This window comes from Ectothiorhodosinus mongolicus (assembly GCF_022406875.1).
In the GTDB taxonomy this organism is placed as follows: Bacteria; Pseudomonadota; Gammaproteobacteria; order Ectothiorhodospirales; family Ectothiorhodospiraceae; genus Ectothiorhodospira; species Ectothiorhodospira mongolica.
On record NZ_CP023018.1, the window covers coordinates 1,375,914 to 1,486,925 of the forward strand.

The 111,012-nt window shown below is 57.0% G+C and carries 117 protein-coding genes, 1 tRNA gene, 2 rRNA genes, 1 other RNA gene and 2 pseudogenes (2 of these 123 running past the window's edge); 83 read left to right on the forward strand and 40 right to left on the reverse strand.

Going from position 1 to position 111,012, the window contains the following annotated elements; genetic code table 11:
• Window positions 1–1,764, forward strand: a 23S ribosomal RNA gene (locus CKX93_RS06600); it begins 1,122 nt to the left of the window's first position.
• A gap of 103 nt (window positions 1,765–1,867) precedes the next feature.
• Window positions 1,868–1,983 (forward strand): 5S ribosomal RNA (gene rrf, locus CKX93_RS06605).
• 106 nt (window positions 1,984–2,089) lie between these two features.
• Here rrf and CKX93_RS06610 read toward each other — a convergent pair.
• A complete protein-coding gene (locus tag CKX93_RS06610; protein WP_076755860.1) occupies window positions 2,090–3,799 on the reverse strand; it encodes a proline--tRNA ligase in 1,710 nt (569 codons plus the stop codon).
• Window positions 3,800–3,937: 138 nt separating this feature from the next.
• On the opposite strand from CKX93_RS06610, the gene CKX93_RS06615 reads away from it, so the two are divergent.
• Window positions 3,938–4,975 carry an efflux RND transporter periplasmic adaptor subunit gene (locus CKX93_RS06615; protein ID WP_084178697.1) on the forward strand — a complete coding sequence of 346 codons (1,038 nt, stop codon included), beginning with the start codon at window positions 3,938–3,940 and terminating at the stop codon, window positions 4,973–4,975.
• Entirely contained in the window at window positions 4,975–8,241 is a 3,267-nt protein-coding gene (locus tag CKX93_RS06620) for an efflux RND transporter permease subunit (protein WP_076755862.1), read from the forward strand. The genes CKX93_RS06615 and CKX93_RS06620 overlap by 1 nt, the downstream gene beginning before the upstream one ends.
• On the opposite strand, the gene CKX93_RS06625 is transcribed toward CKX93_RS06620, so the two are convergent.
• Together CKX93_RS06625 and CKX93_RS06630 are read right to left on the reverse strand one after the other, a co-directional pair.
• Window positions 8,242–9,087, reverse strand: a complete 846-nt coding sequence (locus tag CKX93_RS06625; protein ID WP_076755863.1) for an SDR family oxidoreductase — start codon at window positions 9,085–9,087, stop codon at window positions 8,242–8,244. It abuts the gene before it with no gap.
• Window positions 9,088–9,097: 10 nt separating this feature from the next.
• The gene (locus tag CKX93_RS06630; RefSeq protein ID WP_076755864.1) at window positions 9,098–9,838 is read right to left on the reverse strand and encodes a pteridine reductase; all 741 of its coding nucleotides are present in this window, start codon (window positions 9,836–9,838) and stop codon (window positions 9,098–9,100) included.
• A 61-nt stretch (window positions 9,839–9,899) separates the two neighbouring features.
• Here CKX93_RS06630 and CKX93_RS06635 point away from each other — a divergent pair, with 61 nt between their 5' ends.
• Window positions 9,900–11,063 carry a class I SAM-dependent methyltransferase gene (locus tag CKX93_RS06635; protein ID WP_143339935.1) on the forward strand — a complete coding sequence of 388 codons (1,164 nt, stop codon included), beginning with the start codon at window positions 9,900–9,902 and terminating at the stop codon, window positions 11,061–11,063.
• Here CKX93_RS06635 and CKX93_RS06640 read toward each other — a convergent pair.
• Window positions 11,047–12,288, reverse strand: a complete 1,242-nt coding sequence (locus CKX93_RS06640; protein ID WP_076755969.1) for a multifunctional CCA addition/repair protein — start codon at window positions 12,286–12,288, stop codon at window positions 11,047–11,049. The two genes, CKX93_RS06635 and CKX93_RS06640, sit on opposite strands and share 17 nt — an antisense overlap.
• Before the next feature lie 107 nt (window positions 12,289–12,395).
• On the opposite strand from CKX93_RS06640, the gene CKX93_RS06645 reads away from it, so the two are divergent.
• From CKX93_RS06645 to CKX93_RS06745, 21 genes are all read left to right on the forward strand, one after another.
• Window positions 12,396–13,001, forward strand: coding sequence for a DedA family protein (locus CKX93_RS06645; protein WP_084178679.1), 606 nt, complete (start codon window positions 12,396–12,398; stop codon window positions 12,999–13,001).
• Window positions 13,002–13,058: 57 nt separating this feature from the next.
• Window positions 13,059–13,799 carry a YebC/PmpR family DNA-binding transcriptional regulator gene (locus CKX93_RS06650; RefSeq protein ID WP_076755866.1) on the forward strand — a complete coding sequence of 247 codons (741 nt, stop codon included), beginning with the start codon at window positions 13,059–13,061 and terminating at the stop codon, window positions 13,797–13,799.
• Complete coding sequence (gene ruvC, locus CKX93_RS06655; RefSeq protein ID WP_234982829.1) at window positions 13,796–14,320, forward strand: crossover junction endodeoxyribonuclease RuvC; 525 nt, start codon at window positions 13,796–13,798, stop codon at window positions 14,318–14,320. Before CKX93_RS06650 ends, ruvC begins: the two co-directional genes overlap by 4 nt.
• A complete protein-coding gene (gene ruvA, locus CKX93_RS06660; protein WP_076755867.1) occupies window positions 14,317–14,919 on the forward strand; it encodes a Holliday junction branch migration protein RuvA in 603 nt (200 codons plus the stop codon). The genes ruvC and ruvA overlap by 4 nt, the downstream gene beginning before the upstream one ends.
• Window positions 14,920–14,931: 12 nt before the next feature.
• Window positions 14,932–15,993, forward strand: a complete 1,062-nt coding sequence (gene ruvB, locus CKX93_RS06665) for a Holliday junction branch migration DNA helicase RuvB (protein WP_076755868.1) — start codon at window positions 14,932–14,934, stop codon at window positions 15,991–15,993.
• Window positions 15,983–16,405 (forward strand): tol-pal system-associated acyl-CoA thioesterase, encoded by a 423-nt coding sequence (gene ybgC / locus CKX93_RS06670; RefSeq protein ID WP_200799821.1) that lies wholly within the window; start codon window positions 15,983–15,985, stop codon window positions 16,403–16,405. The genes ruvB and ybgC overlap by 11 nt, the downstream gene beginning before the upstream one ends.
• Entirely contained in the window at window positions 16,402–17,097 is a 696-nt protein-coding gene (gene tolQ / locus CKX93_RS06675) for a protein TolQ (protein WP_076755870.1), read from the forward strand. Before ybgC ends, tolQ begins: the two co-directional genes overlap by 4 nt.
• On the forward strand, window positions 17,097–17,558 hold the full coding sequence (tolR, locus tag CKX93_RS06680; RefSeq protein ID WP_076755871.1) for a protein TolR: 462 nt from the start codon (window positions 17,097–17,099) through the stop codon (window positions 17,556–17,558). The genes tolQ and tolR overlap by 1 nt, the downstream gene beginning before the upstream one ends.
• The gene (gene tolA / locus CKX93_RS06685; protein WP_076755872.1) at window positions 17,558–18,433 is read left to right on the forward strand and encodes a cell envelope integrity protein TolA; all 876 of its coding nucleotides are present in this window, start codon (window positions 17,558–17,560) and stop codon (window positions 18,431–18,433) included. The genes tolR and tolA overlap by 1 nt, the downstream gene beginning before the upstream one ends.
• A gap of 8 nt (window positions 18,434–18,441) precedes the next feature.
• Window positions 18,442–19,722: a Tol-Pal system beta propeller repeat protein TolB gene (tolB, locus tag CKX93_RS06690; protein ID WP_143339936.1), complete on the forward strand. Its 1,281-nt coding sequence runs from the start codon at window positions 18,442–18,444 to the stop codon at window positions 19,720–19,722.
• Between the two features lie 30 nt (window positions 19,723–19,752).
• A complete protein-coding gene (pal, locus tag CKX93_RS06695) occupies window positions 19,753–20,304 on the forward strand; it encodes a peptidoglycan-associated lipoprotein Pal (protein ID WP_076755874.1) in 552 nt (183 codons plus the stop codon).
• Entirely contained in the window at window positions 20,301–21,062 is a 762-nt protein-coding gene (gene ybgF / locus CKX93_RS06700; RefSeq protein WP_076755875.1) for a tol-pal system protein YbgF, read from the forward strand. Before pal ends, ybgF begins: the two co-directional genes overlap by 4 nt.
• Window positions 21,063–21,064: 2 nt before the next feature.
• The gene (gene queE, locus CKX93_RS06705; protein WP_076755876.1) at window positions 21,065–21,724 is read left to right on the forward strand and encodes a 7-carboxy-7-deazaguanine synthase QueE; all 660 of its coding nucleotides are present in this window, start codon (window positions 21,065–21,067) and stop codon (window positions 21,722–21,724) included.
• A gap of 4 nt (window positions 21,725–21,728) precedes the next feature.
• Entirely contained in the window at window positions 21,729–22,430 is a 702-nt protein-coding gene (queC, locus tag CKX93_RS06710; RefSeq protein ID WP_076755972.1) for a 7-cyano-7-deazaguanine synthase QueC, read from the forward strand.
• A gap of 82 nt (window positions 22,431–22,512) precedes the next feature.
• Window positions 22,513–23,778 carry a YeeE/YedE family protein gene (locus CKX93_RS06715; protein ID WP_076755877.1) on the forward strand — a complete coding sequence of 422 codons (1,266 nt, stop codon included), beginning with the start codon at window positions 22,513–22,515 and terminating at the stop codon, window positions 23,776–23,778.
• Between the two features lie 66 nt (window positions 23,779–23,844).
• Window positions 23,845–23,920, forward strand: a tRNA-Lys gene (locus CKX93_RS06720).
• 72 nt (window positions 23,921–23,992) lie between these two features.
• A complete protein-coding gene (locus CKX93_RS06725; RefSeq protein ID WP_076755878.1) occupies window positions 23,993–24,445 on the forward strand; it encodes a cupin domain-containing protein in 453 nt (150 codons plus the stop codon).
• A 124-nt stretch (window positions 24,446–24,569) separates the two neighbouring features.
• Window positions 24,570–24,878, forward strand: coding sequence for a type II toxin-antitoxin system RelE/ParE family toxin (locus CKX93_RS06730; protein WP_076755879.1), 309 nt, complete (start codon window positions 24,570–24,572; stop codon window positions 24,876–24,878).
• A complete protein-coding gene (locus CKX93_RS06735; RefSeq protein ID WP_338066004.1) occupies window positions 24,838–25,206 on the forward strand; it encodes an addiction module antidote protein in 369 nt (122 codons plus the stop codon). The genes CKX93_RS06730 and CKX93_RS06735 overlap by 41 nt, the downstream gene beginning before the upstream one ends.
• Before the next feature lie 57 nt (window positions 25,207–25,263).
• Complete coding sequence (locus CKX93_RS06740) at window positions 25,264–25,578, forward strand: HigA family addiction module antitoxin (RefSeq protein ID WP_076755881.1); 315 nt, start codon at window positions 25,264–25,266, stop codon at window positions 25,576–25,578.
• Between the two features lie 207 nt (window positions 25,579–25,785).
• Entirely contained in the window at window positions 25,786–26,808 is a 1,023-nt protein-coding gene (locus tag CKX93_RS06745; protein WP_143339937.1) for a linear amide C-N hydrolase, read from the forward strand.
• Between the two features lie 97 nt (window positions 26,809–26,905).
• On the opposite strand, the gene CKX93_RS06750 is transcribed toward CKX93_RS06745, so the two are convergent.
• The 5 genes from CKX93_RS06750 to CKX93_RS06770 all read right to left on the reverse strand — a co-directional run bounded on the left by CKX93_RS06750 (window position 26,906) and on the right by CKX93_RS06770 (window position 30,686).
• The gene (locus CKX93_RS06750) at window positions 26,906–27,250 is read right to left on the reverse strand and encodes an RpnC/YadD family protein (RefSeq protein WP_076755883.1); all 345 of its coding nucleotides are present in this window, start codon (window positions 27,248–27,250) and stop codon (window positions 26,906–26,908) included.
• Between the two features lie 52 nt (window positions 27,251–27,302).
• Complete coding sequence (locus CKX93_RS06755; RefSeq protein WP_076755884.1) at window positions 27,303–27,593, reverse strand: hypothetical protein; 291 nt, start codon at window positions 27,591–27,593, stop codon at window positions 27,303–27,305.
• 75 nt (window positions 27,594–27,668) lie between these two features.
• Complete coding sequence (locus tag CKX93_RS06760; RefSeq protein ID WP_076755885.1) at window positions 27,669–28,640, reverse strand: RpnC/YadD family protein; 972 nt, start codon at window positions 28,638–28,640, stop codon at window positions 27,669–27,671.
• A 39-nt stretch (window positions 28,641–28,679) separates the two neighbouring features.
• On the reverse strand, window positions 28,680–29,627 hold the full coding sequence (locus CKX93_RS06765; protein WP_240076650.1) for an RpnC/YadD family protein: 948 nt from the start codon (window positions 29,625–29,627) through the stop codon (window positions 28,680–28,682).
• 87 nt (window positions 29,628–29,714) lie between these two features.
• Window positions 29,715–30,686, reverse strand: coding sequence for an RpnC/YadD family protein (locus tag CKX93_RS06770; RefSeq protein WP_076755974.1), 972 nt, complete (start codon window positions 30,684–30,686; stop codon window positions 29,715–29,717).
• 155 nt (window positions 30,687–30,841) lie between these two features.
• Between CKX93_RS06770 and CKX93_RS06775 the strand changes: the two genes are divergently transcribed.
• From CKX93_RS06775 to CKX93_RS06795, 5 genes are all read left to right on the forward strand, one after another.
• The gene (locus CKX93_RS06775; protein WP_084178698.1) at window positions 30,842–31,951 is read left to right on the forward strand and encodes a porin; all 1,110 of its coding nucleotides are present in this window, start codon (window positions 30,842–30,844) and stop codon (window positions 31,949–31,951) included.
• A 203-nt stretch (window positions 31,952–32,154) separates the two neighbouring features.
• Window positions 32,155–33,192, forward strand: a complete 1,038-nt coding sequence (locus CKX93_RS06780) for a porin (RefSeq protein ID WP_076755976.1) — start codon at window positions 32,155–32,157, stop codon at window positions 33,190–33,192.
• A 112-nt stretch (window positions 33,193–33,304) separates the two neighbouring features.
• The gene (locus CKX93_RS06785; protein ID WP_076755977.1) at window positions 33,305–34,459 is read left to right on the forward strand and encodes an MFS transporter; all 1,155 of its coding nucleotides are present in this window, start codon (window positions 33,305–33,307) and stop codon (window positions 34,457–34,459) included.
• Window positions 34,460–34,555: 96 nt separating this feature from the next.
• Complete coding sequence (locus CKX93_RS06790; RefSeq protein WP_076755978.1) at window positions 34,556–35,593, forward strand: TAXI family TRAP transporter solute-binding subunit; 1,038 nt, start codon at window positions 34,556–34,558, stop codon at window positions 35,591–35,593.
• Between the two features lie 97 nt (window positions 35,594–35,690).
• Window positions 35,691–37,691 carry a TRAP transporter permease gene (locus CKX93_RS06795; RefSeq protein ID WP_084178699.1) on the forward strand — a complete coding sequence of 667 codons (2,001 nt, stop codon included), beginning with the start codon at window positions 35,691–35,693 and terminating at the stop codon, window positions 37,689–37,691.
• Window positions 37,692–37,694: 3 nt separating this feature from the next.
• On the opposite strand, the gene CKX93_RS06800 is transcribed toward CKX93_RS06795, so the two are convergent.
• On the reverse strand, window positions 37,695–38,303 hold the full coding sequence (locus CKX93_RS06800; protein ID WP_076755979.1) for a DUF2459 domain-containing protein: 609 nt from the start codon (window positions 38,301–38,303) through the stop codon (window positions 37,695–37,697).
• Window positions 38,304–38,384: 81 nt separating this feature from the next.
• Here CKX93_RS06800 and rfaH point away from each other — a divergent pair, with 81 nt between their 5' ends.
• Window positions 38,385–38,903 (forward strand): transcription/translation regulatory transformer protein RfaH, encoded by a 519-nt coding sequence (gene rfaH, locus CKX93_RS06805; protein ID WP_420828601.1) that lies wholly within the window; start codon window positions 38,385–38,387, stop codon window positions 38,901–38,903.
• 69 nt (window positions 38,904–38,972) lie between these two features.
• Here rfaH and CKX93_RS06810 read toward each other — a convergent pair whose 3' ends face one another.
• Genes CKX93_RS06810 through CKX93_RS06820 form a run of 3 tightly spaced genes read right to left on the reverse strand, consistent with a single transcriptional unit; the run spans window position 38,973 to window position 40,377 of the window.
• Window positions 38,973–39,395, reverse strand: a complete 423-nt coding sequence (locus CKX93_RS06810) for a hypothetical protein (RefSeq protein WP_076755980.1) — start codon at window positions 39,393–39,395, stop codon at window positions 38,973–38,975.
• The gene (gene fabA, locus CKX93_RS06815) at window positions 39,395–39,928 is read right to left on the reverse strand and encodes a 3-hydroxyacyl-[acyl-carrier-protein] dehydratase FabA (protein ID WP_076755981.1); all 534 of its coding nucleotides are present in this window, start codon (window positions 39,926–39,928) and stop codon (window positions 39,395–39,397) included. Before fabA ends, CKX93_RS06810 begins: the two co-directional genes overlap by 1 nt.
• Window positions 39,928–40,377, reverse strand: a complete 450-nt coding sequence (locus CKX93_RS06820; protein WP_076755982.1) for a rhodanese-like domain-containing protein — start codon at window positions 40,375–40,377, stop codon at window positions 39,928–39,930. Before CKX93_RS06820 ends, fabA begins: the two co-directional genes overlap by 1 nt.
• Before the next feature lie 156 nt (window positions 40,378–40,533).
• Here CKX93_RS06820 and CKX93_RS06825 point away from each other — a divergent pair, with 156 nt between their 5' ends.
• From CKX93_RS06825 to mnhG, 7 genes are read left to right on the forward strand one after another with little or no spacing between them, the layout of a single operon-like run.
• Complete coding sequence (locus CKX93_RS06825; RefSeq protein WP_076755983.1) at window positions 40,534–42,837, forward strand: putative monovalent cation/H+ antiporter subunit A; 2,304 nt, start codon at window positions 40,534–40,536, stop codon at window positions 42,835–42,837.
• Window positions 42,838–42,845: 8 nt separating this feature from the next.
• A complete protein-coding gene (locus CKX93_RS06830; RefSeq protein WP_076756226.1) occupies window positions 42,846–43,271 on the forward strand; it encodes a Na+/H+ antiporter subunit B in 426 nt (141 codons plus the stop codon).
• 3 nt (window positions 43,272–43,274) lie between these two features.
• Complete coding sequence (locus tag CKX93_RS06835) at window positions 43,275–43,622, forward strand: Na+/H+ antiporter subunit C (protein ID WP_076755984.1); 348 nt, start codon at window positions 43,275–43,277, stop codon at window positions 43,620–43,622.
• Window positions 43,619–45,118, forward strand: coding sequence for a Na+/H+ antiporter subunit D (locus tag CKX93_RS06840; RefSeq protein WP_076755985.1), 1,500 nt, complete (start codon window positions 43,619–43,621; stop codon window positions 45,116–45,118). The genes CKX93_RS06835 and CKX93_RS06840 overlap by 4 nt, the downstream gene beginning before the upstream one ends.
• Entirely contained in the window at window positions 45,115–45,591 is a 477-nt protein-coding gene (locus tag CKX93_RS06845; RefSeq protein ID WP_076755986.1) for a Na+/H+ antiporter subunit E, read from the forward strand. Before CKX93_RS06840 ends, CKX93_RS06845 begins: the two co-directional genes overlap by 4 nt.
• A 6-nt stretch (window positions 45,592–45,597) precedes the next feature.
• On the forward strand, window positions 45,598–45,873 hold the full coding sequence (locus CKX93_RS06850; RefSeq protein WP_076755987.1) for a monovalent cation/H+ antiporter complex subunit F: 276 nt from the start codon (window positions 45,598–45,600) through the stop codon (window positions 45,871–45,873).
• Window positions 45,866–46,264 carry a monovalent cation/H(+) antiporter subunit G gene (gene mnhG / locus CKX93_RS06855; RefSeq protein ID WP_076756227.1) on the forward strand — a complete coding sequence of 133 codons (399 nt, stop codon included), beginning with the start codon at window positions 45,866–45,868 and terminating at the stop codon, window positions 46,262–46,264. The genes CKX93_RS06850 and mnhG overlap by 8 nt, the downstream gene beginning before the upstream one ends.
• A 52-nt stretch (window positions 46,265–46,316) precedes the next feature.
• Here mnhG and CKX93_RS06860 read toward each other — a convergent pair whose 3' ends face one another.
• From CKX93_RS06860 to CKX93_RS06885, 6 genes are all read right to left on the reverse strand, one after another.
• Window positions 46,317–46,649: a hypothetical protein gene (locus CKX93_RS06860; RefSeq protein WP_076755988.1), complete on the reverse strand. Its 333-nt coding sequence runs from the start codon at window positions 46,647–46,649 to the stop codon at window positions 46,317–46,319.
• Window positions 46,636–47,115 (reverse strand): EVE domain-containing protein, encoded by a 480-nt coding sequence (locus tag CKX93_RS06865; protein WP_076755989.1) that lies wholly within the window; start codon window positions 47,113–47,115, stop codon window positions 46,636–46,638. Before CKX93_RS06865 ends, CKX93_RS06860 begins: the two co-directional genes overlap by 14 nt.
• A 27-nt stretch (window positions 47,116–47,142) precedes the next feature.
• Complete coding sequence (locus CKX93_RS06870) at window positions 47,143–47,739, reverse strand: 5-formyltetrahydrofolate cyclo-ligase (RefSeq protein WP_076755990.1); 597 nt, start codon at window positions 47,737–47,739, stop codon at window positions 47,143–47,145.
• A gap of 25 nt (window positions 47,740–47,764) precedes the next feature.
• Window positions 47,765–47,947, reverse strand: a non-coding RNA gene (gene ssrS / locus CKX93_RS06875) — 6S RNA.
• A gap of 19 nt (window positions 47,948–47,966) precedes the next feature.
• On the reverse strand, window positions 47,967–48,254 hold the full coding sequence (locus tag CKX93_RS06880) for a cell division protein ZapA (RefSeq protein WP_076755991.1): 288 nt from the start codon (window positions 48,252–48,254) through the stop codon (window positions 47,967–47,969).
• On the reverse strand, window positions 48,251–48,484 hold the full coding sequence (locus tag CKX93_RS06885; RefSeq protein WP_076755992.1) for a TIGR02449 family protein: 234 nt from the start codon (window positions 48,482–48,484) through the stop codon (window positions 48,251–48,253). The genes CKX93_RS06880 and CKX93_RS06885 overlap by 4 nt, the downstream gene beginning before the upstream one ends.
• A gap of 77 nt (window positions 48,485–48,561) precedes the next feature.
• Here CKX93_RS06885 and CKX93_RS06890 point away from each other — a divergent pair, with 77 nt between their 5' ends.
• From CKX93_RS06890 to CKX93_RS06940, 11 genes are all read left to right on the forward strand, one after another.
• Window positions 48,562–48,864: a hypothetical protein gene (locus tag CKX93_RS06890; protein ID WP_076755993.1), complete on the forward strand. Its 303-nt coding sequence runs from the start codon at window positions 48,562–48,564 to the stop codon at window positions 48,862–48,864.
• A gap of 5 nt (window positions 48,865–48,869) precedes the next feature.
• The gene (gene pepP / locus CKX93_RS06895; RefSeq protein ID WP_076755994.1) at window positions 48,870–50,201 is read left to right on the forward strand and encodes a Xaa-Pro aminopeptidase; all 1,332 of its coding nucleotides are present in this window, start codon (window positions 48,870–48,872) and stop codon (window positions 50,199–50,201) included.
• On the forward strand, window positions 50,198–51,403 hold the full coding sequence (gene ubiH, locus CKX93_RS06900) for a 2-octaprenyl-6-methoxyphenyl hydroxylase (RefSeq protein WP_076755995.1): 1,206 nt from the start codon (window positions 50,198–50,200) through the stop codon (window positions 51,401–51,403). Before pepP ends, ubiH begins: the two co-directional genes overlap by 4 nt.
• On the forward strand, window positions 51,400–52,587 hold the full coding sequence (locus tag CKX93_RS06905) for a UbiH/UbiF/VisC/COQ6 family ubiquinone biosynthesis hydroxylase (RefSeq protein ID WP_076755996.1): 1,188 nt from the start codon (window positions 51,400–51,402) through the stop codon (window positions 52,585–52,587). The genes ubiH and CKX93_RS06905 overlap by 4 nt, the downstream gene beginning before the upstream one ends.
• 10 nt (window positions 52,588–52,597) lie before the next feature.
• Window positions 52,598–53,200, forward strand: a complete 603-nt coding sequence (locus CKX93_RS06910) for an SAM-dependent methyltransferase (protein WP_076755997.1) — start codon at window positions 52,598–52,600, stop codon at window positions 53,198–53,200.
• A gap of 46 nt (window positions 53,201–53,246) precedes the next feature.
• Window positions 53,247–54,341: a glycine cleavage system aminomethyltransferase GcvT gene (gene gcvT, locus CKX93_RS06915; RefSeq protein ID WP_076755998.1), complete on the forward strand. Its 1,095-nt coding sequence runs from the start codon at window positions 53,247–53,249 to the stop codon at window positions 54,339–54,341.
• A gap of 36 nt (window positions 54,342–54,377) precedes the next feature.
• A complete protein-coding gene (gene gcvH, locus CKX93_RS06920) occupies window positions 54,378–54,770 on the forward strand; it encodes a glycine cleavage system protein GcvH (RefSeq protein WP_076755999.1) in 393 nt (130 codons plus the stop codon).
• Between the two features lie 4 nt (window positions 54,771–54,774).
• The gene (gene gcvPA / locus CKX93_RS06925) at window positions 54,775–56,127 is read left to right on the forward strand and encodes an aminomethyl-transferring glycine dehydrogenase subunit GcvPA (RefSeq protein ID WP_076756000.1); all 1,353 of its coding nucleotides are present in this window, start codon (window positions 54,775–54,777) and stop codon (window positions 56,125–56,127) included.
• A 24-nt stretch (window positions 56,128–56,151) separates the two neighbouring features.
• Window positions 56,152–56,652: a thiol peroxidase gene (gene tpx / locus CKX93_RS06930; RefSeq protein ID WP_076756001.1), complete on the forward strand. Its 501-nt coding sequence runs from the start codon at window positions 56,152–56,154 to the stop codon at window positions 56,650–56,652.
• An 11-nt stretch (window positions 56,653–56,663) separates the two neighbouring features.
• Entirely contained in the window at window positions 56,664–58,127 is a 1,464-nt protein-coding gene (gene gcvPB, locus CKX93_RS06935) for an aminomethyl-transferring glycine dehydrogenase subunit GcvPB (RefSeq protein WP_076756002.1), read from the forward strand.
• 68 nt (window positions 58,128–58,195) lie between these two features.
• Window positions 58,196–58,687 (forward strand): GlcG/HbpS family heme-binding protein, encoded by a 492-nt coding sequence (locus tag CKX93_RS06940; RefSeq protein WP_076756003.1) that lies wholly within the window; start codon window positions 58,196–58,198, stop codon window positions 58,685–58,687.
• Here CKX93_RS06940 and CKX93_RS06945 read toward each other — a convergent pair.
• Window positions 58,684–59,580: a hypothetical protein gene (locus CKX93_RS06945; RefSeq protein WP_076756228.1), complete on the reverse strand. Its 897-nt coding sequence runs from the start codon at window positions 59,578–59,580 to the stop codon at window positions 58,684–58,686. The genes CKX93_RS06940 and CKX93_RS06945 overlap by 4 nt on opposite strands.
• Window positions 59,581–59,700: 120 nt before the next feature.
• Window positions 59,701–60,675 carry a zinc ABC transporter substrate-binding protein ZnuA gene (gene znuA, locus CKX93_RS06950; RefSeq protein ID WP_076756229.1) on the reverse strand — a complete coding sequence of 325 codons (975 nt, stop codon included), beginning with the start codon at window positions 60,673–60,675 and terminating at the stop codon, window positions 59,701–59,703.
• A gap of 81 nt (window positions 60,676–60,756) precedes the next feature.
• Here znuA and znuC point away from each other — a divergent pair, with 81 nt between their 5' ends.
• Entirely contained in the window at window positions 60,757–61,527 is a 771-nt protein-coding gene (gene znuC / locus CKX93_RS06955; protein WP_076756004.1) for a zinc ABC transporter ATP-binding protein ZnuC, read from the forward strand.
• Complete coding sequence (znuB, locus tag CKX93_RS06960; RefSeq protein WP_076756005.1) at window positions 61,520–62,305, forward strand: zinc ABC transporter permease subunit ZnuB; 786 nt, start codon at window positions 61,520–61,522, stop codon at window positions 62,303–62,305. Before znuC ends, znuB begins: the two co-directional genes overlap by 8 nt.
• A 26-nt stretch (window positions 62,306–62,331) precedes the next feature.
• On the opposite strand, the gene CKX93_RS06965 is transcribed toward znuB, so the two are convergent.
• From CKX93_RS06965 to lgt, 3 genes are read right to left on the reverse strand one after another with little or no spacing between them, the layout of a single operon-like run.
• Window positions 62,332–62,847, reverse strand: a complete 516-nt coding sequence (locus tag CKX93_RS06965) for a dihydrofolate reductase (RefSeq protein ID WP_076756006.1) — start codon at window positions 62,845–62,847, stop codon at window positions 62,332–62,334.
• Window positions 62,844–63,677 (reverse strand): thymidylate synthase, encoded by an 834-nt coding sequence (locus CKX93_RS06970; RefSeq protein WP_076756007.1) that lies wholly within the window; start codon window positions 63,675–63,677, stop codon window positions 62,844–62,846. The genes CKX93_RS06965 and CKX93_RS06970 overlap by 4 nt, the downstream gene beginning before the upstream one ends.
• A 15-nt stretch (window positions 63,678–63,692) precedes the next feature.
• The gene (lgt, locus tag CKX93_RS06975; RefSeq protein WP_076756230.1) at window positions 63,693–64,475 is read right to left on the reverse strand and encodes a prolipoprotein diacylglyceryl transferase; all 783 of its coding nucleotides are present in this window, start codon (window positions 64,473–64,475) and stop codon (window positions 63,693–63,695) included.
• 39 nt (window positions 64,476–64,514) lie between these two features.
• Here lgt and CKX93_RS06980 point away from each other — a divergent pair, with 39 nt between their 5' ends.
• Window positions 64,515–65,267: a lysophospholipid acyltransferase family protein gene (locus CKX93_RS06980; RefSeq protein ID WP_076756008.1), complete on the forward strand. Its 753-nt coding sequence runs from the start codon at window positions 64,515–64,517 to the stop codon at window positions 65,265–65,267.
• On the opposite strand, the gene CKX93_RS06985 is transcribed toward CKX93_RS06980, so the two are convergent.
• Together CKX93_RS06985 and CKX93_RS06990 are read right to left on the reverse strand one after the other, a co-directional pair.
• Window positions 65,251–66,084, reverse strand: a complete 834-nt coding sequence (locus CKX93_RS06985; protein WP_076756009.1) for a symmetrical bis(5'-nucleosyl)-tetraphosphatase — start codon at window positions 66,082–66,084, stop codon at window positions 65,251–65,253. The two genes, CKX93_RS06980 and CKX93_RS06985, sit on opposite strands and share 17 nt — an antisense overlap.
• Window positions 66,084–66,698 (reverse strand): class I SAM-dependent methyltransferase, encoded by a 615-nt coding sequence (locus CKX93_RS06990; protein ID WP_076756010.1) that lies wholly within the window; start codon window positions 66,696–66,698, stop codon window positions 66,084–66,086. Before CKX93_RS06990 ends, CKX93_RS06985 begins: the two co-directional genes overlap by 1 nt.
• 73 nt (window positions 66,699–66,771) lie before the next feature.
• Between CKX93_RS06990 and CKX93_RS06995 the strand changes: the two genes are divergently transcribed.
• Window positions 66,772–67,458: a hypothetical protein gene (locus tag CKX93_RS06995; RefSeq protein WP_076756011.1), complete on the forward strand. Its 687-nt coding sequence runs from the start codon at window positions 66,772–66,774 to the stop codon at window positions 67,456–67,458.
• On the opposite strand, the gene CKX93_RS07000 is transcribed toward CKX93_RS06995, so the two are convergent.
• From CKX93_RS07000 to phaE, 3 genes are read right to left on the reverse strand one after another with little or no spacing between them, the layout of a single operon-like run.
• Window positions 67,445–68,110 (reverse strand): glutathione S-transferase family protein, encoded by a 666-nt coding sequence (locus CKX93_RS07000; RefSeq protein WP_076756012.1) that lies wholly within the window; start codon window positions 68,108–68,110, stop codon window positions 67,445–67,447. The two genes, CKX93_RS06995 and CKX93_RS07000, sit on opposite strands and share 14 nt — an antisense overlap.
• A gap of 4 nt (window positions 68,111–68,114) precedes the next feature.
• The gene (locus CKX93_RS07005; RefSeq protein ID WP_076756013.1) at window positions 68,115–69,185 is read right to left on the reverse strand and encodes a class III poly(R)-hydroxyalkanoic acid synthase subunit PhaC; all 1,071 of its coding nucleotides are present in this window, start codon (window positions 69,183–69,185) and stop codon (window positions 68,115–68,117) included.
• A 15-nt stretch (window positions 69,186–69,200) separates the two neighbouring features.
• Entirely contained in the window at window positions 69,201–70,292 is a 1,092-nt protein-coding gene (phaE, locus tag CKX93_RS07010) for a class III poly(R)-hydroxyalkanoic acid synthase subunit PhaE (RefSeq protein ID WP_076756014.1), read from the reverse strand.
• A gap of 206 nt (window positions 70,293–70,498) precedes the next feature.
• On the opposite strand from phaE, the gene CKX93_RS07015 reads away from it, so the two are divergent.
• The 10 genes and pseudogenes from CKX93_RS07015 (at window position 70,499) to panD (ending at window position 79,145) form a co-directional block, all read left to right on the forward strand.
• Window positions 70,499–71,683 carry an acetyl-CoA C-acetyltransferase gene (locus tag CKX93_RS07015; RefSeq protein ID WP_076756015.1) on the forward strand — a complete coding sequence of 395 codons (1,185 nt, stop codon included), beginning with the start codon at window positions 70,499–70,501 and terminating at the stop codon, window positions 71,681–71,683.
• A gap of 36 nt (window positions 71,684–71,719) precedes the next feature.
• A complete protein-coding gene (phaR, locus tag CKX93_RS07020) occupies window positions 71,720–72,211 on the forward strand; it encodes a polyhydroxyalkanoate synthesis repressor PhaR (RefSeq protein WP_076756016.1) in 492 nt (163 codons plus the stop codon).
• A 43-nt stretch (window positions 72,212–72,254) separates the two neighbouring features.
• Complete coding sequence (gene phbB, locus CKX93_RS07025; protein WP_076756017.1) at window positions 72,255–73,001, forward strand: acetoacetyl-CoA reductase; 747 nt, start codon at window positions 72,255–72,257, stop codon at window positions 72,999–73,001.
• Window positions 73,002–73,283: 282 nt separating this feature from the next.
• Window positions 73,284–74,498: pseudogene (locus CKX93_RS07030) on the forward strand (peptidoglycan DD-metalloendopeptidase family protein); the annotation flags it as partial.
• Between the two features lie 69 nt (window positions 74,499–74,567).
• On the forward strand, window positions 74,568–75,851 hold the full coding sequence (gene pcnB / locus CKX93_RS07035; RefSeq protein ID WP_076756018.1) for a polynucleotide adenylyltransferase PcnB: 1,284 nt from the start codon (window positions 74,568–74,570) through the stop codon (window positions 75,849–75,851).
• Window positions 75,848–76,360 carry a 2-amino-4-hydroxy-6-hydroxymethyldihydropteridine diphosphokinase gene (gene folK, locus CKX93_RS07040; protein ID WP_076756019.1) on the forward strand — a complete coding sequence of 171 codons (513 nt, stop codon included), beginning with the start codon at window positions 75,848–75,850 and terminating at the stop codon, window positions 76,358–76,360. Before pcnB ends, folK begins: the two co-directional genes overlap by 4 nt.
• Window positions 76,347–77,003, forward strand: a complete 657-nt coding sequence (locus CKX93_RS07045; RefSeq protein WP_076756232.1) for a deoxynucleoside kinase — start codon at window positions 76,347–76,349, stop codon at window positions 77,001–77,003. Before folK ends, CKX93_RS07045 begins: the two co-directional genes overlap by 14 nt.
• A gap of 19 nt (window positions 77,004–77,022) precedes the next feature.
• Window positions 77,023–77,835: a 3-methyl-2-oxobutanoate hydroxymethyltransferase gene (gene panB, locus CKX93_RS07050; protein ID WP_076756020.1), complete on the forward strand. Its 813-nt coding sequence runs from the start codon at window positions 77,023–77,025 to the stop codon at window positions 77,833–77,835.
• A gap of 2 nt (window positions 77,836–77,837) precedes the next feature.
• Window positions 77,838–78,686 carry a pantoate--beta-alanine ligase gene (panC, locus tag CKX93_RS07055; protein ID WP_076756021.1) on the forward strand — a complete coding sequence of 283 codons (849 nt, stop codon included), beginning with the start codon at window positions 77,838–77,840 and terminating at the stop codon, window positions 78,684–78,686.
• Between the two features lie 78 nt (window positions 78,687–78,764).
• Window positions 78,765–79,145, forward strand: a complete 381-nt coding sequence (panD, locus tag CKX93_RS07060) for an aspartate 1-decarboxylase (RefSeq protein ID WP_076756022.1) — start codon at window positions 78,765–78,767, stop codon at window positions 79,143–79,145.
• Here the strand turns inward: panD and ppc are convergent.
• From ppc to soxA, 4 genes are all read right to left on the reverse strand, one after another.
• A complete protein-coding gene (ppc, locus tag CKX93_RS07065; RefSeq protein WP_076756023.1) occupies window positions 79,142–81,982 on the reverse strand; it encodes a phosphoenolpyruvate carboxylase in 2,841 nt (946 codons plus the stop codon). The genes panD and ppc overlap by 4 nt on opposite strands.
• Window positions 81,979–83,430 carry a glycogen synthase GlgA gene (gene glgA, locus CKX93_RS07070; protein WP_076756024.1) on the reverse strand — a complete coding sequence of 484 codons (1,452 nt, stop codon included), beginning with the start codon at window positions 83,428–83,430 and terminating at the stop codon, window positions 81,979–81,981. Before glgA ends, ppc begins: the two co-directional genes overlap by 4 nt.
• A 115-nt stretch (window positions 83,431–83,545) precedes the next feature.
• The gene (gene soxX / locus CKX93_RS07075; protein ID WP_076756233.1) at window positions 83,546–84,238 is read right to left on the reverse strand and encodes a sulfur oxidation c-type cytochrome SoxX; all 693 of its coding nucleotides are present in this window, start codon (window positions 84,236–84,238) and stop codon (window positions 83,546–83,548) included.
• A 30-nt stretch (window positions 84,239–84,268) separates the two neighbouring features.
• Window positions 84,269–85,114, reverse strand: coding sequence for a sulfur oxidation c-type cytochrome SoxA (soxA, locus tag CKX93_RS07080; RefSeq protein WP_076756234.1), 846 nt, complete (start codon window positions 85,112–85,114; stop codon window positions 84,269–84,271).
• A gap of 242 nt (window positions 85,115–85,356) precedes the next feature.
• Here soxA and pgi point away from each other — a divergent pair, with 242 nt between their 5' ends.
• Window positions 85,357–87,009 carry a glucose-6-phosphate isomerase gene (pgi, locus tag CKX93_RS07085; protein WP_076756235.1) on the forward strand — a complete coding sequence of 551 codons (1,653 nt, stop codon included), beginning with the start codon at window positions 85,357–85,359 and terminating at the stop codon, window positions 87,007–87,009.
• On the opposite strand, the gene CKX93_RS07090 is transcribed toward pgi, so the two are convergent.
• On the reverse strand, window positions 87,004–88,497 hold the full coding sequence (locus CKX93_RS07090) for an SLC13 family permease (protein WP_076756025.1): 1,494 nt from the start codon (window positions 88,495–88,497) through the stop codon (window positions 87,004–87,006). The genes pgi and CKX93_RS07090 overlap by 6 nt on opposite strands.
• Window positions 88,498–88,561: 64 nt before the next feature.
• On the opposite strand from CKX93_RS07090, the gene fbp reads away from it, so the two are divergent.
• Window positions 88,562–89,584 carry a class 1 fructose-bisphosphatase gene (fbp, locus tag CKX93_RS07095; RefSeq protein WP_076756026.1) on the forward strand — a complete coding sequence of 341 codons (1,023 nt, stop codon included), beginning with the start codon at window positions 88,562–88,564 and terminating at the stop codon, window positions 89,582–89,584.
• On the opposite strand, the gene queG is transcribed toward fbp, so the two are convergent.
• Entirely contained in the window at window positions 89,569–90,699 is a 1,131-nt protein-coding gene (gene queG, locus CKX93_RS07100) for a tRNA epoxyqueuosine(34) reductase QueG (protein ID WP_076756027.1), read from the reverse strand. The genes fbp and queG overlap by 16 nt on opposite strands.
• Before the next feature lie 67 nt (window positions 90,700–90,766).
• Between queG and CKX93_RS07105 the strand changes: the two genes are divergently transcribed.
• The 13 genes from CKX93_RS07105 (at window position 90,767) to CKX93_RS07165 (ending at window position 106,230) form a co-directional block, all read left to right on the forward strand.
• Window positions 90,767–92,254 (forward strand): bifunctional ADP-dependent NAD(P)H-hydrate dehydratase/NAD(P)H-hydrate epimerase, encoded by a 1,488-nt coding sequence (locus CKX93_RS07105; RefSeq protein ID WP_076756028.1) that lies wholly within the window; start codon window positions 90,767–90,769, stop codon window positions 92,252–92,254.
• Complete coding sequence (gene tsaE, locus CKX93_RS07110) at window positions 92,245–92,727, forward strand: tRNA (adenosine(37)-N6)-threonylcarbamoyltransferase complex ATPase subunit type 1 TsaE (RefSeq protein ID WP_076756029.1); 483 nt, start codon at window positions 92,245–92,247, stop codon at window positions 92,725–92,727. The genes CKX93_RS07105 and tsaE overlap by 10 nt, the downstream gene beginning before the upstream one ends.
• Before the next feature lie 80 nt (window positions 92,728–92,807).
• On the forward strand, window positions 92,808–94,193 hold the full coding sequence (locus CKX93_RS07115; RefSeq protein ID WP_076756030.1) for an N-acetylmuramoyl-L-alanine amidase: 1,386 nt from the start codon (window positions 92,808–92,810) through the stop codon (window positions 94,191–94,193).
• 41 nt (window positions 94,194–94,234) lie between these two features.
• The gene (gene mutL / locus CKX93_RS07120; RefSeq protein ID WP_076756236.1) at window positions 94,235–96,070 is read left to right on the forward strand and encodes a DNA mismatch repair endonuclease MutL; all 1,836 of its coding nucleotides are present in this window, start codon (window positions 94,235–94,237) and stop codon (window positions 96,068–96,070) included.
• The gene (miaA, locus tag CKX93_RS07125) at window positions 96,067–97,014 is read left to right on the forward strand and encodes a tRNA (adenosine(37)-N6)-dimethylallyltransferase MiaA (RefSeq protein ID WP_076756031.1); all 948 of its coding nucleotides are present in this window, start codon (window positions 96,067–96,069) and stop codon (window positions 97,012–97,014) included. The genes mutL and miaA overlap by 4 nt, the downstream gene beginning before the upstream one ends.
• Before the next feature lie 53 nt (window positions 97,015–97,067).
• A complete protein-coding gene (hfq, locus tag CKX93_RS07130; RefSeq protein ID WP_076756032.1) occupies window positions 97,068–97,313 on the forward strand; it encodes an RNA chaperone Hfq in 246 nt (81 codons plus the stop codon).
• A gap of 18 nt (window positions 97,314–97,331) precedes the next feature.
• Window positions 97,332–98,639: a ribosome rescue GTPase HflX gene (gene hflX, locus CKX93_RS07135; RefSeq protein WP_076756033.1), complete on the forward strand. Its 1,308-nt coding sequence runs from the start codon at window positions 97,332–97,334 to the stop codon at window positions 98,637–98,639.
• Between the two features lie 60 nt (window positions 98,640–98,699).
• On the forward strand, window positions 98,700–99,872 hold the full coding sequence (gene hflK / locus CKX93_RS07140) for an FtsH protease activity modulator HflK (RefSeq protein WP_076756034.1): 1,173 nt from the start codon (window positions 98,700–98,702) through the stop codon (window positions 99,870–99,872).
• Entirely contained in the window at window positions 99,872–100,741 is an 870-nt protein-coding gene (gene hflC / locus CKX93_RS07145) for a protease modulator HflC (RefSeq protein WP_076756035.1), read from the forward strand. The genes hflK and hflC overlap by 1 nt, the downstream gene beginning before the upstream one ends.
• Before the next feature lie 17 nt (window positions 100,742–100,758).
• The gene (locus CKX93_RS07150) at window positions 100,759–100,947 is read left to right on the forward strand and encodes a DUF2065 domain-containing protein (protein WP_076756036.1); all 189 of its coding nucleotides are present in this window, start codon (window positions 100,759–100,761) and stop codon (window positions 100,945–100,947) included.
• 72 nt (window positions 100,948–101,019) lie between these two features.
• The gene (locus tag CKX93_RS07155) at window positions 101,020–102,210 is read left to right on the forward strand and encodes an ATP phosphoribosyltransferase regulatory subunit (RefSeq protein ID WP_076756037.1); all 1,191 of its coding nucleotides are present in this window, start codon (window positions 101,020–101,022) and stop codon (window positions 102,208–102,210) included.
• Window positions 102,207–103,499 carry an adenylosuccinate synthase gene (locus CKX93_RS07160; RefSeq protein ID WP_076756038.1) on the forward strand — a complete coding sequence of 431 codons (1,293 nt, stop codon included), beginning with the start codon at window positions 102,207–102,209 and terminating at the stop codon, window positions 103,497–103,499. The genes CKX93_RS07155 and CKX93_RS07160 overlap by 4 nt, the downstream gene beginning before the upstream one ends.
• A gap of 31 nt (window positions 103,500–103,530) precedes the next feature.
• Window positions 103,531–106,230 (forward strand): cation-transporting P-type ATPase, encoded by a 2,700-nt coding sequence (locus tag CKX93_RS07165; protein ID WP_076756039.1) that lies wholly within the window; start codon window positions 103,531–103,533, stop codon window positions 106,228–106,230.
• A gap of 22 nt (window positions 106,231–106,252) precedes the next feature.
• Here the strand turns inward: CKX93_RS07165 and CKX93_RS07170 are convergent.
• Window positions 106,253–106,450 (reverse strand): annotated as a pseudogene (locus tag CKX93_RS07170) (hypothetical protein).
• Between the two features lie 236 nt (window positions 106,451–106,686).
• Between CKX93_RS07170 and CKX93_RS07175 the strand changes: the two are divergent.
• The gene (locus CKX93_RS07175) at window positions 106,687–107,697 is read left to right on the forward strand and encodes a helix-turn-helix transcriptional regulator (protein ID WP_076756040.1); all 1,011 of its coding nucleotides are present in this window, start codon (window positions 106,687–106,689) and stop codon (window positions 107,695–107,697) included.
• Between the two features lie 242 nt (window positions 107,698–107,939).
• Complete coding sequence (locus tag CKX93_RS07180; protein ID WP_076756041.1) at window positions 107,940–108,398, forward strand: type IV toxin-antitoxin system AbiEi family antitoxin domain-containing protein; 459 nt, start codon at window positions 107,940–107,942, stop codon at window positions 108,396–108,398.
• Between the two features lie 10 nt (window positions 108,399–108,408).
• Here CKX93_RS07180 and CKX93_RS07185 read toward each other — a convergent pair whose 3' ends face one another.
• From CKX93_RS07185 to CKX93_RS07195, 3 genes are all read right to left on the reverse strand, one after another.
• Window positions 108,409–109,089, reverse strand: coding sequence for a hypothetical protein (locus tag CKX93_RS07185; protein ID WP_143339959.1), 681 nt, complete (start codon window positions 109,087–109,089; stop codon window positions 108,409–108,411).
• Between the two features lie 202 nt (window positions 109,090–109,291).
• On the reverse strand, window positions 109,292–109,732 hold the full coding sequence (locus CKX93_RS07190; protein ID WP_076756043.1) for a small multi-drug export protein: 441 nt from the start codon (window positions 109,730–109,732) through the stop codon (window positions 109,292–109,294).
• A gap of 28 nt (window positions 109,733–109,760) precedes the next feature.
• On the reverse strand, window positions 109,761–110,096 hold the full coding sequence (locus CKX93_RS07195; protein ID WP_143339960.1) for a hypothetical protein: 336 nt from the start codon (window positions 110,094–110,096) through the stop codon (window positions 109,761–109,763).
• 69 nt (window positions 110,097–110,165) lie between these two features.
• On the opposite strand from CKX93_RS07195, the gene CKX93_RS07200 reads away from it, so the two are divergent.
• Window positions 110,166–110,573 (forward strand): class I SAM-dependent methyltransferase, encoded by a 408-nt coding sequence (locus CKX93_RS07200; protein ID WP_084178702.1) that lies wholly within the window; start codon window positions 110,166–110,168, stop codon window positions 110,571–110,573.
• 18 nt (window positions 110,574–110,591) lie between these two features.
• Here the strand turns inward: CKX93_RS07200 and CKX93_RS09580 are convergent, their stop codons facing one another.
• On the reverse strand, window positions 110,592–110,813 hold the full coding sequence (locus tag CKX93_RS09580; RefSeq protein ID WP_420828602.1) for a superinfection immunity protein: 222 nt from the start codon (window positions 110,811–110,813) through the stop codon (window positions 110,592–110,594).
• A 195-nt stretch (window positions 110,814–111,008) separates the two neighbouring features.
• Between CKX93_RS09580 and CKX93_RS07205 the strand changes: the two genes are divergently transcribed.
• Window positions 111,009–111,012, forward strand: partial view of an ATP-binding protein gene (locus CKX93_RS07205; protein WP_076756045.1) — the 5' portion only. It continues 1,001 nt past the right edge of the window; only the first 4 of its 1,005 coding nucleotides appear in the window; its start codon is at window positions 111,009–111,011; its stop codon lies beyond the right edge, outside the window.

Below are 111,012 nucleotides of genomic sequence, written 5' to 3' on the forward strand. Positions count from 1 at the left end.
GGCTTAAGCCATGTACCGAAGCTGCGGACTTGTCCTTGTGACAAGTGGTAGAGGAGCGTTCTGTACGCCTGCGAAGGTGTGTCGTAAGGCATGCTGGAGGTATCAGAAGTGCGAATGCTGACATGAGTAACGATAAGATGGGTGAAAAACCCATCCGCCGAAAGCCCAAGGTTTCCTGCGCAACGTTAATCGGCGCAGGGTTAGTCGGCCCCTAAGGCGAGGCAGAAATGCGTAGTCGATGGGAAACAGGTTAATATTCCTGTACCGCTATATACTGCGATGGGGGGACGAAGGAGGCTAGGTCAGCCGGCAGTTGGTGTCCGGTTTAAGCGTGTAGGGAGTGCTTCTTGGTAAATCCGGAAGCACAATCCTGAGGCGTGATGACGAGCTCCCATGTGGAGCGAAGTGACTAATGCCATGCTTCCAGGAAAATCCTCTAAGCTTCAGGTATATAGTGACCGTACCCGAAACCGACACAGGTGGGCAGGGTGAGAATCCCAAGGCGCTTGAGAGAACCCGGGTGAAGGAACTAGGCAAAATGGTACCGTAACTTCGGGAGAAGGTACGCCGCTGACGGTGATGAGACTTGCTCTCTAAGCTGTTGGCGGTCGCAGAGACCAGGCCGCTGCGACTGTTTATTAAAAACACAGCACTCTGCAAACACGAAAGTGGACGTATAGGGTGTGACGCCTGCCCGGTGCCGGAAGGTTAATTGATGGGGTTAGTCTTCGGACGAAGCTCTTGATCGAAGCCCCGGTAAACGGCGGCCGTAACTATAACGGTCCTAAGGTAGCGAAATTCCTTGTCGGGTAAGTTCCGACCTGCACGAATGGCGTAACGATGGCGGCACTGTCTCCACCCGGGACTCAGTGAAATTGAAATCGCTGTGAAGATGCAGTGTACCCGCGGCTAGACGGAAAGACCCCGTGAACCTTTACTACAGCTTCACACTGAACTTTGAACCTGCTTGTGTAGGATAGGTGGGAGGCTTTGAAGCGGCGACGCCAGTCGTCGTGGAGCCAACCTTGAAATACCACCCTGGCATGTTTGGAGTTCTAACCTCGTCCTGTTATCCAGGACAGGGACCGTGTGTGGTGGGTAGTTTGACTGGGGCGGTCTCCTCCCAAAGAGTAACGGAGGAGCGCGAAGGTACCCTCAGCGCGGTCGGACATCGCGCATTGAGTGCAAAGGCACAAGGGTGCTTGACTGCGAGACTGACACGTCGAGCAGGTGCGAAAGCAGGTCTTAGTGATCCGGTGGTTCTGTATGGAAGGGCCATCGCTCAACGGATAAAAGGTACTCCGGGGATAACAGGCTGATACCGCCCAAGAGTCCATATCGACGGCGGTGTTTGGCACCTCGATGTCGGCTCATCACATCCTGGGGCTGAAGCAGGTCCCAAGGGTATGGCTGTTCGCCATTTAAAGTGGTACGCGAGCTGGGTTTAGAACGTCGTGAGACAGTTCGGTCCCTATCTGCCGTGGGCGTCGGAGATTTGAGAGGGTCTGCTCCTAGTACGAGAGGACCGGAGTGGACGTACCTCTGGTGTTCCGGTTGTCACGCCAGTGGCATTGCCGGGTAGCTAAGTACGGACGGGATAACCGCTGAAAGCATCTAAGCGGGAAGCCTTCCTCAAGATGAGATCTCCCTGGGAACTTGAGTCCCCTAAAGGGCCGTTGAAGACTACAACGTTGATAGGTCAGGTGTGGAAGCGCAGTAATGTGTGAAGCTAACTGATACTAATTGCCCGTGAGGCTTGACCATATAACACCCAAGTGCTTTGAGCTTGTGGTGAATGCAAGACATGACACTAGAATGCTTTCTCGAATGTGTGCTTATCGCTTAGGCGGTAAGCACCACCCTCTTGCCTGGCGGCAATAGCGAGCCGGAACCACCCGATCCCTTCTCGAACTCGGAAGTGAAACGACTCAGCGCCGATGATAGTGTGGGGCTTCCCCATGTGAAAGTAGGTCACTGCCAGGCATTTATACCCAAAACCCCGCCTCACCGGCGGGGTTTTTTTTGCTTCGCAAAAAAAGGGGACAGTCCCCATTTAAAACGGGGACTGTCCCCTTTTTTTGGTCCCCTTTTATATCGAGCGCAGGAAGCTGACCAGCTCGGTCAAAGGCACCTGGGTGCTGTTGCTGTCACGCCGGCCCTTGTATTCGGCCTCGCCAGCGTCCAAGCCGCGCTCGCCCAAAACAACGCGGTGGGGAATGCCAATGAGTTCCATGTCGGCGAACATCACGCCTGGGCGCGCCCCGCGGTCGTCATACAAGACCTCAAAACCGGCAGCACAAAGCTCATCGTAAAGCGCATCGGCAGCCTCGCGCAGGCGCTGAGATTTCTGCGCATTGATGGGGCAGAGCGCCACCTGAAACGGCGCGATAGCATTAGGCCAAATGATGCCTTTGTCGTCATGGTTTTGTTCAATGGCCGCTGCCACCACACGTGAGACACCAATGCCGTAACAACCCATGGTGACAACCTGTTCCCGCCCTTGTTCATCGAGCACGGTGGCACCTAGGGCTCGGCTGTATTTGTCGCCCAATTGGAAGATATGGCCGACTTCAATACCGCGGCGGATCTGCAATACCCCCTGACCATCAGGACTGGGATCGCCAGCCACCACATTGCGTAGATCAGCCACCTCGGGTTCAGGTAAATCGCGTCCCCAGTTAATGCCAAACAGATGCTGGCCATCTTGGTTGGCGCCCGCAGCAAAATCGCTCATGGCGACGACACTGCGGTCAGCAATAAAACGAATCGGTAGGTTCACCGGCCCCAATGAGCCAGGGCCAGCACCAATAGCCGCGCGTATCTCTACCTCGCTGGCCATGCGTAGTGGGCTAGCGACTTGGGGCAGCTTCTCAGCTTTAACCGCATTAAGGTCGTGATCACCGCGCACCAATAGTGCCACCAGAGGCGTTTCATGTTCTTCCGAAGCGGCCACCACAAGCGTCTTGATGGTCTTCTCTATGGGAAGCTGATAACCCGCCACCAGCTCGGCGATGGTATGCGCATCAGGCGTGTCCACAAGGCGCATGGTTTCTGAAGGCTCGGCGCGTGGCGTCAATGGCGCCAAGGCTTCGGCAAGCTCGACATTCGCGGCATAGTCGCTGGAATCAGAGACGGCAATCGCGTCCTCGCCGGCGTCGGCCAAGACATGGAATTCGTGGGAGTGATGCCCGCCAATCGAGCCCGTATCCGCTTGCACGGGCCGATAGGCTAGCCCACAGCGCGAAAAAATCGCGCAGTAAGCCGCATGCATCGCCTCATAAGTCTCATGCAAACTCGCGTCATCTAGGTGAAAGGAGTAAGCATCTTTCATCAAAAACTCGCGCGCCCGCATCAGCCCAAAGCGTGGCCGAATCTCATCGCGGAACTTCGTCTGAATCTGATAATAATTCACCGGCAGCTGGCGATAGCTGTTGATCTCGCGCCGCACCAAGTCGGTAATCACCTCTTCATGCGTGGGGCCGAAACAAAAAGCACGGTCGTGCCGATCATGAAGCCGCAGCAGCTCAGGCCCATACAAATCCCAGCGCCCTGATTCCTGCCAAAGCTCGGCCGGTTGTACGGCAGGCATCAGTACTTCTAAGGCCCCCGCGCGATTCATCTCCTCGCGGACAATGGCTTCTACTTTACGCAGCACTCTCAATCCCAGTGGCAGCCAGGTGTACAGCCCCGATGCCAAGCGGCGGATATAACCCGCCCGTAGCATGAGCTGATGGCTGATAATTTCAGCATCGGCCGGGGTTTCTTTGAGTGTGGCTAGAGGAAAACGAGAGACGCGCATACCAAGACTTTTTTGAGTGGATTAAGGATGCCGCACAATTTAGCATGAGCGGAGATTTGACAGCCATCCATTAGAAGCTTCTAATATGCGATGGCAACCCGCCAATCGCGAATCGCAAACCGGAGTACCCGCATGATGATGCGCCACCTGCAGGCATGGATTTTGGGCTTGGCATTGCTGCCCGCCGCAATCACCCAAGCAGACAGCACCCTGCCCACAGCCCCAGCGACCTGGCAAACGCTGCCATTAGAGCGCGTGCTCGATGCTCGCGTCGAAGCTGTGCAGCGGGCCACCGTCTCGGCGCAAACCAGCGGTCGGGTCGAACAAGTGCTGTTCGATGTCGATGACTTTGTTGAAGCCGGTGATCTGATTTTGCGGCTGCGCGATACTGAACAGCGCGCTGGCCTGGATCAAGCTGAGGCGGGACTGCGCGAGGCGCAAGCGCGGTTCGATGAAGCACGCGCTGATCATGCACGCATTCGTGACATTTTCGAACGTCAGCTGGTGGCGCGCGCCGAAATGGATAGAGCCAATGCCGCCCTGCAGGCAGCAGAGGCTCGCCTCGAAGCCGCCCGCGCCAACCGCGATGCCGCCCTTGAAGCCCTAGACTATACGCGGGTTACGGCCCCCTATGCCGGCATCGTCACCGAACGTCATGTCGAACTGGGTGAAACCGTCAGTCCCGGTCAGGCGCTGATGTCGGGGATCTCCCTGAATCAGCTGCGCGTGGTCACGCAAGTGCCCCAACGCGATATTCATGCGGTGCGCGAGTTTCGCCAGGCACGCGTGCAAACCGATGTTGGGCAGTGGCTTGAAGCCGAGTCTCTGACGCTGTTTCCTTATGCCGATCCCAATGCCGCCACCTTCCGCGTGCGTGCCCAACTGCCCGAGGCGGAAATATCGCTGTTCCCGGGCATGCTGGTGAAAATCGCCTTCACCGTCGGTCAAACTCAGCGCCTGTTGATCCCTGAGTCGGCCGTGCTTACCCGCAGCGAACTGGCAGCGGTTTACGTACAGGACGAGCAAGGCCGCCTAAGCCTGCGCCAGATTCGTCCCGGCTACTCGCAGGGCGAGGGCCAGATTGAAGTCCTGGCCGGATTGGCGGCCAACGAGCGCGTGGTGCTGGATCCGCTAGCAGCCGCCAGCGCCATTCGCCAGCAGCAGGAGAGCCGTTGATGGGTATTTCCGGGCGCATCGCCAAAAGCTTTCTGACCACGCAAATCACGCCCCTGCTGGCCTTGGTGGCTTTGCTCATGGGGCTGTTTGCGGTGTTGGTGACGCCGCGCGAAGAAGAGCCGCAAATCAATGTCACCTTCGCCAATGTCTTTATTCCCTTCCCGGGCGCCAGCGTCGAGCAGGTCGAACAACTGGTGAGCATCCCTGCCCAGCAGGTGTTATCCGAAATTGAGGGTTTGGAGCATGTGTACTCTTCCTCATTCCCCGGGATGTCGGTGTTAACCGTGCAGTATCTGGTCGGCGAACCGCGCACCGAAGCCATCGTCCGCCTCTACAACCAAGTCTTTTCCAATCAGGACTGGCTGCCGCCCAACCTTGGCGTAGGACAACCCATCATCAAGCCCAAGGGCATCGATGATGTGCCCATCATGGCCTTCACCCTATGGAGTGACGACCCCAGCATCGGCGGCCACGAGCTGCAGCGCGTTGCCCATAGTCTGGAAACCGAGCTCAAGCGTGTCCCCGGCACTCGAGATATCTACACCATCGGCGGGCCGGATAATGTCGTCTCCGTGCGTCTGGATCCTCAGCGGGTCAATGGCCATGGACTCAGCCTGGATGACCTGCGCCTAGCTTTAGCAGCCAGCAATGTCTCGCGCGATGCCGGGGCTTTGGTGCGGGACAATCAAGAAATTCCAGTGCAGGCGGGGGCATTTTTCAGCACAGATACGCAAGTCGCCAATCTAGTGGTGGGCATGCACCGCGGTAATCCTGTTTATCTCAGTGATGTCGCCGACGTGCAATTGGGCCCGGCCACCCCCCATAACTTCGTGCGCTTTGGCTTTGGCGCTGGCTCAGAGAGAACCCCGGTAGCGGGCATCAGTGAGCCGGCCGTCACCATCGCCATTGCCAAACAGCCCGGCACCAATGCGGTGGACATCGCCGATGCCCTGCTCAGCCGCATGGATCAGCTGCGCGGCACTCTGATCCCGGATAATGTGCAGGTTAACGTCACCCGTAATTACGGCGAGACCGCGGATGACAAAGCCCGCACTCTGATCCAAAAACTGATTTTAGCGACCGCCTCGGTGGTGATCTTGGTATGGCTGGCTTTGGGCTGGCGTGAGGCCATCATTGTCGGCAGCGCGGTGGTGATTACCTTGGCGGCCACCCTGTTCGCCTCTTGGGCTTGGGGCTTTACGCTCAACCGGGTCTCGTTGTTCGCGCTGATTTTCTCCATCGGTATCTTGGTCGACGATGCCATCGTCGTCGTGGAAAACATCCACCGCCACATGCAGATGGGGCGCAAGAAGCTGCTCGAGGCGATTCCGCTGGCGGTGGATGAAGTCGGCGGCCCGACCATTCTGGCGACCTTTACGGTGATCGCGGCGCTGCTGCCCATGGCCTTTGTCTCTGGCCTCATGGGCCCCTACATGAGCCCCATCCCGATTAATGCCAGTATGGGCATGCTCATCTCGCTGGCCGTGGCTTTTGTGGTGACGCCGTGGATGACCTACAAATTCCTGCGCAAACATGCTGAATCCAAAACCCCAGCCGAGGGTGGCCTGCCCCCAGAAATCCCGGGCGAAGATACCGAACACGCCGACCCCTGGCTGAACAACCTGGCGGAGAAAACCCTGCGCCCTTTCCTCAGCGGAGATGCCGCGCCGCGCCGCCGCCGCAGTCTGTATGGCGCAGTGGTGGTGCTGATTCTCTTGTCGGTATCGCTGACCTACTTCCAGGCAGTGGTACTGAAGATGCTGCCCTTTGATGATAAGTCCGAGTTTCAGGTGGTGCTGGAGATGCCTGAGGGTACCAGTCTTGAACACACGGTCGCCGTGCTTCAGGAAATGGCCGACACCCTCATCGACATCCCCGAAGTGCATGATTATCAGCTTTATGCCGGCACCGCCGCGCCCATTAACTTTAACGGTCTGGTACGTCAGTACTACCTGCGCGATCAAGCCCATATGGGCGATATCCAGGTGAATCTGGTGCACCAAAAACAGCGCAAGCGCAAAAGCCATGACATCGCTCTGGCCGCGCGCCCGGCGCTGCAGAGCATCGCTGAGCGTCATGCTGCCGTGGTCAAGGTGGTCGAAGTGCCGCCCGGTCCACCGGTGCGCGCGCCGATCGTCGCCGAGATTTATGGCCCTGATTATGCCGGCCAGATTGCCTTGGCCGAGCAGCTGCGCCAGCGCTTTGCCGCCACCGATGGGGTGGTGGATATCGATGACTCGGTGGAGTTTCCCGGGGATCGCCTAATCCTTGAGGTGGATCGCGAGCGCGCCGCGCAACTGGGTGTGTCTCAGGATGCCATCACCCGCGCAGTGCAGACCGTATTAGCCGGTGAGGATGTCAGCTATTTATTGGGCGCCAATGTGAAATACGCCGTGCCCATTCGTCTGGAGTTTGCTGCCGCCGATAAGGCCGATATCGAATCGGCGCTGTCGCTGCGCGTGCGTTCACAAAGCGGCGGCTTAATTCCGCTAGGCGAGATGCTCACGGTGGTGGAGAGTACGCGCGAACGATCTATCCACCATAAAAACCTAATGCCGGTGGTGTATGTCACCGCGGACATGGCCGGGCGCTTAGATAGTCCGCTGTATGGCATGTTCGATTTGGTATTCCAGCTGCGCCGTGACACCCTAGGTTTGGATCAACCTCTGAGTCAGTACTTCATCGACCAGCCAGGCGACACATTGACCCAGTACAGCATCAAATGGGATGGCGAGTGGCAAGTGACCTACGAGACCTTCCGCGACATGGGTCTGGCCTATTCTGTGGGCCTGATTTTGATTTATCTGTTGGTCGTGGCGCAGTTTCGTTCATACATGGTGCCTTTGATCATCATGGCGCCCATCCCGCTGACCATCATCGGTGTCATGCCCGGCCATGCCTTGATGGATGCGCTATTCATGGATGCCAAGTTCACCGCCACCTCGATGATCGGCATGATCGCGCTGGCGGGCATCATCGTGCGTAACTCGATTCTCTTGGTGGATTTTATTAATCAGGAAATAGAGCGCGGCGTGGAGCTGGCCGACGCTGTGGTGCGCGCCGGTGCAGTGCGCGCCAAGCCGATTGTACTCACCGGTCTGGCGGCGATGATTGGCGCTGGGTTTATCCTCGATGACCCGATTTTCAGTGGTCTGGCGATTTCGCTGATCTTCGGTATCTTGGTGTCGACCTTGCTGACCCTAGTGGTAATCCCGGTGCTCTACTTCAGCTACATGAAGGGCCGCAAATTAGCAGCAAGTCCATAGTCAGCGGTTTTCATTGCGCGAGGTGGCGCGCAAGAGGCTATCCAAAGCTCGGGTGGGCAAGATGCGCCGCAAAAAACCAAACACATGGGTGGGTACGGTCACCGCATAACGCGCCTTGGGCTTGGGACTTTCTAAGGCGCGGATTAAGACTTTGGTGACCGCTTCGGCCGGCAGGGTAAACGGCGCAGCCGGCCCCGGCTTGGTGAGGCGCCGTTCAGAGGCAGCATATTGAGGGGCGAAAAAACTGTTTTCGGTATCGATATGGGCTTTAAGTGCCGCATAGGCATTTGCGCGAAAGCGGGTTTCAATCGGTCCCGGCTGAATCAACACCACATGAATGCCGCTGCCATGCAGCTCCAATCTCAGGGTGTCGCTTAAGCCTTCCAAAGCAAACTTCGAGCAGTTATAAGCGCCGCGAAACGGCAAAGCCACAAACCCCAACACCGAACTGTTTTGGATGATGCGGCCATGCCCCTGGCGGCGCATCACTGGAATAATGCGATTGGTCAGATCCAACCAACCCAGGACATTGGTTTCTAATTGGCGTCTCAAGACGTCGCGGCGCAAATCTTCGACCGCACCGGCCTGACCATAAGCGCCGTTATTAAACAAGGCATCGAGACTGCCGCCGGTGGCCGCTAAAACCTCGGCAACAGCGCGCTCAATGCTCTGGCTGTCCTCCAGATCTAGCTGCAGAGATTCTTTCAGACCCTCAGCTTTAAGTCGCTCTACATCCTCCGGCTTGCGGGCAGTCGCAAAGACTCGGTAACCGCGCGCCTTTAAAGCGTGGGCGGCATGATGGCCAATGCCGGTAGAACAACCGGTGATTAAAATACTGCGGGTCATAAGCCAGGCCTCATTGATGCAGCGTGCGGCCGCCATCCACGCTGATGATCTGCCCGGTGATGTAAGGGGCATCACAGATCAAGAAGCGCACAGTCTTGGCGATGTCATTGGGATGACCCTCGCGTTTCAGTGCGGTGCGCGATAACACATCAGCCTGAGCCTCGCCATCATCATCCGCCTCTGGCCAGAGAATGGCCCCGGGCGAGACGCCGTTGACGCGAATCTCGGGCCCCAGCTCTTTGGCCAGCGAACGCGTCAACATGTGCAGGCCGGCTTTGGCGGCGCAATACACAGGGTGGGCTTTGAGTGGGCGCAAGGAGTGAATATCAACAATATTGATGATCACGCCCTGCTGCGCGCGCAAAGCCGGGGCCAGCGCCTGTGATAAAAACAGCGGCACTTTCAGGTTTGTACCCAATAAGTCTTCCCAGTGCTGCTCGGTAATCTCGCCCACCGCCGTGGGATAAAAACTCGAGGCATTATTGATCAGCACATCGATGCGGCCAAAAGCCGCCAGCGCCGCTTGCGCTAATTCGGGCAGAGCGCCGGCCGCCAATAACTCGCCTTGCACCAGTTTGACCGAGTCGGGCCGCTTGGCCTGCAGTTCATCCTGCAAAGCCTTGGCATCATCCGCCGAGCGGCGGTAATGAATCACCAGATTCATGCCCTCGGCATGCAACAGTCTGGCCGTGGCAGCACCAATACGGCGGCCACCACCGGTGATAAAAGCAACTGGGGAGTTTTCGGGCATGAGTCTTTCCTGAGGGGCATTTTTGAATTCGTGGGTTATTCTAACGGCAATGGATCCCCGAATGCGCCTGCCCCAGCCCGATGCCGATGCGCTGCACTTAAGCGAGCGATTGCTTGAGCTCATGCGCCGCCAAGCCGAGGATGGCTGGCTGGCCTTCTCGCGTTACATGGCTATGGCCTTGTATGCGCCCGGTTTGGGCTATTACAGCGCTGGCAGTCATAAGATCGGCAGCGCCGGTGACTTTATCACCGCCCCCGAGCTCTCGCCCCTGTTTGCTGACTGTCTGGCCAAACAGTGCCAGCAAGCGCTCAGCGCCTTGGCTGGAGGCAGCGTTCTTGAATTGGGTGCGGGCACGGGCCGCTTGGCCTTCGATCTACTCACGGCCCTGGAAAAGCAGGAAAGCTTGCCTGACGAATATCTGATTCTCGAGCCGAGCGCCGAGTTGCGCCAGCGCCAACAACAATGCCTAGAGGCCTTGCCCCCAGACTTAAGCCAGCGCGTGCGTTGGCTGGATGCCCTGCCCAGCGATGGCCAATTCCGTGGCGTGGTCATTGCCAATGAAGTCATGGATGCGATGCCGGTGGAGTTATTCGTCTGGCAAGCCGGTGAAGTATTTCAGCGTGGTGTGCGTACGCATGAGCCGCTTCGCTGGGAGGATAGGCCCGCCCCGCCGGCGCTGGCGGGCGCAGTACAAAAGCTCTTTGAATCCACGGGTAGCCAGTGGCCCGATGGCTATGCCTCGGAAGTGAATCTAGCCCTACCGGCTTGGGTCGCCGCTTTAAGCGCGTCGCTAGAGGCTGGATTGATGATCTTGGTGGACTATGGCTATCCGCGCCAAGAGTATTACCGTGCCGAGCGTTCTATGGGGACGCTGATTGCGCATTACCGCCACCGCGTCTTAGACGATCCGCTGCTGTGGCCAGGTCTGATGGACATCACCGCCAATGTGGATTTCACCGCGCTGGCTGAAGCCGCCGATGCCGCGGGTTTGGATGTCTTGGGCTATACCACGCAAAGCTGGTTTCTGCAGGCTTTGGGGTTAGAAGAGGCATTCCATGCCCGCAACACGGGCAAGCCCCGTGATCAGCTTAATCTCGTGGCCCAGGTGCGACAGCTGACCCTGCCGGCGGAAATGGGAGAGCGTTTCCAAGTCATGCTCTTAGGTAAGCAACTGGCCATAGAACCGCTGGGCACGCGTTTAAAAGACCTCAGACACCGTCTTTAACCACCCAACCCGCTTTGACGCTTTTCACCGCCTCTACTCGCTGGCGGTGCAGCTCTTCACCCAACTGCGGGCCGGCAAAGCCCTGTGCTTGAATGGCGGGGATATCTACATCGAGACATGCGGCGTAACAAGCGCGCAGATAATCCGCCTGCGGGTAGTCACGCTCCTCAAACCCCAGCCGCCCGCGGCTATCGGCCAAACACACCAGCAGCACATCCTCCAGCCGTTCACGCCGGCGAAACACATCCAAACGCTCCAACAGCTTCACCACTGTGGAAGGCTTGAGTTCGAGAGCTTGATGCACCGTGCCATGCCAACGCGTCACCACAGACGCGAATTCTTTAAAGCGCTTGGGTGCGGCCAAACGATCGCACAGAACCTGCACCAAGGGCACGCCGCGCTCTTCGTGGCCATGATGGCTGGGCAAAATCTCTTTTGGGGTCGTACCCTTGCCGAGGTCATGCGTTAAAGCCGCAAAGCGCAGCAAAGGGTCAGTGCTGAGTTGGGTGGCTTGGTCGAGCACCATCAGGGTATGCACGCCGGTATCGATTTCGGGGTGGTATTGCGGCGGTTGCGGTACGCCGAATAACACCTCGATCTCCGGAAATAACACGCCATGGGCGCCGCAATCGCGCAACACCTCGAAAAAGCAGCGCGGCTGTGTCGAGGCCAAAGCCTTGCGCAGCTCCTGCCAAACGCGCTCAGGAACCAGTGCATTAACCTCACCCGCCAGTACCATCTTTTGCATCAGTTGTCGGGTTTCCGGGGCCAATTTAAAGCCTAAGGGCATGAGTTTGGCCGCCAAACGCGCCACCCGCAAAATCCGCACCGGATCCTCGGCAAAAGCCGGCGAGATATGCCGCAGCCAACGATTGGCCAGATCATCCCGGCCACCATGGGGATCAACCAGCACACCGTCATCGCCGCGCGCCATCGCATTAATCGTCAGATCGCGGCGCAGCAAGTCCTCCTCCAGCGTCACATCCGGTGAGGCATGAATTTCAAAGCCGCGGTAGCCGGGGCCGGTATTGCGCTCAGTGCGCGCTAGAGCGTATTCCTCATGCGTCTGGGGATGCAAAAACACCGGAAAATCTCGCCCCACGGGCTGATAGCCCAGATCCAGCATCTGCTGAACTGTGGCGCCGACTACCACATGGTCATATTCCTGCACCTCCAGGCCCAGCAATTCGTCGCGCAGTGCTCCGCCCACCACATAGGTTTGCATCAGCATCGCTCCTTGCTGCCGCCCAGCTTTGGGTGATTTACCATGAGGCTTTTCCTCCTAACGGCTTATAGTATGACAAGGGCAGGAAGCGAACCCAAGGAGTTGGTTTGGATTGGATAGATCTGGCCGAACAGGCCATCGAGGCTTACGGCTACTGGGCGCTGGGCGCCTTGATGGTGGTGCTGGCCCCCGAGACGCTGATGCCCTTTGCGGGTTTTTTGGCGGGCGAGGGCTGGCTGAGTCTGACTTGGGTGATTCTCATCGGCAGTTTGGGCGGCACTCTGGGCTCGACGCTGATTTATGCACTGGCCCAACAAGTGGGCGAGGAGCGCACCCGGCTGTGGTTAGCGCGCCATGGCAAGTGGCTGCTGCTGCGCGAGCAAGATCTTAGCGGTGTGCTGCATATTTTCGCCCTGCACGGGCTGTGGTTGGTGGCGGTGGCGCGCTGCGTGCCGTCGCTGCGCAGCTTGGTCTCTATCCCTGCCGGCCTCCTGCCGATGGGGCTGGGTCCTTTTGTGCTTCTGACCTTTTTGGGCACGCTGATTTGGAACATCCTGCTGGCGGGTCTGGGTTACTTATTGGGTGGCCGCTGGCAGAGCTTAGAGCCCCTGCTCGGCAGTTATGCAGCCATCGTCTTGGGCTTGTTGGGGCTGGCTGTGTTGGTCTTTGTGATCCAGCGGCTGCTCAATCAATGGCTGGACGATCGCGCCTGAACTCGGCATGATGGCGCTCATTTAACACCGATTTCGTGACATCAAAAGAGATAGACCATGGCCGGACACAGTAAATGGGCCAATATTCAGCACCGTAAAAACGCCCAAGACGCCAAACGCGGCAAGCTGTTTACCAAGCTGATCAAGGAGATCACCGTGGCCGCGCGCATGGGCGGCTCCGATGCCAACACCAATCCGCGTCTGCGCCTGGCGATTGATAAAGCGCTGGATGCCAACATGACCAAGGACACCATCGAGCGTGCGACCAAGCGCGGCGCGGGTGAACTCGAAGGCATCAACTATGAAGAAATCCGCTACGAAGGCTATGGCCCGGGCGGTGTCGCGATTATGGTGGATTGCATGACCGATAACCGCAATCGCACGGTGTCCGAAGTGCGTCACGCCTTCACCAAATGCGGCGGCAATCTCGGCACCGATGGCTCGGTGTCTTACTTGTTTGAAAAAACCGGGGTTCTTAGCTACCCCGCCGATCAGGATGAAGAGGCGATCATGGAGGCGGCTATTGAAGGCGGCGCCGATGATGTTTTGGTGCACGAGGATGGCTCGATGGAAGTGCTGACTTCGCCCGATGCCTATGACGGCGTGCGTCAGGCGCTGCTGGCGGCCAATCTCAAGCCCGAGCACAGCGAGGTCACCATGCGCGCTGGTACTGCCAGCAGTGTCGATGTCGACACCGCGCAACAGGTCTTAAAGCTGTTGGATATGCTCGATGATCTTGATGATGTGCAAAATGTCTACACCAACGCCGACTTCCCCGATGAGGTGATGCAAGGGTGAGCGCTGCGCCGCTGCGGATTATCGGTATTGATCCCGGCTCGCAGATCACCGGCTTTGGCATTCTCGACACCGATGGGCGCAGCAGCGTGCATGTGCACAGCGGTTGTATTCGTCTGCCCACGGGCGACTTTCCGCAGCGCTTGGGCGTGATTTTTCGTGAACTCGATGCCATCATCGCCACCCATCAACCGGCAGTGATGGCCATTGAACAGGCGTTTTTGGCGCGCAACGCCGCGGTGGCTTTAAAACTTGGCCAAGCCCGTGGCGCCGCTATTTGCGCCGCGGTGAATCGCGGTTTGGATGTTAGCGAATATGCCCCGCGGCTGATCAAACAAGCGGTAGTCGGCTCGGGTAGCGCCGTCAAAGAACAGGTTCAGCATATGGTCATGATCATGCTGGCGCTTACTCGCCGCCCGGCCGCTGATGAAGCCGATGCCCTCGCCGCCGCCCTGTGTCATGCGCACATTGGTTCGAGTTTGGGCCGCCTGCCGCAAGGCTTTCAACGGAGACGCAGACGATGATTGGACGTTTAAGTGGCACCCTCATCGAATCCCAACCGCCGCATTTGTTACTGGATGTTGCGGGTGTGGGCTACGAGATCGAGGCGCCTTTATCGACTTTTTATAGCCTTGCGTCGGTCGGCAGCGCAGTCGTGCTGCACACCCATTTGCATGTGCGTGAGGACGCCCACGTCTTATACGGCTTTGCGACCCTGGCCGAGCGCAGCTTGTTTCGCACCCTGATTAAGGTCAGCGGCGTCGGTGCGAAAATGGCCTTGGCAATTTTGTCGGGCATGAGCGTCGAGGCGTTTCATCAGTGCGTCTTGGCCAACGATGCCACCACCCTGACCAAGCTTCCCGGCATTGGCCGCAAAACCGCTGAGCGCCTGTTGATTGAGATGCGCGATAAAGTCGATGCCAGTATTGCTGGTAGCGCGGTGGGCCTGCCTGGAGGTGCTGCGCCGCCGCCACAAAGCCCCGTGAACGACGCTGTCGCCGCGCTGATTTCTCTAGGCTATAAACCTCAAGAAGCCAGTCGCTTGATCAGCCGCGTCGAAGGTGAGGCCGATAGCAGCCAAGAATTGATTCGTTTGGCTCTCAAGGCCACGCTCAAGACCTGATAGAATAGCGCCATGACCCAGGGCATTCTCACGGCAGAGCAAGAAGGCGACGACGCAAGCCTGGAGCGCTCGATTCGCCCGCAGCGTTTGGCCGATTATGAAGGTCAGCCGGTGGCGCGCGAACAAATGGAGATTTTTATCCACGCCGCCCGTGAGCGCGGTGAGGCGCTGGATCATGTGCTGATTTTTGGGCCGCCGGGCTTGGGGAAGACTACCTTATCGCACATCATCGCCCATGAGATGGGAGTGAATCTGCGGCAAACCTCAGGGCCGGTTTTAGAACGCCCTGGGGATCTGGCGGCGATTCTCACCAATCTAGAAGCCCATGACGTTTTGTTCGTCGATGAGATTCATCGGCTCTCGCCGGTGGTTGAGGAAGTGCTGTATCCGGCGATGGAGGATTTCCAACTGGATATCGTCATTGGCGAGGGTCCAGCGGCGCGCTCGATTAAGCTGGATTTACCGCCTTTCACCTTGGTGGGCGCCACCACCCGCGCTGGCCTTTTGACCTCGCCACTGCGCGATCGCTTCGGCATTGTGCAGCGCCTAGAGTTCTACAACACCCCGGATCTGACCCGCATTGTATTGCGCTCTGCCGGCATCCTCGGCGCCCAGCTCGAAGAGGATGGCGCTACCGAAATCGCCCGTCGCGCCCGCGGTACGCCACGTATTGCCAACCGTCTGCTGCGTCGCGTACGCGACTATGCACAAATCCGCGCCGATGGTCATATTGACGCGGCGGTGGCCGAAAAAGCCTTGGATATGCTCAACGTCGATGCCCATGGCTTTGATTCTCAGGACCGGCGCCTGCTGTTGGCGATTATCGAGAAGTTCGATGGGGGCCCGGTGGGTATCGATAGCTTATCTGCGGCCATCGGTGAGGAACGCGGCACTATCGAAGACGTGGTTGAACCCTATCTCATCCAGCAAGGCTTTATGATGCGCACCAACCGCGGCCGCATGGCTACCAGTCATGCCTATCGCCATTTTGGTCTGCGCGTCCCGGACGCGCTATCCGCGCGGGCAGCACAGCCCGAACTGTTCAATGAGGACGAGGAGCGCCATGAGCTTTGACTGGCCGATCCGCGTCTATTATGAGGACACGGATGCCGGTGGGGTGGTCTACCACGCCCGTTATCTGCACTTTATGGAACGCGCCCGCACCGAGTGGCTACGTCATGCTGGCTTTGACCAACGCGCTTTGGCCCATGAAGCGGGTGTGATTTTCGCGGTACGCGATCTGCAGATCGATTTTCATCGCCCGGCGCGGCTGGATGATGTCTTGCGGGTGCACACCGAAGTCGCTGAACAGCGCCGCGTCAGTTTCAGTTTCGACCAAAAAATTTTTACCGACGCCGCCGCTGACGCGGAACTGCTGTGTCATGCGCGCGTCAAAGTAGCCTGTTTAAATGCGCAAAGTTTTGCGCCGCAGGCGATCCCTGAGTCTATTAGCAGCGCTCTGGCTGCAGGAGCTCCCCCGTTGTGAGTGTCGATCTCTCTCTTTACCGCCTGATCCTTGAGGCCAGCTTGATTGTGCAGCTGGTGATGGTGATCCTGGTGCTGGCCTCAGTGTTTTCCTGGATGATCATCGTCCTCAAGTGGCGAGTGCTTAAAGCCGCGCGTCAGGCGGCCGATGAGTTTGAGGACCGCTTTTGGTCCGGCGCCGATCTCAGTCACCTTTATGATGGCCTGCGGCGGCGTACTGACATCGCTGGCATGGAACATGTGTTTTCCGCTGGCTTTAAAGAGTTTTTGCGCGGTCGCGCCACTCCCTCCGGCGATACCGAAACCGTCAGTCAGAACACCCAACGCGCCATGCGCGTCTCCATCTCCCGCGAAGGGGACACGCTTGAGACCTATCTCAATTTTCTCGCCACCGTTGGTTCTACCAGCCCCTACATCGGCTTATTCGGGACCGTCTGGGGCATCATGCATGCCTTTATTGGCCTCTCCGGTGTGCAACAAGCGACTTTGGCCATGGTCGCCCCGGGTATTGCTGAAGCCTTGATTGCCACCGCGCTGGGGCTGTTTGCGGCCATTCCCGCGGTGATTGCCTACAACAGTTTTTCGGGTCAGATCGATCGCTTGTTGGCTCGCTATGACAACTTCTCCGACGAGTTAGCGGCCCTGCTGCAGCGCCAGCTCAGCGGCGCAACCGCGGAGGAGGTGCGCAGCTAATGGCCGCCGTCGCCGCCAATCGCCTGCGCCGCAGGCGTTCGATGTCGCAAATCAACGTCGTGCCTTTTATCGACGTGATGTTGCTGCTGCTGATTATCTTCATGGTGACCGCACCGCTGTTACAGCAAGGGGTGGAGGTCGATTTGCCCACCGCTGATGCTCAGCCTTTGGAAGAGAGCATGAATCAGCCTGAGCCGATTGTGGTCACTGTGACCCGAGACGGGCGCCTGTTGTTAAATCAAGGTCCACAGAGCGGGGTGCCTTTAGAGGCGCCCGAGCTGCGTGTGGCGATTGCTGAGCTTTTGGTCGATAAGCCCGGTGCGGATATTTTTGTGCGCGGCGATCGTTTTGTGGATTACGGCCGGGTTATGGACGCCATGGTCAGTGTGCAGGCAGCCGGCGGTGGTCGTGTGGGCCTACTCACTGAGCCCGGCGACTCGAACAGTCAGGATAGGCCCTAATGTGGCAGCTGCTGCGCGCGCATCGGCGATTGTTTGCAGCCGTGCTGAGTGTGCACGTCGTAGGTTTTTTGGCATTGGGTGTGAATCTGCAGTTCGTGCCTAAGCTCACCCAAGCGGGTGATCCAGGCGCGCAGCAACGCGAAGAGGCGCCGCCAGCGCCCATCGTCGAGGCCACAGCGGTGGACGCACAGCAGTTTGACGCTATCCAAGAGCAGCGTCGCCGTGCTGAAGAAGCCGAACGCCGGCGTCAGCAAGAAGCCGCGCGGCGTGCCGAGCAAGAGCGCCGTGCCGCCGAAGAGCGCCGCCGCCAAGAAGAGGTAAGGCGTCAGGCCGAAGCCGAGCGCCAGCGTCAGGAATCCGCGCGCCGGGAAGCCGAAGCCAGACGCCAGGCCGAAGAAGTAGCCAGGGCCGAAGAGGCGAGGCGTCAAGAAGAAGCCAGACGCGCAGAAGAAGCGCGGCGGGCCGAACAAGAACGCCAAGCGCGTATTGCTGAAGAACAAGCTGCTGAGCAAGAGCGCCGACAGGCGGCGCTAGAAGCCGAAGCGCAGCGCCTGTCAGAGATTGAGGCGCAGCAACAGGCCGCGGCGCGGCAGCGGCAGTTGGAACGTCAGCGCGGTGACTATGTCGCAGCGATTCGTCAGGCGGTGGAGCGACAGTGGCGCCCGCCGTCCGATTATCGCCAGGGACAAAGCGCCGTGGTATTTGTACGCCAGACCCCTGGCGGCTTTATTCAGGATGTGCGCGTCGAGCAATGTGATGGCGGCGCGTTGTTTTGTGATTCGGTGGAACGGGCGGTGCGCTTGGCTGAACCCTTGCCGCAGCCTGCTGACCCCGCCTTGTTTGTCCGCGAGATCCGATTTAGATTTGAGCCATGAGGCCCTTGATGTTTGCCAAGCTGCGATTGTTTTTGTTGCTGTTTCTGCTGCTACCCCTGAGCGCGCAAGCAGCGCTTGAGGTGCGCATCACCCAAGGCGTCGAGGGCGCTGTGCCCTTGGCCATCGTGCCCTTTGGCGGTGAGGGTGGCGGCGAGTTAGCGGCGGTGATCCGTGCCAATTTAGAGCGCAGCGGGCGCTTTGACGGTCTGGATACATCGGCCATGCCCCAGCAACCGCAAGCCGCCGATCAAGTCGATTTCGCGCGCTGGCAGGAGACCGATCGCGAATATCTGGTGGTCGGTGGGATCCGTCCCAGTGGGTCGGGGCAGGTAGCCGTGCGTTTCCAATTATTGGATGTCGCCTCAGGACGCCAGCTGGTGGGCTACAGTATTCCCGCAACACCCGCCACCTTGCGCCGCGCGGCGCACATGGTAAGTGATTTGATTTATGAGCGCCTGACCGGTCAGCGTGGGGCGTTTGATACCCAGGTGGCCTACATCAGCGTCACGCGTGAGGGCCAGCAGCTGCGTTACGCTCTTCAGGTGGCTGATGCTGACGGGCACAACCCGCAGGTGATTTTCCGCTCTAGCGAGCCGGTCATGTCACCCGCTTGGTCACCGGATGCGCGCCGCTTGGCTTATGTCTCCTTTGAAAACGGTCAGTCAGAGATCTTTATCCAAAACCTAGCCACCGGTGAACGCCAGCGCATTGCCGCACATGAGGGCATCAACAGCGCGCCAGCCTTCTCACCCGATGGTCGCCAGCTGGCATTAACCCTATCGCGCGATGGTCAGCCAGATATTTATGTGATGAATCTCGCCGATCAAAGCCTGACGCGTTTAACCAACAGCCGTTCAATCGATACCGAGCCGGTATGGATGCCCGATGGTCGCTCGATTGTATTCACTTCCGACCGTGCCGGGCGTCCGCAGCTCTATGAGGTGCCAGCGCGCGGTGGTAACGCTCAGCGCCTCACTTTTGAAGGAACCTACAATGCTCGCGCGGCCGTCGCCGCGGATGGTCGGCGCTTGGTCATGATGCATGGCAGTGGCCGCGGTTATCAGATCGGCCTTTTGGATCGCGATACCCGGCAAGTGCGGGTCTTGAGCCGCGGTCGCAATGACGAATCACCCAGTTTCGCACCCAATGGCAGTATGATCATCTACGCCACCACCGAGGGCGGTCGTGGCATTTTGGCAGCGGTCAGTGATGACGGCCGCGTTCATCAGCAACTGGTGCTGGCGGAGGGAGAGGTTCGTGAACCCGCCTGGTCACCATTTTTGGATTAATCCACCACACTTTTTTTGAGGGTTTTGATCATGCAACGGCCCAATGCGGTAACTACCGCCCTAAAGCTTTTTGTGATTTTGCTGCTGGCTCTGACGTTGGCGGCTTGTGCCAGTAAAGACCGCCCGCGTCCTGGGGATGTCGCCGCCGATGGTGAAGCTGTCGGAGTCGATACCGAAGTGCGGCCTTTGGGCCGTGATGGCCGGCCGATTGCCGGACCGATGGGTGCGCCCGGTAGTGCCATCTCGCAGCGCTTGGTGTATTTCGATTTCGACCGCGATGCTATTGCCAGTGAGTTTCTGCCGGTGGTGAATGCTCACGCCGAGTACCTCGCCAACAATCCTCAAGCGCGGATTCGCCTTGAGGGCCATACCGATGAGCGTGGTTCCCGCGAATACAACTTGGGTCTGGGTGAGCGTCGTGCTATGGCGGTGCAGCGCCAGATGCTGTTGCAGGGTGCCCGTGCCAGTCAGATTCGCGTGATCAGCTATGGCGAGGAACTGCCCGCGCAAATGGGCAGTGATGAGCAGGCGTGGGCGCAGAATCGCCGCGTTGAAATCGTCTATGAGCGAGGCTCGCAATGACGGCGGCAACTCCAAAGCTTCGCCTGATCGTTTTGGGTGCGCTGTGTCTGGCCTTGGTTTGGCCAGGCACAGCCCTCACCCAAAGTCGGGATGTGCAGCAGCGCTTGGAGCGAGTAGAGCGCATCATTGATGGTGAAGCTTTCCAAAATATGGCGCAGCTGATTCAAACCCTAGACCAAGAAAATCGTGCTCTGCGCGGCGAGCTGGAGACCCTGCGTAATGAGCTGGATCTGGTGCGCAATCGCCAGCGTGAGCTCTACATGGATCTGGATCGACGTCTAGAGAGCCTGGCCCAAGACGGCGTCGCTCAGCCGGCACCGGCCGCCCAAGCCGCTGAGCCTGAGTTTGGTGAAGTCGTGGTGGATGCTTTGGTGGATGAACGCGCTGCTTATCAGCGGGCTTTTGATACCCTGCGCGAGGGACGTCACAGCGCAGCGATCGAGGGCTTTCGCGGGTTTCTCGAGACCTATCCCGACAGCCACTTAGCGGCCAACGCCCAGTACTGGTTGGGTGAGGCTTATTACGTCACCCGCGATTTCGCTCAGGCGTTAGAGACTTTTGAGCGGGTGCCGCGTGCCTATCCCAATAGCGACAAGATACCGGATGCACTCCTGAAAATTGGCTTTGCGCATTACGAGTTGGGTCAGTGGGAACAGGCCCGCACCGCGCTCAATCAAGTCGTGCAGCGCTTTCCGGATGGCACGGTGGCGCGTTTGGCCAATCAGCGCTTAGCGCGCATGCGGGATGAGGGGCGTTAGTTTTGGGTGAAGTCGCCGCAGCGCAAGAACTGCGTATTACCGAGATTTTCCTCTCCATCCAAGGTGAGTCCGCCAGTGTCGGCTGGCCTACCGTATTCGTGCGGCTGACCGGCTGTCCTCTGCGCTGTGTGTATTGTGATACCACCTATAGCTTTACCGGTGGAGAGCTGATGACGCTAGAGGCAATTCTTGATCAGGTCGAAGCCCATGGTGTTTCGCATGTTTGTGTGACCGGAGGCGAGCCGCTGGCCCAACCCGAGTGCTTGGATTTACTCACCGCGCTGTGTGATCAGGGCTATCAGGTTTCCTTAGAGACCAGCGGCGCATTGGATATCAGCCGGGTCGATCCGCGGGTGATGACGGTTATGGACTTAAAAACCCCCAGCTCTGGCGAGGCGCATCGCAACCTCTTAAGTAATCTGGCCCACCTTAAGCCCACCGATCAAATCAAGTTCGTCTTGGCCGGTCGTGAGGACTATGATTGGGCGGTGGATCAGCTCAGGCAGCATGATCTAGCCAGTAAAGCCCAGGTGCTGTTCTCACCGGTGTTTAAAGACCAAAGCCCGGCTGATCTGGCCGAATGGATTCTTCACGACAAGCTGCCGGTGCGCATGCAGTTGCAGCTGCATAAGCTGCTTTGGGGCGAGGCCCGTGGCCGCTGAAGCGTTGGTTGCTGGAGCCAAACCCGCCGTGGTGTTGTTGTCCGGCGGTATGGACTCGGCCACGGTATTGGCTCTTGCCAAAGCGGAGGGGTTTGCGTGCCATTGTCTGAGTTTTCGTTATGGCCAGCGTCACAGTGTCGAGCTGATGGCCGCGCAGCAACTGGCCAGCGAGCTCGGCGCCGCTGAGCATCGCATCGTTGATTTGGACTTGTCGCTGTTTGGCGGCTCAGCCCTGACTGACGCCAGTATCGCTGTGCCCGAGACCCCGGGGGAGGGGATTCCGGTGACCTATGTGCCGGCGCGCAACACCATTTTTCTCAGTATCGCTTTGGCTTGGGCCGAGGTGCTGGGCGCTCGAGATATTTTTATCGGCGTCAACGCCGTGGACTATTCCGGCTACCCCGACTGTCGGCCAGAGTTTATTCGCGCCTTCGAGGCCATGGCGCAGCTGGCTACGCGCCAAGGCGTGGAAGGTGCAGGGCCGTGTTTTCGCACACCCTTAATCGACTTATCCAAGGCGCAAATTATTCGCCAGGGTGTCGCTTTGGGTGTCGATTTTTCTAAGACAGTTAGCTGTTATCAGGCTGATCATGAGGGTCGTGCTTGTGGTGTATGTGACGCCTGTCGGCTGCGCGCCAAAGGCTTTGCCGATGTTGAAATGGCCGATAACACGCGTTATCGCAGCCAGCCCCCTGCCACGTCTTAATTCCTTCTGCTAATATTGATAGATCGCAATGTTCTACCGGCCGCTGTCGGCCGGGCGTTTTAATTGCCTAGGAGCGATAACAATGGGTTTCGAGAGCTTCTCCTCAGCTGCCACCACCGTTTTGGCCCTGATATTTGTATTGGCCTTTATTCTTGGGGCGGTAGCCAATAAGACCAACTTCTGCACCATGGGGGCGGTTTCGGACTGGGTGAATATGGGCGATTTATCGCGTATGCGCGCCTGGATTCTCGCAATGACCGTGGCTATGTTGGGGGTGGTGCTGCTCGAAGCCAGCGGTGTTTTGAGCGCCGACGGAGCTTTCCCGCCCTATCGCTCGCCCCAATTCAACTGGATTGAACACCTCTTAGGCGGTGTCTTATTTGGTATCGGCATGAGCCTAGCCAGTGGTTGCGGTAACAAGACCTTGGTGCGCATCGGCGGCGGCAATATCAAGTCCGTGATGGTGTTCTTGGTGATCGGCATCATCGCCTACTTCATGATCAACCCCTTCCCAGGGACCTCCACTACTCTGTATTCGGCGTTGTTCTTCCCCTGGACCAGCCCGCTGGCGGTGAATATGGGCGCTGGCCAAGATCTGGGCTCCATTGTCGCGGGCGCTGAGGGCGCTGTGAACGCGCGCTTGGTGATCGGCCTGATCCTCGGTGCGGCGCTTTTGTACTTCATTTTCAAGAGCAAAGATTTTCGCACCAGTCTCGATAATGTCATGGGTGGTTTGGTGGTTGGTCTCGTGGTGATCGGCGCTTGGTATGTCACCAGCACGGCCATGATCGATGACGGCATGGATCAGTACCCGCTGCAGAGCTATGTGCAGGAATGGGACTTCTTGGCCGATGGCCCTGAGGGTCGCCCGGCTGAAGCCATGCCCTGGGCCTCTCAGTCATTTACTTTTATTAACCCCATGGCTCAGACCCTGCGCTATGGTGGGTCGGGCTTTGACAATGCCGTGCTCTACATCGGCGTGATGGCCTTGGTGGGCGTGGTGCTGGGCTCTTTGTTCTGGGCTTTGGTCAGTAAGGGCTTTCGCATCGAGTGGTTCGCCTCGGGCAAAGACTTTGTGAACCACTTCATTGGTGCAGTGCTGATGGCGTTTGGCGGCGTGCTGGCGATGGGCTGCACCATCGGCCAAGGCGTGACCGGGGTTTCGACTCTGGCGCTGGGTGGCATGCTCACCTTCGTCAGCATCGTCTTTGGCTCAGCCCTGACCATGAAAATCCAATACTACAAGCTGGTCTACGAAGAAGAAGCCAGCTTTGGCAAGGCTTTGGTCACCAGTTTGGTGGATATGAAGATGCTGCCCGCCGGCATGCGCAAGCTCGAAGCAGTTTGATTTTTCGGCCTTAGGCTGTATCATCTGGCCCCTCGAAGCACGGGGCCATGCCCCCAGCCGCATTACGGGTCGTTAGCTCAGCTGGTAGAGCAGTGGACTTTTAATCCATTGGTCGTAGGTTCGAATCCTACACGACCCACCATTTCCAAAAATGGGGACAGACCCCTTTTTTAAAAAATGGGGACAGTCCCCATTATTTTGCGGAGATGCTTTGATGAAACGACTCACCACTTTGATTAGCTCAGCCCTGCTGTCTGGGGTTTTGGCGTTCTCCTCTGTCTCGGCAGGCGGGCATGCCGCCCAAGCCTACGAGCAGATCCTCGCCACGCCGCTGGATATTCAGATGCCCAACCGCACAGTGCTGGGTCAGGAATATCGCTTTCCCACCGGTGAGCCCGATATTCGCGGCTTTTTGATCGAGATCCCGGTTGGCAAAGAAACCTCTTTGCACACCCATGCCATACCGCTGTTGGCTTATGTCGTCTCCGGAACCCTAGAAGTGGACTACGGCAGCAAAGGTAAGCGCACCTTCGGCCCCGGATCTACCTACATCGAGGCCATCGACTGGTGCCACGTCGGCCGCGCCCTTGGCGATGAGCCCGCCATCATCCTCGGCTTCTACCTCGGCAGCGACGACCCGCCGCACCCCCTCGCCACCGACTGCTAAGAATGGGGTCAGACCCCAATTGGGGTCGGGTCTGCTAAAAACCGGGACAGACCCCTTTCAAGTCGCAAAATCAATCCGTTAGCCCAACTTGACTAGATGTATCCGAACGGATACGCTATGACGTATGTATACATTCCTTCTTACGCCAGAGTTTGATAAATGGCTGAAGAAGCTTCGAGATCCAATAGGAAAAGCTCGAATAATCGCCCGTATCCGTTCTGCTGAGGCAGGAAACTTCGGCGATTGCGAACCTGTTGGGAAGGGTGTCTCAGAGATGAGGGTCCATTATGGACCTGGATACAGGGTGTATCACGTAAGAAACGGCGAGACAATATATCTTCTTCTGTGTGGAGGCAGTAAATCAACTCAGAAGAAGGACATCAAGAACGCCCATGACCTTGCTGAGAGATATAGAGAACATGCTAATGACTAAATTAACCAAATTTGATGCCGCAGAATACCTGGATAGCGAGGAGGTAATCGCAGAATACCTCAATGCTGCGCTAGAAGACAAAGATCCAAATATATTTCTGGCAGCAATTGGTGATATCGCAAAGGCACGAGGAATGACGGAACTAGCCAAGGAAGCTGGACTCGGTCGGGAGAGCCTATACAAGGCATTAACTCCCGGAGCAAAGCCGCGCTATGATACCGTTTTGAGAGTAATACGAGCACTAGGCGTAGAGTTGCATACCGTGCCAGTACATCAGAACCCAATTCCAACCAGGCGCTCCAGTGGACGCGCTAGCGCACGCCGCTGAGCGCGTCATTATGCGTAATGAGTATATTAAAGCTGAATGGTTCCTAGGAGGTGACTTGTGCGCGATATTGAGCCTGTAACGCCCGGTGAGTTGCTAAAAGAAGAGTTTCTTGAGCCTATGGAGCTCTCTCAGTATCGCCTTGCCAAAGAAATTGGAGTGCCGGCTCAGCGTATTGGGCAAATCATTGCTGGGAAGCGCTCTATAACGGCCGATACCGATCTGCGACTCTGTCGTTTTTTTGGGCTATCCAATGGCTACTGGCTTCGAGCGCAAGCTGCTTATGATACTGAGGTGGCGGAAGATGCTTTGGCCGAGCAGCTGAGCCGCATTCGACCCTGGAATTCGGTCTCACCCGCAGATCACAGGGCATAGCAGTGTCATCCGGCTATACTTGTTTTCCCTGGCTGGGATGTCGAGCATGATTCCGCCGCATAACAATCTCAAGCAGGCTAACGGCTCCTAGGAGCCGTATCTGTTTTGAAGCGTTATGCGCATTAAATTAAGAATGGGGTCAGACCCCAATTGGGGTCGTACCCCATCTCTGAAACCGAGGTCTCTATGAGAAATAAAGCATCCTTTATGGCAGTCGTGGCTGCGGTCTTTTTGCTGGTTTCAGCATCAGTATTCGCATGCACCCGCGCCGTCTACCAAGGGCTTGATGACCTCGTTCTCACTGCTCGCTCTATGGATTGGCGGGATGAGATACCGGCCAATCTTTGGTTGTTTCCGCGGGGTATGGAGCGCAGCGGCGAAGCCGGCCCCAATTCTGTTACCTGGACTTCTCAATACGGCAGCATCGTCACCAGCGCCTTTGATATCGCCAGTACCGATGGCATGAACGAAAAAGGCCTTGTCGCCAATTTGCTGTGGCTCGCTGAGTCCACCTATCCGGAATTCGGGCCCGATCAACAGGGGCTGTCGGTGGCTGCTTGGGTGCAATACGTATTGGATAACTTCGCCACTGTCGAAGAGGCTGTCGAAGCACTGAGGCAAGAGTCTTTCGTGGTCGTCTCGGCAGATATTCCCGGTACTGATCGGTTCGCATCACTGCACTTATCCATCTCGGATGCCACCGGGGATAACGCCATTTTCGAGTACATTGATGGCGAGCTGCAGATTCACCACAGTCGGGCTTATACGGTGATGACGAACTCACCGCCATTCGCCAGCCAGTTGGCCTTAAACGAATACTGGAAGCAAATTGGTGGCTTGACGATGTTGCCCGGTACTAATCGCGCCGCTGATCGGTTCGTGCGTGCATCGTTCTATATGGACGCCATCCCAAGAACCGGTGATGAGTCGATTGCTGTAGCAAGCGTATTTAGCGTCATCAGAAACGCATCAGTTCCGTTCGGCATTTCATCGCCCACCGAGCCCAATATCGCCTCGACCCGCTGGCGAACCGTCTCTGATCACAAGAATCTCGTGTACTACTTCGAGACCGCGCTCAGCCCCAACACATTTTGGGTGAACCTCAAGGATGTTGATTTCAGCGAGGCCGAATCAGTGCAAAAGCTCTCGCTAGACCATAACCAAATCTACAGCGGCAACGCCGTAGACCGATTCGAGCCGGCCCGGCCATTCGAGTTCGCCGGCCTGTAAATGGGGTACGACCCCGATTGGGGTCTGACCCCATCTATAAAAATGTAAAAATGGGGACAGACCCCTTTTTTTATAAAAACGGGGACAGACCCCTTTTTTAGCTGAAGAGTGCCGCAGCGGAATCAGCAGTTAAGATACCTTCGGCCCATTGACGCAGCTGATCTTCGTTGGCATCGGCAGCAAGCGGCGCGTAACGCTTGACAGCCTCAGAGCCGAACTTCAGCTCCACCAGGCGCATCAGCATATCGACCTCTCCCTGGCGATGGCCCGTTTGTAGGCCCTTCTCAAGACCCTGCTCATGGCCCTTCTCAAGACCCTGCTGAAGGCCGCGCTTGTGTTGAATTCGCTCTGCAGTTGTTACGTAGGGCATGTGTTTGCTCTCCCTGATTTTCTCGATTTGCTGATAGATGCGCTCTTCATCCGGTTCGGGCAGTCGCATCATCCAATCAATGAGCCGGTACAGTTGATTGATGTCTTCTCGATTATAGCCAAGCTCATAAAGCTGTTTCAGTAGCTGAAATTTCCATAGCTTTCGCCGCCCGAGAGTCCTTTCGGTTTTCTCCCGGATCTGCGCCATGATACTTATCGACATACTGGCGTCCCTGCTCGGCATCGCCATCCAGTGCCTGCAGCTCCTTATCCAGAAACTCCACAGGCTGCGCCCAATCCACCTGCGCATGCACTGAAGGGAACAGCAGCGCCATAAACGGCTCGAAATACACCTCCAGCGCCTCCTTCCACGGACTGTCATGATCCGCAGAAGGGACATCCTTGTCCTCGTCCATAAAACCTCCCTGTCCAAAAAACGCAAAAAATGGGGACAGACCCCTTTTTTCAAGAAATGGGGACAGACCCCTTTTTTAGCCGAAGAGTGTCTTGGCTGAATCAGCAGTTAAGATACCTTCGGCCCATTGGCGCAGCTGTTCTTCGTCAGCTGATGCAATGACGCCATTGTATTCCTCAGCTGTGGCCTCGCCGAACTTTAGAGTGACCTGTCGCATCAGCATATCGACCTCTCCCTGGCGATGGCCTTTTTGCAGGCCCTGTTTAAGGCCCTCTTGAAGGCCCAGCTCGCGCTCCACACGTTCTGCAGTCGTGACATATGGCATGAGTTTTTGCTCCCTAATGGTTTTGATTTCCTGGTAGATGCGCTCTTCATCCGGTTCGGGCAGTCGCATCATCCAATCAATAAGCCGGTAAAGTTGATTGATGTCTTCTCGATTATAGCCAAGCTCATAAAGCCGTTTCAGTAGCTTAAATTTCCAAAACTTCCGACGCTCGAGAGTCCTTTCGGTTTTCTCCCGAATCTGCGCCATGACAATGGGCGCGAACACGTTCCGGCTAGCCTCTAGCTCATCCCATTTATCGAGCCAGTCCAATAACTTACGCACAGGAAACCGAAAAGAGACCGAGCAGCCCCAGAGTTCATTCTCATATTTCGAGGGTCTGAATGATGGCCGATCGTCCGCCAATACAGCCAGGCTCACCACCGGTATCGAAAACTTATCCTCTAGGCGTGCGTAGTAACGGTGCATGCGTCTAGCAAATGAGCTATCGGGCGACCCTTGCACCTCGACGTGTACCACTACCCAAGCGTCGAATCCAGATAAAGCCCGCACCTTTACGAGCTTATCAACGTACTGCCGTCCCTGCTCGGCATCGCCATCCAGCGCCTGCAGCTCCTTATCCAGAAACTCCACAGGCTGCGCCCAATCCACCTGCGCATGCACTGAAGGGAACAGCAGCGCCAAAAACGGCTCGAAATAAACCTCCAGCGCCTCTTTCCACGGACTGTCGTGATCCGCAGAAGGGACATCCTTGTCCTCGTCCATAAAACCTCCCTGTCCAAAAAATGGGGACAGACCCCTTTTTTAGCCGAAGAGTGTCTTGGCTGAATCAGCAGTTAAGATACCTTCGGCCCATTGGCGCAGCTGTTCTTCGTCAGCTGATGCAATGATGTCTTTGTATTGCTGAGCGACCTCCACGCCAAACTTTAATGTGACCTGCCGCATCAACATATCGACTTCACCCTGGCGATGGCCTGTCTGTAAGCCGCGTTTGTGTTGAATTCGCTCTGCAGTTGTTACGTAGGGCATGTGTTTGCTCTCCCTGATTTTCTCGATTTGCTGATAGATGCGCTCTTCATCCGGTTCGGGCAGTCGCATCATCCAATCAATAAGCCGGTAAAGTTGATTGATGTCTTCTCGATTATAGCCAAGCTCATAAAGCTGTTTCAGTAGCTGAAATTTCCATAGCTTTCGCCGCCCGAGAGTCCGCTCGGTTTTCTCTCGGATCTGCGCCATGACAACAGGCGCGAATACATTGCGGCTGGACTCGAGCTCGTCCCAATTGTCGAGCCAATCCAACAACTTACGCACAGGAAACCGAAAAGAAACCGAGCAGCCCCAGAAATCATCCACATACTCGGAGGGCCGAAACCCAGGCTTGGCATCAGCCAAAACGGCCAAACTCAACACGGGCATCGAGAATTTATCTCGAAGTCGCGCGTAATAACGGTACATGCGCTCAGCAAAGGAGCCATCAGGGCTTCCTTGCACTTCAACATGCACGACCACCCAGGTCTCGATGCCCGATAGAGCCCGCACCTTTACGAGCTTATCGACATACTGCCGTCCTTGCTCGGCATCGCCATCCAGCGCCTGCAGCTCCTTATCCAGAAACTCCACCGGCTGAGCCCAATCCACCTGCGCATGCACTGAAGGGAACAGCAGCGCCAAAAAAGGCTCGAAATAAACCTCCAGCGCCTCTTTCCACGGACTGTCGTGATCCGCAGAAGGGACATCCTTGTCCTCGTCCATAAAACCTCCCTGTCAAAACCAAAAACTGGGGTACGACCCCAAGTTGGGGTCTGACCCCATCTATAAAAACGGGGACAGACCCCTTTTCTATTCGAAGAGTGCCGCAGCGGAGTCGGCGGTTAAGATGCCTTCGGCCCATTGGCGCAGCTGTTCTTCGTCAGCTGATGCAATGATGTCTTTGTATTGCTGAGCGACCTCCACGCCAAACTTTAATGCGACCTGCCGCATCAGCACATCTACCTCTCCTTGGCGATGGCCTTTTTGCAGGCCCTTCTCAAGACCCTGCTCAAGGCCACGCTTGTGTTGAATTCGCTCTGCAGTGGTGACGTAGGGCATGTGTTTGCTCTCCCTGATTTTCTCAATTTTGCGATAGATGCGCTCTTCATCCGGTTCAGGCAGGCGCATCATCCAATCAATAAGCCGGTAAAGTTGATTGATGTCTTCTCGATTATAGCCAAGCTCATAAAGCCGTTTCAGTAGCTGAAATTTCCATAGCTTTCGCCGTCCGAGAGTCCGCTCGGTTTTCTCCCGGATCTGCGCCATGACAATGGGCGCAAACACGTTCCGGCTGTCCTCTAACTCGTCCCAACGCTCCAACCAATCAAGGAGCTTACATACAGGGAATCGGAAAGAAACCGAGCAGCCCCAGAAATCATCCACATACTCGGAGGGCCGAAACCCAGGCTTGGCATCAGCCAAAACGGCCAAACTTAATACTGGCATCGAGAATTTATCTCGAAGTCGCGCGTAATAACGGTACATTCGCTCCGCAAAGGAGCCATCAGGGCTTCCTTGTACTTCGACATGTACCACCACCCAGGTCTCAACTCCTGAGAGAGCGCGCACCTTCACCAGCTTATCGACATACTGGCGCCCTTGCTCGGCATTGCCATCCAGCGCCTGCAGCTCCTTATCCAGAAACTCCACCGGCTGCGCCCAATCCACCTGTGCATGTACCGAAGGGAACAGCAGCGCCATAAACGGCTCGAAATACACCTCTAGCGCCTCTTTCCACGGACTGTCGTGATCCGCAGAAGGGACATCCTTGTCCTCGTCCATAAAACCTCCCTGTCCAAAAAACGCAAAAAATGGGGACAGACCCCTTTTTTCCAGAAACGGGGACAGACCCCTTTTTTCACAATTGCCCCCCAAGCGGGGTCACACCCTATGTGGCTCAGCCCACATGGTTAAGCCCGTAGACTTAAGGCTAGTCCATGACTAGCCAAAGAAAACCCAAAACCCGACAGGTAGGCCTATTTCAACGATCAGCGGGCCCAAACCAGTGGGGTCGTGCCCCAGTCCTCAGCCAAATGGGGTCGTACCCCAGTCCTCAGCCAAATGGGGTCGTACCCCATCGGAGAGAGAAAAATAAATCTGTCCCCATTTCATTAAAAGCGCGGGCTGCGCTATATTTCGCCATTATGGCCAACCGTCGCATCAACAAGTCGCTGCTCGCTGCCTCCATGGCGGCGCTCGCCTGCGTGCCTGCGACGGCCCTAGCCAGCGGCGCCATGACCGCTAACACAGCCACGACTGCCGAAACCCGCCTGCAGGCCTGGCACGAATCCAGCAGCAACTGGCTCATGGGCGGCGCCCTCATCGGCGCCCCTGAAACCACCCCCCTGTTCGGCGCGCCCGACCCGCTGGCTCGGCGCAACGAAAACCGCGTCCGCTACCTCAGCCCCTCATTTGAAGGCCTGCGCGTCATGAGCTCGTACACCACCGATTTCGCCCACACGCGCTCACCCCACAGCGAAGAGCCCGAAATCAACGCCTACTCACTGGCGGCCGCCTACGAATTCGGGCCGCTGTTTCTCACCGCCGGCTATGAGCGCCTGAGCTCGGTCACCCTGCGCACCGGTGAAGACGACGCCGATGCCGGCAGCAGCCGCATCAACCCCAGCGCCTGGAAGCTCGGCGGCGCCTACCAGATGGATGACCTGATCCTGGCCGCCGCCTACGAGCGCCTAGAAGTACCCTCGAGTATCAGCAGCAGCCGCAACACCTGGCATCTGGGCGCGCGCTATGGTTTGGGTCAGGCCTACCTGATGGGCTCATTCAGTCAGTCGGGCGACAACGACCTGCGCGACATGAGCTTTGATTCCTGGGCCCTTGGCGGCGGTTGGGACTTCTCCAAGCGCACCGGACTTTATGCCTTCTATGCACAGATGGACGGCGACGATCGTTCGCTCTCTGGCCTGTTCGGTCAGGGCGGCAGTCAGGGCAGGGGCATGAACAGCGGCTTAGCCGACAGCGACAACCCTGCTAGCGGCCGCAGCCAAAAAGCCACGGGCTTCCAGGTAGGTATCTGGCATCACTTTTGAGCCAAGCGGCAAAAGCCGTGCTTTTTTGCTACAGACAACATGACATAACTGTCATGTCATGACATAACTGACAAAATATCTGACTGTCGCAAATCCGCAACCTAATAAAATCAATCACTTACGAAGTTGGCACGCTTTCTGCATAGAGTAAGGCGTCGCACCTGCGACAAAAACTTATAAACTCTCTGCAGAGGATTGAATCAATGAAGAAAACTGTACTGGCATTTGCCGTTGCAGCCGCCATGGGCGTTCCCGCCGTAGCCGCTGCTGATACCACCCTGTATGGCCGTTTCAACGTGTCTTTGGACCATGTTGACGATGGCGCCAACAAAGAAACTCTGATGACCAATAACTCAACACGTTGGGGTATTCGCGGATCTGAAGATCTTGGCGGTGGCCTTAAGGGTGTGTTCCAGATTGAGTCTGCTGTTGGGTTTGCGGGTAATTCTTCCACTGATGTTGGTGGGCGTAACACATACGTAGGTTTAGGTGGTGATTTCGGTGAAGTTCGTTTAGGTCGCCACGATACCGCTTACAAGTTATCCACGCTTCGTATGAATTTCTTCGCTGACACCAACGGCGATATGTACAACGTGTTTGGTACTGTTGGTGGAGGCGCAACAACGGGGGAGACTGGCTTCTATGACCGTCAAGACAACACCATTTTTTACCAGAGCCCCAATATCAATGGCTTTAGTGCGATGGCGACCTACTCAATGGATTCGTCAGTAGCCTCAAACGAAATCAGCAGTGACGGTAAAAAAGTTCTTTCCTTAGCGGGTACCTACGCTCAAGGTCCTATGGTCCTGATGGCTGCATATCAGAAAAAAGATGAGGCTTTCGGTGCAGGCGAAGACGGGGTCGCATGGAAAATCGGTGGCACGTATGTTATCGATGACGTCACTTTGACTGCCGGTTATGAAAACATCGATAACGACACCAATAGTCGTGGCGCCTTCCATCTGGGTGCTCGTTATAGCTTGGGTCAAACGTACTTGATGGCTTCTTACACCCAAGCCAACGATCTAGTTAGCGACGATGGTGCCAAAATGTACGCTTTGGGAGCAGGCTATAACCTTAGTCGTCGCACGGGCGTTTATGCGGTTTATGCTCAACTGAAGAATGACAGTGTCGATGGTTTATACAATATGAACAAAACCGGTTCAGGCAATGGATTCAATATCGCCAGTGGAGAAGACACTGCGAAAAGCTTCCAAGTCGGTGTGTGGCACAACTTCTAAGTCAAGCCTTGCGCTTGGTTAGAAGCGGATAACGCCACTCTTTGAGTGGTGGTTCCAAAAGGCACGGCAGGGTTTTCCTGCCGTGCTTTTTTTTGGGCTACAATTGCCTCCCATGCCTGTTCGACAACTCCTGATCATCCAGTACTGCACGGTGCTGGTTATGGCGGCGCTTTACACTCCGCAGCCTTTGCAGCCGGTGCTCGCTGCGCACTTTGGTGTGGGGGAGAGTCAGGCCTCGCTGCTGATTGCGGTGACCATGCTGCCTTTGGCGATTGCGCCGATCTTTTATGGCTTTTTATTACAGCGCTGGTCGGCGCGGCGGCTGCTGCAGGTGTCGCTATGGATTTTAGCCTTGGCGCAGGTCTCGGTGTACTTCGTGCAGCACTTTGAGGTGCTTCTTGGGATTCGCTTTATTCAGGGCCTGGCGATTCCGGCCATGCTCACAGGGCTGATGACCTATGTGGGCGCCAGTGCCGCTGAAGGACAAATCGCCCGGGTGATGGCCATTTATATCGCCTCAACGGTGATGGGCGGGTTTTTGGGTCGAGCGCTGTCGGGGATTTTTGCCGCGAATTGGGGTTGGCGCTGGTCGTTTTTAATCTTTGGTTTGGCATCCATCATAGGGGCCTTGTTGCTCACTCGCCTGCGCGCTGATCCGCCGGTGAAGTTTCAAAAGCTGGGCCTTGAGCCGATTCGCGCGGTGCTTTCGCATGGGCGCTTCTTGCGGCTGTATATCGTCGTGTTCTTGTCGTTTGGGGCGTTTGCTTCGGTGCTGAACTTCCTGCCGTATCGTTTGGTGGAGCTCGATCTGGGGCTGTCTGAGGCGGGTATTGGCCTGATGTATTCGGGCTATCTCATGGGTGTGTTGGTTTCCTTGGTATCGCTGCGCGTGGCCTCGGGGATTGGCGGGACAGTGAATGCCATGCTCTTGGGCTTGGTGATATTGGCGCTGGCGATGCTGTTTTTCGCGCAGCAGCCGTTGTGGCTGTTGTTCACCGCGACGTTTGTGTTGTGCGCGGGGATGTTTCTGTTTCATTCGCTGGCGCCGGGCTTGATGAATGAAACGGATATCGGTCATCGCGGCGTGGTGAATGGGCTTTATGTCTCGTTTTATTACTCGGGCGGAACGGTGGGGTCGTTCTTGCCGGGATTCGTGTATCAGGGTTTTGGTTGGTATGCGTATCTGTGGTTATTGGTGGCGTTGATTAGTATTGCGGGGGCGATGTTGTGGACAATCCGCCGGCCAAGGCCCGCCGCGGCGGGATAAGGATTTGATGATGCAGGTTTGCCCTGAGAAAAACTTGTGCTAGATTCGAGCGTTCTCACTCAAACCAATTAGAAATCTCTGTGGAGGAGACCAAGCATGTCCTTATTCAAAGGCCGCTTCTTTAGTGCCGCTGTTGCTGTGGGGGCCACGATGGCTCTGACCATGGCCAGCATCACCCCAGCCGAAGCTCAGCGTCAGACGCTGCGTTTTGCTACCTCAAACGTCGGATCCTATGGCTATGCCGTGGGTAACGTCCTCTCTGAAACCCTGCAGCGTGAACTGGGCCGCGGTTATGCCGTGGTGGTTCAGCCTTACCCGTCTACCTCCGGCGCCATGCGCTCGGTGATGGATGGTGATGGCGAGTTCGCGTACACCGCTGATGTGGGTATGCGAAGCCTGTACGACGGCGACCGTCCTTATGATAACTACAACCCGCGTCGTGGTCGTTTGGTGCACACCTTGTATGTTTACCCCATGGAAACCTTCATGTTGGTGGCCGATGGTCGCAAGGGTGAGTTCAACTCTTATAAAGACTTTGACGGTAAGCCTGGCTACTACACCCCGGCGGGTTTCATGAACTGGCTGAACATGCGTCGTGTATTCGCGGCTTTGGGTTATGAGTTCAACCACGTGGAAATCGATAACACCACCGTGGCGGATGCTTATGAAGCCGGTACCATTGATGGCTCAGCGGGTTACACCACTGCCGGCGTGTCGCTGCCGACCTACTGGCGTGAGGCGGAACTGCGTGCCAACTTGGCTGCCGTGAACCCTTCCGATGAGGAAATGGAGCGTCTGCGTTCTGCCGGTCTGAACCCCGTGCGTGTTGATCCTTCCAAGGCGTTTAGCCAGGATCTGGGTACCGACACCATCTGGGCAGTGCCGATCTACTTTGCTTATAACGTGCGCGCTGATATGGACGCGGGCTTAGTCGAGCAGGTGCTGGATATCCTCTATGCCAACGTCGATAAGCTAGTGGAAGGCGATGCGGGCTTTGGTCCTTTGGCGGCTGACTTTGTCGGCACCCAGGCCGCGGGCGTGGCTGCCAACCCCGATATCCCGGCGCATCCTGGCTTGGCCGCTTTCCTGCGTAAGCATGGTCAGTGGAACGATGCTTGGACCGTTGCGCAGTAAGTTGGCGCGCATAGGTTCTTGGCATTAATGCAAGAAGGGGCGGGAACGGCTAGACACTGTTCCCGCCCTTTTTATTGAGTAGGCCGGACGCGGATTGATGATGCAACGTGTGATGTCTTTGTTTTCTTTGCGCAACGTGACGTTTGTGACGGGCGCTATCCTGTTCTTCGCGCTGATGGAGTATTTCTTCAGTGGCGCGGGCGGACAGCGTTATCTGGCCGTGCGGCTATTGCCGTTGGCGGTGATTGTGCAGATTTTGTATCTGTATCAGGGCCGCTATCTTTATCCACGCCTACCGGTGGCGGTCAATCATGCCGCCGTGGTGCTGTATATCGGCATCTGTTTGTGGGCAATGTATTACCTGACGGTGAACTTTGAAGACATCGCCATTTGGCGTCAGGCGGCCTACAACACCCAAGACTTCATCACCGGGCTTTTGATCCTTTTGGTGGTGATGGAGCTTTCGCGAATTATTCATCCGGTGCTGTTCTATGTGAACGTGGTGCTGGTGTTTTATGCCTTGTATGGCAACTACAGTCCGATTGATTTCTTCTGGCATCCGGCGGTCAGTCTTGAGCGCTTGGTGACCTCGAGCTCGGTGGAGTTCTCCACCGGGATTTATGGGCGTTATACCCAGCTTTCTCTCACCTTGATTGCGGCGTTCTTGTTGCTCGCGGCTGCGGCCTCGGGGTTTGGCGCGCAGCGGGCTTTGGTGGAGGTGATGCGCCGCATTGCCGGGCGCTCGCGCCACACCATCCCGCAGACCGCCGTGCTGGCCTCGGTGTCGGTAGGTATGGTCAGCGGTTCCGGCTCGGCCAATACCGCCGTGACCGGCAGCTTCACCATCCCCTTGATGAAACGCTATGGCGTGCCCGGGACGTTTGCGGGTGCGGTGGAGACCGCCGCCTCGATGGGCGGGCTGATCATGCCGCCGCTGATGGCCGTGGCCGGCTTTTTGATGGCCGAGTTCCTGGGAGTTCCGTACTGGGATGTGGTGGTGCGCGGCTTTGGGGTGGCCTTTGTGTACTTCGTGTCGCTGATTTTGGCGGTGTATTTGTTGAGTGTGCGCTTGCTCCCGAATACGCCGGTGCAGGTCGAGCAGGTGCCTTTGTATAACTGGCTGCGTACGGCGATTTTCTTCTCCGGCATCATCTTCTTAATTCTCTTGATGAGTGTGTTTGGCTATGGCGCGATGCGCGCGGCTTTGTACACCTCGGGCGTGATTTTGGTGACACTGCTGTTTGCTTGGTTGTATTTCAAATACGTGTTGAAAGACGAGGCGCTCAAAGAAGAGACCCTGTGGGGGAATCTGCGTCTGGCGATTGAGACGCATGCGGAGATGGCCGCCTATCTCACGGTGTTGATGGCGACGCTGGGCATCATGGTGGGTCTGTTCACGGTGACCGGCTTTATTACGCGTATGGGATCGCTGCTCATTCAACTGGGTGAGTTTCATATTATCGCCACCATTCTCATGGCCTGGGTGTTTGGTTGGCTGGTGGGGACGGGTCTGCCGCCGACGGCGACTTATATCATCGTTGCGGTGATTATCGTGCCGCCGCTGCGCCAGCTCGGGATCGATCCTTGGGTGGCGCACTTCTTTGCCTTCTTATTGGCCATTTGGGGTGAGTTGTCGCCGCCGACCTCGTTGACCGCGGCGGTGGCGGCGAAGATCGCTAATGCCTCGTTCATGAAGACCATGTGGGAGGCCCTAAAGATTTGCTTGCCCATCACGGTGATGTCTTTCGCGATTTTTGTGCGCTCGGATATGGTGGTCAATCCTGGGTGGGGGCAGATCACCGATGTGCTGTTGGTGGCCGCGGGTACGGCGGGGATTACCTATGCCGTGTTTGGTCAGTTCTTTGAGCACAAGGGCGCTAATGGCGGGATTCGGGCGGTGATCGCAGCTTTGTCGTTTATCGTCATTTTCCATCCCGACGATATGGTGGCGGCGGCGGCGGCCGTGGTGGTGGTGCCCATGCTTTTGGTGGGCGTGAAGCGCCATGGGCGTTTGGCGGCGGTGTCTGAGGAAGAATCCGAGCGCATCCGTGAGCGCCTTGAGGCGGAAGATCGCGCTGCCAATGAGGGCCGGGCTTAGGCTTTATTCGGGCGCCAGCTCGATTAGCTGCCAACGCGAGAGCACGGGTTGGCCGCGGACCTCAAGCCCTAACTCGCGCAGCCAGTCGGCCACCACCCGATTGGAGTTGTGGCGCAGGGTGTAGCGCCTGGGGTGCTGCACAAACCATAGATCGAGCTCGGGGCGGTAGGCCAAGGTGTCCTGATTGGCCTGATACAGCGTGTTGAGGCGATCCGTGAGCGCTTGAACGCGCTGCGCATCCACCGTGAGCGGAATCATGTCTTCGATGCCGACGATGAGCACGCGGCGGATTTCGCTGGGCTCGGCGGCTACGGTCAGTTGTTGCCGGCCTAAGGCCGCGCGACTCGGGATGATCAGCGCTTTGAGCGCATGGCCTGGGCCGGTGAGCCCCTCGGCATAAAACGCCCAGTCGCCATAGGAAAAGCGCAGGCTTTGCTGATCCGATGTGGGTAACACCAAGCTGGAGTGGCGGCCATGATCGATGAGCAATACCTGCACAGCGGTTTGCTCGGGTGGGGGTTTTTGCACGATCACCGCACCACAGCCGGTCAACAGCAGGCTTGCCGTCAGTAGGGCGGCGATGGCGAGAATGGGCCTTGGCTTTGGTGTCATGGGTTTTGTCGGTTCTGGGATGGCTCGGGTTAACAGACGGTCGAGTTTCCAGTATAAATGGTCTGTTGCCAATCTTTGGGGGTGCGGGTTTTGCAATCTTGGTTCGCGGTTCGATGTAAACCCAAAGAGGATCAGCGTGCCGAAGAGAACTTGGCGCGTCAGGGCTTTGACGTGTTTCATCCGCTGGCTCGCGTCAAGCGTCGGCGTCAGGGTAAATGGGGGATGTTTGTGGAATCCCTGTTTCCTGGCTACGTGTTTGTTCAGTTGGATAGCGTGAACGATAACTGGGCGCCGATTCGCTCGACCCGCGGGGTTTTGGGTTTGGTGCGCTTTGGGGGTATCCCGGCGCCGGTGCCGCACGAAGTGATTGATGAGATCCGCTCGCAACAAGATGCCGAGTTTGGGTGGCTGGATTTAACGCAGCTCAAACCGATGCGCGAGGGACAGCGCTTGCGCATCATTGATGGCCCGTTTATGGGCCAGGAAGCGCGCTTCCAAAAGCTGAATGGCCAGGATCGCGTGCTGGTGCTGCTGAACATCATGCAGCAGTCGGTGCAGGCGGTGCTGCATCGCGACCAGGTGCTGGAAGCAGAAGCCTAACAAAGCCAAAAATGGGGACGGACCCCTTTTTTACAAATAAAAAAGGGGTCCGTCCCCATTTTTGCATTTTTAGTATTGGGATTCGAGGAGATCGCACCAGATCGCTTCATGATGCTCGATGAATCGCAAGAGGTCGCTGCGAAATTGCAGGAAATCGCGCTCGAAGGCGGGGAAGTCGGCGCCGCCGTTTAAGGTTTGCGCCAGGCGCTCGAACTGCTGCAGGCTGTCGCGCAGATTTAAGCTGGCGGCCATGGCGCTTTTGACGCGCTCGCGCTCCGAAGGAATCCACTGACGGGAGCGGGTCACCGAAGCGAGGTTCTCACCGAGCTCCAATAGACGCTTTCGCAACCGCCCCAGAGCACCGATTTTCTCGCTTTTGATCTCGCCCCAAACGCTTTGTTCGATCAGCCCCACCCACTGCTGTTGCAAACGGGCGGTGACCTTAAGGTCAAAGGCAAAGCTTTCTTTGATGCGCTGGGCATCCACGGGGATTAGAAGCCCTCGGTGGAGGTGAACAGGCCCACGCGCAGATCTTTGGCGGTGTAGATCAGGCGATCATCAACACGCACTTCGCCATCGGCAATGCCGAGCACCAGCTTGCGGGTGATGACGCGTTTCATATCGATTTGGTAGCTGACCTTTTTGGCGGTCGGTAGCACCTGACCGGTGAACTTTACCTCGCCCACGCCCAAGGCCCGGCCTCGCCCGGGATTGCCGATCCAGGCCAGATAAAAGCCGACCAGCTGCCACATGGCATCCAGGCCCAAACACCCCGGCATCACCGGATCACCAGGAAAGTGACAGTCAAAAAACCACAAATCGGGGTGGATATCGAGCTCGGCTTTCATCTCGCCTTTATCATGCGCACCGCCGCTATCGCTGATGTGCATAATGCGGTCCATCATCAGCATATTCGGCACAGGCAGCTGTGCATTGCCGGGGCCAAACATCTGGCCATGACCGCACTCCAAAAGCTCCTCGCGGTTATACGCCGATTGGCGCTTGGCGTTGAATATCTCAAGCATTAGCACTGCTCCCAAGGTAAACCGCGAAATCGCCAGCCGCCCTTGGTCGAGCGGTGGTGTTTATCATCCAAATCGCCCTCAAAGCCCTCATCGATGTGGTAGACCTTGGGAATGCCTTCGCGCAGCAGAGCGCGGCCAGCTTCTAAAGAACGTTTGCCGCTGCGGCAAATGAGCACCACCGGCGCGGCCCCCGATTCGCCCGAGTCAGAGGCGCCGCCCAACAGCAGCTTGCGCACTTCCTGCACAAAGCGCGGGTTTAGGGTCCAATCGGGCTCTTCCATCCAAGGGATATGCACCGCGCCCTTGGGATGACCGACAAACAGAAATTCCATACTCGAGCGCACATCGACCAATAACGCTTTGGGATTGCTCTCGAGCAAGTCATAGGCTTCTTGCGGGCTGAGATTATCAGGATCGGCGCCGGCCGGGTTCTTCGTGTTATCAGTCATGCGTGCGGGCTTCTGCGGTCAAAAGACTAAGAGTAGGCGAGTCGGCGCACGATGCCAAGCCAGATGTTGCTGTGCAAAAGCATTTGCAAAAGACCGCTTGCCTTGTTTAGGATCCGGGACTGTTATTCCATTTCATGCTAAGAGACCGCTGAACACATGCTGCTAGCCGTGTTGTCCGCATTCCTGCTCGCGATCGTTGCGCCCACGGTGCACCGCGTCACAGGTGCCTACAGCGGTTGGGTGCTGGCGATCCTGCCGGCTGCCCTATTTATTTATTTCGCGAGTTTTCTACCGGTGGTCGGCGCCGGCGAGGCGCTGCGTTTTTCGACGCCCTGGGTGCCGGGGCTAGGTATTGAGCTGTCGTTTTGGCTCGATGGTCTGTCGTTACTGTTCGCTCTACTGATCACCGGCATTGGCTTTTTTATCGTCGCGTATGCCGGTCGTTATCTCGAGGGTCATCGGGATCTGGGGCGTTTCTATGTCCTGATCCTGTCGTTCATGGGCTCGATGCTGGGTCTGGTGCTGGCCGATAACCTCATCGCACTGTTTGTCTTTTGGGAACTGACCAGCATTACCTCGTATTTGTTGATCGGCTTTAACCATGAAGATGCCAAGGCCCGTAAAAGCGCCTTGCAGGGCTTGTTTGTCACCGTTGGCGGCGGCCTTGCGCTGCTCACCGGCCTGATCATGATGGCCCTGGTTTCGGGCAGCTATGAACTCAGTGAGATCTTGGCCTCCGGTGATGTAGTGCGCGATCACGGCTGGTATGTGGCGATTGTTCTTTTGGTGCTGGCGGGCTGTTTCACCAAATCGGCGCAAGTGCCGTTTCATTTCTGGTTGCCTAACGCCATGGCCGCGCCCACGCCGGTCTCGGCTTACCTGCATTCAGCGACCATGGTTAAAGCTGGCGTCTATCTCATGGCGCGGCTTAACCCCTCGCTGGGCGCTACGGATTTGTGGCTGATTTTGTTGGGTGTTTTTGGTGCGCTGACCATGTTCACCGGGGTGTTTTTGTCGGTGCGCTCCACCGGCGTGAAAAAGGTGCTCGCGTATTCCACGGTGATGGCCTTGGGCACGCTGACCATGCTCATTGGCATCGGCACCGAGAAAGCGATTTTGGCAGCCATGACCTTCTTGCTGGCGCATTCTCTATACAAAGGCGCCCTGTTCCTGATCGCCGGGATTCTGGATCACGAAGCCGGGGCTAAGGATTTTCTTGAGACTGGTGGGCTGCGCCGCTCCCTGCCGATTACCGCAACGCTGGCGGCATTGGCGGCGCTGTCTTTGGGCGGCATGATCCCGATGTTTGGCTTTGTCGCCAAAGAGCTGTTGTTTGAGGCGGTATTGGATGCGCCCATGCTGTCGGGCTTTTTCACGGTTCTCGCAGCGCTGTCGGCGATTATGGTGGTGGCGGTGGCGGCCATTGTCGGGATTCGTCCCTACTGGGGTAAGCCGGTGAAAACGCCTAAGGCCGTGCAACATGAAGCACCACCGGCCATGCTGGCGGGTCCGGCCGTGCTGGCTTCGCTGGGACTGCTGTTTGGACTCGGCTTGGCATGGGTGGACAAGGGCCTGATTAATGCCGCTGCGCAGTCGGTGTACGGTACGCCGGTGAGTGCTTATCTGGCGCTGTGGCATGGCATTAACCTGCCGCTGATGCTCAGTGGCGTGAGCTTGGCGCTGGGCTTGTTCTTGTATTTGAACTGGGAGCGCTTCCGCCGCCTGACCGGCTTTATGGAGACGCTTTCTAAGTTTGGTCCCGAGCGCGGCTATGAAAAGACCATGGATGGCTTGGTGTGGAGCGCTGACTGGCAGACCCGCATCCTGCAAAACGGTTATCTGCGCTATTACTTGCTGACGATTTTGTTATCCACCGTGGCCCTGCTGAGTTATTCCTTGCTGCGCTACGGCGGCTTCCCGCTGCATTTTGATGTGTCGGATGTGAGGCTGCACGAATGGGTGATTGTGGCGGTGCTATTGTTGGCGGCTTTGGTCTCGGTGACCACCCGCTCGCGCCTCGGTGCTGTGGCCTCGCTGGGCGCGGTGGGGTTTGCCGTGGCCTTAATTTACGTGCTGTTTAGCGCCGCGGACGTAGGCATTACTCAGGTCTTGGTCGAAACGCTCACGGTCATCATGCTGGTCTTGGTGTTGTTCCGCCTACCCGGTTTTTTGGCGCTTTCACCCAACGTCATTCGCCTGCGCGATGCCTTTGTGGCGCTGTTAGTGGGGGCGACGATGGCGCTGCTGTCGCTGTTGGCTAGCTCGCAGCGTTACTACCCAAGCATCGCTGAGTATTTCATCGCCGAAAGCCAGCCCTCGGGCTTTGGGCGCAATGTGGTGAACGTGATTTTGGTGGACTTCCGGGCGCTGGATACCTTGGGTGAGATCGTCGTTCTGGCGCTCGCGGCCTTGGGTGTGTTCGCGATGATTAAATTCCGCGCTGAGGATCGCAAAGAATGAAGCATCAGCTGAACATTCCATCGTTGATCCTGCGCTCCACCGCGCATTTCCTGCTGCCGTTGCTGCTGATGTTCTCGGTGTTTTTACTGCTTCGCGGCCATGATGAGCCCGGTGGTGGTTTTATTGCTGGTCTGGTGGCGGCAGCGGCGATCGCTTTGTACATGTTCGCTGTGGACATTGCGGATGCGCAGCGTGTCTTGCGCGTGGATCCGCGCGATTTGGTGGGCTGGGGGCTGCTTTTGGGGGTTCTATCAGGAGTCCCGGCGATTTTCCGCGGCCAGGCATTTTTCACCGCGCAGTGGTTTGAATTCACCGTGCCGGTGCTGGGCTATCTCAAGATCGGCACGGTGTTGATGTTCGACATCGGCGTGTATTTGGTGGTGGTCGGCGGCGTGTTGATGATCCTGCTGTCTTTGGCCGAGGCGGAGGACTAGCACATGGAAACCCTCATGGCTTTGGTCGTTGGTGGCCTGTTCGCTTCAGCGATTTACATGATGCTGCGCCGTTCTATCGTCAAGCTGGTGATTGGTTTGGTGCTTTTGTCCAATGGCGCCAACCTGTTGATTTTCACCCAGGCGGGCATGCTGCGCGGCTCGCCGCCGTTGATTCCGCTGGGACAGATGCAGCCCGAGGGCGTGGTGGCTGATCCGCTGGCGCAAGCGCTGATTTTGACGGCGATTGTGATTGGCTTTGGGGTTTTGGCATTTGCGGTGGTGTTGATCCACCGCGCCTATGAAGTGGTGCAGGCCGACGACATGGATCAGATGAAGGACACCGATACATGAGGTTGGAAGTCGCTCTGCCGGTAGTCCTGCCGCTGCTCTTTGGCGCCTTGTCGGTCGCTCTTTGGCGTTGGCGCACGGCGCAGCGCATCACCGCCGTGGTGGGCACGGGGGTTTTGCTGCTGGCGGCCATTTGGCTGCTGATGTCGGTTTGGAACAATGGCGTGTTGGCCATTCATATGGGCGATTGGCGCGCGCCCTTTGGCATTGTGCTGGTCGCGGATTTGCTGTCAGCGATTATGGTGGTATTGGCGGCGATCACCGGTTTGGCCACGGCGGTCTACTCGCTGACCTCGATCAGCCAGCGGCATGAACATTACGGCTATTACCCGCTGCTGCATTTGTTGTTGGTGGGGGTGAATGGGGCGTTCTTAACCGGCGATATTTTCAATATGTACGTGTGGTTTGAGGTCATGCTGGTGGCCTCGTTTGCGCTGTTGATTCTTGGGGGCGAGCGCGCGCAGATGGAAGGCGCGATCAAGTATGTGACCCTGAATCTATTGTCCTCGGCGCTGTTTTTGACTGGTATTGCCTTGATCTACGGTCTCACCGGCACGCTGAATATGGCGGATATCGCCGATAAGCTCTCCACCGTCGAAGAGACCGGCTTGGTGACGGTGATCGGCATGCTGTTCATGATCTCGTTTGCCATTAAGGCCGGTGCGTTTCCTTTTTTCTTCTGGTTGCCGGCGTCTTATCACACGCCGCAGGTGGCGGTCTCGGCGCTGTTTGCGGCGCTACTCACTAAGGTGGGTGTTTACGCACTGTTTCGCGCCTTCACCCTCATATTCAATCAAGATGTGGGGTACACCCATGAGATCTTGTTGTGGGTGGCCGGGGCGACCATGCTCACCGGGGTTTTGGGGGCGGCGGCGCAGTTTGAGTTCCGACGTATCTTGTCGTTCCACATCATCAGTCAGATCGGCTACATGCTCATGGGTCTGGCGCTATATACGCCGCTGGCCATCATCGGCGGCGTGTTCTACATCATGCACCACATCATCGTGAAGGCGAATCTGTTCTTGGTGGCCGGTCTGGTCTATAAGCTCAAGGGCAGTTATGAGCTCAAAGAGCTGGGCAGCGTCTATCGCGAACGGCCGATGCTGGGCTTTTTGTTCCTGGTGCCGGCTTTGTCGCTGGCGGGGATTCCGCCGTTGTCCGGGTTTTTCGCCAAGTTCATCTTGATTCGCGCCGGTGTTGAGGCCGAGTCTTGGGGTATTGTGTTTGTTGCTTTGTTGGTGGGCCTGTTGACCCTGTATTCGATGATTAAGATCTGGGCCGAGGCGTTCTGGAAAGCCCAGCCTGAAGAGTTTGCCGCTAAAGCCCCAGCAAACCCCAGTGGTGTGAAGTCCATGTATTTCACCATTGCCGCCATGGCATCGCTGACGGTGTTCATCGGTTTGTGGGGCCAGCCGATTTATCTCATGGCTGAGGCTGCGGCCTTGCAGTTATTGGATCCGCGGATTTATATCGATGCGGTGCTGGGGGAGGGCTCATGAGCACGCCACTGGCTTGGAATATCCTGCTGGGCCTGATTTGGATGGGCTTTACCGGTAGCTTCACCGGCACCAATTTGCTGATTGGTATGGTCTTGGGCTATGTGGTGTTGGCCTTTGCTCTGCGCAGTGTGCCGGCCTTTGCCAATTACACACGCAAAGTGCCCAAGGCTATTGGCTTTGTGGGCTTCTTCATATGGGAGCTGATTTTGTCGAATGTGAAGGTGGCCTATGATGTCTTGACGCCAACGCATTACATGCACCCGGGGGTAATCGCTTTCCCGCTGGAGGCCAAGACCGATGCTGAGATCACCATCGTTGCCAATTTGATTTCTCTAACGCCCGGGACGCTGAGCCTGGATGTCTCTTCCGATCGCTCGGTGCTTTACATCCATTGTATGTATCTGGAGGATGAGGAAGAAGTGATGCGCAGTTTGCGCTATATGGAGTTTCGTGCGCTCGAGGTGCTGAGGTGATCGCTCATGCTTGAGATTTCCATCACGATAGCCTATTTCATTATCAGCCTGGCTTTGCTGTTGAGCTTTGTGCGCTTGGTGATTGGGCCCAGCCTGCCGGATCGGGTGGTGGCGCTGGAGATGATTGCCACGATCACCATCGGCTATATCGCCGTTTATACCCTCTCTTCAGGCAAAACGGCCTTTCTCGACGTGGCCATGGTGTTGGCGCTGACCGCATTTTTGGCGGCTGTGGGCTTTGCGCGCCTGGTGACCAAGGGAGGCGGCGCGCATGTTGACTGAGATTCTGGTCAGCTTGTTCTTACTGATTGGCTGTGGCTTTATGCTCATCGCCGCTTTGGGCCTTGTGCGTATGCCGGATTTGCCGATGCGGCTGCATGCCACCACCAAAGCCGGTGCTCTGGGTGCCGGTTTGATGGTGATTGCGGTGGGCCTTTATTTCTTCGGCGATGTGGGTGTAGCAGCGCGTTCTGCGGCCATCATTATCTTTATCGTTTTGACCGCGCCGATTGCCGCGCATTTAATTGGGCGCGCGGGCTATTTTGTCGGCGTGCCTATGTGGTCTGAGACCGTCAAAGACGAGCTCAAGGGGCAGTACGACACCCATGAGCAGGTGTTGTTGTCGCCCGCAAAAGGCGACAAAGACGCGGAAGAGCAAAGCGACCGCAGCTAGCCTAAGGCCTAAGTGGGGTGCAAGTAAGGGCCCGGTAGGGATTAATTAGGACTTACTGGCCTTTGGCGCGCAGGGCTTCTTGGTTAAAGGCCTCATCGATCATGGTGATCGTGCGTTCTACCATACGAAATCCTTCGACCGGCGCATCATCCGCCATATAGGTCAGACGCAGCGGTCCAAGGGCGGTGATGGTCCCAGCGCGCTCAATCACCGCTTCGATATTGCCTTGGGCCAGGCGCTCATCCAAAGCCTTCACAATCGCCCCGGGAATGGCGTTGGGGTGCGAGCCATCCGCCGCGGCGCTCAGCGTTGCCGCCACATCACCGTGCAGAAAACCGTAGTCCGTGTGGGTATCCAAAAACGTCAAAAGCTCAGCAAGCGTCATGGTCCGTCTCCATTTTGGCCATTTGTTGGATGATCTCCCACTCATCGGCGGTCACCGGCATGATCGAGAGGCGATTGCCGCGGCGCACTAGGGCCATATCGGCCAGTTGCGGCATAGATTTAAGGGTTTCGAGGGGGACGACCTGCGGGAATGTCTCTTTGTAGGCGACATCAACGCGATACCAGCGCGGATTATCGGGCGAGCTCTTGGGGTCGTAATACTTGTGTTCGGGGTCCCAAGCGCAGTCATCGGGATAGCCGGCGCGCACGATCTCCATAATCCCCACGACGCCAGGGACCTTGGTGTTGGAGTGATAAAAAAACGCCAGATCGCCGACTTGCATTTGATCGCGCATCATATTGCGTGCCTGATAATTGCGCACGCCATCCCAAGGCTCGACGCCCACGCGCTTTAGATCATCGATGCCGAAGACGTCGGGCTCGGATTTCATCAACCAGTAATTCATGGAGCAGCACGATACCTGTGTTTGGCTTTAGCCGGCAAGTCGAGGCCGAATCATGGCGCTTTCGGTGACGATTGCATCGAGGGGCACATCCCAGCTTTCACTGGGAAGTGCGTCGCAGCGCTGACAATCAAAAGCCAGGCCCAGCAGGTGGGGCCGCGCAAAACCGCCGCGACAGCGATAGGCGAAGCTGCGGTCGTAAAAGCCGCCGCCCATGCCTAAGCGGTTGCCGTCCTCATCAAAGCCCACCAAAGGCATCAATACCAAATCCAAGCGCCGCCGCGGGAAGCCCTGCGAGCGTCCGGGCACGGGTTCGGGAATCCCATAGCGATTCAAGCTCAGCGGAGTATGCCGCTCCCAGCGGGCAAAGCGAAGCAACTGCCCCGGAGCCAACACTGGCAGGTAGAGGTGTTTACCGCGGCTGCGGGCGGCATGGACCAAGCCGCCGGTGGGCACCTCGCCATCTTGCGGCAGGTACACGGCGATGTGGCGGGCGCGGTTAAATAGGGCCAACTGGCACACTTGCGCGGCAATCATGCCGCCCAGGTTCTCTCGCTCGGCATCAGAGAGGGCGCGTCTTTTGGTTCTTAGCTGGCTGCGCAGTTGCGCTTTGCGTTGGTCACCCACGGCCCGCCCCAATGAAAAAAGGAGGACACACTCCGCCAGTGCCGTTGTGGCCTGTGACCTTGAACCAACGGTTCAAGTGGGTGCCTGGTGACCTATTAAAGGCTCTCCGCTACGCGGCGGATCTGCACAACATAGGACTCCCGAGCTCCCGGGGTTAGTGAATAGGCTCAAGGGTTTCCCCGGCCACTCACGCACACCGCAGAGGTGTCCAAAGCAAAACTCGATTCTTAGCCCACTTCCTTAAGGGCAGCGTCCAAGCGCTCACGCAATTGCGCCAAACGGCCGTCCAGACCATCCTGCTGATTCTTCATGATCAGCAGCTCATGAGTAATATTCAGTGCCGCCATCACCGCGATCCGATCGCCGCCCACCACGCGGCCCGAGTCACGGATCTCGCGCATGCGCTTATCCAACAGGCTGGCTGAGGCCAACAGCGCTTGGCGCTCGTCGGCGGGGCAGGCGACATGATAGTCCTTGCCGAGGATTTGCACCTGAACCGGCGTGTCGCTGCTCACGCGTTTTGTTCCATGGCCTTGAGGCGGTTGATCATGGCCTCGACCTTGATGCGCGCCTGTTCGCTGCGCTCGCTCAAGCTGGATCGCTCGGTCAGCAGCTGCTCGTTTTGTTGACGCAGCATGGTGATCTCCGCTTGCAGTGCGGCGGAACGTTTGGCCAGTTGATCGACCCGAGATTCTAGGGAGACCAGGGTGGCATCGAGATTGGGAATAAAGGACTCTTGGCTCATGGCGCTCAATATAGGCTTGGCCCCGCGGGGCGTCAACGGCTAAACTCGCTGAGATTCCTAAACAATCCGTCCAAGGTATGACCACCGACCGCACATCCCCATTTGACCCTGCCCCTGAGGGCGCTACTGTGATCGAGGGCAAAACCACCTCGGGCAAGCCCTGTCGTATTGTCGACAGCACGGCTAGTGTCGATCAAAAAGAGCTTAAGGCCCTGTTGGACGAGCTGATTGCGCAGCGGCGCTTTGGTCTTTTCAGCGTCAGTATGGCGGGTAGTGACACTATCTCGCTGGGTGAGCCGCAATTCGCGCACATACAGTTGCAAGACGAGGTCTATCGCTTAATTCTGACGCCCAACGAAGCCCGCATCGAGGCTTTCTAGCGGCGATGATACCGCTTCCCGGAAAAACCGAACTGCGCGAATATGCGCGCCGCCGCCGCCAGTTGATGCGCGCCATGGGCAGTCATGCGGTGGCGGTGATTCCGGCTGCAACCCCGCGCCCGCGCAATGGCGATGTCGAATATCCCTACCGCCAAGACAGCGATTTTTATTACCTCACTGGCTTTCCCGAGCCGGAAGCCGTGGCGGTGCTGATCCCGGGACGGCCACAGGGCGAATACGTGCTCTTTTGTCGTGAGCGTGACCCCGTCAAAGAGGTCTGGGATGGTCGGCGCATCGGCCAGTCAGCGGTGGTCGAACATTGGGGCGCCGATGATGCGTTCCCCATCGCCGATTTGGATGAGATCCTGCCCGGGCTTTTAGAAAACCGCGACTGTGTGTACACCAGTTTGGGCCGTGATCCGGAGTTCGACAAACAGCTGATGGGCTGGGTCAAACACGTGCGGCAGCAGCGCCGCGCCGGCAAGCACCCACCACATGAGTTCGTCGCCCTAGAGTTTTTATTACACGATCAACGGCTGTTCAAATCCAAGGCCGAGCTGAAGATCATGAAAAACGCGGCGAACATCAGCGTCGAGGCGCATCAGCGGGCCATGCGGGCCTGCCGGCCGGGGATGATGGAGTATCAACTGGCTGCCGAGATCGCTTATAGCTTCGCCCGCGCCGGCGGCGAGCCCGCCTATCCGAGTATTGTCGGTGGCGGCGCCAATGGCTGTGTCTTGCACTACACGCATAATGATCAGCCCTTGGTCGATGGCGATTTGGTTTTGATTGACGCTGGCTGTGAATACCAGGGCTACGCCGCGGATATCACCCGCAGCTTCCCGGTTAATGGCCGCTTTTCCTCGCCGCAGCGCGAAGTCTATGAGGTGGTTTTAGAAGCGCAACTGGCGGCGATTGCTGCCGCCATGCCAGGCAACCATTGGAATGACCCGCATGAAGCGGCGGTCAAGGCACTAACCCGCGGCTTGGTGGCGCTGGGGATTCTCAAAGGCAAGGTGTCCAAACTGATCAAAGATGAGGCCTATAAACCATATTACATGCACCGCACCGGCCATTGGCTGGGCATGGATGTGCATGATGTCGGCGATTACCGCGTTGGTGATGCTTGGCGTTTGCTGGAGCCGGGCATGGTGCTGACCATCGAGCCCGGGCTTTATTTATCGTCCAAAGACAAGTCCATCCCCAAAGCATTGCGCAACATCGGCATCCGCATCGAAGATGACGTGGCAATTATTCGCGGTGGTCAGGACATCCTGACTGAGGCCTGTCCCAAAGCCCCCGAGGCCATCGAAGCCCTGATGAGTGAGTCCGCATGAGTCCGGCCGTCGCAAGAAAGGATTTGGTGATTGTCGGTGGCGGCATGGTGGGTGCGAGCCTGGCGCTGGCCGCGGCCAACCAAGACTATGCCGTGACTCTGCTCGAGGCGCATCCGCCGGGCGAGCCGGGCCAGCCCAGTTATGATGACCGCTCCACGGCTTTGTCGTATGGCAGCCGCCGCCTGCTCGAGCGTTTGGGCTTATGGGAGGCTTTGGCGCCGCATGTCGAGCCGATTTTGCATATCCATGTCTCGCAGCGCGGCTATCTGGGGGCCGCCCGGCTTAACCACCAAGAAGAGCAGGTGCCGGCCTTGGGTTATGTCATCGCCAATCGCGACTTGGGCGGGGTTTTGGCGGCCGCATTAACAGCATCAAGCGTGGATGTGCGTACCCCCGCGACCCTAGAGGACTACACTGACCGCGGTGATCATCTGGCCTTGCGGATCAGAAAAGGCAAGCGCCTAAGCAGCCTGGAGACGCGCTTATTGATTGCCGCTGATGGCACGCATTCGGCGGTGCGCGAGATGGCTGGCATTGAGGTCGATACCTTGGACTTTGGTCAAACCGCGGTGATCGCCAATGTCACCCCCGGCAAAAAACACGAGGGCTGGGCCTATGAGCGCTTTACTGATGAGGGGCCGGTGGCGCTACTTCCATTAACGGCCGGCCCTGATGGACAGCAACGCTGCTCGTTGGTTTGGGTGCGATCTGATGAGCAGGCGCAGGCGACGTTGGCACTAGACGATGCGGAATTTTTGGCGGCCTTGCAGCAGCGCTTTGGCTATCGGCTCGGACGGTTTCTTCAGGTCGGCAGTCGCGCCGCCTATCCTTTAAAGCGGGTGCGTGCTCAGCGCGATACCGATGCGCGCTTGATCATCGTGGGCAATGCCGCCCACACCCTGCATCCGGTGGCAGGACAAGGCTTTAATTTAGCGCTGCGCGATGTCGCTGCCTTGAGTGAGGCTTTGGCTACGGCGCGGCGCCAGGGTGAGGATCCCGGCAGTGAGATGGTTTTGCAAAGCTACCGAGAAGCGCGCGAAACCGACCTGCGATGGACCACGGGCGTGACTGATGCCTTGGCGCAGTATTTTGCGCTGGATTGGTCGCCGCTGGCGCATGCGCGGGGTCTGGGTTTGATGGTCGTGGATCGCTGTCGTTGGCTGCGCCAACAGTTGGCGCGACGCGGCATGGGGGTGGCATGAGCCAAAAGCAAGACGTCGTGATCATCGGCGCCGGGATGGTGGGTGCCTGTTTGGCGCTGGCCTTGGCGGCCCAAGGGCGCTCGGTGGCGGTGGTGGATCGCGAGCCAGCCCCTGAGTTCGTGCCCGGCTCGGATTATGGTCTGCGGGTCTCGGCGATTAATCGCGCCTCGCAACAACAGTTCGAGCAGCTGCGCGTATGGCAGGCGATGCTGGAGATGCGCGCCCACCCCTATCGCGCCATGCAGGTCTGGGATGCCGGTAGCTCGGGAGCGATTGAGTTTGATGCCGCTTCCATCGGTGAGCCGGACTTGGGACACATTATCGAAAATCAGGTCGTGCAACGCGCGCTCTGGGAGGCCATGCAGGCCGATGCGCAGGTCACTGTGCTGTGCCCGGATGAGCTGCGCTATCTGGATGTCGGCGCGCAAGCCGTGCACGTGGGTTTGGTCTCAGGGGCGCGCCTCAGTGCCCGCTTGGTGGTGGGTGCCGATGGTGCGCAGTCGCGGCTGCGTGAGCTGGCGTCCATCGGCGTCGAAAGTCGCTATTATGGCCAAAAAGCCACGGTGGCCACGGTTAAAACTCAGTTGCCGCATGAAGATACGGCTTGGCAGCGGTTTTTATCGACCGGGCCTGTTGCCTTTTTGCCCTTGGGTGACGGCTCTTGTTCGATCGTCTGGTCGGCTGATGATGCGCGCGCTGAGGAGATTCGCGATATGAGCGATGAGGAGTTTAAGGCGGCCTTGGCCGAGGCCTTGGATTATCGCTTGGGTGCGGTGGAACAGACCTCGATGCGCGGGATTTTCCCGCTGCGCGGCTCGCAAGCTGATGCCTATGTGAAACCGCGGATTGCCTTGGTGGGTGATGCTGCGCATACCATCCATCCGTTAGCCGGTCAGGGAGCCAACTTGGGGTTTCAGGATGCCGCGGCGCTGGCGGCGATACTCGCTGAAGAACCACGTCGCGACCCCGGGGATTTACGCCTATTGCGCCGCTATGAGCGCGCGCGCCGCGGTGAGAACGTTTTGATGATGCGGGCCATGGAGGGTTTTCGCACGGTATTCGGTAGCGAGCAGCCGGGGCTTGCGAGCTTGCGCGGTCTGGGTCTTAATACCGCATCTAACTTCGCACCCCTCAAGCATTTTTTCACGCGCCAGGCACTGGGTCTGGGCTCAACTCTGAAGTGACTCGACACTGATGAAAGATTTCTGGGACATCCGCTATGCCGGGCCGGACTATGTGTATGGCACGGCGCCCAATGCGTATTTAAGAGCGCATCATGCCTTGTATCGTCCAGGCCAAAAGGTTCTGTCGGTGGCCGATGGTGAGGGCCGTAACGGCGTGTGGTTGGCGTCTCGGGGTTTAGATGTCACCTCCGTAGATTATTCCGAACATGCCTTGGCCAAGGCGCAGTCGCTGGCCCAGTTGCAAGGCGTTACGATCGAGACGGTGCTCGCCGATGTCTGTCAGTGGCAGTGGCCGCAGGCGGCCTATGATCACGTCGTGGCGATCTACCTGCATGTGCCACCCGAGCAGCGCCCGCGTCTGCATCGCGGCCTGATTGATGCCTTAAAACCCGGGGGAACGCTGCTGCTTGAAGCCTTCGGTCCTGAACAGTTGGATTACGACAGTGGCGGTCCGGACGATCTGGATATGCTCTACAGCGGCGTCATGTTGCGCGAAGATTTTGCCGATGCAGAAATCATGGAGCTGGCGGAATTGGTGGTCGAATTAGACGAAGGCCCGGGCCATCAGGGTTTGGGTGCAGTCACTCGCGCGCTGATTCGCCGTCCAGAATAAAAGGGATTTTGCGCCGGCCGAAAACTGTGTTTATAAAGGACCCCAGATGAGCGATCTGAAGCAAACGACCCTGCATGACTCGCACTGTGCCGCTGGCGCGCGCATGGTGGAGTTTGGTGGCTGGTCTATGCCTGTGCACTACGGCTCACAAATGGATGAACACCATCAGGTGCGCCGCCATGCTGGGGTATTTGATGTCTCGCACATGACCGTGGTCGATGTCTCAGGAGCCGGTGCGACTGATTATTTGCGTCGCTTGCTGGCCAATGATGTGGCGCGTTTGCATGATACCGGCCGGGCCTTATACAGCTGCATGCTGGAGCCGGGCGGGGGTGTGATCGATGATCTGATTGTGTATCGCCTAGGGGCCGATTATCGCTTGGTGGTCAATGCCGCCACGCGGGATAAAGACTTGGCTTGGATGCAGCAGGTGGCCGAAGACGCCGAGGCGCTGGTCAGCATCGTTGAGCGCGCGGATTTGGGCATGCTGGCTGTACAAGGGCCCATGGCCAGAGACCTGTGTTTGCCGCTATTACCCGAGGCGCATCGCGATGTTTGTGCTGCGCTTAAGCCGTTTCATGCGGCTGAATGCGGGGATTGGTTTGTGGCCCGCACTGGCTATACCGGCGAGGATGGTTTTGAGGTGATTCTGCCGGCCAAAGACTGTCCCGCGTTTTGGCAGGCGCTATTGGCCGCGGGGGTTGCTCCGGCAGGACTTGGCGCCCGCGATACGCTAAGGCTTGAGGCCGGGATGAATTTATACGGCAGCGATATGGACGAAGAGACCACGCCGCTGGAATCGGGTTTGGGCTGGACGGTTGCCTGGGAGCCGGAAGACCGAGATTTTATTGGCCGCGCGGCGCTGGAGGCTCAAAAAAAGGCCGGTGTGTCTCGACGCATGGTGGGGCTGGTATTAGAAGGTCGCGGCGTACTGCGCAGTCATATGAGTGTGGATGCCGGGGCGGCCGGAACCGGCGAGACGACCAGCGGCAGTTTCTCACCGACATTGGGTGTATCGATTGCCCTAGCGCGGGTGCCTGCGGGCTGTGGTGATGAAGTCAGTGTCGATATTCGCGGCAAGGCCGTACCCGCGCGGGTGGTGAAGCCGCCGTTTGTGCGTCAAGGCAAGTCGTTCATTTGAAACAATAAACATGAGTGAAGTGAAGGGAGCAAAGTCATGAGTGAAGTGCCCGGTGAACTGAAATATTGTCAGTCCCACGAGTGGGTCAGAAAAGAGGCGGACGGCAGTCTGACCGTGGGTATTTCTGACCACGCCCAGGCCTTGTTGGGGGATTTGGTGTTTGTGGAAACCCCGGAAGTGGGCGCCAGCTTTGCCGCCGGTGATGCCTGCGCGGTGGTCGAATCGGTTAAAGCAGCCTCCGATGTCTATGCGCCGGTGGCCGGCGAAGTGCTGGCGGTCAATGAAGACTTGGCCGATAGCCCTGAAGCCGTGAATAACGAACCCTATGGTGCGGGCTGGATTTTCCGCCTGCAGCCGGCCGATGCCGCGGCCGTCGATGCGCTGCTGGATGCTGCAACCTACACCGCTCATATCGAATCGGAGGGCTAAGCCCATGGCTTTTGTGCCGCACACCGCCTCGGATGTCAGCCAGATGTTGGCCACCATCGGCGCCGGTAGCATTGATGCTTTGTTCGACGAGATCCCTGCGAATTTGCGGGTGGGGGGCTTGCCGGGCATTCCGCCGGCGCTCAGCGAAATGCAGATCAGCCGTTTGATGGAGCGGCGTGCGGGTCAAGATGCCATAGAGTTGAATTTCATCGGGGCGGGCGCTTATGAGCACCACATCCCCGCAGCCGTCTGGCAAATTGCCACGCGGGGTGAGTTTTATAGCGCGTATACGCCGTATCAGGCCGAGGCCAGCCAAGGTACGCTGCAGCTGATTTATGAATACCAGACCATGATTTCGGGTCTGACCGGCTTGCCGATTTCCAATGCGTCGTTATATGACGGAGCATCGGCTCTAGCCGAGGCTGTGTTGATGGCGGTGCGCGCCAACCGTCGGTCCAAGAGCCGGCGGATTTTGTTGCCGCGCAGTGTTAACCCGCGCTATCGCTCGGTGACCCGCGCCATTGTAGCCAGTCAAGGTATTGAACTGATTGAGCTGGATTTTGATGCCGCCACCGGTCGCATGGATCCAGCCGCTCTGAAAGCTTATGAGGGCCAGGACATTACGGCGGTGGTGGTGCCTCAGCCGAATTTCTTTGGTGTGCTGGAGGAGGCGGATGCGCTGACCGACTGGGCTCATGCTCAGGGCGCGCAGGTGATTGCGGTGGTGAATCCTGTCTCACTGGCGCTGCTTAAGCCGCCGGGTGAATGGGGTGAGGCCGGTGCCGATATGGTGGTGGGTGATGGCCAGCCGCTGGGCGCGCCGTTGTCTTCTGGTGGCCCTTATTTTGGATTTATGTGTTGCCGCAAGGAACACGCACGTCAAATGCCAGGGCGTATTGTCGGGCGCACCATCGATGCTGATGGCAAGCCGGGTTTTGTCTTGACCCTGCAAGCCAGAGAGCAGCATATCCGCCGCTCTAAAGCGACCTCGAATATTTGCACCAACCAGGGTTTGGTGGTCACCGCGGCCACCATCCACATGGCGCTATTGGGCCCTGAGGGGCTTGAGCGGGTGGCTGCAAGTTCTATGGCCAATACCCAACAGCTGGCCGAGCGGCTCACAGCGGCCGGCTTTGAACTGGCCTTTAGCGGTGAGCGCTTCCACGAAGTAGCGATTCGCCTCGGTCAAGATGCGCGCGGCGTTTTGGCGCGTATGGCGGATCATGGCGTGCTGGGCGGTTATGCCCTAGGCGAGGATTATGCCGGGATGGACGATGTGGTCTTGGTCTGTGCCACGGAAACCAAGACTTCAGAAGATTTGGATACCTATGTGAACGCATTACAGGCTTCTGTCTGAAACTGACACCCAAGGAGATTGAACATGGCACAAATCACATTGCGCGGTAATCCCATCAATACCTGCGGGGATTTGCCTGCGGTAGGCAGCAAGGCACCAGATTTTCATTTGGTGAATGCCGATATGCAGGATGTCAGCCTCAAGGATTATGAAGGCAAGAAGAAAATCCTCTACATCGTGCCCAGTTTGGATACGCCGGTGTGTGCCACCTCCAGCAAGAAGTTTGATGAGTGGGTGGCCGCCCATGATGATGTCGTGGTGCTGACGGTCTCCGCTGATTTGCCGTTTGCACAAAAGCGCTTTTGCAGCGCTGAGAATGTCGATCGCGTGCAGATGCTGTCGATGATGCGCTCGCGCAATTTCGCTAAGAATTATGGTGTTCTCATTGTTGATGGGCCGCTGGCGGGTATCACCTGCCGCGCCCTGCTGGTGCTGGATGAGAAGAACACCATCGTCCACGCCGAATTGGTTCCCGAGATCGGTCAGGAACCCGATTATGATGCTGCTTACGCAGCGCTGAACTGAGGTCGTTTCAGATGCTGATTTTTGAACGCTCACGCCCGGGCCGCCGTGCCACCTCACAGGCACCGCTCAGCCGCGCTGAAGCTCCCGAACTGCCAGAGCGCTTCCAGCGCCGCAGCGCCGTGCCCCTGCCAGAAGTCTCAGAGCTGGACGTCGTGCGTCACTACACGCGGCTATCGCGCAAGAACTTCTCGATTGATACTCATTTTTATCCGCTGGGCAGTTGCACCATGAAGTACAACCCCCGTGCCTGTAATAGCCTGGCGATGCTGCCGGGTTTTGCGCGCCGCCATCCGCATGCGCCGGAAAGTCATAGCCAGGGGTTCATGGCCTGCATGTATGAACTGCAGGAAATGCTCATGGAAGTCACCGGCATGAAACGTGTTTCGTTAACGCCGATGGCGGGTGCCCAAGGTGAGTTTGCGGGTGTGGCGATGATTCGTGCCTATCATCAGTCGCGCGGCGACACTGGCCGCACCGAGATCATCGTGCCGGATGCTGCGCATGGTACCAATCCCGCCACCGCCACCATGTGCGGTTTCAATGTGCGTGAGATCCCTACGGATGAGACCGGTGATGTGAATATGGATGCCCTGCGTGAGGCTGTGGGCCCGCAAACCGCCGGTATTATGCTCACTAACCCGTCAACCGTCGGCGTCTTTGAGCGCCGCATCGCTGAGATCGCTGCGCTGATCCATGAGGCCGGTGGTTTGTTGTATTACGACGGCGCTAACCTCAATGCCATTTTGGGCAAGGTGCGTCCTGGCGATATGGGTTTTGATGTGATTCACATGAATCTTCATAAAACCTTCTCCACGCCGCATGGCGGGGGAGGGCCGGGTGCCGGTGCGGTGGGCGTCAGTGAACGACTCAAGCCCTTTGTGCCGCTGCCCATCATCGACAAGAATGGCGAGAACTATTGTTGGCTCACGGAAAAAGACCTGCCGCAAAGCATCGGTCGCTTGTCGGGGTTTGCCGGTAATGCCGGGGTATTACTCCGGGCGTACGTCTATATGCGCTTGCTGGGCCGTGAGGGCATGCCCCGCGTTGCCGAATTCTCAACGCTGAATGCCAATTATCTGATGGCGCGCCTGCGCGAGGTAGGTTTTGATTTGGCTTTCCCACAGCGGCGGGCAACGCATGAGTTTATTATCACGCTTAAGCGTCAGGCCAAAGAAGATGGGGTGACGGCCATGGATGTGGCCAAGCGCTTGTTGGATTTTGGGTTCCATGCACCCACCACCTATTTCCCGCTCTTGGTGCCCGAGTGTTTGCTGATCGAGCCGACTGAGACCGAAAGCAAGGAAACCCTAGATGCCTTTGTCGAAGCGATGGCGACGATTCTCGAGGAGTCGCGCAATGATCCCGAGAAGTTGCGTGGGGCGCCTTACACTTTGCCCAATCGCCGCTTTGACGAAGTGCGTGCGGCTAAAGAGTTGGATGTGGCCTGGGCAGCTCAGGAAGGCGAAAACGCCTAAAAAACCGGCGACGGAATAACTCGGCTCATGCTAGGCTTTTGCCACCCCAAAAAAGGAAGGAGGCAATAATGAAAAAAGCACTAATCATCGCCGGGTTGGCTTTAGGTCTGAGTTCGGCGCAGGCCAGCAGCCCGCTTATGAACATGAGCGTCATGACGCTGGATACGGCGACACAACTCGCGCAAGCCACCATTGAAGCCTGCCGTGAAGAAGGCGTGAATGTCGCCGTCACCGTCGTCGATCGTGGTGGTAATGTGCAGGTCGTGCTGCGCGACACCCTGGCGGTGGATCTGACCCTGGAAATCAGCAAGCAGAAGGCCTACACGGCCATGTCATTCAACATGCCGCTGTCGCAAATGGAAGATCGCTTCACCAAGCCCTTCCAAGTCGGTAAGGTCGATGGCATCGTGTTTTCCGCCGGTGGGATTCCGGTGCATGCCGCTGGCCGTATTATCGGTGGGGTGGGCGTGAGTGGCGCCCCCTCGGGCGCGACCGACGAAGCCTGTGCAGTCAAGGGCCTAGAGTCCATTCAAATGGACCTGGAGATGGCCGGTCCCTAAAACCGCATTTGTAGGTTGGCGTTAAGACCCCAGGCGGTTTGCCGGCTGGGGTCTTCGTCTTTTTGGGGCCAGTAATGACCCACTTGGACCTCGCCAATGACCCAGTCTTTGTAGACCGGTTGGCGATATCCGGCAATCAGAGCGTATTCTCGAAGGGTGACTTTCTCTCGGGTGTTGCCAAAGGCCAGGGCGTCCAGCCACAGATCTCTGTCGCGGCCCAGATTTTTGATGGGGCCCGAGGCGGTAATCCAATCCCAACCGTCTTTTTTGCGGCTTACTGTGGTGGAGTTGCGCGAGCGCAGGGCAATGCGATCGGTTGCAAGATAGCCCAGATTCACGGTGGTGGTAGCGCCCAAGCCACGGTCCGCATCGACAAAAAAGGTTTCGGCGAAGCTGATGTAGGTCGACTCTGTGGGCTCCCAAGCCGTCTCATAGCGTGCTTGCGCGTAGACATTGAGGCCGCTGCGAACACCAATGCGAAAGGAGACCTGATCATTTAGGGCTTTACCGATGCCCCCAAAAAACCGCCGTTGTGAGTCTTCAGCGACGCCGCGAGCGCTTTGTTGTTCGCGCAAACTGTCGGGCCTGTCGGTGATAAAGTCATCTTCGGTCTCGCGGCCGAAGAACAAGTCGACATTCGGTAAACGGGCGCTGAGGCTAAAACGTAAAGAGGCGTTGCTGCCATCGTCCTCTCGCCAAGAGATGCCTGGAGATACGCTACCGCTGACGCGTCCACCCTCATCAAAAGGCTGATCGCCAAACCAGCTATTGACATTGCGGGCCAGCCACAGCGCGCTGCGGCTTAGCTGATCTTGGGTGGAATCCAGTAGGCTGAGCTCGAGCGCATTCTCGAAGCGGCTCTCCTCTTGAGCGAGCACGGGCAGCGATACCATCGCGGCTAACCCCACAACCCAAATCCATAGGCGACGTTTTTGACGAATCACACAACCCCCTTAAGGGGTTATCATCGGCAAAGCTTTCGTTTTTGGCAAGCTAAAGTCGATCTCTTGGCTTTAGTTTGTGAGGCAGGTCACCATGCTTTCGGCGAGGTTTTCCAACAGCCGGAAGTAGCTATCGGGGCTCGTGGGTAACTCGGCGCCCAAAGGATCGAGTACGCCGCTGCGCGCAGTGGTTCCCTCGGTCAGGGTGCGCACAATGCGTGGCTCAAACTGCGGTTCGCTAAAGACACAAATCGCATCAGAGCCAACGATACGTTGGCGCAATTCGCGCACGCGCTGCGCCCCCGGGGCGCGCGATGGATCTACGGTAATGGAGCCTGCGGGGGTTAAGCCGTAATGGTGTTCAAAGTACTGGTAGGCATCGTGAAAGACGATGAAGGGGCGGTCACCAATGGCGCTCAGCTGACTGCGCAAAGAGGCATCAAGGGTTTGCAAGCGCTCAAGCAAAGCCTCGGCGTTGGCGGCATAGCTTGGCGCATTGCTCGGATCGCGCTCGCTCAGTGTATCGCGCGTCTGGCGGACGATGGCAGCGGCATTATCTGGCGATAGCCAGATATGCGCATCTTTCTCAACGTGTTGCGCATGGCCGTGGTCATGACCATGATTATGATCGTGCCCGTGGTTGTGGCCATGGTTGTGATCGTCCCCATGCCCGTGATCGTGCTTGTCCCAAATGCCCCCCTCACGAGTGGGCAGTAAGGTCATACCAGGCGCTTTCATGAGGCTGACTTGGGTGACGCCGCCCGGCACAGATTGCAGGGGGCGCTCCATGACAGACTCTAACTCAGGACCCACCCAGATAATCACATCTGCCGCCTGCAAGGCGCGCATATCCGAAGGGCGCAAGGCATAATGGTGGGGCGAGGCGCCGGGTGGGATCAAAAGCGTGGGTTCGCCCACGCCTTGCATCACGCCGGAGACCAAATGATGCACCGGGGCAATGCTAACGACAACGCGAGGCGCTGACCAAGCCATCACGGGAGCAAGCATGAGCGAGACGAGTGCAGCGACTAATACGAAGCGACGCATGATTTTGATCCTGTCGGTAATGATGAAGATGAGCAATGGTATACTATAACGTTTCAGATAGCGCAAGAGAGATTTGGCCGTATGTCGGTTAGCCCGCAAAGCAGTCTTATTGGGGCTCAAGCCATGGGCCTTGAGCTGGGTGGGCGCCGCATTCTGGAACAGGTCTCCCTGAGTATTCAGCCTGGGCAAATCACCACCGTGATCGGCCCCAATGGAGCGGGTAAGACGTGTTTGTTGCGCGTTCTACTGGGCTTGCAAGCGCCCACTGAAGGCGCCGTCAAGCGGCGTCGCGGGCTACGGATTGGCTACATGCCACAACGCATACAAATTGATCCGGTACTGCCGATCACCGTGGCACGCTTCCTGACTTTGGGCGGCGCGGTGCCCAAATCCAGACAGCTGGAAGTCCTGCGCGAGGTAGGGGTGGGGCACCTGCTGAAACAGCCGGTACAGTCGGTCTCCGGCGGCGAGATGCAACGCGTGCTGCTGGCTAGAGCGCTACTGCGCGAGCCGCAACTACTGGCTTTGGATGAGCCGGCGCAAGGCCTGGATGTGGCTGGCCAGGGCGAAGTGTTTCAGTTGATTGAGGGGCTGCGCGATCGTTATGGTTGCGGTGTGTTGATGGTCTCTCATGAGCTGCATTTGGTGATGGCGGCGGCCGACGAAGTCGTCTGTTTGAATCAACATATTTGCTGCACGGGCCGCCCGGATGTGGTGACCCGGGATCCTGCCTACCTGCGTTTGTTTGGCCCGACCTTGCCTGAGGGTGTGGCGATTTATACCCACCACCACGATCATCGCCATGATCTGCAGGGCGAGGTGGTCTGCGAGCATAATCACCACCATGGATGAGTTTATTGTTCGCGCTTTGATCGGCGGCTTGATGGTTGCCGCGGTGGCCGGTCCGCTGGGCTCATTCGTGGTCTGGCGGCGCATGGCTTATTTCGGCGATACGCTGGCGCACTCGGCTTTGCTGGGCGTGGCCCTGGGCTTTCTCATCGGCATTAGCACCAATATCACGGTGATTGTGCTGTGCGTGGCATTAGCTTTGTTGTTGGTCTTGCTGCAGGGGCAGCGGCGGTTGGCTTCAGATACGCTGTTGGGGATTTTGGCGCATAGCTCGCTGTCCTTGGGCTTGGTTGTTTTGTCTTTTATGGAAGGACTGCGCGTTGACCTCTTTGCCTACTTGTTCGGCGATATTCTCGCCGTGACTTGGGGTGATGTGGGTTGGATGCTGATTGGCGGCTCGGTGGCCCTGGTATTGCTGTTATTGCTTTGGCGCCCGTTATTGGCGCTGACTGTGCATGAGGATTTGGCGCGGGTAGAGGGACAGCCGGCTCAGTGGATTAGTTTGGGCTTTATGCTGTTGATCGCTTTGGTCATTGCCGTTGCGATGAAAGTGGTGGGGATCTTGCTCATCACCTCTTTGCTGATTATTCCCGCTGCCACCGCCCGGCGGTTTGCGCGCACGCCCGAACAAATGGGGCTGATCGCGGCGATCTTGGGCATGCTGGCAGTGTTAGGCGGGATTGGTGGCTCCTTGCATTGGGATACCCCCACGGGACCGTCAATCGTGGTTGCTGCTGCGGCTTTGTTTGCAGCGATCTCGCTGATTCCTCGTCGCGATTAACCCCATCACAATTCACCCCGACGCGATTAAATGCGGCGCTCCAACAACAAAAAGCTGTAGGGGTAGGTATTTTTAGGATCGGCAGGATGGTCTTCGCGGCTCAGTTGTTGCCAATCTTCACCCAGCGGCGGCATCCATGTGTCACCCCCAGCGAAGGCATGATCAATCAATGTCAGGTACAAACGCTGGCAACGCGGCAGCAGTTGTTGGAATAAACGGGCACCGCCAATCACGAATAGCTCGGCTTGGCGCTGTTCTTGAGTGGCCAACTCCTCGCCAAGCTGCAAGGCGGCCTCAATGTCCTGAACTACATGACAGCCCTCGACCTGATAGTCGGGGCTGCGACTGACGATGACGCTGCTGCGCCCGGGCAGCGGTCGACCGATGGATTCATAAGTATGTCGGCCCATGATCATGACGCTGTTCATGGTGATGTTTTTGAAGTGCGCCAGATCCGCCGGCAAATGCCAGGGCAGGCCGTTTTCCGCGCCGATCAAACGATTTCTATCCATGGCCACAATGGCCGACAGCGGCAGACTCATATCGCCACCGGGGCTTTGATGTGGGGATGGGCTTGATAGCCCTCCAGCTGGATGTCATCAAAGCCAAAGGCAAATAGGTCGCGCACCTCGGGATTCAGCACCAATCGCGGCAATGGGAAGGGCGTGCGGCTTAGCTGTTCTTTGGCCTGCTCGAGGTGATTGGAATACACATGCACATCGCCGAAGGTATGTACAAAGTCACCCGGCTGCAGATCCGTGACCTGAGCGATCATGTGCGTTAATAGGGCGTAAGAGGCGATGTTAAAAGGGACACCCAAGAATATATCGGCGCTGCGTTGATAGAGCTGGCATGACAGGCGGCCATCGGCCACGTAAAACTGAAATAGGCAATGGCAGGGCGCCAGCGCCATGCGCCCGGCTTCGGCGTTATCTTGTGGGGATTGTGACTCATCGGGCAGATCCGCGACATTCCAAGCGCTAACAATCAATCGGCGCGAATCAGGTCGGCTGCGTATTTGTTCGAGTAGCTGTTGGATTTGGTCGATATGGCCGCCATTGGGCAAGGGCCAAGACCGCCATTGCTGGCCATAGACTGGACCCAAGTCGCCATTGTCGAGGGCCCATTCATCCCAGATGCGCACGCCGTTCTCACGCAGATAGCCAATATTGGTTTCACCGCGCAAAAACCACAGCAGTTCATGAACAATAGATTTGAGATGCAGTTTCTTGGTGGTGACCAGGGGGAAGCCCTGCGAGAGATCAAAGCGGATCTGGCGACCAAACAAAGAGCGCGTGCCGGTACCGGTGCGATCGGATTTGACATGGCCGGTGTCCACCAGCTCCCGCAGCAGATCTAAATAAACATGCATGATTCCGGGTATTCCTTACAAACGACGGTAGGCAGTGTACAGCAGCAGGCCCCCTGCCAACATCATCGGCAGGCTCAATAGCTGTCCCATGGTGAGCCATCCCAGCGCCAGATATCCCAAGTGCAGATCCGGTTCACGAACAAACTCAACCACGAAGCGGAACAGACCATAGGCCAACAGAAATACGCCAGAAACCGCGCCTATGGGGCGCGGCCTAGCGGAGAACCACCACAAGAGGATAAACAGCACGAGACCTTCTAAGCTGGCCTGATACAGCTGGCTGGGATGGCGCGGTAGTTGATCGACCATGGGAAAGATCATGGCCCAAGGCAGATCCGTGGGTCGGCCCCAAAGCTCGCCATTAATCCAATTGCCGATGCGCCCGAATCCCAGCCCCAAAGGAATCAGCGGGGCGACAAAATCCGTCAGCTTAAGAAAAGGAATCTGCCGGCTGCGGGCAAAAAACACGCAGGCCAAGACGACGCCCAGCAGGCCGCCATGAAAGCTCATGCCTCCCTCCCAAAGGCGTACCAATAACAGGGGGTCCTGTAAAAGGCTGCCGGGCTGATAAAACAGCACATAGCCAATGCGACCGCCAAGAATCACTCCAGCAACGCCAAAAAACAGCAGATCCGTGAGTTGGTCAGCATTGATCAGCGCATTGGGTTGGCGGCTTCTAATCCAACCCAGCAGCCAAAAAGCGCCAAACCCGAACAAGTACATCAGCCCGTACCAGTGCACGGCGATTGGACCGATACTCAAGGCCACCGGGTCGATAAAAGGGTGGGTAGGATACATGGCCACAGAGATTACCAGAAGCAATGGTATAAATAACCCATGAAGCCCCTTATGCGACGCCTCTTGCGGTTTGCCGCACTTGCGCCCTTATTATTGATCGGGGTGTTGCTCACGCTCACCTGGGGACGAAGCGACGCCTATCCAGGGCGCGTTTTTCGCCGCTTGATTCGTCGCTGGTATCGGGCTTTTTGCTGGGTGTGTGGGTTACAGATCCACGTATTTGGCCGGTCTTTATCAGAGCCCGCTTTGCAGGTCTCTAATCATGTTTCTTGGTTGGACATTCCCATTTTGGGGACGTGTTCGGATGCGGACTTTTTGTCTAAATCGGAGGTGCGTCACTGGCCTTTGGTGGGATGGTTGTCCTCGCGTGTCGGGACTTTGTTTATTCGTCGTGGGGAACACGGCGAAGCACAGGCAATGCGCCAGCAAATCAGCCACCGTCTAGCCCAAGGTGAGACCGTGCATGTGTTTCCGGAGGGGACCACCACTGATGGTCAGCAAGTACGGCGCTTTCATCATCGGTTGTTTGCAGCCGCTGCTGATACCTCGCGGCCCGTGCAACCGGTTGCTTTGGTGTATCCGCCTGATCCCCAGCGACTCAACGATCCGGCCTTTATCGATGACGCGGCTTTACTGCCCCATGCTTGGGGTCTTCTGGGCGAGCGTAGGGTGCGCGTTGAGGTGCATTTCTTGCCGCCTTTGGCGGCTATGGAGCAGGCGCGGGAATTGAGTCGCTCTGCTGAGCAGGTTATCTCAGGGTGTCTTTCGCAGCGACTTAACCGCGAGGTTTGAGCGCTTGAGCACAGTCGGTCTGGATGGGTTTGGGTTTTTTCTTATCCAGGCGCACCAGGGTCATACTGCGACCCCACACACAGCCGGTATCCAGGGTTAAAACGCCTTCGCGCTCGCCGTAACCCAGCGTTGACCAGTGCCCTACTACCAAGCGCAAATCGCGGCTGGCGCGCCCAGGAACAGCGAACCATGGCATGAGACGCTTGGGCTGGTCTCCCGGGACGTCTTTGCAGTCCAGATCCAGTTCGCCATTTTTGTCACAGTAGCGCATGCGCGTGCAGCAATTGATGGTAAAGCGCAGTCGATCCCAACCGCTGCGCTCGGGGTCCCAAAGCGCCGGCTGATTGCTATACATATTGCCCAGTAGCACCTGTGGTTCCGGTCCCGCCAACAGTCGTTCTACCGCCGCCGCCTCTTCCAAAGCCGTGGCCAAGTCCCATTGCGGGGGCAGTCCAGCATGCACCATGGTCCATCCCAAGCTCTCATCATGGTGGATCAGGGATTGGCGGCGCAGCCAGTCCATCAGCTCACCGCGGCGAGGGCTAAATAAGATGTCGTCCACCGTGTCGCGGCGGCGGGACTTTTGTAGGCCATAATGTACCGCCAGCAGATGCAAATCGTGGTTACCCAAAACGCAAACCGCAGCATCCCCCAGATCGCGCACGAATTCCAGGCACTCCAGCGACTGTGGCCCGCGATTGACCAAATCGCCCACCAACCAGAGTCGGTCGACAGTCGGGTCAAACGTGACTTTATCCAGTAGGCGCAACAGGGGGTCCAAGCAACCTTGCAGGTCGCCCACCGCATACACTGCCATTAGGAGGGGACCGCCTGCGTGGATTTTTCCAGCTGAATACAGCGAAACCAGCCGCCAAGCAGCGAAGGTTCATCGCGAATCACGGCCAGTTCAGGACGTTTTTTCAGCAAGTATTCAAAGACCACATCGGTGCGCGTGGCGATGGGACGCAAAACAAAACCCAAAAGACGTCGCAAAGGCGCACTATCACCCGGCTTTAAAAACTTGTCTGCGACCAGCAGGCGTCCGCCGGGCTTGAGGACTCGCGAGGCCTCTGCTAAGGCTTTATCGGGGTCGCTGACGACGGCCAAGATGGTGTGCAGGATGACGACATCGAACTGCTCATCAGTAAAGGGCAAATCCATGGCATTGCCTTCGCGCAGTTCAATCGAAATGTCCAAGGCTTGTGCCCGCAATCGCGCTTTTTCCAGCATGGCTGGCGTTAAATCCAGCCCGTAGTAATGGGCTCCATTAGGAAGGTGGGGTAGGTCTAAACCTGTGCCGATACCAATCATGAGCACATATTGGTCAAGGACATCGCCGAGGTTTGCCAAGCTTTGGCGACGCAGTTCCTGTGTCGGTTTTTCCACCAGTCGATCGTAGATCGGGGCCCAGAGGGTATAGGCAAAACGCATGATGCATTGGCTCCCATGTTTGAGGCGCAAAGGCTAAAGCAAAAGCGCGCAAGATGTTAGACTTCCCAACACTATGCTACGCAAACTTATCCTTACTTTAACAGTGGCTATTCCGTTTTTCGGTTTGGCTTTTCTCCTGACAGGGCCGCCGCCCAGCGCCCATCACGAGAATTTGCCGTGGCAGATCGAGATCAGCCCCGAGGGTCGCAGTACGGTTTTTGGGGTAGAACTAGAATCAACGCCGCTACAAAGTCTGCGTGAGCAGCTGCGCCTAGTGCCGAGTATGGCGCTGTTTGTTATGCCCGATGGCAGCAAACGCCTCGAAGCCTATTTTGGCTCGGTGAAACTGGGGCCATTTGAGGCCAACTTGCTGGCGGTGCCGGCTGCCGATGCATCCTTGTTAGAGGGGTTTGCAGCTCGTGCCGTGTCCAGTCGGCCCACTCCCAGCGGTGCGCGGCGTCTGAGTTTGAACGATGAAGATGCTCGAGCGGTGCTCGATCTGCCGGTGCGCGAACTATCGTACGTGCCGCGGGCGCGCTATGACGATGCCGAAGTGCGTCGCCGCTTTGGTGAGCCGGTGCAAATGCTGCCCATCGGTGATGAGCGACGGTATTACCTTTATCCGCAGAGGGGGTTAGTGGTGGTGCTCAATAGCCGCGGTCGCGACGTGCTGCACTATGTGGCGCCCAGACACTTTGACGCTCTCACGGGACGCATTATGGCTGGCGAGACGCTGCTGCGCTCGGTTACGGCTGAGTAAAGGTATCCGGGCCGTAACCGCCCTGCTTAATCAGATAAGCGCGAAGCTGGGCCGGGAAATCGTCGGGAACAGACTTTGTTACGTCATCGCGCGCCAGCAGTGATTGCGTCCAGGCGGCCAGTTTAGGGTACTCATCCGCCTCATACAGCAGATGCCACTCATTCATTAATTGATAGCGCATTAACAGAGGCGCTATGGCGGCGTCCACCAGCGACAGCGTTGATCCGGCAAAATAGGGCCCATCGCCGAGCTGGTCTTCGAGTTGTTGCAGCTGACGCGTGATCACAGCCAGATGGCGCTCAAAGTCTTCTTGAGTCTTCGCAGTCATTAAATCGTATTGCGAAAAAATACATTCCGAGCCAAAAGCAATCCACGCGCGATGTCTGGCGCGCTCTAAAGCATCGGCCGGCATCAGACACGGCTCGGTGATTTCATCTAGGAATTCGTTGATGACGGCTGACTCAAATAGCCAGGTTTTGCCGTCTACCTCCAGCGCTGGCACTTTGCCCAGGGGAGAGACCTTAAGAAACCACGCGGGTGGGTTCTCAAGATCGATAAGTTCTAGAGAAAATTCTGCCCCTTTGTGACGCAGTGTGATGATGCTGCGCTGCACGAAGGGGCAGATTTCAAAGCTGATCAGCCGAAGCTGCATGACTTTAGGTGCGCTCGCCAATCCATTTGCCGATCGCCGGTGGCACGGTCTTTTGTGCCTTGCCGCTGACATAGATGCCGATATGGCCACCCGGGAACGACAGCTCGGTATAGTCCTTGGTGCCCACTTTGCCGGCCAGTGCCTTGGAGGCATCGGGCGGGACCAGGTGATCTTGTTCAGCAAATACGTTCAGTACTGGCATGCTGACGTTCTTCAGATCGACATCGTAGTCACCAATACGCAGACCACCCGTCACCAGCTTGTTCTGCTGGAAGAAGTCCTTTAGGAACTGGCGATAGGTTTCGCCGGCCTGGTCGGGGCTGTCGAAAATCCATTTTTCCATGCGCAGGAAGTTATCTATCTTGTCTTTGTCCTGCAGCACCTCGACCATATCCAAATACTTCTGACCCATCAGCTGATAGGGCTTGAGGTTAAGGAAAGTCCAGTTGAGCAGTTCGCCTGGGATATTTCCCATGGTATCCACCAGCATGTCGACATCCACATGTTTGACCCAGTGGGCCAGCATGTTGTCCGGCGTGTTGAAGTCGACCGGGGTCACCATGGTGACCAGATTGGCGACTTTTTCGGGGTGCATGGCGCTGTAGCACAGGCTGAACGTACCACCCTGGCAAATACCCAGTAGGTTAACCTTGTCGATGTCATGGCGCTCACAGATGACATCAATGCAGCGATCTAGATAACCATTGAGATAATCATCGATGGTTAGGAAGTTATCGCCGCGATCTGGGTAACCCCAGTCGATGAGATACACATCCATACCGGCTTCCAGCAGACCCTGAACCATGGAGCGGTTCTCTTGCAGGTCGGTCATGTAGGGGCGGTTGACCAAAGCATAAACAATCAGCAACGGCACCTTATTTTGCACCACACCGGTCTTAGGCTGAAAGCGATAAAGGGTGAGCTTATCTTCGCGATAGATGGCTTCCTTGGGCGTTACGCCGGTAGGAATATCATCGGCCTCGGAGAGGTTTTGCAGGCCCTTGCCCAGCTTTTGTTGGAAGTTGGAGATTTCTTCCAACAGCTGATCGGGGCGAATATTGACGGACTGAATCATGATCGATGGCTCCTATTAACCCTTGGCTGCCGGTTTCTGGGCGCTGGTGGTGGATGATTTGCTACCGGATCCCGCGCTACTGCTGGCAGGTTTGCTGGCGGCAGGTTTGCTGGCGGCAGGAGTCGTGCTGCTGGAAGCGCTTGCTGCGGTTTTTTGTGCCTTGGTCAGCTTATGCAGCTGACTTTTCATGCGAAACATCTCGCGACGGCTTTCCTGCAGGCGTTCATGCAAGGTGTTGACCTCGCGGCGGGTCGGCATATTCAAGCTCTCCGCCACCTCGTCGGTGATGGTGGATCCGTGTTTTTTCACGGCCATCAAACGGTTAATCATCTCGCCGTAGACGCGCGCATATTCCTCGGACATGGCAAACTCGCCATAGACTTCCTCGGCCACATCGACCCAGACGTCATAAAAGCCGCGAGCGGAGTTGATCGGTGTTTCCTTCTCCGCGATGTCTTCGAGGCGGGCACGGAAGCGCTCAATGGTGTCTAAGCCGACTTGAGCGAAAGCCGTTTGATACTGCTGCGAAGCCTGCTGGTAGTCGAGAATTAATTTGCCCAAGTGCTGATACTGTTCTTGGGACTCACGAGTATATCCAACGCCTGGAACCGACAAGAAGCGGTCCATTTGTTCCTTGGCAGCATCACCGTAGGGCATCTCGGGGCGCAGCGCCTGCATGAAATCACCTGGCATCGGCATGAAGTTGGACACGACGCGATTCCAAGTATCCATGGGCATTTTCCAGAAGGCGTTCAGATCTTTGCCAGGCACCTGACCAACAGACATCGCCTGAAAGCCTTGGGTCATTTGATCCAGCCACTGATTGACGGCGTTCATGGGGTTGCCGTTGTCCGCGCTAGCACCCTGGAACAGCTTTTCTGCGGTAGTGAAAAAGCTACGACCGATGTCCATCATGGGTTGGGCGTAGGGGCGGGTGGCTTCTGGTAGGTTGCCGCCAGCGATTTTCCACCACTGATCAACAGCGTCAGACCAGGCCGGCGCTCCGGGCTGGCTCATGGCCTTGCGGCTCATGTCCATCCAGGCGTCCCAATAGGTTTTCTGCGCTTGCAGCCAATCATCAGCGCTGAAGTTTTTGGATTCGGACATCGGGTACTCTCCTCAAGATGTTCTAAAGTGATCCCTTAAAATTCGATTTTTTGGGATCTGAATACATAGCATATCACAGGATTGTGCGGTGCAGCAAAATCATTAATTCATGCGTCATGTCTTGGTTTTGCACCCCCGCCTTCTGGTATAAACCCCAAACTAAAGCCAGATAAACGTGGGCGACCCGCCCCTGCAGGAGACTCAGCATGGAATCCATCGTTATTGTCAGTGCCGCGCGTACCCCTGTTGGCAGCTTCGGAGGCTCATTGTCTCAGGTGCCTGCCTCAACCTTGGGAGCGCATGTCATTAAAGCTCTGCTCGAGCGCAGTGGTGTTAAGCCTGATCAGGTCAATGAAGTCATCCTGGGACAAGTGCTGCAGGCAGGTGTGGGTCAGAATGCGGCGCGTCAAGCAGCGATTGAAGCTGGTTTGCCGCACACCAGCGCCGCTTATACGATCAACAAAGTCTGTGGCAGCGGCCTAAAAGCAGTGCAATTGGCTTGGCATGCAGTGATGGCGGGCGATGCGGATATCGTCATCGCTGGTGGCCAGGAGAATATGTCGGCCTCTCCGCATGCGCTGCCGCGCTCTCGCCAGGGACAAAAAATGGGTGACTGGAAGCTGGTCGACACCATGATTAAGGATGGGCTGTGGTGCGCCTTTAATGACTTCCATATGGGGACGACCGCAGAAAATGTCGCCGGTGAATACGCTATCAGTCGTGATGATCAAGATCAGTTTGCAGCGCAGTCGCAGCAACGCGCTGAAGCGGCGCAAAAAGCCGGTTATTTTAAGGACGAAATCGCACCCATCGAGGTGCCCGGCCGTAAACGTGGCGAGACCGTGGTATTTGATACCGATGAGTTCCCGCGTCATGGCACAACCGCTGAGTCATTGTCCAAACTGCGCCCAGCATTCAGTAAAGAGGGCTCTGTGACTGCCGGTAATGCTTCCGGCATTAACGATGGGGCGGCAGGTGTTCTGGTTATGCGTGAGTCGCGCGCTAAAGAACTGGGGCTGAAGCCGCTGGCCCGGCTGGTGGCTTTCTCGGCGGCCGGCGTGGATCCACGTATCATGGGCACCGGCCCCATTCCGGCGACCACCCAATGTTTGGAACGAGCCGGTTGGAAACCTTCAGATTTAGATTTGGTGGAGGCCAACGAAGCCTTTGCTGCTCAGGCAATCGCGGTGAATAAATCCATGGGCTGGGATTTGTCGAAAGTGAACGTCAGTGGCGGGGCGATCGCGATTGGTCACCCTATTGGCGCTTCCGGCGCGCGCGTGCTGGTGACTTTGCTGCACGGCATGCAGCGTTTGAATGCCCAACGTGGCTTGGCGACGCTTTGTATCGGCGGCGGTCAGGGTGTAGCCTTGGCCGTGGAGCTCTGCTGAGCACTATTTTATGACGATAAATATGAGGGGAGAGCCATGAGTGCAGAAGCTCGGCTGATTAAAAAGTACCCGAATCGGCGTCTGTATGATACCGAGGAAAGTCGTTATGTGACCATGGTCGATGTCCAAAAACTGGTGCGTGAGAATATGCCAGTGAAAGTAGTGGACAGCCAATCGGGGGAGGACATCACGCGCGGTATCTTGATCCAGATTATTACCGAACAGGAAACCGGCGGTGAGCCGTTATTCACTACCGATATGCTGCTGCGTTTTATCCGCTTCTATGACGAGGCGGTGCATGAGGCATTTTCTGGATATCTGGATCACAGTCTCAAGTTCTTCGCTGATCAGCAGCGCGATTTCAACCAGCGTATGGGCGAGATCGTGGGGGGTAAAGCTGCCTGGGATATGGCGGAGATGACGCGCCGAAACATGTCTTTCTGGCAGGATATGCAGTCAGAGTTTTTCCGCGCGGCGGGCTTGGCCGGTAAGCCTGACGACAAGTCAAAGCCCGAAGACGACAAATAAATTTAAACGTTTCACAGAACAACAGAACAGGAGTCTGAAAATCGTGAGTAAGCGCATCGCATTAGTGACTGGGGGTACCGGAGGTATTGGTAGCGAGATCTGCCGTAAATTAGCTGAGGCGGGCCATGAGGTTGTGGCCAATTATTTGCCTGCCCTGCAGGCCGAAGCCGAAGCTTGGCAAAAGCAGATGGCCGATGAGGGTCTGAATATGCACATTGCTGCTGGTGATGTGTCCTCATTTTCTTCCTGTGAGGAGATGATCAAGGATATCGAGGGTCGCGTTGGGCCAGTCGACATTCTGGTGAACTGTGCCGGCATCACGCGTGATAAGACCCTGCGTAAGATGGAAGAAAAGCAGTGGACTGATGTTATTAACATCAACCTTAACAGCGTCTTTAATGTCACCCGCCATCTGGTTGAAGGTATGACCAATCGCGGTTGGGGTCGGATTGTCAATATTTCCTCGGTGAATGGTCAGCGCGGTCAGTTTGGCCAGGCCAACTATTCAGCAGCCAAAGCCGGTATGCATGGATTTACCATGGCAGTGGCTCAGGAGACTGCGGCCAAGGGTGTCACGGTCAATACGGTTTCGCCGGGCTACACATCAACAGCCATGACCGACGCTATGCCCGAAGATGTGCGTAATGCCATCGTCGCACAGGTCCCAGCCGGCCGAATGGGCACGGTGCAGGATATCGCCTTTGCAGTGACCATGTTGTGTGACGAGCAGGCCGGTTATATTACGGGTGCCAACATTCCGGTCAATGGCGGTTTGTTTATTTCGTTCTAAACAAATATCCGCATTTGATGCTAAGAAATGGGCCCTTTGGGGCCCATTTTTATGGCGAGCGAAGAGTCGCAATCCCTCCAAGGCCATGTTATTCTCGCACGCAGTTTGGGGATTTGAGGGGGGTTTATGCCCACGATGAGGCTGAACCTAAAATTCTTGATGGTTTGTGTGGCGCTGGGAATGATCGCCACGGCTCTCTACCCCCCAATACTTTCTGGTTTCGTTCCCTCCAAAAATGGCGTGTCTGAGCAACTGACTCCGCTGGCTTTGCCGGTCGGTGTAGACGACATGCTGCTAGATACCGAGTTTGGCGACCATACCTCTTATGAAACCTTTGTCCTTGACGAAGACGATTTGGTCATCAGCGAGGGTGATGTTGTCTGGGAAGAGTATCGCTTCCGTCAGGGTGATCGTCTCTCGACTTTGTGGGTTCGCGATTGGGGCCTGCCGCAGGCAACTCTGTATCGGCTGCTGGCTGATCGCGATGATGCGCGAATTCTCAACCGCATACGCCCCGGGCAGCTGATTGAATGGCGGGTCGATGATGAAGGCTATCTGACCCATTTGCGGATCTGGGCCAATCGTACTTCGGGTGTGGAGTGGGAACGCGAGGCCGAGGGATGGGATTTTGCGCGCAGTGAGGTGGCCACTCGGGGTGAAGTGTCACAGATGGTCATCACCGCTACCATCGACCGCAGTGTCTCCGAAGCCTTATCTCAGTTTGCAGAATTGACGCCGCGCTCAGTAGCCGCTTTGGCTGTTTTGATTGATCGCCATCTGCCGGTTCGTGATCGCGCCCGCAGTGGAGACAGTTTTACGCTGTTGGTGGAACAGGAAATCTTGCCCGGTGATCGTGAGCCGCTGGAATTCCGACTGCTGGCGTTTGAATACAACGGCCAATTGATTCGCGTCAGCGCCGCTCGTCACAGTAATGGGCGCTTTTATCGGCCTGATGGTGAAGGGTTATTGCCACCCTTTGATCGTCGACCCTTTGCCGGCGAGCATCGCCTTACCTCGCATTTCAATTTGCGCCGGCGTCACCCGGTGACCGGGCGTGTTGCCCCGCACTATGGCACGGACTGGGCCATGCCCATCGGGACCCCCATTTTGGCCCCCGCCGATGGCCGGGTGACGCGCGTGGAAACCCATCCCGTTGCGGGGCGCTTTATTGTCATCGAGCATGGCCAGGGTTACAGCACGCGGTATTTGCACCTAAGTCGCTCCTTGGTGCGTCCGGGGCAACGGGTGACGCGAGGTGAGCGCATTGCCTTGTCGGGCAATACCGGGCGAAGCACCGGGCCGCATCTGCATTATGAGCTGCATATCGGTGGCCGAGCGGTGAATGTCATGCGCGCCGAGCTTCCCACTAGCGAGCGCTTGACCGGTGAGGAACTGGAACAATTCAAACACAGCAGCAGCGAGATGTTGGCTCAAGTACAACAGGGTCGTGAGATGGGGCCAATCGCGATGTTACCGTTTGCTGAGCAGGCCATGTAAACTGCGGTCTGTTGTGACTAGCGAACGTCTCTTGTGTCAGTCAATCCATTGAAAGCCAACAGTGGCTCTATGCCACGAATCTATGGCCGTGCCGAACACGGCATTTCTCGGGCGAATATCAGCCCCAATGCGGTGCGCGTTCTTTATCGCTTGCGTGAGGCTGGCTATCGCGCCTGTTTGGTCGGTGGTGGCGTGCGTGATCTGCTCTTGGGCCGTGAGCCCAAGGATTTTGACGTCGGCACCGATGCGCATCCGGAGGAGGTGCGTGGTTTGTTTCGTAATTGTCGCCTGATCGGCCGACGTTTCCGCTTAGCTCATGTGCATTTTGGTCGCGAGATCATCGAAGTGGCCACGTTTCGCGCGCCACATGACAGTGAGGAGAGCGAGGAACACGAAGCGGAGATGGCGGATGGGCGCATTTTACGCGATAACGTCTACGGCACGATTGAGCAGGATGCGTGGCGGCGGGATTTCACCATCAATGCGCTCTATTACGACATTGCGGATTTTTCGGTGGTGGATTACACCGGTGGCATGGAGGATTTGCGCCAGGGTCGGCTGCGGTTGATTGGTGAGCCTGAGGTGCGTTACCGCGAGGATCCGGTGCGCTTGCTGCGTGCTGTGCGCTTTGCCGCCAAGCTGGGCTTTATGCTGGATGATGGGACGCGCCTAGCGCTCAAACAATTCGGGCCGCTGCTGGCGGATGTACCGCCCGCGCGTCTGTTCGACGAGGTGATCAAGTTATTTCACGCCGGTCATGGTCTGCAGACCTTTGAGATGCTCCGCCAGTATGAACTTTTTGCGCGGCTGTTTCCGCTTACCGAACACAGTCTGGCCCAGGAAGAGCAGGGTTTTCCGATCACTTTTGTGGCTAACGCCCTACGCAATACCGATACCCGTATTCGCGAAAACAAGGGCGTGCACCCCGCCTTTTTGTATGCCGTATTGTTATGGGAGCCGGTGCGTCATGAGGCGCAGCGTTTGGTCGATGCGGGTGAGAGTTTGTTGCCTGCGCTGCAACAGGCCGGTGCGGAAGTGCTGGCACGCCAAGCCAAACAAATCATGATTCCCAAACGCTTTTCCCTGGTGATGCGGGAGATTTGGGAACTGCAGCCAAGACTCGAACAGCGTCGAGGCGCCCGCGCGCTGCGTCTTTTGAGTCACCCCCGGTTTCGCGCCGCCTATGATTTTTATTGCCTGCGGGCGCACTCGGGTGAGGCGTTGCAGGAAGGCTGTGCGTGGTGGACCAAAATTCAGGAACTGAAGCCCGATGAGCAACGCCAGATGGCTGAGGTGGGTGGTAGCGGCGCCGCCAAACGCCGGCGCCGACGGCGGCCACGCAAGCGCGAATGAGCGCTAGGGTTTATTTGGGATTGGGTGCCAATATTGAAGCGCCTGAAGCTCAGCTCACGTGTGCGCTGGATTCGCTCAAGGCTCATCCAGCTATGATTTTAGAAGCGGTCTCTGGCTTTTATCAAAGCCGCCCCCATGGTCCGCAAAATCAGCCGGATTTTGTCAATGCGGTTGCTCGGGTGCGCACCGAGCTCAGTCCTTGGGCCTTGCTGGATGTGTTGAAGGCGCAGGAACAACAACAGGGGCGCAGCGCTGGCGAGCACTGGGGGCCACGCCCGTTAGACCTTGATATTCTTGTCTATGAGGATGTTGACATCGCCGATGCGCGCTTGACAGTGCCACATCCGCGCTTGGCCGAGCGGCCCTTTGTTTTGTGGCCACTGGCCGAGATTGCCCCGGCCCTGAGGATTCCTGGACTGGGCATGGTGGGAGATCTCAAAGCCGCTTGCGCCGATGAGGGCATAAAAGCCCTTGGCTTATGCTATGGTTTGGCGCATGACAAGCCTTGAAGCCCGTTATATCGCTGTTGAGGGTCCTATCGGTGTCGGTAAGACCAGTCTGTCTCGGCGGCTGGCCGAGACATTAAATGCCCATCTCATTTTGGAGGCGCCCGAGGGCAATCCCTTTCTGGAGCGCTTTTATCAGGATCCCAAAGCACATGCTTTGGCCACGCAGCTATTTTTCTTAAACCAGCGGCTGAAACAATTGCGGGGCATGGAATCCTCTCCCGATGAGGAGATTTGCATTACCGATTTTGTCATCGACAAAGATGATTTGTTTGCTCAAGTCACCTTGGATGCTGAAGAGTATCGTCTTTATCGACAGATTCGCGAAGGCCTGCAGCGGGACGTCCCCAAGCCAGATTTGGTGATTTATTTACAAGCGCCGGTTGAGGTTTTGCGACAACGCATACAAAGCCGTGGTCGAGGTTATGAGAAGCTCATTGATCGGGTGTATCTCCAGCGTTTGAGTGATACCTATGCGACGTTCTTCTATCATTATGCCGATGCACCATTGCTGATTGTGAATGCCAGTGAGATTGACTGGGTGAATCGTGATGCCGATTTTCAGCAGCTGTTGGAATTCATGCAAAGCGTGCGCGTTGGACGTCATTTCTTTAACCCCCTGCCGGCTGTTGATCAGCCGCGCTAGGCCAAACTAGGGCTTGTCCGTGAGTGTTCAGCACCACAGTCAGAGATTGAATCTAAGGCAGTTGCACGCTATGCGCGAGCGCGCTGAGCCCATCGCCTGTTTAACCGCCTATGAGTACTCGCAAGCGCGCTTAGCGGATGCCGCTGGGGTGGATGTGGTGCTGGTGGGCGACTCTTTGGGTATGGTGGTGCAAGGTCATGAAACCACCGTACCAGTGACGGTCGAGGATATCGTGTACCACACTCAGGCGGTGGCGCGCGGTCTATCTCGGGCTTGGCTAATCGCGGATATGCCCTTTATGAGCTATGTGACGCTGGAGCATGCTTTGGAGACCGCTGCCTGCTTGATGCAGGACGGTGGGGCGCAAATGGTTAAACTCGAAGGTGATGCCCAGCAGCAAGAGATTGTCGCTAGCTTTGCCGCGCATGGGATCCCGGTTTGCGCCCACTTGGGTTTACGGCCGCAGCTGGTACACAAGCTGGGCGGCTATCGCGTCCAGGGTCGTGAGGACAGACAGGCAGAGCAGATGTTGGCCGATGCGCTGACGCTGCAGCAGGCTGGTGCCGATATGTTATTGCTGGAATGCGTGCCCTCAGCCTTAGCCAGCCGCATTCAAAAAGAAGTGCACATTCCGGTGATCGGCATTGGTGCCGGCAGCGGTTGTGATGGTCAGATCCTGGTGATGCATGATGTCCTGGGGATAACCGCTAGTCCGCCTAAGTTTACTCAAGACTTTCTTAAAGGCCGCGGCAGTATTCAGGAGGCGCTCAGCGCCTATGTGGCTGCGGTAAAATCCCGAGAATTCCCCGCAGCGGCGCAGAGTTTTTCCTGAGTATGCAGCTGATACAAACAGTCGCTGCCTTAAGGCAGCAGCGGCACGATTGGCGCCAAAGTCATGCCAGTGTGACGCTGGTGCCGACCATGGGCGCGCTGCATGAGGGACATTTGTCCTTGGTGGAACAAGCGGCTAAGGGTGCTGATCAGGTGGTGGTGAGTATTTTTGTGAATCCTTTGCAGTTTGATCGCGCCGATGATTTGGCGGCGTATCCGCGTACTCTCGAGACCGATCTCGAGAAGCTGCAGGCTTTGCCCGTGAATGCCGTATTTGCTCCTGAGGCCAGTGAAGTCTACCCGTTGGATCAGTCTCGGGTGAGCCGTGTGCATGTCCCTGAGCTGGGTGATATGTTGGAAGGTGAGCACCGTCCTGGGCATTTTGATGGGGTGGCTACCGTGGTGCTTAAGCTGTTTAATCTGGTGCAGCCGGATGTCGCTGTTTTCGGCGAAAAAGACTTTCAACAGCAGTTGGTGATCCGAAAAATGGTTGCTGATTTGAATATACCCGTTAATATTGAGTCTGCACCCACATTGCGCGAGGCGGATGGGTTGGCGATGAGCTCTCGCAACCGCAGGCTGAATGCCGATGAAAGGCGTAAGGCGCCAGCGCTTTATAGGTGCCTGCAGCGGGTGGTGGAAAGGCTGGTGGCGGGAGAGTCCGATCACGCATTTTTGCAGCAGGAAGCGATGGCAGGACTTGAAATTTCTGGCCTACGGCCTGAATATGTTGCAGTGCGGCGAAAAAATGACCTAGGGGTGCCGCAGTCTGTTGACCGTGCATTGGTGGTTTTGGGCGCTGCCTGGTTGGGTGAGACCCGACTGATTGATAATATAACGATTGACTTGTAGCGGTGCATGAGCGACCGCACAAAGTCTTCCCCGGGCAAGTGGTCCACGGGGGCCGAGTCCCGGTAGGAGGGAATGAAGATGTTGTTGACGCTTCTGAAGTGTAAGCTGCATCGTGCAGCGGTAACCCATGCTGAGCTGGATTATGAAGGCTCCTGCGCGATTGATGCCGATCTCATGCGCATGGCTGGGATTCGTCCCTACGAACAAATCCAGATCTATAACATTACCAACGGTGAGCGGTTCACCACCTACGCGATTTTGGCTGAAGCGGGTAGCCGCGTGATTTCAGTGAATGGCGCTGCAGCGCATAAGGCCAATCCGGGCGACCGTGTGATCATTTGTTCCTATGCACAAATGACCGCCGAAGAAGCGGATTTGTTCAAGCCTTCGCTGGTGTATCTGAATGAGCATAACGACGTCACCGGCACCAGTAACGAGATTGCGACGCAGGCTGCTTAACCGGTATTGCGCATGCCCGCAGCGATGGCGTTAATCGAACGCAGCAGCGGTGAAATCCACGGATTGTCCTGAGCCTGATGGCTGGCTATGGCTTGGCGATAGCCCTGCAGTAGCCGCATCTGGATATGGTTGAGCGGATCCAGATATGGATTACGTCTGAGCAACGACAGCGCCAAGGTGGGGTTATCCGCCAGTATGGAGGGCGCCTCACTGATCAAAAGGATTTCTTCCACCGTGCGCATGAACTCAGCGCGAATGCGGCGGTAGATCTCGGTTGCCTGTTCTTGATCGTAACAAAGCTCGGCGTACTCACCGGCAATACCCATATCGGCCTTGGATAGGGCCATTTGGCAATTGGACAATAAGGCGCGGAAAAACGGCCATTGTGCGTACATCGCGCGCAGCTGCGCCAAACGTGCCGCATCTTCACCGCGCCAAGTCCTTAAAGCGGCGCCAATGCCATACCAAGCGGGTAGTGTGTGGCGCGACTGCGCCCAGCTGAATACCCATGGGATAGCACGAATCGAGCTTTTTGAGCGATCGGCCTGGCGCCGGTGCGAGGGCCGCGAGCCAATGTTCAATTGGCCGATTTCCTCCACTGGGGTGGCTTCATAGAAGTAATCCAGCAAGCCGGGAGTATGGTCGGTGAGGTTGCGGTAGGTTTTTTCGCCGCTACTGGCCAGTTGCGTCATGATTTCCATGAAGGTTTGATCGTCTTTTCTGCCGGCGCCAATCAGACCGCGGCTGGCTTTGATTAAGCCCGTGGCGCCAACGCTGAGTTCATAAACGGCGGTCTCAACGTTACTGTACTTGTAGGATAAGACTTCGCCTTGTTCCGTGAACTTGATCTGTCCCTGAACCGTGCCAGGCGGCTGAGCCAGAATGGCTTCATGAGTGGGGCCGCCGCCTCGACCCATGGTGCCGCCGCGGCCATGGAATAATCGACAGCCAACGCCATGAGTCTCGGTGATTGCAATAATGGTTTTTTGTGCCTGATACAAATTCCAGACTGAGGCTAAAATGCCGCCATCTTTACAGGAGTCGGAGTAGCCGAGCATGACTTCCTGAGTATTGCCGGCGGCTTTGAGTAAGGTGGCATAGGCGGGATGGCTTAATAGGCTGGAGAGGACTTGCTCGACGTGTTGCAAATCCTCAATGGTTTCAAACAGCGGGGCAACGCGCACCCAACAAAAAGGCTGGTCATCCTGCGCGCCGCTGAGTAAGCCACAAAAGCGCGCCAGCACGAGCACCTCAAGCACATGTGAGGCAGCGTGGGTCATCGAGATCACGTAGGTGCCCATGCCTTCGGCCCCGACTTCACCGCGCATCTGCGCCATCACATCCATGACCGCCAGCGTATTGCGCGCGTGCTCACTGAGCCCATCGCGATCGAGCTCCGGCAATGTGCGCTGTTTCAGGAGTTCACCCAATAAATCGAGGCGTGCGGCTTCATCCAGTTCGGCGTAATTTTCACAGCGGCCGCTGACGCTAAGAATATTGTCCAGCGCCGCCGTGTGCTCGGAAGATTCCTGGCGCACATCCAGATGATGCAGGTGGAAGCCAAAAGTCTCTACCAAGCGAATCAGATCGGTCAGGTCAGCGCCGGCGATATTACCGTCGCCATGGCTGATCAGCGAATCGCGAATCAGATACAGATCACGCAGCAGCTGATGGTGGTCGCGATACGCAGCTTTCGCGGGGAGTACCGCCACTTCCCCCTCAATGCGGCGGCGCACGGTCTCTCGGGTTTCAAATAGGCGATGGCGAATGAAATAGAGTTTGCGCCGATAGGGCTCGGTGAGCATCGGATTGATGCCGGCTTTAAAGACTACCCGTCCTAGGCTGGCATCCTCGTCTAGGCTATCCAAAAATTCTTGGCTGGGTGTACACATCAGCGAGGAATGGGTGAGCACAAAGCGCAAATCATGCACACGTCGTAAATACTCGCCCAGCACTTGTTTCATTGCCAGACGACAGGCCATGGCGGTCACCTCGGGCGTGACATGGGGATTGCCATCTCGGTCGCCCCCAATCCACGAGCCGAAGCGCAACAAGCTGGGCACGGGGATCGCCGAGCGGCCTTGATCATCGACCCCATAATTGCGCCGGATGGCTTTTTCTAACAAGCGATAGGCTAAGGGCACGGCAGCAAACAGGCTTTCTTCGTAATAGAACAAGCCATATTTGATTTCATCTAAGACTTTGGGCTTGCTGACGCGGACTTCATTAGTGCGCCACAAGACCTGAATTTGGGTTTCCAGTTGGCGGCTGATTTCAGCGCGCTCTAGTTGGCTAAGCTTGGGTTTGTTCAGGGACTCAGCAGCGATAAAGATGCGTCGTTGGGCTTCCATCACCGTGCGCCGCCGTGCTTCGGTGGGATGGGCAGTGAACACCGGCATATAGCGACATTGGGACAATAATTCGTGCAGTCGATCGGCCTCCACACCGTCGGCTTTTAATTCGCGCATCGCTTGGTCAAAGGAGCCCAGCCAGAGCGGCCCGCCCTGATTGACTTGGCGGCGTCGTTCTTGATAGAGAAAGTCTTCTTCAGCCAGATTGACCAGACTGAAATAGATGCTGAAGGCGCGGATCACGGTCTCTAGGGTTTGCGGACTGAGCTCGTTAATCAGTCGCATCAAGCGAGTACGTTTCTGGGCTGATTCCTGCTGGCGTAGGCTGATAAACCCCTTGCGTAGGGTTTCGATGGCGTTATAAACCTCATCACCCTCAAGGCGCCGGATGATGTTGCCCAGTAGCTGACCAAACAGCTTCACGCGAGCACGCAAAAATCGATCTCTAGGCGGTGGCGGCGGTGCGGTTAAAGCGCTGGTGGTCATGCCTTGGTGCATTCCTTGTAGAGATCGTGATAAGTGCGGGCGCTGAGTTCCCAGTCGAAGCACTGCTTCATGCCGGTAAGCATCAGTTGCTGCCAGGTTGCGGTGTCAGCATAAACCTTTAATGCACCCTGTATGGTGTTGAGCAGGGCCTTGTCACTGGCGGCATCAAAGACAAAGCCGGTGGCCTTGCCGGCAGCTAAGGTTTCGCTGCTGGTATCTGTGACCGTATCGGCTAGGCCTCCAGTATGCCGCACCAGCGGCGGCGTGCCATAGCGCAAGCTATAGATTTGATTCAGCCCGCAGGGCTCAAAGCGCGAGGGCATCAGGAACAGATCACCGCCGGCTTCGATCTGATGCGCCAGCGCCTCGTCATACCCTATTTTCAGGCCCATAGCCTCAGCATGGCGCGCAGCCATGCCGCGGGCTTGTGTTTCCAGAGCTTTTTCACCACTGCCGAGAATCACCAGCTGTATGCTTTTCTTGGCGAGCAGAGGTTCGCAGGCGCCGAGAATCAGGTCTACGCCTTTTTGCGCCACCATGCGTCCTACATGCACCAGCAGCGGTTTCTCGGCATCGGGCGTCAGACCAAATGTGGCCTGTAATGCGGCTTTGCACTGCGCTTTACCCGAGAGATCGTCGGTGCTGTAGCGTGCCGGTAAATGTTTGTCTTTGACGGGATCCCATTGTCGATAATCTACGCCGTTCAAAATGCCGGAAAGATGCGCCGAGCGCGCATGTAACAGGCCATCCAGACCATGACCAAACTGCGTGGTCTGAATTTCTCGGGCATAGGTAGGGCTGACGGTATTGATGCGATCAGCAAAGGCCAGCCCGCCTTTGATAAAGCTAATCTGGCCATGAAACTCCAGAGCATCCATGCGCCAAAACTCGGGCGGGAGGATGAGTTCATCGGCGGCGTGCGGCGCAAAAAGGCCCTGGTAAGCCAGATTATGCACGGTGAAGAGACTGGCTGGCCGAGGGCTGTGTTGGCTTAAAAAAGCCGGCGCGAGGCCTGTCTGCCAGTCATTACAGTGTAAGACTTCAGGCGCCCAGTCCAAATCTAGGCGATTGAGTGCAAGCTGGACAATGACCCGACAAAACAGCGCGTAACGTAGGTGGTTGTCTTGCCAATCGCGGCCATCCGAGGCCCGATAAGGATCGCCGGCGCGCTGAAAGTGCAGTGGTGAGTCCACCAAGTAAAGCGGTACCCGAGTTCCTGGCAGCTGGCCTTCAAGCAGTTCAATATCTTGGTCAAAACCGGCGACCTGAAAGCGGGCAACCGACTTAAGTTTGCCGGCATTGGCTAGACATTGCGGGTAGGCTGGAAGAATCATGCGCACATCGTTACGCAGTCGTTTGAGCGCCGGTGGCAGACTGCCACACACATCAGCCAAGCCCCCAGTCTTAATCAGCGGATGTGCTTCGCTAGTCGCGAACAGGACTCTCATGGGCGAATATTATAACAAAAATGGGGTACGACCCCATCTGGGGTCGTACCCCATTCGTCAGTCAAAAAAAAGGGGTACGACCCCAAAGAGGGTCGTACCCCGTTTAACCCTGTGTCTATCGGTTAACCGGAGACTCGGGGTGCAGCAGGTAGGCCATGATGTCAGCCATGGCTTCTGCGCTCAGCAGGCCGTTGTGGCCCATGCGCGGCATTTCCGTGCAAGGGAAGTAGGCATGCGGGTTGTACATCATTTCATAGACGAAGCGCCGTACTTCGAGGCTGTCACCGCGGGTCTTGCCATAGCCCACCAAGCTTGGGCCAAGCGAACCACCGGTGCGGCCTTCACTCATGCTGTGGCAGTTATAGCAGTTGCCACCGACTTCGCGACGCTCATGGTTATCAACGTTATGGCCGACGCGGAAGCCAAAACCGGACCAGGCCAGTTCGGCACCGCGACGCCAGTCACCCAATTCCAGCCCATATTCTGGATACTTCATGCTGGCTCGGGCCTCTGTGACGATCTGCCCAGCCACGTCAGCGGGTGGGCGGTTGCGGTACTCAGAACAGACCATGTTGAGATCATCTTGAGTTTGACGTTCCCGCACCGTGGTGCCTTCCTGAGTCGGCTGGTCCAAATTGAACCCGCCTTTCTCAAAGATCAGATGCTCCGCCAATTCCGCCGCAGACATCTGCGTGTAATAGGCCAGTGCATAGTCTTCTTTCTCCTGAGAGGCGCAGCCTGCGAGGATGACGGCAGCGGATGCCAAGGCAACCAGACCGCCAGCCAGGATTTTCTTTTTACCAAACATCATTTTCATACTCTCCTTTGGCATCCGGTCTTAGCGCTTCATGTCGGGCAAAATCGCGGGCTGACCGCGGGCTGCGTCCGTCCAGAAAGCAATCAGCGCAATCGAGGCATCACTGCCGGCTACGATCTGGCCTTGACGCATCTGCCAGTAACAGCCGCGTACGCGGTGCTGGGTGCTGCGTGAGTTCTGATGACCGACGCGGAAGGCGGGCCAAGAAATGGCCTTAGTCCATTCAGCCGGCTGATTGATACTGGGCAGCACCGAAGCGCGAATACGCTTGCCTTCTTGCTCGTGGCAGGTCTGACAGCTCATGTCCAAAGCGCCAGCGCGGCGATAGAACAACTGCTCACCGGCATCACGCATGGCCCGCTCAAGCGGGTGGCTCAAAGAAGGATTCCAAGGCAAGCCATTGGATTGGAAGGTGATATAGCTTTGCAGCTTCATGTGATCGGAGTTCGACCCATGACGCTGGCGTACTGCCGGATCATCAGCAGCAAAGCCTTGAATGGTGATCATGCAGTGCACCAATCGTGATTCCAAATCCATCACCCGACCGGTGTCGGCAAAAAACCGCGGCATTTCCACATAAGCGCCTTCTAGCACACCCGGACCCTTACCAAAGTCACAAGTTTCTAGCGAGACATTATTCGGACCGCGCTCGGCATAAAAAAGCTCACGCCCGTCTTCAACGGTCCAGAGATTCGGGTTGTCCTCCATCATCATCAGGTTCTGCTCACTTTGCGTGAGGTAAACTGAATCAGGCAGAGTGTTAATGACATGACGCAGCACGTCGGCGGGATTTTCGCGCATATCCGCATGGGCCGGCATGCCGACTGCAAGGGCTAGGGGCAGCGCGAACAGGGCTTTCTTAAGCATGGAATCCTCCAAGTGTTCACTAACAGAGCCGATGGCGGTGTCCCCCGCCTCGAGTGTCATCTGATTTTTTGCGAATCCGCAATTTGACACCGTCATAGACTGATCAAGACCCATAAGCTTGTCAAGGAATAATTACATAACAGAAAGTTCTAATGTTCCGACTAAACCCGTGATGCTTTCTCACGGCCGCAGGCTCGGGTATCTTTTGCTTCCATAATGCTAAAACCAAATCACTACGCATGATGTCCATAACACCCGCCGCCAGTCCGGCATGGCAGGCACTGCAGACTCATGCCAAGACCATGCACCAAATAACGCTGCAAGACCTATTTGCCCATGACGAGCAGCGCTTTGACCGCTTTAGTCTGAGCCTTAATGGGCTTTTGTTGGATTACTCCAAGAACCGAATCACGGATGAGACGCTGCAGCTGCTGCTGAATTTGGCCGAGGCCACTCAGCTACCGCAGATGCGCGAGGCATTGTTCACGGGCGAGGCGGTGAACCTCACGGAGGGGCGGGCCGCTTTGCATACTGCGCTGCGAGATCCGCGGCGAGACGGGGCGGTTGGAGGGGATATGACGATTCTGCCGCAGATTCATGCGGTCTTGGATCAGATGCAGGATTGTGTGCAACGCATTCGTGAGGGTGACTGGAAGGGATTTACCGACGAGCCCATCACCGACGTGGTTAACATTGGTATCGGCGGCTCGGATTTGGGGCCCTTGATGGTGTGTGAGGCTTTGCGCCCCTACGCGCATCCGCGCCTGCGCATGCATTTTGTCTCGAACATCGATGCCGCCCACCTGCTTCAGGCTTTGGCGGGGCTAAAGCCGCAGACCACGCTGTTTATTATTGCGTCTAAGACCTTCACCACCCAAGAAACCCTGACCAATGCCCACAGCGCGCGGCGCTGGTTCCTCGAACAAGGCGGGCAGGAAGAAGATATCGCCAAGCATTTTGTGGCCATCTCCACCAACCCCCGCGCCGTCAGTGAGTTCGGTATCGATCCGGCCAATCGCTTTGGCTTTTGGGATTGGGTCGGCGGCCGCTATTCCCTATGGTCTGCCATTGGCCTGTCGATAGCCATCAGCGTGGGTATGGATCGCTTTCGCGAGTTACTGGCGGGCGCGCATGCCATGGACCAGCATTTTCGCAAGGCACCTTTGGCCCGCAATATGCCGGTGATTCTGGGTCTGCTCGGCGTTTGGTATCACAACTTCCTCGGTGCGACCGCACACGCCGTGCTGCCCTATGATCAGCCATTGCACCGACTGCCGGCATATTTGCAGCAGCTGGACATGGAGAGCAATGGCAAGTCAGTAGATCGCCAAGGGCGGGCTGTGCATTACTCCACGGGTCCCATTATCTTTGGCGAGCCCGGTACCAACGGCCAACATGCTTTTTATCAGTTGATCCACCAGGGCTCGCATCTGATTCCCTGTGATTTTCTCGCGCCTTGTCAGTCTCATTATCCGCTGGGCGAGCATCACGAGATGCTGCTGGCCAATATGTTGGCTCAGGCTGAGGCGCTGATGCAGGGCAAGACCCAAGAGCAAGTGGCGCATGAGATGCAAGAGGCCGGGCATAGCCCAGCAGAAATCGCCGCCTTGGCGCCGCATCGGGTGTTCGCCGGTAATCGTCCCAGCAACACCCTGCTGTTCCCCAAGCTCGATCCCAAAACGCTGGGCATGTTGTTGGCACTTTATGAACACAAGGTTTTTGTGCAGGGCGTCATTTGGAACATCAATTCCTTTGATCAATGGGGGGTTGAGCTCGGCAAGCAGCTGGCCCGGCAGGTGCTCAAGGATCTCCGTCAAGACGCGCCGCCAAGCCCGCACGATGCCTCAACTCAGGCTTTGATCCAAACGGTCAGACGTTACCGACAGAGTTCATAGCCAGGCATTAAACGCCGGTAAAAACAGCAGGGCCACCAAGGTGATCAGCGCCAAGGCGATCAGGCTTAAGCGCCAGCCGGCGTTCACCATATCCGGCACCTGCAGTCGCTCGCTACTAAAGACAATCGCGTTGGGCGGCGTGGCTACCGGCAGCATAAAAGCGCATGAAGCGGCCAAGGCCACTGGCGCCGCCAAAAGCAAAGGCTCAATCCCGAGGCTTATTGCCAACGAGGCGGCCAGCGGCAGCAGGGTGGCCGCGGTGGCGGTATTGCTGGTGACATGGCTGAGCAGCATGGCGGTGAACGCCGTTAAGGCCATCAGTAGGCCCACGGGCCAGTTGCTTAATTGCGACAGCGCCGCCGCTAGATGATCCGAAAGGCCGCTTTGGCCGATGGCGGTGCCTAGGCTTAAGCCCCCACCCACCAGAACCAATACCCCCCAGGGCAGCTGACGCGTGGTTTCCCAGTCCATCAGGAATTGATGGCGCTGTAAGTTGGCGGGGATCACAAACAGCAGCAAGGCCCCCATCAGCGCTATGCCGGCATCGCTGATGGCTATCCCGGGTAAAAGGCCCTCTAGCCAGGGCCGCAATACCCAAGCCAATGCCACCAACACAAATACCACGGCGACGCGCTTTTCTTGCATGCGCATGGAGCCCAGTTGCTCGCGTTGTTGAGCCAGCAGGGCATCAATACCCAGCATCGGCTCGCGCGAGATCTGGAAGGTCCAGCGACATAGGGTGTACCAAGTGCACACCAGTAGAATGGTGGCCAGTGGTACGCCCAGCAACATCCACTGGGCGAAGCCAATCTGCAAGTCGAACTGATCGCCCATGTAAGCCGCCAGTAAGGCATTCGGTGGTGTGCCGATCAGCGTCGCCATGCCGCCAATATTGGCGCCAAAAGCAATGCCCAATAGCAGCGCCACGCCCATTTGGCGTATTTCTTCGGGGGACAGTCCGCGTTCATCCAGCAGCGTCAATACCGATATGCCAATGGGCAACATCAACGCCGCTGTGGCGGTGTTGCTCACCCACATGCTGAGTCCCGCGGTGGCGAGAATAAAGCCGCCTACCAAATGATCGAGGCGCTTGCCGGCTAAGCCAAGAATAAACAGCGCGATGCGTCGATGCAGGCCCCAGCGCTGAATGGTGAGCGCGATAATGAAACCGCCCAAAAACAGAAAAATCAGCGGGTTAGCATAAGGCGCTGCCGCTGCCTGAATACTGCTGGCATTCATCAAAGGCAGAAGCACCACAGGCAGCAGGGCCGTGGCAGGGATCGGAATGGCTTCGGTGACCCACCAAATAGCCATCAGGGCAGTGAGCGCTGCTACTGACCACGCATGCTGATCCATCTCACCCGGCGGGCCCGCCACCAGCATCACAACAAACACCAGCGGGCCCAGCACCAACCCAAGTCGGGGCCGCCAAAGACCAGTAGCGGGAGGGTCGGAGCTTTTGGGGGGTAGGTCAATGTCTTGAGCCATTGCCCGCTATTGTAGCCAACCCGCTGGTATGATTGCAGCCGCAAACTATAAAAGAAGAGCCGTTATGCAAGCTTCATATACGATTACCACGCTGAACGAATTCATTATCCAGCGTCAGGCGGATTTTCCTTATGCCAAGGGCGAATTGTCGCGGTTGCTGCATCATGTGGGTGTGGCCGCCAAAATCGTCAATAAGAAGATCAATAAGGCGGGTTTGGTGGATATTCTGGGCCGCGCTGGCGATATCAATGTGCAGGGTGAGGACGTCCAGAAATTGGACCTGTTCGCCAATCAACACTTCATCGATGCCTTGCGGGGCAGCAGCGAATGCTGTGCGATCGCCTCAGAGGAAGATCAAGAGATCACCCTGTTTGAAGATGGCCTGAGTCGTGATGGCAAGTACGTGTTTTGCATGGATCCGTTGGATGGCTCCTCCAATATCGACGTCAATGTCTCGGTGGGGACGATTTTCTCTATCTATCGCCGCCTATCTGATCGCGGCGCACCGGCCGACCTGAGCGATTTCATGCAGCCCGGCTTGGCACAGGTGGCCGCCGGTTACATTATCTACGGCTCGTCGACGATGCTGGTATACAGCACGGGTAAGGGGGTTAATGGCTTCACCTTGGATCCCAGTATTGGCGAGTTCTGCCTGTCTCATCCCAATATGCAAACGCCGCCTCAAGGCGCGATTTATAGCATTAATGAGGGCAACTACGCCCACTTTCCGCAGGGCGTGAAACAGTACATGAAGTATTGCCAGGTGGTGGATGCGGCCACGAACCGCCCCTATAGCTCCCGCTATATTGGTTCGTTGGTGTCGGATGTACACCGAAATTTGATTAAGGGCGGCATTTTCATGTATCCGCCGACGCAAAAAGCCCCCAGTGGCAAGTTGCGGCTGCTGTATGAGTGCAACCCTATCGCGTTTATCGCCGAGCAGGCCGGCGGCCTAGCCAGTGATGGCAGCAGTCGCATTCTCGAGCGCCAGCCGCAAAGCTTGCATGAGCGCGTGCCGTTTTATGTTGGGTCCCACGATATGGTTCAGACGCTTTTGCAGCATCTGGCGGATTATCCCGAGGCTTGAGCCGTCCCAGAATCTGGTCCCGAACTCGCCCCAGAGTGTGCATCAGCCGAGGCTTCATGGCGCGCTAAAGCCCAGGCGACATGCTCGCGCACCAACTCTGAAGGATGATCTTGGCGGCTGCGTAAAGCAGCAATCACTGCGGGAGTGCTCGGCGCGTTGCCCAAGGCCACGGCGATATTGCGCAGCCAGCACTCATGGCCAATGCGGCGGATTGCTGAGCCCTCTGTGCGCTTGAGAAAGGTTGCTTCATCCCAAGCGAACAAATCGATGAGTGCCACGTCATCCAGACCATGACGCGCCTGAAAGCTCGGCTCCACGCCGAGCTTGGCGCGACGATTCCAAGGACAGACCAACTGGCAGTCATCACAGCCATAAATGCGGTTACCCATCATCGGCCTCAGGGCCTCGGGGATGCTGCCGCGGTTTTCAATGGTCAAATAGCTGATGCAGCGGCGCGCATCTAGTTCAAATGGGGCAACAATGGCCTGCGTCGGGCAGATCTCGATACAGGCATTGCAGGTACCGCAGTGCTCAGTGCCCGCTGGGTCCAGTGGCAGCGGTAGATCGGTAAACAACTCACCGAGAAAAAACCAGGATCCCCACTCACGGCTGAGTAGGTTGGTGTGCTTGCCAATCCAGCCCAGTCCAGCCTTCTCCGCCAGGGCTTTTTCCAACACCGGGCCGCTGTCGACAAAAGCTCGATAGCCAAAAGGGCCCACTACGGCCTCAATGCGATCGGCCAGCTGCTGCAGGCGCTGGCGCATCAACTTGTGGTAGTCACGGCCCAGCGCATAGCGGCTGACAAAGGCCAGCTCGCTATCCTCAATCACCGACCAAGGTTCACGCGCCGCAGTGGGGAAATACTGCATACGCAAGGAGATGATGCGCAGGGTGCCGGGGATGAGCTCTTCGGGCCGGCTGCGTTTCGTGCCATGGCGTGCCATATACTGCATATCCCCATGCCGCCCTTGATCTAGCCAGTTGAGTAAATGCTGCTCATGCGCGCTTAAATCGGTATCGCAAAACCCCACGGCATCAAAGCCCAACTCACGCCCCCATTGGCGGATCTGCTCTGCTAGTGCCTGCATGTCTTGAGTGTTGTGTGCGTGTTGCATGGCTTACTCAAACGCGATAAATCCAGTAACTTAGTTTGCCGATGAGTTAGGGGATGCGCCAGCTGTGATGAATCAATCAGTGCCACTTTACCGGGTTGCGTCGGTGCGCGCGATCGACGCGTGTTGTATTCAACAGCAGGGGATTTCCGGCTACACCTTAATGCGTCGCGCGGCGGCCGCTGCCTTGCAGAGTTTAAGGGGGCGCTGGCCGCAGGCGCAGCAAGTGGCGGTGCTTTGTGGTCCGGGCAATAACGGCGGCGACGGTTATGTGTTGGCGCGGCTGGCGGTGCAGCAGGGTTTAAGCGTGGCCTGCGTGGCCATCACTGACCCCAAAGCGCTGCGGGGTGATGCAGCTCAGGCCTATGCCGACTGGGCCGCCTTAGAACAGGAGCCAGCAGAGCTGGCGGCGGCGCTTGGGGGTTGTGATGTGGTGATTGATGCCCTACTGGGCACCGGCGTCTCGCGCGCCCCTGAGGGGGTGTTGGGTTCGGCTATTGAGGCCATCAACGCCTGTGATGCGCCGGTGTTGTCTTTGGATGTGCCCAGTGGCTTGGATGCCGATAGCGGAACCGCGCCAGGTTCGGTGGTGCAGGCAACAGCCACGGTCAGTTTTATTGCCCGCAAGTTGGGTCTGTATACGGGCCGAGGTCCGGCGCTCAGCGGTGAGGTGGTTTTGGCGGAGCTAGAGGCGCCGCAGGCTTGTTTATCAGCGCAGCCGGTGGCTGCTTGGCTAGTGGATGCTCAGGTTTTACAGTTACTCGGCCCACGGCCGCGGGACGCGCACAAGGGTCATCATGGGCATGTGCTGGTGGTGGGTGGTGATCAGGGCATGCCCGGCGCCGCCCTTTTAGCCGCTCGCGCTGCCGGACGAGTCGGCGCAGGCTGGGTATCGGTGGCGACCCATCACAGCCACGCTGCGCTGTTGCCGATGGCGCAGCCAGAAGTCATGTGTCACGGCATTGCCGAGATCACGCAGCTTGAGCCGTTACTTGAGCGGGCGACGGTATTGGCCATCGGTCCGGGTTTGGGTCAGCAGGACTGGGGTCAGCAGCTGTTAAAAAGGCTACTTAAGTGGCCGGGTCCAAAGATCATCGATGCCGATGGGCTCAACGGGCTGGCGCAAGCCCCGCAGCATCGTGATGATTGGATATTAACGCCGCATCCCGGCGAGGCAGCCCGGCTCCTCGATTGTGATATTGCCACTGTGGAGGCCGATCGTGTCGCGGCAGCGCGAGGTATTCAACAGCGCTACGGCGGGATCTGCATACTCAAAGGCGCGGGCAGCATTATTTGCGATGCGCAACAGGTATTTATCTGTGGCGGGGGCAATCCGGGCATGGCCAGTGGCGGCATGGGCGATGTGCTCACCGGCGTGCTGGCGGGGGTGTTGGCGCAACATTTACCGAAAAAAGGCGAGGCTTTACAGGCCGCGGTTTTGGGGGTTTGTGCGCATGCGGCGGCGGCCGATCAAGCCGCGGCGGATACGGGTGAGCGTGGTCTTCTGGCGTCCGATGTAATCGCTGCTTTGCGCAGAGTGATGAATCCATGCAAGTGATGCTGGCCGATGAGGCCGCTACCCAGGCGTTTGCGCAGCGTATGGCGGCCTGCGCACCGCGCAGCGGGCGCGTATCTCTTCAAGGTGACCTCGGGGCCGGAAAAACCACGTTAGTGCGGGCCTTTTTGCGTGCCTTGGGCGTGAGTCAAACCGTCCGTAGCCCCACCTACACCTTGGTTGAGCCCTATGAATGCACTGACCGACGTATTTTGCATTTTGATTTGTATCGCCTCAGTAGCCCTGAGGAGCTCGAATATCTGGGCGTGCGTGAGGATTTGGATGGCGAAGCTTTGTGTTTTATCGAATGGCCTGAGCGCGGGCAGGGATGGCTGCCGGATGCAGATGTGCGGTTGATTCTGGAAGTGGCGGGCAGTGGACGTCTTCTGATTCTGCAGGCTTCCAGTGATATTGGTGAGGCTTGGTTAGCGGCCATTTCCCAGAAGCCACAGCAAAATCAGTCTGTATCCATCTAATAAATCACATTATTTTGCGCTTGCATTTCTCTGGATTTGGTCCAGAATAGGCACTAAGACAGCCAGCAAAAGGGCAAACTGTGGCTTCAGGGCGACAGATCAATCAGCGACGCGTGTTTTTGCGTCGGGCTTTGTTCGCATCCAGCGCGGGTGTGACGGGGTTGGTGTGGCCGTCACTTTTGCTGGCCGCGGGCCGGGTGCAACTGCACGGACTACGCACCTCAGTCGATGGTGAGATCACCCGCTTGGTTTTTGATTTGGATGGCCCGGTTGAGCACGCCCTATTTACGCTGAGTAATCCCGATCGTGTGGTCATCGATATGCGCGGCGTGCGTTTCACGGGAGAATTACCTCAGGCCGAACTCAGCGGCAGCCCGCTGCGTGGGCTGCGACATGCCGTGCGCAACGACAATGATTTTCGAGTGGTATTGGATTTAGCCAGACCAGCCAATCCCCGCAGTTTTCTCTTGCGACCCACCGATGATGCCCGCCACCGCTTGGTGATTGATTTGCAACAAGAGGGTGCCGTGGCATCAGCGGCTCCAGCATCCCCCGCTTCGCAGACGCGTTCATCGGAGCCTGCCAGGAACCCCGACGTCATCGTCGCCATCGATGCCGGGCATGGCGGTCGTGATCCGGGAGCGATCGGGCCCGCAGGCACTTTTGAGAAAGACATCGTGCTGAGTATTGCGCGGCGTTTGGAACGTTTGGTGGCTGCGGAACCCGGGATGCAGCCTTTAATGATTCGTACTGGGGATTACTTCCTGCCGCTGCGTGAGCGCATCGAGCGGGCGCGGGCGGGGCATGCCGATGTCTTTGTCTCTATCCACGCGGACGCCGCGCCCAATGCCAGTGCCTCGGGGTCTTCGGTGTTTATTCTCTCTGAGCGCGGTGCCAGTAGTGAAGCGGCGCGTTTTCTGGCGCGACGCGAGAATGAAGCCGACAGCCGCTTGGGTCTGGTTACCAGTGACAAGGACGATGTTTTAACCTCGGTTTTACTGGATTTATCGCAGACCGGTACCTTAGAAAGCAGTAATACGCTGGCAGACTCGTTGATTGGTGAATTGCACCGCGTCGGAAAAGTGCGCAGCCCACGGGTGGAACGCGCTGGTTTTGCGGTGTTGCGTTCACCTGATGTGCCCTCGGTATTGGTTGAGGCGGCATTTATTTCTAATCCGCAAGAAGAGCGCAAACTGCGCACCACACGGTTCCAAGAGTCTTTGGCCGAAGCCTTGCTTGGCGGCTTACGGCAGTATTTCGCTAACCATGCACCGCCCAATACGTTGCTGGCGGAGCGGCGTAATGGCAATGGCGGAACGCAGCATGTGATTCGTCGTGGCGAGACTCTATCGGGAATTGCCAGTCAGTATCAGCTGTCGGTCAATCAACTGCGCCGACACAATGGTTTGCGCGGTGATGTGATTCGCGTCGGTCAGGTGTTGGAGATTCCCGGCCGCGGTAGCTAAGGGATTACCTTTTGCCCGTGTGGCCGCGTTATCATGGCGCGGTGAGTATTCAGCAATTACCCTCCCTGTTGATTAATCAGATCGCCGCCGGTGAAGTGGTCGAGCGACCGGCTTCGGTGCTCAAAGAGCTCTTGGAAAACAGTCTGGATGCGGGCGCCACTCGGCTTTGGGTCGATATTGATCAGGGTGGGCTACAACGCATTCGTGTGCGCGACAATGGATCCGGAATTCCCCGCGAGCAATTGCCACTGGCACTGGCGCGTCACGCCACCAGTAAAATTACCAGCTTGGAAGATTTACAGCGTGTCACGAGTTTGGGCTTTCGCGGTGAGGCGCTGCCCAGTATCGCCTCGGTCTCGCGTTTGAGTCTGACTTCCGCTGTAGCGGACGCCCAAAGTGCGTGGCGAGTGCAGGTCGAGGGCTCTGCGGATCCAAGCGCCGCTGAACCGGCGGCACATCCGATTGGCACTACCGTGGATGTGGCCCAGCTATTTTTTAATGTGCCGGCCAGACGCAAGTTCCTGCGCACCGAAAAAACCGAATTCTCGCATCTTGAAGAAGTGGCAAGGCGCATTGCCTTGTCGCGTTTCGATGTCGGCATGCAGCTCACACACAATGGTCGTGAGGTGCTGAAATTGGCCCAAGGTGATACCGCGGCCGCGCGCGATCAGCGGGTGGGTAGTGTCTTTGGCCAAGGGTTTCTTGAGCAGTCTTTACACATGCAACAAGAACACTCTGGGCTGCGCCTTTCCGGTTGGCTGAGCCTGCCCGGGTTTGCCCGTAGTCAGGCTGACCTGCAGTATTTTTACGTCAATGGTCGCATGGTCAAAGACCGCCTGATCACCCATGCGGTGCGTCAGGCCTATGCCGATGTGCTCTACCACGGGCGGCACCCTGCGTTCTTGTTATTTCTGGAGATCGACCCTGAGTTGGTAGACGTCAATGCCCATCCGGCGAAACACGAGGTGCGGTTTCGCGAAGCGCGCCTCGTGCACGATTTTCTGTTTCGCAGCCTACATCGTGTGGTGGCTCAGACCCGCGCAGGCAGTGTCGCGGCCACCGCGCCGCTAGAGCACGCTGATTCGTCTGCGCCGGGACTTTATACGGGCTGGACGGCCTCGCCAGCACAGCCCGGGCTCAACCGAGGTTTTTCGCCCTCGCCAGCGCAGCCGGGGCTGAGTTTGAGTGTGCAAGAGAGCATGGCCACTTATGGCAAGCTGATTGCGGAGTCGGGCTCCAGTGGCTTGCCAGGATCGGCATCGAAAGACGGGCCAAACGGCGAGGCGGCTTTGATGCCGCCACTGGGTTATGCGCTGGCACAGCTGCATGGTGTCTATGTGCTGGCGGAAAATACCGAGGGCTTGGTGCTGGTGGATATGCATGCCGCGCATGAGCGCATCACCTATGAGCGCCTGAAAACCGCCTATTGGAATCAGGGGCTGGCGATTCAGGCATTGCTGCTGCCGCAAGTCCTGGAAGTCAGCCCTATGGAGGCGGATTTGGCGGAATCTGAGGCGGCATTTTTTACGCAAATGGGGATCGAGCTGGATCGCAGTGGCCCGCAACAGATTACCGTGCGCGGCTTGCCTGCCTTGCTGGCGCAGGGCGATGCAGCGGTTTTGGTGCGTGATATTTTAGCGGACCTGCGCGAGCATGAGCATTCCCAGCGTCTTGAGGAAAATATCAATCGACTGCTTTCCAGCATGGCGTGTCATGGGTCCGTGCGTGCCAATCGCTCATTGACCGTGGCGGAGATGAATGCCTTGTTGCGCGATATGGAGACCACAGAGCGCAGCGCCCAGTGTAATCACGGTCGTCCGACTTGGATTCAGTTGTCGCTGCCGGCTTTGGATCGCCTGTTTATGAGGGGGCAATGAAGCTGCCGGCAACGCTGGTGTTTCTGATGGGGCCAACGGCGACGGGAAAAACCCAGTTGGCGCTACAGATTGCCAAGCACTTGCCGGTGGAGATTATCAGCGTGGATTCGGCGCTGGTGTATCGCGGCATGGATATCGGTACTGCTAAACCCACTGCTGCTGAGCGTCAGCAGGTGCCACATCATCTCATTGATATTCTTGATCCCGCCGAGAGCTACTCGGCAGCGCAGTTTCGCGAACAGGCTTTGGCGTTAATACCTCAGATTCATGCCCGCGGTCGGCTGCCCTTATTGGTGGGCGGAACCATGCTGTATTTCCGCGCCCTAGATTTTGGTTTAGACAAGCTGCCTGAGGCAGACCCGCAAATACGCGCTGAGATCGAGCAACTGGCGCAAGAGCAGGGCTGGTCAGCGGTGCATGCACAATTGGCGCAAAGCGATCCCGAGGCGGCGGCGCGCATTCATGTCAATGATCCCCAGCGCTTGCAGCGTGCTCTGGAAGTCGTGCGGCTCACCGGTCAGCCGCTTTCTTTACAGCAAAAAGGTCAAACATCGGGTTTGCCTTGGCCGGTGCTGCGATTGGGTCTCATGCCCGATGATCGGGCGGCATTGCGGGCGCGCATCGCTGAGCGTTTTGAATCCATGTTGACAGAGGGGTTGCTTGCGGAGGTGGCGGGACTGCGCGCAAGATCAGATCTGCATGGAGGCTTGCCAGCCATGCGCGCTGTGGGTTACCGACAGGCATTGGCCCATCTTCAGGAGGAACTGGATTATTCGGAGATGGTCGTAAAGGCAGTGACCGCAACGCGACAACTGGCGAAGCGACAAATGACTTGGTTGAGACACTATCCGGATACGGCTTTAGTCGATCCAGACCAAGTCGGCGTCGAGCGTCTGTTGCAGCACATGAATGAACACTTGACACGTCTTGACCCGAGTCCTTAAAAAGGGTGATGTGTTAGAGTGCGCTAATAAACCATCCAAAAAGGAACACCACGATGTCAAAAGGGCAAACCTTACAAGAACCCTTCCTCAATGCGCTGCGCAAAGAGCATATTCCTGTCTCCATTTATTTGGTGAATGGAATCAAGCTGCAAGGGCAGATCGATTCCTTTGATCAGTTTGTGGTGCTGCTGAAAAACAGCGTTAGTCAGATGGTTTATAAACACGCTATTTCCACCATTGTGCCCTCTCGACCGGTGAAAATGTCGGGTGATGATGACGGGCCCGATGACAACGGCTAAGCGGTTGTCTGCGCCAGCTTGAGTAGCAGCGCATCTACTACTCTATTTGAGCGTCCGCAAAGCGGCGAACGCGCTGTACTCGTGCATGTGCACTTGCCCGGCGAAGATGATTTGCGCGAGCGTCAGGAGTTCACGGAGTTGGCGCGCTCTGCCGGAGCACAGCCGGTAGCGGCAGTCTCTGGATCGCGCCGGGCCCCCGATGCCCGTTATTTCATCGGCAGCGGTAAGGCCGAGGAAGTGCGCGACCAGGTTGAAGCCTGCGAGGCAGAGTTGGCTATTTTTGATCACATTCTGACCCCCAGCCAGGAGCGTAATCTCGAGAAGCTCTTGCAATGTCGGGTCTTGGATCGCACTGGGCTGATCTTAGATATTTTCGCGCAGCGCGCCCGCTCACATGAGGGCAAGCTCCAAGTGGAGTTGGCCCAGTTGCGCCATATGTCGACGCGTTTGGTGCGGGGTTGGACCCACTTGGAACGGCAAAAAGGCGGGATTGGGCTGCGCGGTCCCGGCGAAACCCAGTTAGAAACTGACCGTCGGCTATTGGGTTTGCGTATTAAACAACTCAGCCGCCGCCTGGAAAAAGTCAGTCAGCAGCGCCAACAAGGCCGCCAGGCCCGGCGTCGCGCTGAAATTCCCACCGTGTCGCTAGTGGGCTACACCAATGCGGGGAAATCCACTTTGTTTAATCGGCTCACCGATGCCGGTGTCTACGCCGCGGATCAATTGTTTGCCACTTTGGATCCGACCTTGCGCCGTGTTGACCTGCCAGATCAGCAAGCCATTATCTTGGCCGATACCGTGGGTTTTGTGCGTCAGCTGCCGCATGATCTGGTGGCAGCCTTTCGTGCCACCCTCACCGAAACCCGCGAGGCCTCCCTACTGCTGCACGTGGTGGATGCCTCTGATCCGCATCGCGAGGAGATTTTGGAGCAGGTCAATGCGGTTTTAGAGGAAATCGGTGCAGGAGATGTGCCGCAAATTCTGGTATTCAATAAGATTGACTGTCTGCCGGAGCGACCGGCGGGTGTCGAGGCGGCAACACCAACATCTCCTGCGCGGGTCTGGGTCTCGGCACAAACCGGGGAGGGCATGGCGGCTTTACTGGAACTGATCGCCGCACAGTTTGCGCAACAGATGGTGAGTGGTTGGCTGGAATTGCCCCCGGAGGCGGGTCGCGCCCGCGCCGGGTTGTACGATTTAAAAGCGGTGCTTCAGGAGGCCCCCTTGGAAAGCGGCGGTTGGCGCCTACGCGTCAAGCTTCCTGAGCGCCGATTCGAGGAACTTTTTCGTCCTTTAGGGTTCACACCCAAGCTGCAGCAAGTCTAGAATGATAGGCTTTGATGCAGTGCGAAGGCATCATTCACGTTAATCACACGGAGCATGCTCATGCCCTGGAACGAACCGGGTAATAACAGTCGCGACCCTTGGGGTGGCGGCAGCAAAGGTGGCAAAAATCAGGGTCCGCCGGATCTCGAGGATGTGCTGAAAAAACTCGGCGATCGCTTCGGCAGCTTGTTCGGCGGTGGCGGAAGCGATGGCGGCAGTGGCGGTAGCATGTTCGGAAAACATGCCTCAGCCGGTATCAGCTTAGCGGCGATCTTGGCGCTGGTGATCTGGTTGGCCTCAGGCTTTTTCATCGTCAGCGAAGGTGAGCGCGGTGTGGTGTTGCGCTTTGGCGCCTTCCAAACCGTCGCCATGCCCGGGCCGAATTGGCATTTCCCTTATCCCATTGAGCGTGCGGAAATCGTCGATATCGACACCATTCGCTCGATTCAGCATCGCGCTCTGATGCTGACTGGTGATGAAAACATCATCGATGTCGACGTCGCCGTGCAGTACCGCGTGATGGACCCCGTTGATTTCTTGTTTAATGTGCGCAATCCCGATACCACGACTCGCCAAGTCATGGAATCAGCGATTCGTGAACGCATTGGTAAGAGTCGACTCGATTTTATTCTCGGGGAAGGCCGTGGTGAAATCGCCAGCAGCGCCCGCATCGGTGTTCAAAACGCGCTGGACTCCTATGGGGCGGGCGTCTCCATCACCTCGGTGAGCATGCAGCAAGCCCAACCGCCCGAGCCTGTACAGGAGGCCTTCGCAGATGCCATCCGCGCCCGTGAAGATGAGGTGCGTTTCCGCAACGAAGCAGAGGCCTACGCCAATTCCATTATCCCGCAAGCGCGTGGTGAGGCCGCCCGCTTAACGGAGCAGGCCGAAGCCTATCGCGATCAGATTACAGCTCAGGCTGAGGGTGATGCGGCGCGCTTTACGCAGCTATTGGTGGAGTACCAACAAGCCCCGGGCGTGACCCGCGAGCGTTTGTTTATTGAAACCACCGAGGCGGTGCTGGGCTCAACCAGCAAAGTATTTTTGGATGTGGGCAGCGGTGCCAATCTGATGATGTTGCCGCTGGATCAGTTGTTGCGTGGTGAACTCTCGCAAGGAACCACTGACTCATCAGGGCTGGCAGCTCCATCGCCGCTTAATAGACCGTCGCCGGGCATGACGCGTAATTCTCCGGCACGCCCTGATCCGGTTCGCTCACGGGAGGTACGATAATGTTCCGCATAGCCGCTATAGGCACGGTGGTTGCCCTGATTATTCTCGCCCTGTCCACGTATACCGTGGATGAGCGTGAGCGTGTCATCAAGTTCAGCCTGGGTGAGATCGTCTTGGAAGATCCGGAGCCGGGTCTGCATTTCAAATTTCCCATCGTCAACAATGTGCGTAAGTTTGACGCGCGCATTATGACGCTGGACATCCCGCCAGACCGGTTTTTGACCAGTGAAGCCAAGAACGTCATCGTCGACTTTTATGCCAAATGGCGTATTGACGATGTTGGTCAGTTCTTCCGTGCCACACGGGGTGATGAACGCAATGCCCAGGATCGTATGGCGCAGATTCTGCGTGACGGGATGCGTAATGAGTTCGCTCGCTTCACCCTCGATGAAGTGGTCTCGGGTGATCGCGTGACGATCATGGGAGCCGTTCGCCAACAGGCACTGGATACGGCCGCTGAGCTTGGCGTCGTGTTGGTCGATGTGCGCATTCGCCGCATGGACTTGCCCGATGAGGTGAGTGAGTCAGTGTTTGCGCGTATGCGCGCCGAGCGTGAGCGTATTGCTCAGGATTTTCGCGCCCGTGGTCGCGAGGAAGGCGAGCGTATTCGTGCGCGGGCTGACCGCGAACGCACGGTGATTATCGCGAATGCCTACCGAGTGGCCGAGGAGATTCGGGGTACGGGTGATGCCCAGGCCGCAGCGATCTTTGCCGAGGCCTACAATCGCGATGAGGAATTCTTCGCGTTCTACCGCAGTATGCTGGCTTACCGCAATACCATGATGGGTCGCGATAACGTTTTTGTGCTCGAGCCTGACTCCGAGTTCTTCCGTTACTTCCGCGAATCCTCCGGGGGCGCAGGTCGATAATTCGGGTTTGATGCGGAATGTGGCCTGAGCTGTTTGCCGCGCTGGCGCTGGTGCTGATTTTGGAAGGCTTACTGCCTTTCATTTCGCCCCGGCGCTGGCGCGAAACCATGCAACAGGCGCTGCAATTGCCTGATAATACCCTACGACTTTTTGGCTTGGTGGCGCTGATTTTAGGGGCGCTACTCTTGTGGTGGGTCAAGTCCTGATCCGGTAGCTGGTTCAGCGGGCGCCCGCCCGGCTATAATGGCGGCTTGCATTCATTTAGGCCTGGCTTTGCTATGACCGACTCACAACGCTGGTTGCTTCCCGAAGGGATTGAGGAGGCGCTGCCGGCATCCGCTGAACGCCTCGAAAGCCGTCGCCGGCAATTGCTAGACCTCTATCATACTTGGGGTTATGAGCTGGTGATCCCGCCACTGGTCGAGTACCTCGAATCTTTGCTCACTGGCACAGGCCACGGCCTGGCACTGCAGACCTTTAAACTCACCGACCAGCTTAACGGCCGGCTGATGGGGCTGCGCGCGGATATGACGCCGCAAGTGGCGCGCATTGCCGCGCATCAGCTGGCGCATCGCGATATTTTGCGCCTTTGCTATATAGGTAGCGTGGTGCATACCCGTCCTGTTGATTTTGCTGGCTCGCGCAGCCCTATGCAGGTGGGCTGTGAGCTCTATGGACATGCGGGTCTGGATGGTGACTTCGAAGTTCTGAATCTCATGTTGGAGACCTTGCGTATCTGCCAAGTGGAAGCACCGCTCCTGGATCTAGGGCATGTGGCGATCTACCGACAACTGGTCGCCGCCGCTGGCCTTGAGCCGAATGAGGAGTCAGAGCTGTTTGCGCTGATGCAAAACAAAGCCATGCCTGATCTACGGGCGGCTTTAGCCGCTTGGGATATCGATGCGGCGGCGCGCGAACATCTATTGGTTCTGCCCGAACTCAATGGTGATCTCAGCGTGCTTGATGAGGCGCGGCAGCGCTTAAAGACCGCCGGTAGCAGCGTGCAGTTGGCGCTGGATGATCTTGAGGCCATCGCTCGGCGTTTGCAGCTGCGCCACCCCAATCTGATGCTGCACTTTGATTTGGCTGAGCTGCGTGGTTACCACTATCACACCGGGTTGGTGTTCGCCGCCTTTTTGCCGGGCGCGGGTCAAGAGGTGGCACGCGGTGGCCGTTATGATGAGATCGGGCGTGAGTTTGGGCGCGCTCGCCCAGCAACGGGCTTTAGTACCGATTTGCGGACTTTGGTGCGTTTAAGTACCGCGCCTGCGGAAGAATCCAGCGGCGGTATTTTTGCGCCAGCCGATCATGATCCGGCCTTGCAGGCAATGGTGGAAGTGTTGCGCTTGGAAGGCAGGCGCGTGATTCAGGGGTTTCAGGGGCAGGTGCAGGATCCGCAAGCGGCGGGTTGTGCCCAGATACTGGTCAAACAGAATAATCAATGGACAGTGGTGGACGTATCAGCATGAGCAAATTCGTGGTGGTCCTAGGCAGTCAGTGGGGCGATGAAGGCAAAGGCAAAGTTGTGGACTTGCTCACCGAAAAAGCCTCGGCTGTGGTGCGTTTTCAGGGTGGGCACAATGCCGGACATACCCTGGTCATTGATGGCAAGAAAACCGTTTTGCACCTCATCCCCTCGGGAATTTTGCGGGATGGCGTGCAGTGCCTGATCGGTAACGGCGTGGTGCTTTCGCCCGATGCCTTGGTGAGCGAGATGAAAATGCTGGAAGACAACGGCGTGCCGGTGCGTGAGCGCCTCCGCGTATCTGAATCCTGCCAGCTGATCCTGCCTTGTCATGTGAGTTTGGATCATGCCCGTGAAAAGGCGCGCGGCGCCTCGGCGATTGGTACCACCGGTCGCGGCATCGGCCCGGCTTATGAAGACAAGATTGCCCGGCGCGGCCTGCGTCTGGGGGATGTGTTCCATCGTGAGCGCTTTGCCGCCAAATTGGGCGAAGTGCTGGACTATCATAACTTTGTACTGAAGCATTATTTCAAAGCCGAGACCCTAGATTTTCAAGCGGTGTTAGAGCATGCCTTGGCTTTGGGTGAGGTGCTAGGTCCACTGGTCATGGATGTGCCCGAGCGGCTGCGCCAGTTGCGGGCTGAGGGCGCCAACGTGATGTTTGAGGGAGCGCAGGGGACTTTGTTGGATATCGACCACGGTACTTATCCGTTTGTGACTTCATCCAATACTACGGCCGGCGGCGCTTGCACCGGCAGTGGCGTTGGTCCCTTGGATTTGGACTATGTGCTGGGCATCACTAAGGCCTATACCACTCGGGTTGGTGCTGGGCCTTTCCCCACAGAATTATTTGATGCCATGGGGGAACATTTGGCCACGCGCGGTCATGAGTTTGGCTCGACCACGGGGCGGGCTCGGCGCTGTGGTTGGTTTGACGCGGTGGCCTTAAAGCGGGCTGTGGCGATTAACAGCATCAGTGGTTTGTGTATCACTAAGCTGGATGTGTTGGATGGCTTAGAGACGCTGCGTATTTGTGTGGGTTACCGTTGCGGTAATGTCACCATGACCGAGCCACCTGCAGGTGCCGATGCCTATGCCGAATGCGAGGCAGTGTATGAAGAGATGCCGGGCTGGCAGTCATCGACCCTAGGTATTACTGATCTGGAAAAGCTGCCCGCCAATGCCCTGAGCTATCTGCAGCGCCTGGAAGAGATCACCGGTGTGCCCGTGGATATGATCTCGACCGGTCCCGATCGGGAACAAACCATCTTAAAACGGCATCCATTTCATTGACCGAGGACTGCTGCTAACTTAAGGAGAGCTCATGGGTGACAACCTTCGTGCCTGGCATCAGCAAGATGCCCAAGAAGTGCTGAATGCACTGGAGTCCAGCACAGAGGGTTTGAGCCCCGAGGAAGCCGCCCGCCGCTTAGCAGAAAACGGCCCCAATGCGCTGCCACAGGCCCGCAGCCGTGGGCCGCTGAAGCGCTTTTTGGCGCAGTTCAATAATCTCCTGATTTATGTGCTCATCGCCGCCGCCATAGTCACGGCTTTGCTAGGTCATTGGGTGGATACCGGCGTCATCCTCGCCGTGGTGGTGATCAATTCGGTGATCGGCTTTGTGCAAGAGGGTAAGGCCGAGAAGGCCTTAGAGGCCATTCGCGACATGCTCTCGCCTCAGGCCATGGTGCGCCGCGATGGGCGTCGCTTGAGCTTAGATGCGCAAGAGCTGGTGGTGGGCGATATCGTGTTTCTCGAGCCGGGCGATAAAGTGCCGGCGGATCTGCGCCTGCTTAAGCTAAAAAACCTACAAATCCAAGAAGCGGTGCTCACCGGTGAATCGGTGCCCGTAGAGAAAACCCCTGAAAGTGTGGACGCCGAGGCAGAGCTGGGGGACCGCATCAGTATGGCCTTCTCCGGAACGCTGGTGACGGCGGGGCAGGGCATGGGGGTGGTGGTGGAGGCAGGCGCCAATACTCAGATCGGCCGTATCAGCAGTATGTTGTCGGAAGTGCAGACGCTCACCACACCGCTGGTTAAAGCCATGAATGTGTTCGCTCGTTGGCTGACGCTCGCGATCGTCGGGCTCGCCGCGATTGTCTTTAGCTTCGGGCTTTTGGTGCGTGACTATGCCGCGGTCGAGATGTTCATGGCGGCTGTGGCTTTGGCGGTAGCCGCCATCCCCGAGGGGCTGCCGGCCATCCTTACCGTGACCTTAGCTATTGGTGTGCAGCTCATGGCATCGCGCAATGCCATTATCCGCCGCTTACCCGCGGTAGAAACCTTAGGCTCGGTGTCCATCATTTGTTCGGATAAGACCGGCACGCTAACCCGCAATGAAATGACCGTGCGCTCCGTCGATCTCCCCGATGGCCTCATCGAAATAACCGGAGTGGGGTACAACCCCCATGGAGGATTCAGTCGCGACGAAAAAGACATCGAGGTAGACAACCTGCCGCAACTGCAGATGGCCTTGCAAGCAGCGGTCTTATGTAACGATGCCGAACTTCAAGAAAAAGACGGGCAGTGGCAGGTCAATGGTGACCCCATGGAAGGGGCACTGCTCACCGCAGGAATTAAGGCGGGGCTGGAACAACAGTCCTTGCATAAAGACTGGCCGCGCACCGACGTGATTCCTTTTGAATCGGCGCATCGCTTCATGGCCAGCCTCAATCATGACCATCAGGGTCATGGCATGGTGTATCTCAAAGGCGCGCCGGAACAGGTGCTTGAGCTCTGTCAGAGCGTATACGGTGATGACCAGGCGTTGGATCGCGATGCGTGGCTGGCACGGGTAGATGCGCTGGCAGCCCGTGGTGAGCGGGTTTTGGCGTTTGCTTGTCGGCCTGCCGATGAGGGCGAGCGGGAATTGGATTTCCATGCCTTAGATGCTCGCTTTGAGCTCATTGGTTTGATGGGTTTGATCGATCCACCGCGCGAAGAAGCCATCGCGGCGGTCGCAGAGTGCCAAACTGCGGGCATCACGGTCAAGATGATCACCGGTGATCATGCCGGCACGGCTCAAGCCATCGCTCGCCAATTGGGATTGGCTCACCCCGATAAGGTGCTCACCGGGCGGGATATTGATGCCTTGGATGATGCGGCCTTACGGGCTCGTGTACCCGAGGTGGATGTGTTTGCGCGAGCCGCTCCTGAGCATAAATTGCGCTTGGTGCAGGCCCTGCAATGGCATGGCTATGTCGTGGCAATGACAGGCGATGGAGTGAATGATGCCCCGGCGCTAAAACAGGCCGATGTCGGTGTGGCTATGGGCAGAAACGGCACCGAAACCGCCAAGGAAGCCGCAGAGATGGTATTGGCGGATGATAATTTCGCCTCGATTGCCCACGCTGTGCGCGAGGGTCGTCGCGTCTATGACAACTTGAAAAAAGCCATCACCTTTTTGCTGCCCATCAATGGTGGGGAGTCTGGCTCGATTATGGCGGCCATTTTTTTAGGGTTGGCCCTGCCCATCATGCCGTTACAAGTCCTATGGGTGAATATGGTCAGTTCCGTGGGGCTTGCTATGGCGCTGGCTTTCGAGCCGGCGGAGCGTAATGTGATGCGCCGTCCGCCGCGCGCACCGGGTGAACCGATGCTGTCGCTGTTTTTGGTATGGCGTATTGTCTTTGTCTCGTTTTGGTTCTTGTGCGGTATTTTCGGCGTGTTTTTGATGTCCTTGCAGCTGGGCTACTCGCTGGAGACGGCGCGTACGCTGGCGGTCAATACCCTGGTGGTCATGGAAGTGTTCTACCTGCTGTCGGTGCGTAGCCTCGGCGCCAGTCAGTTGACGATCAAGGGGTTGATCGGCACGCGAGCCGTAGCGATCGCGATTATGGTCGTGCTCAGCCTGCAGATGGTGTTCACCTATGCCCCCTTCATGCAATTCTTTTTTGACAGCACGCCGATTGGTTGGCAGGAGTGGGCTGGTATCTTGGTGGTCGGAGTGGTCTTGTTCTTTATTCTCGAGATTGAAAAGCGGGTGCGCGCTGGCTGGTCCAACGCGCATCCCGCAAGTGCTTAAATAACGACCTGCCCAGATCCGATTAATTCTGAATCGGCCAGTCGCCATCGGGCGTGCGACAAGCGGTGCCGTAAACGCGCTCGGTGCGCCCGCCGATCATCGCTGCTGTTCCTCCTCACTCTTGGCCGGCCTGAGCGCCTAGCAGCCCGCCTAAAGCCCCGCCGATAACCATCCCCGCTTGTTCCTGCTGCCCTTGGTGGGTAGCGCATCCGCATCTCAAATATTTATATCCATATTACTTTTTAGAATGTCCTAAAGACCCGTGAAGAGTGCGGTTTAAACCTGAAACATGGAGCGTCATCAGTCGAGAAAAGTTAGTTTTCATCTCGGAAAATAGTTCGGTGAAATCCAGGCGCTTGAGTCGAGAAAGTGCGCCAATACAAGCGACTCATTCTGACGTATATATGGCATTCCAGCGCCTTGGGAGGTAGACAAGAGTAAAAAAGAGGTGTGGTAATGCCATCTAGTCGGATTCACTATGCTGTCGCTCGCCAGTGGGAATTGCTCAAGCAGCTACCCTCTCACGGGCGCGGCACTTCATCTTGGCAGTTGATGCGTGGTCTGAATGGTTTAGGCTTTAAAGTCGGGAAGCGCCAAATCGAACGTGACCTATGGGAACTGACCGACTTGTTCCCCATCGAATGTGACACGGAAAGTCGCCCCTATTTGTGGCGTTGGCGCGATGCTGCCAGTATCGATTTGCCGGGTATGTCGCCTGCTGAGGCTTTATCCTTGTGCATTGTCCATGAGACGGTCGATCCCTTGTTGCCCCGGGTGCTGCTGCGAACCTTGCATCAACGGTTTGAAAAGGCGCAGGCCCATCTCGAGAAGGCGATCGCGGTGGGGCGGGCGAATGGCAGTCGAAAGTTCTTGAGTGCCCCGCCGGTGCCGCATGCGCACATACCCGACATTCCGGCTGATATTTTTGAAGAAGTACAGGAAGCGGTGCTTGACGAGGTGCAAATCGAGTTGGAGTACCTATGCAGCGAGTCCCAGCAAATTCAAAGAAGATATTTGCATCCTCTGGGCTTGTTGCAGCGTGGCCCGGTGAGTTTTTTGGTGGCTGCACAAGATGGCAAGCATGGTGTGCACTCTTACGCCCTGCACCGCATTCGCCAGGTCCGACCCCTTAACTTGCCATGCATGTATCCCGAAGGCTTTGATCTGCGGGAATATGCGCAACGAACCACCGTTGAGTTCTCTGGGGGCACCTTGGTCAGGTTGGTGCTACGTGTTCAGCCTCCCATGCAACGTATTTTGGCCGAGGCGCCACTTTCTGCCGATCAGCGACTGATGCCTAATGGTGGAGATTATCAGCTCGTGGCTACCGTTTCTAACACATGGCAGCTACAAAGCTGGCTGTTGGCGCAGCTGGACTGTGTTGAGGTGCTGAGCCCTGCGGACCTGCGAAACACCATTGCCGATAAGGTGAAAAACGGCTCCGAGCGGTATAACGGCGACGGTTGATTTGCTTGGCGTATATGGAACGCAGCAGCATGGCTCGACAAGCTCGCGCCTCTTTCCCTGAGCCTAGTATCAAAATTTCCTAATATTGTCACTGTGTGATCACGCATGGTGATTCATTGGGCGATAGAAACATTTTCATCTAAATAGCTTTACTTAACATTCATAATAGTCATATTATGTCGTGCCAGTCATGCATTATGTATGCTTTATAATCCATTCTGAATTTAGAAAAAACGGACGCTATGAAAAACGATATCAATCACTTATCCGCCAAAGAATTATTTGAGTTAGCAAGAAAGCGTGAACAAGAAGAGTGGGAGAGAACTCGTGAGCAACGGCGTGAAAAGATACGCGCCTTGCGCGTCGAGCGGAAAAGTCTGCAAAAAAGCCACGCTAAAGCGCTCAAACAATTGCAGCAAGTCCATGCTGCGGAGTTAGCCAGCATTGACTCGCAGATCGCTGATCTCACTGGGCAGCGTGCCGCACCTGTGGGTAAGGGTTCGCGATCATCAGGACAAACGGCAACCGGCGCTGTGATGGAATATATCAACAAGGCTGGTCAGGCAAGCTCCAAGGTCATCAAGGTGGCGCTCGAAGAGCAAGGCGCGCCTACCGCTCATCTTTCACAGACTCTGGCCTACTTAGTTCGCCAAGGTCAGGTGGAGCGTGTGGGCCGGGGCATGTACCGCAAGGTCGCTTAATAAGCCCGCATCAACCCTCAGCGGGGTGGTGGCGCAGCCATTCTTCCGCAAACGGACGCGTGCACAAGATCCCATCGCGGTGATCATCAAACGCCGGCAGGGATCGCGTGCACACCAATCCTAGATCATCCGCAATGATGGTCCATTGTGGGTGGCCGTAGGTACCGCGTGGCACATACGTGTTCACCACATCTTGGATTCTGATCTCGGGGGGTGGCGGTGGGTCCGTCGGAAAGAAATACAGTGTCATGTAGGTCACTTCGTTTGGCGTAAAGATGCCTTCGCGTTGGGTAAAGTCACGAGCGCTGCATGCGCCGATGTGCTTTGCCAGTCTGGCGTAGAAGCGAATCAAACCCGTCGCATCAAGCCCCTCTTGCTCGACTAATTGTTCGTATCTTTGTAGAGCATGAGCCAGTCGGAGGCTTTGGTGTCGCACGCTATCGGGCGACCGACGAAGCTTGTCGTTGAGACGAGAGATGGTTGCCCCATAGTCACTGACCGTATCCTGCTTCACCCCCTTTTGCTGCAGCTTCTCGCCAATCTGCCGCTGCGCCTCAGCCTGTAAATCAATCGCCCCACGCGCAATCAGCAGGTTCACCAAGTCGCTGTCCGACAAAGCCTCCAACTGCCCTTGCACAAACGCCCCAAACCGCATCGCATCACGCGCATCCCTGAGCACGTAAGGCGACACCCCACGCCGCCACACCCACCGAAGCCATCCCCTCACCATACCCAACGGGGCCTAACCCCAACCAAAATGGGGACAGACCCCTTTTTTGACATGACACTACCCCTAACCAAAATGGGGACAGACCCCTTTTTTGAGATTGGTGAGATGCTGCATTGATCTGTCCTTGCTGACGTATCCGGACATGTTAGCTTGCAGGTCGAGCTCATGCCATAAACCAGCCCAGGCTTTCGAATCCAATCACCGTGACCACCAAGGTGATGAGCGACCAAATTGCGAGGCTTAGGGTCATCCAAAACACGGTAGCTCGGCGGTCCGCCTTCAAAGCAAGCGCCATGATTGCTGCTAGATGAATCCCGGTGATTACCGGGCCAGAAAAGGCCACGCCGGGCAGGCCATAACGGTTCCAGACCCGCTGCGCCCGCGGACTCCAGCGCCGTTGAATAGGCCCCCGGCGCACTTCCCACCAGCGAAACAGCGCGATAATCCCAAGCACGGGCAGAGCGTTGCCGATAAAACTGATGATGGTCACCGGAATCGGCGCGAGTCCAACCCCCACGGCCACCGGGATGACAATCATGATCTCCAGCCAAGGCGTAGCGGCTGCGAGAAACACCAGCGCGTACTGCCAGAGAAGATCAGTCATTGACTGATTCTATCATTGCTCGATTGCTCTAAAAGCCTCGAACTGCCGAGACACAGCTTCTCATCGCGCTGCCATCGCGAAGTGAGTTGATCGTGCCATTGGGATCTGCATAAGCGCTCCGCACAGCAGAACGAAGCCAACGCCAAAGAGACTGATTGGTATCAAATGCACTATCAGTGACGCCCAATGACACATCAATGGGTATTCCTTGGCGCCTAAAATCGACAGCCTGATGGACAACTGGCATGTAAGCTTGGCAATAGGCATCGGCAAGGCCACTTTGTGAGTGAGCAACGCCTGAACCAATCAGGCCGCCTATCATGAAAAGGCATGCGCAAGCCACTTTTATATAAGTCTTTTTCATTTTTTTACTCCTCGTGTCAAAAGCCCAAGAACAACATATGGTGCGGACCCAGTTTTAGGAGGCCTGATAATGAAGGAGACGCGCCATCTATACACAGACCTAGCCTGGCTCTGGCCAGTGTGGGGCGATGCCGCCACTGAGTATGCGCATTATTGCGAACATATCACGGCAATGGTACGCCAGTATGCCAAGCGCCCGGTAAACAGCTTGCTAGACATTGGATGTGGTGGCGGAAAGAATGTCTTGAACCTAAAGCGACACTTCAACGTCACCGGTTTGGACTTGAGCCCAACGATGCTTGCGCAGGCGAGGGAGCTGAACCCCGAGAGCACCTTTGTTCATGGGGATATGCGGACATTCAGGCTAAACAGCACTTTTGATATCGTGTACCTGATACGGGAGCACGAGGAAAAATACAGTTCAGGCGAGGATGAGTACACGATGTTTGCATGCGTGAAGACGGTTGCTGACAGTTAGGTGCCGCCTTCTGCTATCTTATGGGCTATTTTGCCGTACATTGACTGCGGTAAATGCCCACACCAGTGCGGCGATCCATCCGAGCGCGGTCCATCCCAAGAACAGGTTCAAAACCCAAATAGCCAGGGCGTTATGGTGAGACCTGGCTGAGGCAATAATGCCTGGCAGGAAATACAGCGCCAAGATGAGCGCGATGGCAAACCAAGCACCTAATTCTTCCACAGCAATGCAGTCTCCCACTTAATTTATTGGCAAGAATCCAGTCCAAAGTGTCCAAAAATTGGGATGAGCGGACAAACGGTATGATTTTGGGGATAGACGGTCAGACAAATTCACACTTTGGCCGCTATATTAGATATTGAGTGTAACACTTGTCTCGCTACAGCGAGGCGTATAAGCCATTGATCGGCGCCAACTTTGACAAGGAAGGTTTTTATGA

Excerpts from the sequence above, each read along its gene's own strand:
- CKX93_RS06945 (WP_076756228.1), bottom strand. The coding sequence starts at position 59,580 with ATGGTATCGCTGCCCGTGCTCGCTCAAGAGGAGAGCCGCTTCGAGAAT.
- gcvPA (WP_076756000.1), top strand. The coding sequence starts at position 54,775 with ATGGCTTTTGTGCCGCACACCGCCTCGGATGTCAGCCAGATGTTGGCC.
- CKX93_RS07005 (WP_076756013.1), bottom strand. The coding sequence starts at position 69,185 with ATGATTCAGTCCGTCAATATTCGCCCCGATCAGCTGTTGGAAGAAATC.
- CKX93_RS07015 (WP_076756015.1), top strand. The coding sequence starts at position 70,499 with ATGGAATCCATCGTTATTGTCAGTGCCGCGCGTACCCCTGTTGGCAGC.
- CKX93_RS06890 (WP_076755993.1), top strand. The coding sequence starts at position 48,562 with ATGACCACCGACCGCACATCCCCATTTGACCCTGCCCCTGAGGGCGCT.
- CKX93_RS06820 (WP_076755982.1), bottom strand. The coding sequence starts at position 40,377 with ATGACTGATAACACGAAGAACCCGGCCGGCGCCGATCCTGATAATCTC.
- CKX93_RS06725 (WP_076755878.1), top strand. The coding sequence starts at position 23,993 with ATGAAACGACTCACCACTTTGATTAGCTCAGCCCTGCTGTCTGGGGTT.
- CKX93_RS06865 (WP_076755989.1), bottom strand. The coding sequence starts at position 47,115 with ATGAATTACTGGTTGATGAAATCCGAGCCCGACGTCTTCGGCATCGAT.
- CKX93_RS06735 (WP_338066004.1), top strand. The coding sequence starts at position 24,838 with ATGACCTTGCTGAGAGATATAGAGAACATGCTAATGACTAAATTAACC.
- ubiH (WP_076755995.1), top strand. The coding sequence starts at position 50,198 with ATGAGTCCGGCCGTCGCAAGAAAGGATTTGGTGATTGTCGGTGGCGGC.
- CKX93_RS06980 (WP_076756008.1), top strand. The coding sequence starts at position 64,515 with ATGAAGCCCCTTATGCGACGCCTCTTGCGGTTTGCCGCACTTGCGCCC.
- pgi (WP_076756235.1), top strand. The coding sequence starts at position 85,357 with ATGTCCATAACACCCGCCGCCAGTCCGGCATGGCAGGCACTGCAGACT.
- CKX93_RS07000 (WP_076756012.1), bottom strand. The coding sequence starts at position 68,110 with ATGCAGCTTCGGCTGATCAGCTTTGAAATCTGCCCCTTCGTGCAGCGC.
- CKX93_RS06800 (WP_076755979.1), bottom strand. The coding sequence starts at position 38,303 with ATGACACCAAAGCCAAGGCCCATTCTCGCCATCGCCGCCCTACTGACG.
- ruvA (WP_076755867.1), top strand. The coding sequence starts at position 14,317 with ATGATTGGACGTTTAAGTGGCACCCTCATCGAATCCCAACCGCCGCAT.
- CKX93_RS06780 (WP_076755976.1), top strand. The coding sequence starts at position 32,155 with ATGAAGAAAACTGTACTGGCATTTGCCGTTGCAGCCGCCATGGGCGTT.
- ruvB (WP_076755868.1), top strand. The coding sequence starts at position 14,932 with ATGACCCAGGGCATTCTCACGGCAGAGCAAGAAGGCGACGACGCAAGC.
- tsaE (WP_076756029.1), top strand. The coding sequence starts at position 92,245 with ATGCAAGTGATGCTGGCCGATGAGGCCGCTACCCAGGCGTTTGCGCAG.
- CKX93_RS06620 (WP_076755862.1), top strand. The coding sequence starts at position 4,975 with ATGGGTATTTCCGGGCGCATCGCCAAAAGCTTTCTGACCACGCAAATC.
- gcvT (WP_076755998.1), top strand. The coding sequence starts at position 53,247 with ATGAGCGATCTGAAGCAAACGACCCTGCATGACTCGCACTGTGCCGCT.
- CKX93_RS06790 (WP_076755978.1), top strand. The coding sequence starts at position 34,556 with ATGTCCTTATTCAAAGGCCGCTTCTTTAGTGCCGCTGTTGCTGTGGGG.
- soxX (WP_076756233.1), bottom strand. The coding sequence starts at position 84,238 with ATGTTTGGTAAAAAGAAAATCCTGGCTGGCGGTCTGGTTGCCTTGGCA.
- CKX93_RS06885 (WP_076755992.1), bottom strand. The coding sequence starts at position 48,484 with ATGAGCCAAGAGTCCTTTATTCCCAATCTCGATGCCACCCTGGTCTCC.
- znuC (WP_076756004.1), top strand. The coding sequence starts at position 60,757 with ATGTCGGTTAGCCCGCAAAGCAGTCTTATTGGGGCTCAAGCCATGGGC.
- tpx (WP_076756001.1), top strand. The coding sequence starts at position 56,152 with ATGGCACAAATCACATTGCGCGGTAATCCCATCAATACCTGCGGGGAT.
- CKX93_RS07200 (WP_084178702.1), top strand. The coding sequence starts at position 110,166 with ATGAAGGAGACGCGCCATCTATACACAGACCTAGCCTGGCTCTGGCCA.
- CKX93_RS06615 (WP_084178697.1), top strand. The coding sequence starts at position 3,938 with ATGCGCCACCTGCAGGCATGGATTTTGGGCTTGGCATTGCTGCCCGCC.
- CKX93_RS06635 (WP_143339935.1), top strand. The coding sequence starts at position 9,900 with ATGCGCCTGCCCCAGCCCGATGCCGATGCGCTGCACTTAAGCGAGCGA.
- ybgF (WP_076755875.1), top strand. The coding sequence starts at position 20,301 with ATGACGGCGGCAACTCCAAAGCTTCGCCTGATCGTTTTGGGTGCGCTG.
- pcnB (WP_076756018.1), top strand. The coding sequence starts at position 74,568 with ATGCCACGAATCTATGGCCGTGCCGAACACGGCATTTCTCGGGCGAAT.
- queG (WP_076756027.1), bottom strand. The coding sequence starts at position 90,699 with ATGCAACACGCACACAACACTCAAGACATGCAGGCACTAGCAGAGCAG.
- CKX93_RS07105 (WP_076756028.1), top strand. The coding sequence starts at position 90,767 with ATGAATCAATCAGTGCCACTTTACCGGGTTGCGTCGGTGCGCGCGATC.
- CKX93_RS07175 (WP_076756040.1), top strand. The coding sequence starts at position 106,687 with ATGCCATCTAGTCGGATTCACTATGCTGTCGCTCGCCAGTGGGAATTG.
- hflC (WP_076756035.1), top strand. The coding sequence starts at position 99,872 with ATGTTCCGCATAGCCGCTATAGGCACGGTGGTTGCCCTGATTATTCTC.
- znuA (WP_076756229.1), bottom strand. The coding sequence starts at position 60,675 with ATGCGTCGCTTCGTATTAGTCGCTGCACTCGTCTCGCTCATGCTTGCT.
- CKX93_RS06795 (WP_084178699.1), top strand. The coding sequence starts at position 35,691 with ATGATGCAACGTGTGATGTCTTTGTTTTCTTTGCGCAACGTGACGTTT.
- CKX93_RS06750 (WP_076755883.1), bottom strand. The coding sequence starts at position 27,250 with ATGATGCGACTGCCCGAACCGGATGAAGAGCGCATCTATCAGCAAATC.
- CKX93_RS06850 (WP_076755987.1), top strand. The coding sequence starts at position 45,598 with ATGCTTGAGATTTCCATCACGATAGCCTATTTCATTATCAGCCTGGCT.
- CKX93_RS06630 (WP_076755864.1), bottom strand. The coding sequence starts at position 9,838 with ATGCCCGAAAACTCCCCAGTTGCTTTTATCACCGGTGGTGGCCGCCGT.
- CKX93_RS07190 (WP_076756043.1), bottom strand. The coding sequence starts at position 109,732 with ATGACTGATCTTCTCTGGCAGTACGCGCTGGTGTTTCTCGCAGCCGCT.
- hflK (WP_076756034.1), top strand. The coding sequence starts at position 98,700 with ATGCCCTGGAACGAACCGGGTAATAACAGTCGCGACCCTTGGGGTGGC.
- panD (WP_076756022.1), top strand. The coding sequence starts at position 78,765 with ATGTTGTTGACGCTTCTGAAGTGTAAGCTGCATCGTGCAGCGGTAACC.
- fbp (WP_076756026.1), top strand. The coding sequence starts at position 88,562 with ATGCAAGCTTCATATACGATTACCACGCTGAACGAATTCATTATCCAG.
- CKX93_RS06845 (WP_076755986.1), top strand. The coding sequence starts at position 45,115 with ATGAGCACGCCACTGGCTTGGAATATCCTGCTGGGCCTGATTTGGATG.
- CKX93_RS06760 (WP_076755885.1), bottom strand. The coding sequence starts at position 28,640 with ATGGACGAGGACAAGGATGTCCCTTCTGCGGATCACGACAGTCCGTGG.
- CKX93_RS07180 (WP_076756041.1), top strand. The coding sequence starts at position 107,940 with ATGAAAAACGATATCAATCACTTATCCGCCAAAGAATTATTTGAGTTA.
- CKX93_RS07150 (WP_076756036.1), top strand. The coding sequence starts at position 100,759 with ATGTGGCCTGAGCTGTTTGCCGCGCTGGCGCTGGTGCTGATTTTGGAA.
- gcvPB (WP_076756002.1), top strand. The coding sequence starts at position 56,664 with ATGCTGATTTTTGAACGCTCACGCCCGGGCCGCCGTGCCACCTCACAG.
- panC (WP_076756021.1), top strand. The coding sequence starts at position 77,838 with ATGCAGCTGATACAAACAGTCGCTGCCTTAAGGCAGCAGCGGCACGAT.
- CKX93_RS07165 (WP_076756039.1), top strand. The coding sequence starts at position 103,531 with ATGGGTGACAACCTTCGTGCCTGGCATCAGCAAGATGCCCAAGAAGTG.
- ybgC (WP_200799821.1), top strand. The coding sequence starts at position 15,983 with ATGAGCTTTGACTGGCCGATCCGCGTCTATTATGAGGACACGGATGCC.
- phaR (WP_076756016.1), top strand. The coding sequence starts at position 71,720 with ATGAGTGCAGAAGCTCGGCTGATTAAAAAGTACCCGAATCGGCGTCTG.
- CKX93_RS06650 (WP_076755866.1), top strand. The coding sequence starts at position 13,059 with ATGGCCGGACACAGTAAATGGGCCAATATTCAGCACCGTAAAAACGCC.
- CKX93_RS06840 (WP_076755985.1), top strand. The coding sequence starts at position 43,619 with ATGAGGTTGGAAGTCGCTCTGCCGGTAGTCCTGCCGCTGCTCTTTGGC.
- CKX93_RS06730 (WP_076755879.1), top strand. The coding sequence starts at position 24,570 with ATGTATACATTCCTTCTTACGCCAGAGTTTGATAAATGGCTGAAGAAG.
- phaE (WP_076756014.1), bottom strand. The coding sequence starts at position 70,292 with ATGTCCGAATCCAAAAACTTCAGCGCTGATGATTGGCTGCAAGCGCAG.
- pepP (WP_076755994.1), top strand. The coding sequence starts at position 48,870 with ATGATACCGCTTCCCGGAAAAACCGAACTGCGCGAATATGCGCGCCGC.
- CKX93_RS06990 (WP_076756010.1), bottom strand. The coding sequence starts at position 66,698 with ATGCGTTTTGCCTATACCCTCTGGGCCCCGATCTACGATCGACTGGTG.
- CKX93_RS06745 (WP_143339937.1), top strand. The coding sequence starts at position 25,786 with ATGGCAGTCGTGGCTGCGGTCTTTTTGCTGGTTTCAGCATCAGTATTC.
- CKX93_RS07090 (WP_076756025.1), bottom strand. The coding sequence starts at position 88,497 with ATGGCTCAAGACATTGACCTACCCCCCAAAAGCTCCGACCCTCCCGCT.
- CKX93_RS06785 (WP_076755977.1), top strand. The coding sequence starts at position 33,305 with ATGCCTGTTCGACAACTCCTGATCATCCAGTACTGCACGGTGCTGGTT.
- znuB (WP_076756005.1), top strand. The coding sequence starts at position 61,520 with ATGGATGAGTTTATTGTTCGCGCTTTGATCGGCGGCTTGATGGTTGCC.
- CKX93_RS06625 (WP_076755863.1), bottom strand. The coding sequence starts at position 9,087 with ATGACCCGCAGTATTTTAATCACCGGTTGTTCTACCGGCATTGGCCAT.
- soxA (WP_076756234.1), bottom strand. The coding sequence starts at position 85,114 with ATGCTTAAGAAAGCCCTGTTCGCGCTGCCCCTAGCCCTTGCAGTCGGC.
- folK (WP_076756019.1), top strand. The coding sequence starts at position 75,848 with ATGAGCGCTAGGGTTTATTTGGGATTGGGTGCCAATATTGAAGCGCCT.
- CKX93_RS06770 (WP_076755974.1), bottom strand. The coding sequence starts at position 30,686 with ATGGACGAGGACAAGGATGTCCCTTCTGCGGATCACGACAGTCCGTGG.
- tolA (WP_076755872.1), top strand. The coding sequence starts at position 17,558 with ATGTGGCAGCTGCTGCGCGCGCATCGGCGATTGTTTGCAGCCGTGCTG.
- CKX93_RS06755 (WP_076755884.1), bottom strand. The coding sequence starts at position 27,593 with ATGGACGAGGACAAGGATGTCCCTTCTGCGGATCATGACAGTCCGTGG.
- CKX93_RS06775 (WP_084178698.1), top strand. The coding sequence starts at position 30,842 with ATGACTAGCCAAAGAAAACCCAAAACCCGACAGGTAGGCCTATTTCAA.
- CKX93_RS06715 (WP_076755877.1), top strand. The coding sequence starts at position 22,513 with ATGGGTTTCGAGAGCTTCTCCTCAGCTGCCACCACCGTTTTGGCCCTG.
- ppc (WP_076756023.1), bottom strand. The coding sequence starts at position 81,982 with ATGACCACCAGCGCTTTAACCGCACCGCCGCCACCGCCTAGAGATCGA.
- tolR (WP_076755871.1), top strand. The coding sequence starts at position 17,097 with ATGGCCGCCGTCGCCGCCAATCGCCTGCGCCGCAGGCGTTCGATGTCG.
- CKX93_RS06985 (WP_076756009.1), bottom strand. The coding sequence starts at position 66,084 with ATGGCAGTGTATGCGGTGGGCGACCTGCAAGGTTGCTTGGACCCCCTG.
- miaA (WP_076756031.1), top strand. The coding sequence starts at position 96,067 with ATGAAGCTGCCGGCAACGCTGGTGTTTCTGATGGGGCCAACGGCGACG.
- CKX93_RS07045 (WP_076756232.1), top strand. The coding sequence starts at position 76,347 with ATGACAAGCCTTGAAGCCCGTTATATCGCTGTTGAGGGTCCTATCGGT.
- CKX93_RS06765 (WP_240076650.1), bottom strand. The coding sequence starts at position 29,627 with ATGGACGAGGACAAGGATGTCCCTTCTGCGGATCACGACAGTCCGTGG.
- CKX93_RS07155 (WP_076756037.1), top strand. The coding sequence starts at position 101,020 with ATGACCGACTCACAACGCTGGTTGCTTCCCGAAGGGATTGAGGAGGCG.
- CKX93_RS07160 (WP_076756038.1), top strand. The coding sequence starts at position 102,207 with ATGAGCAAATTCGTGGTGGTCCTAGGCAGTCAGTGGGGCGATGAAGGC.
- CKX93_RS06995 (WP_076756011.1), top strand. The coding sequence starts at position 66,772 with ATGCTACGCAAACTTATCCTTACTTTAACAGTGGCTATTCCGTTTTTC.
- hfq (WP_076756032.1), top strand. The coding sequence starts at position 97,068 with ATGTCAAAAGGGCAAACCTTACAAGAACCCTTCCTCAATGCGCTGCGC.
- CKX93_RS06860 (WP_076755988.1), bottom strand. The coding sequence starts at position 46,649 with ATGACGCTTGCTGAGCTTTTGACGTTTTTGGATACCCACACGGACTAC.
- glgA (WP_076756024.1), bottom strand. The coding sequence starts at position 83,430 with ATGAGAGTCCTGTTCGCGACTAGCGAAGCACATCCGCTGATTAAGACT.
- CKX93_RS06640 (WP_076755969.1), bottom strand. The coding sequence starts at position 12,288 with ATGCAAACCTATGTGGTGGGCGGAGCACTGCGCGACGAATTGCTGGGC.
- lgt (WP_076756230.1), bottom strand. The coding sequence starts at position 64,475 with ATGTATCCTACCCACCCTTTTATCGACCCGGTGGCCTTGAGTATCGGT.
- CKX93_RS06905 (WP_076755996.1), top strand. The coding sequence starts at position 51,400 with ATGAGCCAAAAGCAAGACGTCGTGATCATCGGCGCCGGGATGGTGGGT.
- CKX93_RS06965 (WP_076756006.1), bottom strand. The coding sequence starts at position 62,847 with ATGAGTCTGCCGCTGTCGGCCATTGTGGCCATGGATAGAAATCGTTTG.
- CKX93_RS07195 (WP_143339960.1), bottom strand. The coding sequence starts at position 110,096 with ATGAAAAAGACTTATATAAAAGTGGCTTGCGCATGCCTTTTCATGATA.
- fabA (WP_076755981.1), bottom strand. The coding sequence starts at position 39,928 with ATGCTTGAGATATTCAACGCCAAGCGCCAATCGGCGTATAACCGCGAG.
- CKX93_RS06910 (WP_076755997.1), top strand. The coding sequence starts at position 52,598 with ATGAAAGATTTCTGGGACATCCGCTATGCCGGGCCGGACTATGTGTAT.
- pal (WP_076755874.1), top strand. The coding sequence starts at position 19,753 with ATGCAACGGCCCAATGCGGTAACTACCGCCCTAAAGCTTTTTGTGATT.
- tolB (WP_143339936.1), top strand. The coding sequence starts at position 18,442 with ATGTTTGCCAAGCTGCGATTGTTTTTGTTGCTGTTTCTGCTGCTACCC.
- CKX93_RS06825 (WP_076755983.1), top strand. The coding sequence starts at position 40,534 with ATGCTGCTAGCCGTGTTGTCCGCATTCCTGCTCGCGATCGTTGCGCCC.
- CKX93_RS06835 (WP_076755984.1), top strand. The coding sequence starts at position 43,275 with ATGGAAACCCTCATGGCTTTGGTCGTTGGTGGCCTGTTCGCTTCAGCG.
- CKX93_RS06940 (WP_076756003.1), top strand. The coding sequence starts at position 58,196 with ATGAAAAAAGCACTAATCATCGCCGGGTTGGCTTTAGGTCTGAGTTCG.
- gcvH (WP_076755999.1), top strand. The coding sequence starts at position 54,378 with ATGAGTGAAGTGCCCGGTGAACTGAAATATTGTCAGTCCCACGAGTGG.
- CKX93_RS06610 (WP_076755860.1), bottom strand. The coding sequence starts at position 3,799 with ATGCGCGTCTCTCGTTTTCCTCTAGCCACACTCAAAGAAACCCCGGCC.
- CKX93_RS06970 (WP_076756007.1), bottom strand. The coding sequence starts at position 63,677 with ATGCATGTTTATTTAGATCTGCTGCGGGAGCTGGTGGACACCGGCCAT.